Origin of the sequence: Mesorhizobium sp. M0011, assembly GCF_040324155.1 — a bacterium.
Lineage (GTDB): Bacteria > Pseudomonadota > Alphaproteobacteria > Rhizobiales > Rhizobiaceae > Mesorhizobium.
The window spans coordinates 1-112,935 of the sequence record NZ_JAMYVQ010000001.1; the positions used below are offsets into that span (position 1 = coordinate 1).

Consider the following 112,935-nt stretch of genomic DNA (forward strand, 5'->3'; position numbering starts at 1 on the left):
CGGGTCATCAGATGCTGGCCTCCACTCCAGCCAGCATCTTGAATCACAAAACAGACAAATCGGGAATCCCCTTCGATTCCATCAAGCCGTGAACCGCTCTAGGCTGGCTGTTCCAACGATCCTGCCACGCACGACCGCGACAGAAACTCTTCGCTTCCTCAAAAGCGCCAAGACAGCGGATGGGCTGAAGCTCTGTTCCACGCGAGCGATGATGTCTTGCGAATAGTCTTTCGCATTGGTCTGTCGCAAAGCTGCCAGGATCACGCGGCTCACGGCTTCCGCATCATCGTCGTTTGCTCTGCGAATCGTGAGTTCCAACGTCACTTCACCAGCCACGCAGCCGGCCCGAATTCCCTGCGGCGCAGACACTGGCGGCCTGCGGATCAGGCGGTCGACGACAAAGGCTGAGAGGCCTCGCGCCGGGATTTGATACGCCATCGATGACGCCGACAAAGCCCCACCGGACTTCGCCCTGTGGCGAAGTCCTGGGAGCTGCGAAAAGATATCCTCCGTCCGCCTCTGTTCTCGCCTTCCGACTGCCTAAACAGCGAGCGGGGCGCCTGTCAGGCACCCGCCCTTGACTGTTTCGGCACCGCCCCGGCGAGGGAAGACGCGACTACTTCTTGCCGGCCTTCGCGGGCGCTGCCTTCGGCTTGGCCGCAGGTGCCGCTTTCTTCACCGGTGCTGAAGATTTCGCTGCCGCAGCCTTCTTTGCCGGAGCAGCCTTCGCAGCCGGCTTCTTGGCAGGTGCAGCCTTGGCAGCCGGTTTTTTGGCAGGTGCTGCCTTCTTCGCTGCGGGTTTCGCAGCGGCTTTCGCTGCAGGCTTCTTGGCCGGTGCCGCCTTCGCAGCCGGCTTTGCCGCTGCCTTGGCAGGTGCTGCCTTCTTCACTGCCGGTTTCGCAGCAGCTTTCGCTGCCGGCTTCTTGGCCGGTGCTGCTTTTGCCTTGGCCGCCGCGGCCTTCGGCTTGGCAGCGGGTGCTGCTTTCTTCACTGCAGCTGCGACCTTTGCCGTCGCTGCTTTTGCGGGTGCTTTCTTTGCCGGTGCCTTGGACGCCGGCGCTTTGGATGACTGCTTAGCCATGCGATGCCCCTTCCTTTGTGCCGACGGCCGTAATGACCCGGCACGCTCATGCATATCTGACTCGCGGCTTGCTAGCCAGCGAAGCAATAGACCGATTTTCGCAGCTTAAATTTCGGTTACGATCGGCACATGGTCGTGCTGACCGTCGCAGAAATTCATTGCTGATCTTCGACCAATGGCTAGAATGTGTCGCCGACATTCTCCACACTCCGCGGGACCGCTCCTCTCGTGAAGCTCCCAAGATCAGTGAACAGCTTTGCATGTCGATCGTCGGTCGCCGATATCATGACCGCCGCCTCATCGGTGCGATCATCTCGTGCAGGCGCACGATCTATACTGCAATGCGACAGCCGGTCGATGCATCGTCTTGTCAAGCACGATCGCAGATCGGCTTGCTCGTGAATTGACAGATAACTCTACATGACAGAGTATTCTGTACAGCATGCGGGAGCACTTCAATGTCGATCGCACAGGAGCAAGCGGCGCTGCCGCCGTTCCAGATTGCCAAGACGGTCCGCCACGGCGGCAGCATGGTTGTCCGTGGCCTCCGGCTTGGCTGCGCCGGAGCCAATCGATGAGTGCCGACGAAATCATCCACCAGAGCACTCGGCTCAGGATCATGGCCGCGCTGAGCATGCTGGAAAGGCGTCAAACACTGGACTTCACCGGGCTGAAGGCCATCGTGGACGTCACCGACGGCAATCTCGGCGCGCACCTCGATACGCTGGCCAGGGCGGGTTATGTCGACATCGAAAAGCTGTTCGTCGGCCGCCGGCCGCAGACGCGCGTCAAGGCGACGACGAGTGGACGGCGCGCGTTCCGCGGCCACGCCGCATTCCTGCGCAAAATCCTCGATCAGGCCGAGGCGGCGCCGCGCAGGAAATAGCATGGTGACCGGGCAATCCTGCGCGATCCGCAGTTCCGTCACGGCTGATAACCGAGGCAGATGGCGCCGAGCGCGACGATGGCGCAGGCGCCGACCCGCCGCGGCGTCAGCACCTCGCCGAGGAACAGGCGTCCGATGAAGGCCGCGAAGACGACGCTGGTTTCGCGGATCGCGGTAATCGGCCCGGCCGGCCCGAGCGCGAAGGCCGCGACCACGACACCGTAGGCCAGAAGTGCAAACAGGCCCCCGCCCAGCGCCTTCCAGGTTTCAGACGCGCGCAGGTCGACAATGAGCCGGCCACGGCAGGCGACGAAGGCCGCCGGCAGCAACGCGCCGTAGATCAGCAGGACCCATGCGGTGTAGGCGCCGGCGTTTCCCGCCGCCCGAACGCCGAGCGCATCGACCGTCGCATAGGCGGCGATGATAGCTCCCGTTGCCAACGCATAGAATATCGATGTCGTGGCGGCCCTGCCCCTTCCGAGAGAAAGGCCCATGATGCCGCCCGCAACCAGCGCGACACCAATGGTCTGCGGCAGAGTGAGCTGCTGGTTGGCCAGGAAGAACCCGCCGAGCGTGACAAGCAGCGGCACGCTGCCGCGAACGATCGGATAGACCTGTCCCAGTTCGCCATATCTGTAGGCGGCCACCAGAAACAAACTGTAGCCAACCTGCAGGCAGGCCGAGAGCACGATGTAGGACCAGGCCGGCGCGGCCGGAAGGGCGTGGAAGAAGGCGAAGGGGATGGCGAGCGCCGTGCTTGAAAAGCTCATGACGGTGACGGTCCACAGCCTGTCGGCCCCCGTGCGCAGGAACGCGTTCCAGCTTGCGTGCAGGATCGCCGCAAACAATGCGAGCCCGATGACCAGCGGGCTCATTGCGGCCTGCGCGAAGCAGCGACGATGCCCATGGCCGCCTTGCGGGCGTCGCGAATGGCGGCGTCGGCCTGCCCCATCTGCGCCAGCAAGGTCGCACCTTCGATCAGCATAAGCAGCGTCGCCGCCACGCTCTCGGCGCGGCCGCGCGGCATCACCTCTTCGAGGATAGACCGCATGCGCCGCTTGAGGCCGTTCTTCTGCCTGACAACGGCCTTGAAAACCGGATGCCTGGGATCGCCGAACTCGGCCAGCGCATGTGCGAACAGACAGCCATGGAAATCCGGGCTGCGGAACCAGCGTGCATGCCAGTCGAAGATTCTTCCGATTTTCTGTTCCGGCGGAATGCCCTCTTGGGCGAGCCGGTCGAGCTGGCGGTCGAAACGCATAGCGCGATAGCCAAGCACCTCGACGATCAGTTCGTCCTTGCTGGGAAAGTGGCGATACATCGTCATCTTGGCCACATCGGCTTCGGCGATGATCCGGTCGATACCGGTCGCATGGAAGCCGGCGCGCTTGAACAGCACGTAGGCCGTTTCAACGACGTGCTGGCGCTTATCGGAAACGGGCGATGGTGTCATGCGTTTACCGAGTGGTGAGACAGGTCTGTCTCATAGCTATGCGACGGATCGCGTCTGCTGTCGACGCGGCACAAAAAACGCCTGCAGCCGATCAAGCCACAGGCGCGAAAGAGATTGGAAGGGGAGACCGGGTTTAGCGCAGAATGCGGCAGCGGCCGTTGTAGACCATCCAGCGGTCGAAGCCCGAGACGCAAAATTCGACATTGTCGCCGATCGAGGCAAAGCCCTGGCCTTCCTCGATCAGGTACCAGATGGTGCGATCGCGGCCGTCGGACAGACTGACGGTGGCGCCGCAATAACGGCGACCGATCGGCCAGGTATCGTTGGCCGCCAGATAGCGATGCTGGTGGATGCGCCGGAAATCGGTGATCTGCACGTCAGGCAGATGCGGCACGTGATGCACCTGATAGGAAAAGCGGCTGGTGATCTTGTTCAGTACCCAGGGCTGACCGCAGACCCCGCTGTCTTCATCGGAATAGACCGTAAGATCGGCGGCCTGCACGGTCTGGGTGATACCGAGAGGCGCGGCAAGCGGGGTGCAGAGCGAAATCAGGGCGGCAAGGGCGGATTTGGCGAAGCGAGTCATGGCAGCCTCTCAAGGTCGATTGCGCGCACTGTGCGGATTCGCTCGGCGGCGGTCAAGCGGTTGCGTTGACAATGGTTTCCCAGTTTGAAACCGCTTTTTGACCAAAGCCGAGTTTGACGCACCGGAATGGCTCTGGCACGTTCATATCCAGACCCAAGAGAGCACGGTCCCTGGGTCATCGATGAGCCCGCCTCAAGCCTGCTCGCCGGCCAGCCATTCCAACGACCAGTGCGCCGGCCGCCCCACCGCAAGCAGCCTGTGCAGGGCCGGCAGCAGCGTCCGCAGCTCGCCCTCCAGCGTGAACGGCGGGTTGACCACCAGCAGACCGCTGCCGTCGAGGCTGGGTTCCGAAGAGGCCGGCCTGATCTCGAATTCGATGTCGAGCAGCTTCGGAATGCCGGATTGCTTCAGCGCCTTGCGGAAGGCGATGATCGCCTTGCGGTCCTTGATCGGATACCAGAGCGCGTAGATGCCGCCGGGCCACCGCTTGTGCGCCCTTATGAGCCCGTCGACGAGGCGTTCGAACTCACCCGCTTCCTCGAATGGCGGATCGATGAGGACCAGGCCGCGCTTTTCCTTCGGCGGCAGATGGGCGCCGAGCGCCAGCCAGCCATCGAGTTCGATGATCCGGGCCTGGAAATCGCCGGCAAAGAACGTCCTCAGCCTCCCGGCATCCTTGGGGTGCAGCTCGATCGCCGTCAGCCGGTCCTGCTTGCGCATGAGATGGCGCGCGATCAACGGCGAGCCCGGGTATTTCTGGATGCCGCCCTCGGGGTTGAGCGACCGTATTGTCTCCAGATAGGGCGCGAGCAGCGCCGCCACCGGCGCGGCAAACGGGGCATCGATCACCCTGCCGATGCCGCCTTGCCACTCACCCGTCTTCTGCGCCTCGAGCGACGACAGGTCGTAGCGGCCAATGCCGGCATGGGTGTCGACGACCCGAAACGCCTTGTCCTTCTGCTTCAGATACTCAAGCAAGCGCGTCAGCACGACATGCTTGACGACGTCAGCGAAATTCCCGGCATGATAGGCGTGGCGGTAGTTCATGGTTTTGTGCCGTTATGCATGTCGTTGTCCCAAAACCGCTGCACATTTTTGGGCGACATGCATCAGCCCCTGCCCCAGCGCGGCGGGGGTGGCTGCGAGTTCGGATTTTCCGGCCGGCCGCCACCGCCAGAACGCAGGGTCAGCAAAAACCCGATCAAGCCGATCGCCATCAGCGCGAAGCCGACCGGCCGCGCACGGCTGTCGATCTCGCCGGCGCCGGAACGCAAGATGAGATCGACCGCCCGCATCGGTATGTCGTCGGCATCACCCGGTCCAACGGTGAAGATGTAGGGACCTGGGCTGACGGTCGCGATCACGCCGGCCTCGTCGCGAAAGATCTTGTCGGGCAGTTGCGGGCTGGCCTGGCGAGGATTGTCGGAATGGTTGAACTGCAGCGTCGAGGCGAGCACCGTGCGGCCATTGCTTGCGGCGGTCAGCGTCAGCACGGTGCGCTGCTGAGAGACTATGCGCTCGGCTCTTGCGGTCAGGTCGACCAGCACCCGCACCGGCGCGTCGCGGCCGGAGAGCGGCACCGTCAGCGGCTTGAAGCGGCCCTGCTCATAGACCCGCCAGGTGCCGATCTCATGGCCGGAGAAGTTGCTCATCGCCCAGGGATAGACGACACCGATGCCGGCGCCGGCGAGCAGGATCAGGACAAACAGAAAGCGCATTCACATCACCACATTCCATCGTGACCTTGCCAATAGCGCCCCGACGATCAAAAGGCGATGGCCAGCCGAGTCGCCACCCCAGGCGATCGAGCCAGACGTGCGCAAGCAACAACCTGGTGGCGGCGTGGCCGCGCAACAATGCGGGTTCTACCTATGCGCTTAAAATTCGTTGCCGAAATGACCGCTCCTCCACTATTGAATGAAGGCGCGCATGCGCTTTTCGGCGGAATGGGCCACCGGCGCGCCTTGGAACCAGAGGCCTTGATGCGCAAAGATCATGAACAGCGGCACCAAAAGAGGATGAAGTCAAAATTCGTCCCTGTGAATGAATTTGCTTACAAAGCTTTAGCCCTTGCCCTTCTTCCCACTATAGCCAGCTGCGGCGTGCCTCCGATAGGTCAAGCCGTATGGTATGAATATTCGCGCCCTGGAATTTATATTTGCACTCCGAGCGGTTTCGGGCAACAATCTCGTTGCTATCTGAAATTTTCCCGTCGCTTGGGTCGTTAAATCCACTTTCGGCTGGATCCATCCCGACCTCGCCCTGAATTGCGCAACCCCTCCTTCATGGCGATCTTGGCTGCCAAGCGCTGATTCGACATACCGAACAGCTTGTGGCGCCGACCGCCAGCGGCCGGACCCAATACCCTGATTCAAAATGAGGAACTGCCCTGGACATCTCCTGGTTCAGCTTCGAGGCCGATGCCGGCCCGTGATTAACCATTCGCAAACAGATATGGTTAAGAAATATCTAATTTAGTTGACTATGATTTCCACAGGTATATTTTCGATGTGTTGGGATGTGCAATTTGGGCGAGCAATCGACGATGGTGACACCGAGCGTGTGATCGCGATTTCGGGGCGCAGAGAATGCTGAGCGGCAGCACGGAGGTTGTGTAGTCGCACCAGCTTCGCGAAAGCCAAAGAACAATTGACGCACATCAGTGATGGCGGTTCCGCAGATGCGGAGGTTTGCCACGTTCTGAGGAACGTGGCCGGGCGATGCTTTGTCCCGGCCCGGCGGTAGCGTGTGCGGTGCGTATGAGGAAAGCATGAGTAAGCTTGTCAAGGTTCTGAAACTGGAATCCGGCAGCCAAAGGGGCGCCAACCAAAGCCGACCACGCGCCCTTGTCGCCGGAGGAGCGGGATTTTTAGGATCGCATCTGTGCGAACGTCTTTTGCGGGACGGATACGACGTTGTCGCGCTGGACAATTTCCACACCGGCAAAAGATACAATCTCAATACCCTTCTGCATAATCCGCGCTTCAGTTGCATCGAGCACGACATCGTCGATGCATTGCCTTCGGATCTTCAATGCGACGAGATCTACAATCTCGCCTGCCCCGCCTCTCCGCCGCACTACCAGGCAGACCCGATCCACACCTTCAAGACAAGCGTGCTTGGATCGCTGAACCTTCTGGAACTCGCGCGACAGAACAAGGCCAAGATATTCCAGGCCTCTACATCCGAAGTCTATGGCGATCCCTTCGTGCACCCACAGCCCGAGAGCTACTTCGGCAACGTCAACACGCACGGACCGCGTTCCTGCTACGATGAAGGCAAGCGCTCGGCCGAAACCCTGTTCTTCGATTATTCGAGGACCTATGGCCTCGATATCCGTGTCGCCCGCATTTTCAACACCTATGGTCGCCGCATGCAGCCCGACGATGGGCGTGTGGTTTCGAACTTCATCGTCCAGGCGCTGCGCGGCGAGGACCTGACCGTCTATGGCAGCGGCCAGCAGACGCGCTCCTTCTGCTATGCCGACGACCTGATCGAGGGCTTTATCCGGCTGATGAACGCGCCGAGCGCGCCCGCCCACCCGGTCAATCTCGGCAACCCTGCCGAATTCACCATCATGGAACTGGCGACGCTGGTCGTCGATTACACCAACGCCCGATCGAAGATCGTGCATCGGCCGCTGCCCGTCGACGATCCCAGGCAGCGCAAGCCGGACATCTCCTTTGCCAAGGCCAATCTCGGCTGGGAGCCAAAAATCGGCTTGAGCCAGGGGCTCGCGCGTACCGTCGAGTATTTTGATGCCCTGCTTTACGGAAGTCACATCGCCAGAGGAGCTGCCGCTTCATGAGCCGGCCGGCAGTCCTGGTGACGGGTGGAGCCGGTTTCATCGGCAGTCACACCTGCAAGCAGCTGGCCGCCGCCGGCTACATGCCGGTGGTTTTCGACAATCTGAGCCGCGGAAACGAGAGAGCCGTCGCCTGGGGGCCGCTTGTCGTCGGCGATATCCGGGATCAGGATGCACTGCGGCGGGCGATGGACACGTACCGGCCGGCGGCCGTGATCCATTTTGCGGCGCTGGCCTATGTCGGGGAGTCCGTTCGCGAGCCGGCCGAATATTATTCGACCAATGTAACAGGCACCATCGCGGTGCTCGATGCGGCACGCGCGAGTTCGATCGAAAACATCATCTTCTCCAGCAGTTGTGCGACCTACGGCGTGCCGGAAGCGTTGCCGGTTCGTGAGACCTCCTCGCAAAATCCGATCAGCCCCTACGGGCGCTCCAAGCTGATGGGTGAACAGATCATCGGCGATTATGCATCCGCGTATGGAATGAAATTTGCGATTCTGCGCTATTTCAACGCTTGTGGCGCCGACCCCGACGGCGAGCTCGGTGAGTGGCATTCGCCGGAAACCCATCTGGTTCCCAGAGTGCTCATGGCCGCAGCGGGCATCATCGACGCGATCGAGGTTTTCGGTACCGACTACGACACGTCGGACGGCACCTGCGTAAGGGATTATATCCACGTCACCGATCTGGCCCGCGCTCACCTGAAAGCGCTCATCTATCTCGAGGGTGGCGGGCGAAGTCTTGCGGTCAATCTCGGCACCGGGCGGGGCATCTCCATCAAGGAGATCGTCAAGGCGGTCGGCCGAATGACGTCGAGGCCGGTTCCGGCAGTGCTCAGGAGCCGACGCCCTGGGGATCCGGCGGAGCTCTACGCCGATCCGGGAAGCGCACGCGAACATCTTGGCTTTGTGCCGGAGCTTTCAGACATCGACACGATTGTCAGGACAGCCGCTCCCTTTTTCGGACTGAAGACCAAGACAATGAAACTGCCGCCAGCCAGGGTGGCAGCGTCGGTCGTCGCTCGACGAGTCAGAGATAGCGGGGGTGACAGCTCGCGCGCTGGCCAAATCCGCTAGGGCTGCAGATATAAGGCGAGCCGCCCGAGAACGTGCTGCCATCGCCCGGATTGAACGAGATTTTCACTGGCGCCGACGTGCTGGCTTTGATCCGTTGCGGCGGTGCAAAAGCGTAGGCACTTTCGGTTCCTATCGTGCTTGTCATCTGGATCGGAAGGTCGGCCCGCAGCGAGCGCACGAGAAATGTGGCCTGCACGGGCTGGACCGCGGGCTGACTGCGGACCGGGTGGACTATGGGCCTGATAAGGACCGAACCGGTTTCAGTTGCGTCCATACTTTGACAACCTGCAACCACAGAACCCAGCGCCACAGCCGCGGCAATAGATACGACATTTTTGCTTGAGCGAAATACCCTCGCGGAATTTCTCATCCTCTGTCCCTTGCTATCAAGTATAAGCCAAGGGCGCGTTGCGACATACTATACTTGGGCCGCTTTCACGCCGCATGAGTGACCACTCGCACATCACACATTATATTAGATATCACTAATTATTAAATTTCATCAAAACCGTATGGCAGGCCATCATCTTGTCGTTTGGGTGATGCAATTGAATGCGACTAGATGCGATCGGCGCGCCGACCGCGCCTGCCGAGCCGCTTAAGGCTTAACCATAGGCGATTCGCGGGTTCCGCGACAGGCGCACGGCAAGAACAGCCAGGCCACTGGCTCAGCATGGCTGGAAGCATGGCCTAGTTCTTGGCATCGACCAGCTTGCGGGTCTCTTCGAACTGCGCGCCCTTGGTGTCGCCTGCTTCGAATTTCTTGTATTCGTCGGAAGGATCCTCGGGAGATCGCTTGAAACCGTACCATTCCCCGTCCGGATCCTTGCGTTGCTCGATGTTGCGGCCCTGAATGCGATGGCTGTAGCAGGTGCGGTGCGGCTCGCCGGTGTAGCTCTTAGATCGCCAGGCGAGCTCCATGCACATCTTGCCGTCCTTGGTCACCAGCCATCTGCCCTCCGCGACGGTTGCCGTGTCCTGCCCGGACGTCCAGGCCCTGAGGTGTCGATTGTCCCGCGCGAAATAAGCTGCTCCGTCCTTCCATATCCATGTGCGGCCGGCATACAGAAGCTGTAGTTCGTAAGCAGTCGGAACAGCGGCGGTAACGGGTTCCGCGGTGCTTTTGTCGTTGGCGGCGGCCGCTTGCGCCGCTCCCGAAACAGCCACCTGACCGGAGAGAGCCAGGAGAAACAAAAACTGCATGCAACTTGCGGACCGACGTTGGCGGCGTTTGACGCCAAGCGGCAGCAATCTGGTCGGAGATGTCGGCACAATTGGCGTTCGCATGTCTGTTTGGCCCAGGGCGGCGCTATCAGCGCGACAGCCACGCGACATATTTAACTGCCGCGAGAATGGTGATGTCAACCTTTGCGAGTGGACGGACAACACACATCTAGACATGCGCGTAACCCGCTGTCATCAAAATTAAGAATTGCGTCATATACTGCGCCAACTCTTACTGCGCCAACTCTGACAATCGCGTAAAAGTAACATCCGCAGGGAGGACGCGGTTTCAAATGACGGACGACCCGGGATTGAATCAGGCCGAAGGTCAGCAATACCTGGAACAGTCGACCGATCGGGAAACGACTGCTCGCAACTACTCCAGCCCCAACACGGCGATCTTGCTGGGGATCCTGTTCATTGCAGCCCTATTTAGGTTCCACAACATCACCTTGCCGCTGGTCGATGCCTTCAGCTGGCGTGAGACAAGCACGGCAATGATGGCCGACAATTTCCAGCAACGCAGTTGGAACATCTTCTTCCCCGAGATCAGCTGGACCGGACCAGGACCGAGCTATCAGGGCCGCGAGTTCCAGATCGTCAGCTATCTGACGGCTTTGCTCTACGAGGTCTTTGGCTGGCACGACTGGTTTGGTCGCATGGTTGCCGCCCTGTTTGGGCTGGTGACGGTCTTTTCGCTGCACCGGCTGACAACTCTATGCTGGGGCGAAACACACGCGCATGCCGCAGCTTTGGCCTACGCACTGATGCCCGCAACAATCATGATCGATAGCTCGTTTCTTCCCGACCCTTCGATGCTGGCTCTGGTGACCTTGGGCGTCTGGCTTTTCACGAAATACTGGACGGGAGGCCGTGAGTGGCTGCTCCCTCTCGCCACAGCCAGCTTTTCCCTTGGCGTGCTTGCAAAACCACCGGGTTTGGCCGCCGGAGGTGTCATATTCTATCTGATGGCTTGCTGGCTTCTGCAAAATCGGCGGAAGCATGCAGCGAAAGTATTCATAAGCGGACTTGTCAGCCTTGCCATCATCGCTGCTTACTACAGCTGGGCCATTTATCTCGGGCGAACCTATCCGCCGTTTCATGTCGCGGGCAGCGGATACATCTGGGATTCCGGATTCTGGGCGTTTTTCAAGGACGATTTCTATTTCGAATCTGTTTGGAATACGTCGGTCTGGTGGTTTTACGGCTATCCGTTCATGGTTTTGATGGCGGTCGGATTCTGGATGCCGCCCCAGCCTATCGCGGAATCGAAAGAACGCGCACTTTCGGCCATACCTTTCATATGGCTTGCGGCGGCCTCTGTTGTTTATCTCGCAGCGGCACGTGAGATCACGACCAATCCATGGAACTATCATATATTCCATGTGCCATTTGCGATGTTTTGCGGCCGTGGCGCGCTCGTCCTGGCGACGCTTGGAGCCAAAACCGTTCTGTCCCCTGGGGTAATTCTGCGGTCGATTTGCATCGCGGCCGCCACGCTTGTCTGGTCGACTTTTCCTCTCGTCAGGACGATGAAGGCGCCCTTCGCCATGAATGGAAAGTTACTTGGCGACGAGCTGGCGCGCAGGGCCCAGCCTGGCGATCTTGTCGTGGCTATCGCTCCGGAGGTGGGGGATCCTGTCGCTGTCTACTACAGCAGGGCACGCGGGTGGGTATTTCCGCCCGGTGGCGGCGATGTCGAGTGGTCCAAGTTCGTCGAGGACGATGCCATCGCGATAGCACAACTTGAGGAACTTCGCACGCAAGGCGCGGATTGGTTTGGCCTGGCAAAGGATGCCGAAGACAGCCAAAGACGGCCGTTTGTCAAGCATCATGATGGGGTGATCGACTATCTCAACAAGATCGGGACCAAGCAGGTGGATTCAGACAACCTCCTGATTTATGAAATCAGCCGGCCTTGATCTAGCCAGGCCGTTGGGCTTATGGGCTGCGGATCGGATAAACGTTGGAAATTCGGCGACGGTCAGCGACCCTGCGAACCGCCCTCGCCTGCCCAACGCAGCCAGCCAAGCGAGACAAGCCGCCAGCAGGGTCTTATCTCTACGTGGCTGGCGGAATTCGACGGTTGCGACCGGAGGAATTGTTGAAACGAGCGATTTCCATCATTGTGACGCTGGCATTGCTGGCTTGGCTCGCAAGCGACTCGCGCTGGCGGATGGTCGGCGACGCCTTCGATCGCATAGCCCCCGGCACGTTCGCGGTGGCCACAATCGCGTTTTTCGTCACCTATGTCTTGCGTGCGCTGCGCGTCTGCGACGAGTTCCGCGACGAGGTGCATGGCCGTTTCGGCGCCTGCCTGCGCGTCATTCTGATCCACAATGCGATGATCAACGTCGTGCCCTTTCGCGGCGGCGAGACGGCCTTTCCCCTGCTCCTGCGCCAGGTCTTCGGCGTACCGATCCTGCGCGCCAGCGCCTCTCTGCTGTGGTTCAGGCTGCAGGACGCCTTCGTCGTCGGCGTGCTGGCCCTGGCGGTGTGGCCCGGCCTGCATCCGGCGATAAGGATCGCGGGCGTGGCCGCCCTGATCGCCGCCGCCTGGTACCTGCCGCGCTGGGCGCGCGCGCCGCATGACTGGGCAGGCCGCGGCAAGATCGTGGCGAAACTCGGCAGGCTGCGCGATGTCTTCACCGAGGCGACCGGCCGATCGCGCTATGGCTGGTGGTGGACGATCGCCAATTGGTCGCTGAAGCTCACCGTACAGGGATGGTTGCTGGCAATGCTGCTGGGGACATCCTTTTCGACCGCTTTTCCAGGCGTCGTCGGGGCCGAAGGCGCCGCCATACTGCCGGTACAAGGCGTCGCCGGCTTCGGCACCTACGAGGCGGGTGCAGCGGCGGCGCTGCTCACCTCCGGCATTGCCATGAAGAGCGGCCTTCAGGCAGCGCTGGCACTGCATCTGTTCATCTTCTGCTCGGCAATAGCCACGGGTGCGATCGCCTGGCTGTTTCCCTCGAAATCGACGCTGCCGGGGAACCCGGCCGTCGGCCCTGCAAGGAAACCATCCCTATGAGCGTATTGCCCATCCCTGCTTCGGGACTGCCTGACGGCGCGGTGATGCCGGAGCATACACTGTCCATCGTCGTGCCCATGTACAACGAGGCTGAAAACGTCGAACCCCTGCTGGCACGGATTCATCAGGCGATGGAACGCTACGGCCAGCCCTGGGAGGTCGTGCTGGTCGATGACGGCAGTACCGACGGGACGGTGAGCGAGATCAGGCGCCTGGCGGCGCATTACGGCCCGCATGTGCATGCGGTCGAGCTGGTGCGCAACTACAAGCAAACCGCCGCGATGCAGGCTGGTATCGACGCAGCGCGCGGCGACGTCATCGCCACGATCGACGGCGACCTGCAAAATGATCCCTACGACATTCCGCGTATGGTCTACCGCCTGCTAAGCGAGGATCTCGACCTAGTGGTGGGCTGGCGCAAGGATCGCCAGGAAGGGTTTTTCATGCGCAGGCTGCCCTCGCGCATTGCCAACGCGCTGATCGCGCGCGTCACCGGCGTGCGCCTCAAGGACTATGGCTGCAGCCTGAAGGTCTATCGCGGCAACGTCATCCGCAGCGTCAAGCTCTATGGCGAGATGCACCGCTTCATCCCGGCATGGCTGGCCACGGTGACGACACCCAGACGCATCGCGCAGGAGGTGGTGACGCACCATGCCCGCATCCACGGCCAGTCCAAATACGGCATTTCGCGCACCTTCAGGGTCGTGCTCGATCTGGTGTTCATGTATTTCTTCATGCGCTATCGCACACGGCCCGGGCACTTCTTCGGCGGCATCGGCATCGTGCTTGGCGCGCTGGGTTCGCTGATCCTTGCCTACCTGCTTTGCCTGAAGCTGCTTTTCGCCGAAGACATCGGAACACGCCCGATGCTGTTCACCGGCTTCTTCCTGCTCATCGCCGGGGTGCAGATGGTGACGTCGGGCGTGCTGGCTGAAATGCTGGCACGGGTCTATCACGAAGCGAATGGAGCATCGGCCTATGTCGCGCGGCCACAGCCGGCGTCCAGTGACAATGACGGCTGGCTCCGCCCGGGCCGGCCATCATGAGCTGACTGGAACGCTATGGAGGTTCTGCGCCCATAGCGGTGACCCGAGCAGCGGGCTTCATCGGTAGCCGAAGGTGCCGATCGAGGAAGGACTGGCAAGGTTCGTCGACTGATGTCGCCAGGAACGGCGTCGGAGGGCAAGAGGCAAGACGCAATGCCTGCGCCAACCTCTCGCCCTCGACTCTCGCCCCCCGGCGAAGACCTGGGCGGCGGACTCTTCAGTCAAATCGCGCCGCCACTTTGGGTCTGAGTTTTCTAGTAACGCGAACGGCAGCTGGCGCGCTGGCCGAAACCACTCGGGCCACAAATCCAGGGCGAATGACCCAGGAACGGGCCGCCATTGCCCGGGCTGTAGGAGACCTTCACCGGCGCCGGCCTGCCGAGCCGCTGCGGTCGCACGAAGGCCGCATAGGCCTCCTCCCTCGTGCGCGTCACGCTGGTCATCTGTGTGAGCGGTTTGCGGTTGATCAGATGCAGCCGCTTGTTCTTGACGTAGTGCACCTTCTTGCCGAGCGCATGAACCGCCGACTTTGTGCCGATCGAGCCGGTCTTGGTCGCGTCCATGCTCTGGCAGCTGGACACCATCGAGATCAATGCAACAGCGGCAAATGCACAGGCATATTTCTTGCCCATTCTTGCCCCTCTTTCCATAAATTTGTTCATCGCCATCCCTGCCACGAAAATAGGTCGCTGGAGCGCGGAGATATATTCTCTCTTATTTGCTTTCCGCGCCATGCGGGTAGCGTATCGCCACTCACATCATGGCCAAATATTAGAGGATACTTATTAAAATTCGTGCAAACGACATGATGAGTGCGGTCTTTCAGCGCTCGATCGGATATTATTAAAATTTTATCTGTCGAGCATGCCTGGCGTTGCCGCAGGTTGCCGGCCGGCTATCAAGGCAAATGCGGTTCAGGGGAGCTATTTTCGCACAGACGCCTCTCGGCGTCAGCGTTGCCGATCCCAGGCGGGGTCAAGATGGAATGTGCGGGTTCCGCTCCCGCCACGCCCGGCTCCGGAAACCGGGTAGGCCACGCTGACGATGCGCACACTGCCTGCGCCCTGCTGGAGCCCATATATGCCTTCCAGGCCGCGGTCATAAAACGCAGCGCCCGGGACGAAGAGCGCAACGCCAGCGAGCGAGGCCTGCAAGGCGAGTTTCGCAACATTGCGCCGCAACGAAATTCTGTTCTCCGCCAGGTGCCTGGTGATGATTACGACCACAAGCAGCCCGTAGACGAACGCATTGAAGGCAGCGAACCAGTAGAAGCCGGTGGCATCCGACGCGCGGTCCACCAGAAGGACCGGCAGCGAAGCTCCGATTGCAAGTGCCACATACGGAACGATGACGCGGGCAGGCAGCAGATTTTTCGGGCCAATGCCCTTGGGGGTAACACGAAAATCCACGAACGACTTGGTCGCATAATCACGGATCGACGACAGCGTGCCCGCCAGCACCCACGGCCAACGCGCGAAGAATGAGAACAACATTCCCTCCCAACTGATCGTCTTGGCAGTGAGCGGGCGCGACAGGTCGAATGCCTTCAGCAACATCACCAGCATAATCAGGGAAATAGAGTTCGGAGCATAGTATAAAAGGAAATCGACATACGTCACATTGGCGAAGCTCTTCCCCGTCAGAAGCGCGTACATAGGCATGACGTACATGACAAGCGAAAACACGGCGAAAAGCGGATACCAGAGCTGGCGAAACAGGAACTGGAACTTCAGCCGCGGCGATAGCTTGGAAAGGTATATGGGCGAGTATTCGAGCATGATCGTCATCAGGCTCCGCGACCACTGGAACTCCTGCGTGACAAGATCGGCAAAGGTTTGCGGGCCGTCGCCATGGGCAATGGCGTCTATGGCATGCACACCGCGCCAACCAGCCGCAATGAACAGCATGGACGTCGAGTGATCTTCGGCCAGTTCCGGGCCAAGGCCGCCGACCTGCTTGAGCGCTGCGGTTCTCACGGCATAATGCGAGCCGATGCAGAGCGGCGTTCCGTCGCCCGTATGGCCGGACTGCAAGGGTCCGTGGAACATCCCTTCCGGGAACAGCCGGCCGCGTGCCGACCAGCTTTCAGCGGCATTGTTGTCGCATATGCTCGGCGCCGATACATAGCCAACCGCCGGGTCGGCAAAGGCGACCAGGATTTCCCTGAGATAGGTCGGTGTCGGAACGTGGTCCGCATCCATCTGAGCGACGAAGTGATAGCGTTCATAACCATAGTGGTCGTAGAAGAACGCCAGATTCCCCTCTTTGCAGCGCGTCCGGCGGGGCCACACCTTGCGGTGATAATCTTCCCGCCCGCGCCGAGTCGAAATCATGACGTTATGGGCATCGCACCAGGCAATCGTTTCCTCGGACGGGTCCTCGTCGGCCAGCCAGGTATCATGCGGACAGTCCTGCGCCAGCATCGCTTCGAGCGTTCGCGCGACCACCGAAAACGGTTCGGACGGAGCCTTGGTCACCACCATCGCGACCCGCGAACGCTCCGGGATCGTGTGAAGCCTGGAGGGCTTTTTCATCGCATGCACGTTCAAGAGAAAATACATCGGCATGAACGTCAGCCATACGAGCGTCAACGTCGCCAGCATGTATGGAATGACGTGTTCGATGTGCCCGGGTTGCAGCCACCAGAACCAGAAAAATCCGAACGTTACCGACCAGCAGGCAAGTCCCAGCTTCCAGATCCACTGCTGGGTGGCCGACAGCACCGGCACCAGAAAAGGAGGCTTCTCCGCCGTCTTCCCTGGAACCGCCCCACGTCCCCGTTTCGGCATGGTCTTGCCGCTGGTGATCCCCACGTCCGCGGAAACACTCATACACGTACCGCCACCCGAGCATCAGCCGAATGACGGCTGACGAGCCTTGAAAACCCGACCTTAGAATCCACCCGGGTGTCTTAGAGTCAACTAAATTAAGTGTTGGTTAACTATACTTCTTGCGAATTGGTTAACTTAACCTCTTGAATCGGGAGGGTAATTCCGTGGACGCCTCCCCCGACCAGCACAGCAATCACAGCCGGCAAAAGTTTCAGCGTCGGAGAATCCGTCGAAGGGGCCGAGGCTATCGCAGGAAGATCCGCTCAAGGCAGCGTTAACCATGTTGCGAGGATCATGGTTAAGCAACCATTAATTGCGCTTGACTCTTTGGTCCGTCCGGCTCTTAAATTAGACAGGGATGATATATCGGAATATTGACGCGAATTTGTGAGTATCGCGGCGAAACTCTCTCGACGGCTCCTTCTGTGTTGGCGCCTTGAGAAGTATTTTTGGGTGGGCTTCGTGCGAAGGTTCGCACAACCGCCAATGATCGCTCCGAAATCCCGCAGATTCCGCCAATCGAGCCGATAGGTTTTTGGGTAGCCGTATCGATCAGGCATCGATGCGCACGGGCGAAGCCTTAACTTCCGCGAGAAGTCGAGGCCATGGGAGAATCTATGATGACACACTCCGCGGCAAAGGCACTTGCAATCGCGCTGGTATTGGGCGGAAGCGCCGCCTTCCCTACTGCAGGAGGGGCCGGCTCCGTAACCGCGACCGACCCCCTTCAGACGAGCAGCGCTGCGTCGGCGTTCGGTTCCTATGATCCCTACGGGGACTTCAGCACCGACAAGAGCGCCAGCATCGAAGAGCTGTTCCTGCCCTGGGAAGACGTCGATCTGTCGACGCTGCCGCTTGCCGACGCTTATGCGCTGCAGCGCGGCCGCTCGCTTCTGATCACGATTGAGCCGTGGACATGGTCCAAGGACTGGCGCATCACCCCGCCCGAATTGCGTGACGGCATTTTGAGCGGCAAATATGATGCCAACATGCAGGCAATCTGCGGCCTGGTGGGACAGATGAAGAGCCCGGTGACCATTCGCTGGGCTCAGGAAATGGAAGACAAGAACGGCCGCTTCACCTGGGCCAACTGGGCTCCCAAGGACTGGATCTCCGCTTACAAGCGCGAAGTCGACATCTGCCGCAAGGCTGCCCCCGCCGCCAAGTACATGTGGTCGCCCAAAGGCGAAGAGGGTTTGGAAAAATACTACCCCGGCGACGACTATGTCGACGTCATCGGCCTGTCGGTGTTCGGTCTGCAGAAAAAAGACGGTGACGAGACCGGTCGTGACCGCACCTTCGCTGAACTGCTGAAGCCCGGCTATGACCGCGTTGCGGTGTTCAACAAGCCGATCGTCGTTGCGGAACTCGGCTATGTCGGAAAGCAGGACTATGTCTCGAAATGGCAGGAAGATTCCCGCAAATCCTACGCGGAGTTTCCGGCTCTGACTTCGGTCGTCTACTTCAACCAGAAGGAAGTGTGGCCGTGGCTGGGCGGCTATGGTCTGCCCGACTGGAGGGTGACCCAGCATGTCTTGCCCTAGAGCATGATACTGAAAAAGTGAGAAAGCGGCTTTTCGGACAAACGGGGCACCATCTGTCCAGGCATCATGCTCCATCTCTTTGATTTAGTGGCGGATTCAGATTTCAGGATTCACCTGAAATCATCTCAAGCGTTCTCATAAACTGAGCGTGGCGTAACAGTAGGGGTAGGGGTTGTGAAACGAGTACTGGGCAATTGTATCGGAACGGCACTTGCCTGTTCCATTGGTCTGTTTGCTTTCCAGATTCCCGCAACAGCCAAGACGGCGACGAAAATCGCCGAACAGGCCATGCGGGCAGAGGTGGTGCCGGACAAAGGCATCTACCAGATGTACCAGAACCGCTCGTGGCTCTGGGGTCGGGAGGGTGCCGGATATTTTGCCGTCCAGCGCCGTCAGTTCAGTGCCTGGACCTCGGACAAGGCGCGCAAGCTGGGCTACGGTGACGGCATCTGGTTCATTCCCGGAGGAGGCAAGCTGTGCTTCCGCGCAAAATGGCACGGAGCCGGAGGCGACTCCAACGCTCTTTCCTGTTTCGAACATCGCCAGGCAGGCAGGATTCTCTACCAGCGCCGGGTTCCAGATGGAGAATGGTACGTATTCAGGAGTTCGCACCGCAACCTTGCGGACGCGTTCATGAAATTGAAACACGGCGACTACGTCAGCCGCAAACAGAGCCGGATCAAGGCAAAGTAGTAGAGACTTTCATCCGGGACAGGGCACTGGTCCAAAAGCGGGTCGACTGAACGGTCAGCGACCTGCCTCAGTCACGTTCAGGCGACCTGCCTTAAGCCTTGCGCTCCCAGCGGCGATCTGGCGTCTGTTGCCAATAGGTGACGGCGTGGCCAGCGCTCTTCATCACCTTCCAGTGCCCTCGCGCCGCCTCGAGCTGGGCGGCATCGTGGCCATCGAACAGGAACACGGCGCGCTCGTAGCCGCCAAGGTCAGGCGGCACCGCGCCGTCGACCAGGAACCTTATCTTGGCGTCGTTGGGATTGCCGTCGCCGGTGGTCAACAGAATCGGCTGTTCGCCGGGATGAGCCTCACGATCGGTTGCGTGCGCCAGGAACGAATCGTCGCGGAAGGTCCAAAGATGCTGGTCGAGCGCATCGCGGCGTTCCTCGGTGCCTGTCTGCACCACGGCGCGCCAGCCACGGTCGACGCTGCGCTCCAGGAGGCCTGGCAGCGCATCCTCCAGCGTCGATTCGGTCAGGTGGTAGAACAGGACGTCGGCCATCGCTTCAGCCTATAGTGATTGAACCCGTTCACTGCTCATAATTGTCGCGCACCAGCCGGTCGAGCAGCCTGACGCCGAAACCGGAACCCCAGGACTGGTTGATCTCGTTCGACGGCGCCCCCATCGCCGTGCCGGCAATGTCGAGATGGGCCCATGGCGTGTCCTTGACGAAGCGCTGCAGAAACTGCGCCGCGATGGTGGCGCCGCCAAAACGGCCGCCGATGTTCTTCATGTCGGCGTTCTTGGAATCGATCAGCTTGTCGTATTCGGCCCCCAGCGGCATGCGCCACAGCCGTTCCTGCGTCGCCTGCCCCGCCGCCGCCAACTTTTCGGCCAGTTCGTCATTGTTGGAAAAGAGGCCGGCATAATGTTGACCGAGCGCCACCATGATGGCGCCGGTCAGCGTCGCCATATTGACCATGAATTTCGGCTGGAAGCGGTCGTTGCAGTACCACAACGCATCGGCCAGCACGAGGCGGCCCTCGGCGTCGGTATTGAGCACCTCGATGGTCTGGCCCGACATCGAAGTGACGATATCACCGGGGCGCTGGGCATGACCGTCGACGGCATTTTCGACCAGTCCGATGATACCGACGACATTGGCTTTCGCCTTGCGGGCCGCCAGCGCATGCATCAGGCCGGTAACGGCGGCGGCACCGCCCATGTCGCCCTTCATATCCTCCATGCCCGAGGCCGGCTTTATGGAATTGCCGCCAGTGTCGAAAGTGACGCCCTTGCCGACGAAGGCGATCGGGCTGTCCTTCGGCTTGCCGCCGTTCCACTGCATGATCGCCATGCGGGCGCCGCGCGGCGATCCTTGCGCGACACCGAGCAGCGAGCCCATGCCGAGCTTCTTCATTTCCTTCTCAGCCAATATCTCGACCTTGACGCCTAGTGCCTCGAGGTCCTTGGCGCGGGCAGCGAACTCGACCGGCCCAAGCACGTTTGCCGGTTCGTTGACGAGGTCGCGCGCCAGTAGGACGCCGTCTATCACCGCCTCGGCATCGGCGAAGGCCTTCTTCGCAGCGGCCGGATCGGCGGTGTGGATGGTCACCTTGACCGGCTTCTTCGGCTCTGCCTTGCCGTCGTCCTTGTCCTTCCTGGTCTTGTACTTGTCGAAGGAATAGCTGCGCAGGAGAATGCCCGCGGCAAGGCTTGCCGCGTCTTTCGCGCTCGGCGAGGCGCCGACCACATCGAGGACCACCGCCACTTCGGTCGCCTTGCGCAGCGACGCGGCAACGGTGCCGCCAAGCTTCAACCACGCATATTCGTCCAGTCCCGATACCTTGCCGGCGCCTATCGCCACCAGTCTGTCGAGCGATGCTCCCTGCGGCGCCAGAACTTCCACCGTGCTCGCGAACTTGCCCGTGAACTCAGCCACGGGAAAGGCCCGCTCCAGTGTCTTGCCGGGATCACCGGCCTTGGCGACGTCGCTCAGGCCGCCCTCATCCGCCGCGAGCACGAAGACCGTGCCCTTCTTGTTCACCGCGCTCTGGGACCCGGAAAATTTGGCGAAGGCGATCGACGGTCTTTGATTCATCATGTCCTGCTTTCAGGGAATGCGCGACTTTTGGGGAAGCGGTTCGAAACGATGCGCGACATTTGGTCGTTTTCCGGCATTTGGCAAGACTTTGCCGAATTGGCATCCCATATGACCTATGGAATCGATGACGATTCGTCGCGGCACGGCCCCGCTTTTTGCCGCAACCTGTTGTTAACCATCGATGTTCGCCCTTTCTTATCCATTCCCGCCGACACTCCGCCCAGCCGGGGGGCGTGATGTGGGACAGAACCCGGATAGACCATCTGATGAGCCAGTTGTGCAGGCGCTGCCGGACAGCTACCTTGTTCGGTGGCATGATGCCGTTCGAAAAAATCGAGAAAAGCCTTCATGAAGGTCGTTGAACGCTACATCATGCGCCGCGCTTTCGTGGTCTTCATGGCCGCACTTGTGTGGACGCTGGCGATCGTATGGACGACGCAGGTGCTGGCAAAGATCGACCTGGTCACCGACAGCGGCCAGTCGGCGCTCACCTTCTTCGAAGTCGCCGCCCTCATCCTTCCGTCCATCATCCCGATCGTGGTGCCTTTCGCGCTGGTGGTAGCGGTCGCACAGACACTCAGTGTCATGAATTCGGATTCCGAACTCGCCGTCGTCAACGCCGCGGGGGCCTCGCGCTGGACGATCGTGCGGCCGATCATGTTGCTGGCGCTCGCCGCCGCCGTTTTTTCCTTTGCCGTCGACAACGGCATCGACCCTTACGCACGGCAGAAGAACCGGGCCCTGGTGGCGTCGTCGCGCGCGGATCTGTTGTCGCTGATCATCCAGGAAGGCACCTTCCGCAAGATTGACGACGGGTTGTTCCTGCAGATTGGCGAGCGCCTTCCGAACAATCGGCTGGGCGGCATTTTCGTCGCCGATTCGCGCGAAGAAGGCGTCAACCTCGTCTACTACGCCAAGACCGGAAGCATCATCGAACGCGGCGGTGAAAAGGTGCTGATGATGAATGACGGCGTCATCCATCGCAAAACGCTGACCGGCGATCTCTCCGTCATCCGCTTCACCTCCTATGCCTTCGACATGTCGGCCTTCATGGCGGCGGCTTCGGCGGTGACGCTCCTGCCCAAGGACCAGACGACGCAGTACCTGCTCAACCCGGGCGCCAACGACAAGTATTATCAGCAGAACCCCTACGAATACCGGGCCGAAGTCAACCAGCGGTTCTCGGAATGGACCTATTCCATGGTTTTCGCGCTGATCGCGCTTGCGGTCGCCGGGGATGCGCGCTCGCACCGCGAGGCGCGCGTCAATCCGCTGATCACGGCGATCACGATATCGCTGTTCGTGCGTTGGCTGGGCTTTTTTGCCGCCAGCAAGGCGGATGAGGTCCCGCAATATGCGTATATGGTCTATGGCGTGCCGATCGTGGCTTCCGCGGTGGCGATCTGGTTCATCGTCTCCAACCGGACACTGGAACTGCCCGTGACCTGGGCGGACTGGATGACAAACTTCGCCACGCGCATCGCTGACAGCTGGAATGCTTTCAAATTGCGTTTGTCCAGGCGCGGCGCATCAGGGCAAGGGGTCGGCTGATGGGCTGGACACTGGGCCGCTACTTCTTCTTCCGCTATGTGACGATCACCATCTGGTTCTTCATCGGCCTCCTGGCATTGGTGTTCCTGATCGATTTCACCGAGCTGTCCGGACGCACCACCGGCCTGCCCGGCTTCACCTACGGCACGGCGGTAGCCATTTCAGGCCTCCGTATGCCGATGATCATGCTGCAGACGGTGCCGTTCGTCGGTCTCTTCTCGGCGATGGCGACGCTGGTATCGCTGAACCGGCGTTACGAGCTGGTCATCGCGCGTTCCGCCGGTGTTTCCGCCTGGCAGTTCCTCTTGCCCTGCTGTGTCGGAGCCTTGCTGTTCGGCGTCCTGTCGGTTGGCGTCATCAATCCGCTCGCCGCGCACGCATTCTCCTGGTCCGAGCAGATCGAAACCCAGCTGCGTTCCGGCAAATCGAATACGGTCTCGGCCGATGCCGCGCCCTGGATCCGGCAGAAAACCAGTTCGGGGGACACCATCATCGGTGCGCGGGCCATCCTGAACCAGGGCCTGGAAATGGCCGACGTCGTGTTTTTCATTCTCGACCCGCAAGGCAACATCGTCGCGCGCAAGGACGCCACCCGTGCCTTCCTGCGCGACGGCTATTGGGAATTGCAGGACGTCAAGACGTTCCAGAACGGCACGATCCAGGTATTGGCAACCGATCGCGTACCGACCAATTTGAAGCCCGAATTCGTGCAAGAGCGGCTGGCGCGCCCCGAAACCATCCCCTTCTACGACCTGCCCGGAAAGATCGAAGTTGCCCGCTCCTTCGGCCTCAAGGCAAATGCCTTTGCCATGCAGTTTGATTCGCTCGTGGCGTTGCCGTTCCTGCTCGTCGCCATGACGCTGATCGCGGCAACGGTTTCAATGCGATTTGCCAGGATGGGACAGTCGGCGACGATGATTCTGGGTGGCATCATCGCTGGCTTTCTGCTTTATGTCGTTTCGGTGTTGGTAAAGGCATTCGGCGTGGCGGGATTCGTGCCGACTGTCGTAGCCGCCTGGGTACCGGTCATGGTGGCTATGTTCTTCGGGGTGACTTTCCTGCTATACAAGGAAGACGGCTAGTGAGGGAGGCGTTTTTGCCCAGCAACAGGCAGGCCGGTTTGGCGCGCCTCTATGCGGCGACCGCCTTGGCGTGCGTGCTTGCCTACGCCGTTCCGGCACCGGCGCTCGCGCAGGACGTCGGCGACATGGCGACATCGGTTCCGTCCGGCTCGCAAATGCTGCTGGCGGCAGATACGCTGGTCTATAACAACGACAACCAGACCGTGACCGCCGTTGGCGGCGTGCAGATCGACTATGGTGGCAATCGCCTTGTCGCCCAGCGGGTCGAGTACAACCGCAACACCAAGCGGATGGTGGCGAGCGGCAACGTCGAAGTCATCAACAGCGACGGCACCAAGATCAATTCGCAGCATATCGACATCACCGACGACTTCGCCGACGGCTTCGTCAACGCGTTGCGGGTCGAGACCATCGACAAGGCCTATTTCGCCGCCGAAAGCGCCGAACGCATGGGCGGCGTGCTGACCACCTTCCACAATGGCGTCTACACCGCCTGCGAGCCGTGCGAGGATAAGCCGGACAAAGCGCCGACCTGGCGCGTCAAGGCCAAGAAGATCATCTGGAACGGCGAGAAGAAGACGGTTCGCTTCGAGAATGCGAATTTCGAGTTCTTCGGTTTTCCGCTTGCCTATCTGCCTGCATTCGAAATTGCCGACCCGACGGTGAAGCGCAAGAGCGGCTTCCTGATCCCGAGCATCATCTACAAGAGCGATCTCGGCGTCGGCGTGAAAGTCCCCTATTATCTCGCATTGGCGCCGACCTACGACCTGACCGTCACCGGCACCGGCTATACCAGGCAGGGCTTCCTCGGTGAGGCCGAGTGGCGTCAGCGCTTCGACAATGGCGAGTACAGCTTGAAGATCGCCGGGATACACCAGCAGAATCCCGACGCCTTCCTCGACACCACTGCCTTCCCATCCAGCTCTGGCCACAACGTCAATTCGGGCAGCGCCGGCGATCCCAACAAATTCCGCGGCATGATGGGTACCCAGGGGCAGTTCGCCATCAACTCACGCTGGAACTTCGGCTGGGACGTGCTGCTGCAGACCGACAAGAACTTCTCGAACACCTACGGCATCGACAAGTATAATAGCAGCGTCCACCAGTCGTCGGTCTACTTGACGGGTCTCAACGGCCGCAACTATTTCGACGTGCGCGCCATGCATTTCGATGTGCAGGAAGATACGCCTGACGACAACGCCTCTGCGCGAAGCGGACAACAGCCCTGGGTGCTGCCGTCGCTCGACTACGCCTATATTCCTGATGCGTCGGTGGCCGGCGGCCAGCTGTCGCTCAATGTCAACGCGCGTGTCATCCGCCGCGACGAGCTCGATGACACGTTCTCCACCCCCACACAGCGTGTTCCCGGTATCGAAGGTGAATCGGGCCGTCTCACCGCCGAGGCCGAGTGGAAGCGGAGCTTCGTCACCGATGGCGGGCTGGTGCTGACACCATTGCTCGCGCTGCAGGGCGACGTCGACTATCTCAACGCGTCGTCGGCTTCGCTAGACGCCGTCAACCAGATGGCGGCAAATTTGGGCGAGCAGGCCGATATGCGCTCGTCATTTGCCCGTTACATGGCAACCGCGGGCCTCGAGATGCGTTGGCCGGTGCTGTTTTCCATGGCCAGCGGGTCCAGCCACGTGATCGAGCCAATGGCGCAGGTCTTCATGCGCCCGAACGAGCAATATGTCGGCGGCCTCTCAGTGCCCAACGAAGACGCCCAAAGCATGGTCTTCGATGCGACCACCTTGTTCGAACGCGACAAGTTCTCCGGTTACGACCGCGTCGAAGGCGGTTCGCGTGCCAATGTCGGCTTCCGCTATTCCGGCTCGTACAACAATGGCTGGGGCACTAATGCCATTTTCGGCCAATCCTATCAGATTGGCGGCGAGAACTCGTTCGCCGCGCCGGATCTGGTGAATGTCGGCGCCAACTCCGGCCTCGACACGACCAAGTCCGACTATGTCGGCCTCTTCGGCATCAACAGCCCCAACGGCTTCGCGGCCTCGGTCAGCGGCCGTTTCGACGAACAGAGCTTCGAGGTCCGCCGCGCCGAGGTGAAGGCCGCCTATTCCGGCCTGCCTGTGTCGCTGAGCGCCAAATACGCCTTCATCCAGGCTCAGCCACTGTACGGCTTCACCACCGACCGCCACGAGGTCACGCTTGGTGCATCGACGCATCTCGCCGAAAACTGGCGCGTCTTCGGCACAGGAACATACGACCTGCAGCAAAGCCTGCTGGTCAAGGACGGTGTCGGCTTCGCCTACAACGATTCCTGCTTCACTTATCTGATGACCTACTCGCAGTCGCGCGATCTGAACACCAGGGAGGTGTCGCAGACCATCGGCTTCAATCTGTCGTTCCGCACCCTCGGCGAATTCGGCTCGTCGACCAGTGCCATCGACACGATCCAGTAACAATCGGCGACATCGTTTCGCCGCATAGGGCTGGCACGGATTTCGCGCACCTGGAAAGATGAAATTGGGCGGGACCGGGATAGAATTGGGATACCAACGATGAGGAAATACCTCTTTTCAGCAGGTTTAGCGTTGCTCGTGGCGGCGACGTCCGTGTCGATCACCGCAATGACGCCGCCGGCTTTCGCCAGCGAGATCAAATACGTCGTCAACGACGTTCCGGTCACCAGCGGCGACATCGCCCATCGCGCCGCCTTCCTGAAGCTGCAGCGCAAGAAGGGCGATGCCGGCCAGGAAATGATCGACCAGACGCTGCGTATGGCCGAGGCCAAGCGGCTTGGCATCCGCATCAGCGACGCACAGGTCGAGGCGGCGTATCAGCGCTTTGCCTCGAGCAACAAGATGCAGCTGAGCCAGCTTGACGGCGTCATGGAGAAGTCAGGCGTCACCAAGAGCCACTTCAAGGAATTCATCCGCGCCCAGATGGCCTGGAACCAGGCTTTGAGCGCGCGCTACCGTTCCGGCGACGGCACCGGTGCCGTCAGCGAGCAGGATCTCGTGAGGAAGATGCTCGAAAAGGGCGGCGCCAAACCGAGCGCCACCGAATACATGCTGCAGCAGGTCATCTTCGTGGTGCCGGCGGCTGAACGCAGCGCGACGCTGGGCAAACGCAAGCGCGAGGCCGACGCCATGCGCGCCCGCTTCAACGGCTGTAACACGACGCGCGAATTCGCCAAGGGCTTGATCGACGTCACCGTTCGTGATCTGGGCCGGGTGCTCGCGCCGCAGCTGCCGCCGGACTGGGCCGAGCAGATCAAGGCGACCAAAGTCGGCGGCGCCACCGCCACGCGCGAAACCGAACGCGGCGTCGAATTCATCGGCATCTGCTCGTCGCGCGAAGTGTCCGACGACAAGGTCGCCCAGATGGCGTTTCAGGCCGAAGGCTCCGGCGGCGACAAGGATGCCGACGCGCTCAGCAAGAAATATGTCGACGAGCTGAAGGCAAAAGCCCGCATCGTCAAGCGCTGACGTGAGCAACGCAGTGACTGCGCTCGCGTTGAGCGCCGGCGATCCGTCCGGCATTGGGCCGGAGATCGCCATCGCCGCCTTTATGGCGCGCGAAGCTGCCGCCCTGCCCCCCTTCTACCTGCTCGCCGATCCGGCGCTGATCGCCTCCCGGGCGCGCCTGCTCGGCATTTCGCTGCCGGTCGTCGAAACGACATCAGCGCAAGCGGCGCAGGTCTTTGCCCGCGCCTTGCCGATCGTCCCGCTAGCCGCCGGCTGCATCGACAGCCCCGGCCGGCCGGATCCGGCCAATGCGGAAGCCACCATCGAGGCCATCGACCGCGCCGTCGCCGATTGCCTTGCCGGCGAAGCCTCGGCCGTGGTCACCTGCCCGATCGCCAAGAAGCCGCTCTACGATGCGGGCTTCCGCTTTCCCGGCCACACCGAATATCTGGCGCATCTGGCGGCCCGGCACAGCGGCGTCGAGGCGATGCCTGTGATGATGCTGGTAGGACCCGACCTGCGCACCGTTCCCGTCACCATCCACATCGCGCTGGCCGAGGTGCCGAAGGCACTGACCACCGAACTGATCGTCGCCACCGCGCGCATCACCGCCGCCGACCTTACCGGCCGCTTCGGCATCGCCAAGCCGAGGCTGGCGATTGCCGGGCTCAACCCACATGCCGGCGAAGGCGGCGCCATGGGCCTCGAGGACGAGCTGATCGTGCGCCCGGCGGTCGACATCCTGCGTGCCGAAGGCATCGATGCTTTCGGCCCTTTGCCGGCCGACACGTTGTTCCATGTCCGGGCGCGGGCGGGCTACGACGCGGCCCTTTGCATGTATCACGACCAGGCGCTGATCCCGGCCAAGGCGCTGGCTTTCGACGAGGCGGTCAATGTCACGCTCGGCCTGCCCTTCATCCGCACCTCGCCCGACCACGGCACGGCCTTCGACATCTCCGGCAAGGGTGTGGCGCGGCCCGACAGCTTGATAGCGGCGCTGAAGCTTGCCCGGCGGCTGGCCGACACGAACACGAAGGCAATCGCCGTATGAGACCTCGGGCATGAGCATCGACGGGCTGCCGCCGCTTCGCGAGGTGATCGAGCGTCATGGGTTGCAGGCGAAGAAGGCGCTCGGCCAGAATTTTCTGCTCGACCTCAACCTCACCGGCAAGATCGCGCGCACCGCCGGCGACTTGTCCGATGCAACAGTGATCGAGGTCGGTCCTGGCCCCGGCGGGCTGACCCGCGCCTTGCTTGCCAATGGAGCGCGCCATGTGATCGCCATAGAGCGCGACGAACGTTGCCTGGCTGCTCTTGCCGAAGTGTCCGATCATTATCCCGGCCGGCTGGAGGTTGTTTCCGGCGACGCGCTGAAGACGGATTTCGCAGGCCTTGCCCGTCGAGCGACCGGGGGCTCGGTAAAGATCGTGGCCAACCTGCCCTACAACATCGGCACGGAGCTGCTGGTGCGCTGGCTGACGGTCAGCGACTGGCCGCCTTTCTACACCTCGATGACTTTGATGTTCCAGCGCGAGGTGGCCGAGCGCATCGTCGCGCCCGCCGGCAGCGACAGCTATGGCCGGCTGGGGGTTCTTGCCGGCTGGCGGACGGAGGCGAGGATCGCCTTCGACGTACCGCCACAGGCATTCACGCCGCCGCCAAAGGTCACCTCCTCGGTGGTGCATCTGGTGCCGCGCCCGACGCCCCTGCCCGCCGAGGTGAAAAAACTCGGCCGCGTCACAGAAGCCGCCTTCGGCCAACGTCGCAAGATGCTGCGGCAAAGCGTGAAGAGCCTCGGCGGCGAAGCCCTGCTCGAACGCGCCGGCATCGATCCGACACGCCGCGCCGAGACGCTCAGCGTCGAGGAGTTCGTGCGGCTGACCAATGCGGTGTAAGAAGCTGCCGATCTCCCCCTTGAGGGGGGAGATCGGCGCTTCACCGCCTCAGCCAGTCTTCTCGTCCAACAGTCCAGAGACGAAATCGAACAGGCCTGGCCGGCGGTCGCGTCTTAGCCGCTCGGCGACGACGATACCGCGAACTTCGGCGAAGGCGCGGTCAAGGTCGTCATTGACGATGACGAAATCATATTCCTTCCAGTGCTCGATCTCGTTGCGGGCGTTTTTCAGCCGCGTCTCGATCACCGCCTCCTGGTCTTCAGCGCGACGTTTCAGCCGCGCCTTCAACTCCTTCATCGATGGCGGCAGGATAAAGATCGAGACAATGTCGGCGCGCATCTTCTCCTTGAGCTGCTGGGCACCTTGCCAGTCGATGTCGAACAGCATGTCGCGCCCCTCGGACAGCGCCAATTCGGCCGGTTCGCGCGGTGTCGCATAGCAATTGCCATGCACCTCGGCCCACTCCAGCAGTGCGTCGGAATCACGAAGCCGCTCGAATTCGCGCATCGTCCGAAAATGATAGTGGACGCCTTCGATCTCGCTTCCGCGGCGCGGCCTGGTGGTGACCGAGACCGACAGTTCGAGGCTGGAATCGCTTTCCAGAAGATTGCGCGCGATCGTCGACTTGCCGGCGCCGGATGGCGACGACAGGACGAGCATCAGGCCCCGGCGGCGAATGCGGGACCCCAAATCCTTGGCAACCATCGGCTACTCCAGATTCTGGATCTGTTCACGAAATTGGTCGACCACCGCCTTCAGGTCCAGGCCGATCGCGGTGACGGCTGCGGCATTCGATTTGGAACACAGCGTATTCGATTCGCGGTTAAATTCCTGTGCCAGAAAATCGAGCTTGCGACCGACCGCACCGCCGCCCAGCAGCAGAGCCCGGCCGGACGCGACATGCGTTTTCAGCCGGTCGATCTCTTCGCGAATATCGGCTTTGGTGGCCAGGAACGCCGCCTCCATGTGCAGTCGGGTGGCATCCAGATTGGCGGAAGCGTCCATCAGCAGCCTGACCTGCTCGGCGATGCGTTCGCGAATCACCGTCGTCTCGCGGGATGGATCCGCCTCGGCTCGCAGCGTCAGCACCTCGATCGCGTCGATATGACCCGACAACAGCAAAGCCAGCGCGGCTCCTTCGCCCTGACGTGCCTGTTCGAGCCCGTTCAAGGCCACTTCGAGCGCGACCATGATCGCGGCATCGAGCGCGGCCCTCGCCTCCTCGGTTTCGACGGTTTCAGGAATGTCGAGCACGCCGCGCAGCGAAAGCAATCCATCTGACGTCGCCGCAGCAACGCCGAATTGCTCCTGCAGCCGTTTGGCGAGCCCAGCAAGGTCCTTCAGGAAGGCTTCGTTGACGACCGGCTGCGCCTGCGCGCCAACGGCACGGCCGATGGTCAGCGTCGCCTGGAAATTGCCGCGTGCAAAACGTTTCTGAAGTATCTGCCGGACAGCAGGTTCCAACCGTTCGAAGCCTTGCGGCAGCCGCAGCCGTACCTCGACGCTCTTGCCGTTGACGGACTTGACCTCCCAGGCGATCGAAGTGCCTTCGTGCTCGGCGACGGCACGTGCAAAACCGGTCATGCTCTGCAAATTCATATCGCCCACACGTCCCTGGCACATCGCCCTGAACCGGCTTTCCGGACAGGAGCGAGTGCGGCTTGAAAAAAGACTGCGCCGCAGGCGCGTCGAAATCGGACGCGCGGCGCTCTTCCAAATGTCAGGGCGTTGCCTGTCGGGCAACGCCTTTCTTCATTTACTGGGCAGCGCCCGCGTCACCGCCGCTGGCATCGCTGTCGCCGGTGCCAGTCGTCTTGGCGGCTTTGGCGGCTTTGGCGGCATCATCGGCCTGCTTCTTCAGCAACGCGCGATAGCGGGCGACATTCTCGTTGTGCTCGTCCAGCGTCGCGGCAAAGACGTGCCCGCCGGTGCCGTCGGCAACGAAATAGAGGTCGGCGGTTTTCGACGGATTGGCCACCGCCTCCAGCGCTGCACGACCCGGATTGGCAATCGGCGTCGGCGGCAAGCCATTGATCACATAGGTGTTGTAGGGAGTCTGTTTCTGGATGTCCGACTGGTAGATCGGCCGGTCCGCCGGCTTTCCCTTGCCGCCGAACAGCCCATAGATGATGGTCGGATCGGATTGCAGGCGCATGCCCTTGGCAAGCCGGTTCAGGAAGACGGCGGCAACTCGCGAACGCTCGTCACCCTTGCCCGTCTCCTTCTCGACGATCGAGGCCAGCGTGACGAACTCCTCGACGTTGGCCAGCGGCAGGTCAGGCGCGCGCCGCTCCCAGACATCGTCAACCAGCTTCTTCTGATCCGCCAGCAGCTTGTCGACCATCTGCTGGCGTGTCGCGCCGCGCGTGAAGCGCAGCGTGTCGGTGGCGAGGCTGCCCTCCGGCGGCGTGGTTGCCGGCATGTCGCCGCTCAAGGCAGTCTCCTCGGCGATGCGCTGCAATGCCTGGTCGACCGTCAGTCCCTCAGGAATGGTCAGCGAATACATCACCGACTTGCCGCTCTTCAAAAGCTCCATGATATCGCGCATGGAAGCCCTGGGCTTGATCTCGTACTCGCCGGCTTTCAGCGCGGAATCATTGCCGAAGGCCCGCACGCCAAGACGGAATACCCGGGCGTCGCTGATCAGCCCCCGGCGTTCGAGCTGGTCGGCGATATCCTGGACGCCGGTGTTCGGCTTGACCAGGAAGGTGTCGCCATTAGCCGAAGGTCCGAGTTCGGTGAATTCCTGCTTGCCGAAATAGACCGCGACGCCGGCCGCCAGGACCACCAGCATCACCGAGGAGATGACGAAGTTCATGAACACGACGACCTGGCTGCGTGACGCACGCGAGCGCTTCGGCGGCGGCGTGCCAGCCTCCGGCCGCAACGCCTCGCTGGCCGTTTTCGGCACGATCGGGCCGGATGTCGGCGGCCGTTGCCCGAATTCTCCGTTGCCTGCCGGATTTGTGTTCATTTCGCCCTACCGTTTGATCGCCCAACGAATCCCCAGCGGCAGAGTAGGGGCGAATATGGCAAAATTGACGGCACGCCAAAGCGCCGCCCGGCAGCCGGACGATCAGCCATTGTAGCGCTGGAAGACCAGCGACGCGTTGGTCCCGCCAAAGCCGAAGGAATTGGACAGCGCCACGTCGATCTGGCGGGCACGCGGCTTGTTCGGCACCAGATCGATCGCGGTTTCGCGTTCCGGGTTATCGAGGTTGATGGTCGGCGGCGCGACATTGTCTCTGATGGCAAGGATAGAGAAGATCGCTTCGGCGGCACCCGCCGCTCCAAGCAGATGGCCGATCGACGACTTGGTTGACGACATCGAAATCTTCGATGCGGCATTGCCGACAAGCCGCTCGACGGCACCGAGCTCAATCGTGTCGGCCATGGTCGAGGTGCCGTGCGCGTTGATGTAGTCGACATCGGCCGGCGTCAACTTGGCCCGGTTCAGTGCCGCCGTCATGCAACGGAAGGCGCCATCGCCATCCTCGGCGGGCGCGGTGATGTGATGCGCATCGCCAGTGAGACCATAACCCGTCACCTCGGCATAGATCTTGGCGCCGCGCGCCCTGGCATGTTCGAGCTCCTCGAGCACGACAACGCCGGCGCCCTCGCCCATGACGAAGCCGTCGCGGTCGCGATCATAGGGTCGCGACGCCGTTTGCGGCGAATCATTGCGTTCCGTCGACAGTGCCCGGCATGCGGCAAAACCGGCGATCGACAGCCGCGTCACCGGCGCTTCGGCGCCACCGGCGACCATCACGTCGGCATCGCCCCACATGATCAACCGGGCAGCATCGCCAATGGCGTGCGCGCCGGTCGAACAGGCCGTGACGACGGCATGGTTCGGGCCTTTCAGCCCGTGCCGGATCGAAACCTGCCCGGAGACGAGATTGATGATCTGGCCCGGGATGAAGAAAGGGCTGATGCGGCGCGGGCCGCGCTCCTTGAGGATCATCGCGTTCTCGGCGATGCCCTCGATGCCGCCGATGCCGGAGCCGATCAGGACGCCGGTGGCACACCGCTCTTCATGCGTCTTGGGTTCCCAGCCGGAATCCTTCAGCGCCTCGTCGGCGGCGGCAATCCCATACAGGATGAAGTCGCCGATCTTGCGCAGTTCCTTCGGCTCGAGCACGGCCTCCGGATTGAAGGTGGCATTGCTGCCGTCACCACGCGGAATGACGTGGGCGATCTTGCAGGCAAGATCCTCCACCTCGAACTCAGTGATGCGCTTGGCAGCGCTGCGGCCGGTCAGAAGTTCCTTCCAGCTGTGCTCGAAGCCCATGCCGAACGGCGACAGCAACCCAAGGCCCGTGACGACGACACGCCTCATCGCAGGTCCTCCCCGGTGATGACTGCGGAAAGCGTCAGGCCGAAGCCTTGTCGATGTACTTCACGGCATCGCCAACGGTCAGGATGGTCTCAGCCGCGTCGTCGGGAATCTCGACGCCGAATTCTTCTTCGAACGCCATGACGAGTTCGACCGTGTCGAGGCTGTCGGCGCCCAGATCATCGATGAAGCTCGCCTGCTCCGTCACTTTGTCGGCATCGACGCCAAGGTGCTCGATGACGATCTTCTTGACGCGCTCTGCGGTGTCACTCATTTGGGCATCCTCGTCTTTTGTTTGTCTGTCTTCGTTAGCGGGCAGAATGCCGCTAATCAAGCTGAAAGATGGTCCTGCCGGAAACGCAACGACTACGAACCGGTTTTTGCCCGAACCGCCAGGTTGCGGGCCGCATTACACGAAAAATAGCTGAGGTCCAAGCCGAAATGGTCTCTTTTCACAACCCGCCGGCGTTGCTGCCGAACCTCGTCAGATCATCGCCATGCCGCCATTCACGTGGATGGTCTGGCCGGTGACGTAGGCAGCTTCGTTGGAGGCGAGATAAGCGACGGCGGACGCGACTTCAACGCTGGTGCCCATGCGCCGCGTCGGGATCGCCGCCATGATCGCCTCTTTCTGCTTGTCGTTGAGCTTGTCGGTCATCGCCGATTCGATGAAGCCCGGGGCGACGCAGTTGACGGTGATGTTGCGGGTGGCGATCTCCTGTGCCAGCGATTTGGAAAAGCCGATCATGCCGGCCTTTGAGGCGCAATAATTGGTCTGGCCGGGATTGCCGGTGACGCCGACCACCGAGGTGATGTTGATGATGCGGCCATGGCGGCGGCGCATCATCGGATGGGTGAGTTCGCGGGTCAGCCTGAACACGGCGGTCAGGTTGACTTCGAGCACGGTGTCCCAGTCGGCATCCGACATGCGCACGAACAACCCGTCCTTGGTGATGCCGGCATTGTTGACCAGGATGTCGACGCCTTCGAGATCGGCCTCGGCTTTCTGGCCGAGCGCCTTGACCTCGTCACGGTTCGACAGGTTGGCCGGGAACAGCTTGACCCGGTCGCCAAGCTCGCTGGCCAGCGCTTCCAGTTTCTCGACGCGGGTGCCATGCAGGCCGACGATCGCGCCCTGCGCATGCAGCATCCTGGCGATCGCCTCACCGATGCCTCCCGATGCGCCGGTGACGAGCGCCTTGCGGCCAGTCAATTCGAACATGTCTTTTCCTTCTCTCAAACCGGATAACGGTTATCTGTAGACATCACAGCCCCAGAAGTCGTCGCCTTTCATAATACCTTCCTCGCCGCTCCTGATCCGTGCCAGCACCTCGGCGGCAAGGTAGTAGTCTTCTACGTCCTCAAGGCCGCGCTCAATGAACTCACGCATATGATAGGCTTTGCTGCGCCCAGTCTTGGACGCGAGAACATCCAGGCGCAGCCTGATCTCAGGAGAAAGACGGATCGATGTGGACATGCCGCACCTTAGTTGCGATGCACGTATTCATGTGGCCGCGCATCAGCGAATTCAAGTCAAGCCGTTCAACCAAGCGCCGCCAACGCCGCCTCGACCTCAGCCGCGGAGCCGACCGACGCGGTGGCAATGTCGCGGTTGATGCGCCGCGCCAATCCTGAAAGCACCTTGCCGGCGCCGATTTCGTAAAGCGTGGTGATGCCGTTCGCGCCGAACCACTCCACCGTCTCGCGCCAACGCACGCGGCCGGTTATCTGTTCGACCAGGCGGCGGGCGATCTCGTCCGGATCGCTGGTCGGGCTAACCGTGACATTGGATAGGACGGGAACCACCGGCGAATTCTTTGTCACGCCGGCCAGGGCTTCCCGCATGACGTCGGCCGCGGGCGCCATCAGCGCGGAGTGGAAAGGCGCGGAAACCTGCAGCATCAGCGCTCGCTTGGCGCCCTTTTCCGTGCACAGTTTCGCCGCCAGTTCGACCGCAGCCTTGGTTCCGGAAATAACCAGCTGACCGCCGCCATTGTCGTTGGCGATCTGACAGACCGACCCTTTGGATGCCTCGGTGCAGGCTGCTTCGACATCGGCCTGTTCCAATCCGATGATCGCCGCCATGGCGCCCTCGCCGGCCGGCACCGCCGCCTGCATGGCATTGCCGCGTATGCGCAGCAACCGGGCGGCATCGGCAACCGAAACGAAGCCAGCAGCGGCCAACGCCGAATATTCGCCCAGCGAATGACCGGCGACATAGGTGACCTTGCCTTTCAGCGAGAAGCCGCGCGATTCCAGCGCCCGGACCACGGCCAGGGACACCGCCATCAGTGCCGGCTGCGCGTTTGCGGTCAGCGTCAACGCCTCTTCCGGCCCTTCCCAGATCAGCTTCGACAAGTTCTCACCAAGTGCGTCGTCGACTTCCTGGAAGACCCTGCGCGCTTCGGGGAAGGCGTCGGCGAGATCCTTGCCCATGCCGACCGCCTGGCTGCCTTGTCCGGGAAAGGTGAATGCGACGGCCATGCGAGGGCTCCCAAGGGCTGGTTTTGCTTGCCTGAAGACGGGTTTTTCTTGCCTGTGAGGCATGGCGGGGCGCCAAGTCAAGCCCGGTTCGACCCTGCCCGACGGCCGCCTCATCCGCCGAGTGCCTGTTCCGAAAGGCTTTTTGGCGATCACTCCTGATGAAAACCGCTCACGATTCGTTTGCTGGCTCTTCTTATTTTGGCCACAGGCGCTAGCTTTGCGTGACAATTCCATGACAATCGAGTGACGTGTTTGTCGCTGGGTGGGGAAGTTTAAGTGGCAAAGAGTTACAAACGCGCCGGCAAGCCCGCGCCACAGTTCCTGGAAGACGACCCCTCCACCGGCTATCTGCCGGGCAGGAGATGGCCGGTCGTGCGCTATGGGCTTGTCAGCCTGGCGATCGCGGCTGTCCTGGTGTTTGCGATCGAACTGATCGTGCGCGGCGATTTTGCTGGCACCGTCTCCTTCTTCCTGCAGCCGCTGAAACCCGGCTGGACCACCATCGTCGTCTTCGCGCTGATCCTGATCGGCCTCGATGCGGTGCTCGGCCGCAGCCATCAGAGCCTGATGATCGTCGCGCCGCTGACGCTATCCCTTGCCTTCGTCGGCCACCAGAAGTCGCATTATCTCGGCGATCCGCTCTATCCCACCGATTTCCTCTATGCCCGCCAGATCTTCGCGCTGCTGCCGCTTTTGGTGCGCGACCGGCCGATGACCGCGCTCGCCATGGTCGTCGGCATCGTCGCCGGCCTGTCACTGCTCGTCTACGGCTGGCGGCTGTGGCGCCGCAAGGTTCCCGCGCTCAGCCGCAAGGGCCGCCTTGCCCGGCTGACGCTGGCCGTGCCGCTGCTCGCCTTCTTCGTTTCGATCATGGACTACGCCACCTTCTCCTGGACCAGGGATCGGCTGCAGATCATCCCGATCATGTGGGACCAGAAGGAAAACTATGCCTCCAACGGCTTTGCGCTGGCTTTTGCGCTCAATGTGCCGATGGCGCATGTCTCGGCGCCGCCGGGCTATTCCGACAAAGCGATCGCGGCGATCGGCAGACCTGATGTAACCGCCTCGGTGCCGGCCGAGAAGCCCGATATCATCATCGTCATGAGCGAATCCTTCTGGGATCCGACCAAGCTGCCCGGCGTCACCATCACGCCCGATCCGATCCCCAACGTGCGGGCGCTGCGCTCGGGTTCGATGTTCTCGCCGGAATTCGGCGGCATGACCGCCAACATCGAGTTCGAGGCCCTGACCGGCTTTTCCAACGCCTTCCTGCCGGCTGGCAGCATCCCCTATCAGCAATATGTGCGCACGCCGACGCCTTCGCTGGCAACCTTCCTCAAGAGCCAGGGTTACCGGGCGCGCGCCATCCATCCCGGCACCAACTGGTTCTGGAACCGTGGCGCGGTCTACGCCGATTTCGGCTTCAACGACTTCAAGTCGGAAGAGACGCTGCCGCCCATGCAAAAGCGCGGGCCGCTGGCATCGGACGCGGCGATGACCGACGAGATCATCAGCGAGGCCGACGCCAGCGACGAGCCAGTGTTCTTCTTTGCCGTCAGCCTGCAAAACCACGGTCCTTACGAGCCGAACCGCTATTACAATCCGACGCATACGGTGAAGGCGCCGATCAGCCAATGGGCGCGCGAATCGCTGCTTAGCTATGCCGAGGGTTCAGCCGATGCGGATCGCGGCCTTGAACGCCTGGTCGAATGGGCGAAGAAACGCTCCCGTCCCACCGTGATCGCCTTCTTCGGCGATCATCTGCCGCCGCTGGGGCCGGTCTACGTCGAAACCGGCTTCCTCAAGGACAATGTCGCGCCGCGCAAGGAAGCGTCGCCCGAGGCCGCCCTCGAACACCACGAGACGCCGCTGGTCATCTGGTCGAACCGCACCGGACCGGCTGAGCACATGGGTGCCGTCAGCCCAGCCTTCCTGCCCTATCATATCCTGAAAACGGCCGGGATCAGCCATCCCTACTACACCGGCTTCCTGGGCGAGATGAGCGAACGCTACCGTGTCGTCGACCGCAATCTTCTGTTGACGCCGGCTGGCGAAGCCACGCCCGATTGGGCGCGACAAAAGGAGATCGATCCGGCGATCCGCGATTTCCGCCTGCTGCAGTACGATATGATGTTCGGCAAACGCCACGCGGCACCCGACTTCTTCCCCGAAACGGTCGACAAGATTGTCGCCGCCCATACGAGTTGAGACCGCCTTTAGTTCGTCAATTGCAGCTTTGAGAACTTGTTGGCAATCTGCTGGAAGACGTCCGGCAATTTGGTCGGATCGTTGACTGCATAATAGCCGCTCGGATCAGAGGCGCAGGCGCTGTAAAGCGCACGGTTGGCTGCGGTGTCGGACTGCAGCACCATGGTGTAGATCTGCACGCCCTGGTCCTTCAATTGGGTGCAGACGCTTTTGGTCCAGCCATCGACGTTTCGTGCCGCCGTCGTCTGGTTATCCGATCCGAAACGGCCGCCGGCCAGATAGCCATATGATGTGTAGTCAGACTTCGTCGGCTGTTGGCCGGCGCCATAGACGACGTTCTCACCGTCGGTGAGCAACAGCACGATCTTGCTGATGCCGGGCGTCTTCCACGGCGCTCCATCGGTGTAGGGCGCGGCGGGCGACAGCACCCGCATACCCCATGACAGGCCCTCGGAGACATTGGTGCCCGCACCGTTCCACTCGGTCATCTGACTGGCTGCCTTGCGCAGCTTGTCGAAATCGTCGGTCAGGGGGACCACCGGGGTCGGACACGCACGGTTCGGGCCGATAGTGATGGGAGAGCCGGTCTCGGTGATGAGTTCCTTGGCGGGCGCAACATATTTGGCGATCTTTTCCCTGGCAGCCCTCTCATCGGGCGACAAAAGGTCGATGAGGTTGCCGAGCAGGTTGCTGAGATCGATGCCCAGAATGTTGATGCCCGACTGGGCAAGCCTGGTTTTGTCGCTGACATCGTTGAGGTAGGAGTTGTTGTAGTATTTGTCCGAATTGCCATAGGAGCCAGACGGCTTTTGGGCGTCTTCGGGATCATCCGGCGCAAAGTACGGCACGAACAGCGTGTCGGGCTTGGCCGTGTCGGGTGGCGTGTCAGAGATATTGTAAGCGCCTGGCCGCGCCTCGACACAACCCTTCCATCCGGTGCCATTCCATCCGGCATCGGTCCATCCGGTCTTCTTGAGCTGTTTGAAAAGCGCCATGTGGTTCGGTCGCTTGCCGTCGATGACGGGAAAATTGACGCCGTTGGTCGAGGACTTGCCGTCCATGTCGATCCAGGACGGATCGAAGCCGTCGCCATTGACGTTGACAGCGGTTACGAAAGGAACCAGCGAGGCGCGGATCTTGCGCGTCGGCGATTTCGCCGCTTCGAGCGTGTCGAGCAACGATTTTGTCGCCGTCCTCAACGCCGTCATGCGCGCGCCGGCCATCGAGCCGGTGTTGTCCAGCACCAGCACGACTTCGAGCTGGTTGTTCGATTCGACCGCCGAGGCATCGACGACGATGCGCTTGCTGTCGCCGAACAGGAAGGCGAAGTTGAGATTGACGTCCGCCGAGGCAACCGCCTTTGTCTTGACGAAGTTGACGCCCTTGTCGACAGTCAACGTCGCCTGCGCATTGCCGAGCTCGCCATGACCGACGATGTTGGCCTGGAAATAGCGGTTGAAAGCGTCATTGCGGGTGATGTCGAGATCGCCAAGGTGCGAGGAAGCAAGGTTTGCCGAATCGAGAGCGTTCTGCAAATTGCTCTTGGCCCGCATAAGGGTCGAGACATCGGTTGCGAAAGCGACAGCCGTCAGGATCACCGGCAAGCCCAGTGCCAGCACAAGCGTGAAATTGCCGCTCTTCGAGCGCCAGAATTTGTCGAGAAGCATCCTTACCCCCGGAAATGCTTGCCGCTTTTGTGCGGTCGTCCGGGCTTTTGCGCCTTCCATGATGAATCGACCGTTGACGGCTGGGCTTCAACTCCACACAACCTTCTAGTGTGGTTAAGACGTGGTTCCCGGAAACCACAACTTCCGCCGTTGCTGCTCCCTGATCGTCACGTGGGACACACGGGAATGCCGCTTGCCCTTGCTTTACGGTCGGATTGCTATATAGACGCCCGCAATCTGCCGGTCCTTGCTGGGGGCTGAACGGAGGGCCGGAGGTTTTTTAGAACCTTCGTGTGAAGCCGGAAGTGCTTCCGCCTCCCGTGTCTCCGCTCTCGACCGTCTCGTTATGCTCCTTTCTTCCCCCTGCCCCTTCGAGGGTTTGCGGGTCAGAGAAGTTGCAGAGGCTTTTGCCGCCGGGAACCGGGAGAGAAACGAAGAAAGGCATAAGACATAATGGCTCTTTACGAACATGTGTTTCTTGCCCGGCAGGACCTCTCGCAGCAGCAGGTCGATGCTCTTGTCGAACAGTACAAGGGTGTCATCTCCGCGAATGGCGGGTCCGTCGGCCGGGTCGAGAATTGGGGACTGAAGTCCCTCACCTACCGGGTCAACAAGAACCGGAAGGCTTACTACACGCTGATGGACCTGAATTGCCCAGCGGCCGCGCTCAACGAGATGGAGCGCCAGATGGGCCTGTCCGAAGACGTGCTGCGCTTCCTGACCATCAAGGTCGAGGCGCATGAGGAAGGCCCGTCGGCCATGATGCAGAAGCGCGAAGAGCGCTCGGAACGCGGCGGCTTCGGCGACCGCGACCGTGGCGATCGTGGCCCGCGCTCGTTCGGCGACCGTGATCGCGGCGACCGTGGCGATCGTCCGCCGCGCTCGTTCGGCGACGCTGGTGCCGATCGTGGCCCGCGCCGTCCGCGCGAAGGCTTTGAAGGGGGTGCAGAATAATGGTCGACATCAATCAGATCCCGACCCGGCGCCCGTTCCATCGCCGCCGCAAGACCTGCCCGTTCTCCGGCGCCAACGCGCCCAAGATCGACTACAAGGACGTGCGTCTGCTGCAGCGCTACATTTCGGAGCGCGGCAAGATCGTGCCGTCGCGCATCACCGCCGTCAGCCAGAAGAAGCAGCGCGAACTCGCCAAGGCGATCAAGCGCGCCCGCTTCCTCGGCCTGCTGCCCTACGTGGTTCGTTAATAGCGCCAATGCGGGCGGCTCGCCGCCCGCTCTTCTCCCACGGCGACGGGCGCCGCAGGGTCGAACATCAAATCCCGGGTTGAGGTCAAAGACCTCTAACTGCCGCGACAGGCAGGACAGCGTCACCAGCGCCCCCGGGCGCTCAAGCTTCCTGACCTGTTCCAAGACATTCGGCGTCGATCTCATCGATCGATTGGCGCCCAACCGAAGGAACAAAACCATGGACGTCATTCTTCTCGAACGCGTTTCCCGCCTCGGCCAGATGGGCGACACCGTCAAGGTCAAGGACGGCTTTGCCCGTAACTTCCTGCTGCCGCAGGGCAAGGCGCTACGCGCCAACGAAGCCAACAAGAAGAAGTTCGAAGGCCAACGCGCCCAGCTCGAAGCCCGCAACCTCGAGCGCAAGTCGGAAGCGGCCCAGATTGCCGAAAAGCTCGACGGCAAGAGCTTCATCGCCGTTCGCTCCGCCGGCGAAACCGGGCAGCTTTACGGTTCCGTTTCGACCCGCGACATCGCCGATCTGCTGACGGCGGAAGGTTTCTCGATCAACCGCAACCAGATCCTGCTCAACCAGCCGATCAAGACCATCGGTGTCACCAATGTGGCGATCGCGCTGCATCCGGAAGTCGAGGTCACCGTCACGCTCAACATCGCCCGCACGGCCGACGAAGCCGAGCGCCAGGCCAAGGGCGAGACACTGACCACCGCCGAAGCCATCTATGGCGACGACATCAACGACAATGCCCGGCCGGAGAACTTCTTCGATCCGAACACCGAGTTCGAGGGCGGCGAAGACAACGCCTGATCACACTTCGCAAGACGATTGGAGCCATGGGCTGATCACGACTTAAAGCCAAGCTCCGATCACTTTGCCGTCATCCAGCCATGCTGGACCAATGCCCGGGTCTCTCGCCCGGGCATTTTTGTGCCAAATGGAACTTTTCGAACCCCTATATATTGTTGCAGATTACAGCGTCGCGCGTCCTTTGGCCGCGCAAAGCACGCTGTGCAACTTTGGTTCGGCGCAAGACCCCCGGCGAAATCGATACCGATTTTCGCGGTCACGCGCCAAGGCAGCCTGTCTGGCCGAGAGGGGACATTTGGTCATGAATATTCTGTTGAAGCGCGTTCTCGACCGCCTGGTGCGCACCGGCAATCTCAAGGTGACCGGCCCCAAGGGCTCGGCTGTGATTTTCGGCGACGGCAGCGGCGAACCGGTGCACATGCATATCAAGACGGCGCATGCCGAGCGCGCCATCACCTTCGATCCGATGCTGGCAGTGCCAGAGTCCTACATGGACGGCGAACTCGACATCCTCGAAGGCGGCGTGCTGGGCGTGATGCGCATCGCCTTCCAGAATATGGGCAGCGGCGGCATCGACGCCACCTGGTCGAAGGCCATCGAAGGGCTGCGCCACGCCTTCCGCCGCCTGCAGCAGATCAACACCGCCTCGCGCTCGCGCCGCAACGTGCAGCGCCACTACGATTTGTCGGGCGACCTCTACCGGCTCTTCCTTGACCAGGACATGCAGTATTCCTGCGCCTATTTCGAGCAGCCGGACATGACGCTGGACGAAGCGCAGGCCGCCAAGAAGCGCCACATCGCCGCCAAGCTCCGGCTGAAAGCCGGCCAGACGGTGCTCGACATCGGCTCCGGCTGGGGCGGGCTTGGCCTCTACCTCGCCAAAGCGTTCGACGTCGACGTGCAGGGCGTGACGCTGTCGACCGAGCAGCATGGCGTCGCCACCGACCGGGCGCACGCGCAAGGGCTGGAAAGCCGCGTGCATTTCGAGCTCAAGGACTACCGCGAACTCAACGAGCGTTTCGATCGCATCGTCTCGGTCGGCATGTTCGAGCATGTCGGCGTCAACCACTACCGTACGTTCTTCGACAAGAGCGCGACGCTGCTCAAGCCCGATGGCGTGATGCTGTTGCACACGATCGGTCGTTCCGGCGTGCCGTGGGCGACCAGCGCATTCATCCGCAAATACATCTTCCCGGGCGGCTATATCCCTTCGCTCTCGGAAGTCATGCCGGCGATCGAAAAGTCGGGCCTGGTCGTCACCGACGTCGAGATCCTGCGGCTCCACTATGCCGATACGCTGAAGCACTGGGGCGAGCGCTTCGCTGCCAACCGCGACAAGGCCAAGGCGATCTATGACGAGCGCTTCTGCCGCATGTGGGAATTCTATCTGGCGGCCTCGGAAGCCGCCTTCCGCTGGCAGGACCTGGTCATCTTCCAGATCCAGATCACCAAGAAGAACGATACGCTGCCGATGTCGCGCGACTACATGGCCAAATGCGAAAAGGCGCTCGAGATACGCGATATGGGGCATCGTGAAACGGCTCCCGTCAAAAAGAGCCCGACCGCCAAGCCGGCTCGTCGCCGCAAGGTTGCGGACCAGGAATAGCATTGCCGCTTGCCATTGCCGGCGCCTGCACTGAAAAAGGTCCCGTGACCGTCGCGGAACCTTTTTCATGACCTACGTTCTCTATGCCACCGCCGCTCTGGCCGAGATCGCCGGCTGCTTTTCGTTCTGGGCCTGGTGGCGGTTGGAAAAGTCACCGCTTTGGCTTCTTCCCGGCCTCGGCTCGCTTGCCCTGTTCGGCCTCCTGCTGGCGCTGGTCGACACGTCAGCCGCCGGCCGCGCCTACGCCGCCTATGGCGGCATCTACATTGCGGCATCGCTTGGCTGGCTGTGGCTGGTGGAGGGCGTGCGCCCCGACCGCTGGGATTTTGCCGGCGCGGCGCTCTGCATTGCCGGCGCTTCCGTGATCCTTCTCGTCCCGCGGGGCGCGTGAGATGGAGTTGCCGGCATCCCTTCGCCAAGGTGTCGAGCGCTTACTCGAAAACGTTCCGCTGGCGATACTCAAACAAGCGGCAAAAACGCTGTCCGACCGTTATCGTGCCGAATTGCGCGACGGCCGTCTGCACATGGCCGAGGATCTGGCGGTGAAAGCCTATCTGGCGACGCGGCTGCCGGCGACCTATGCCGCGATCCGCGCCAGTCTCGATGCGCTGAGCGATGCCAAGCCCGCCTTCCAACCCAAGAGCCTGCTCGATGTCGGCGCGGGTCCTGGTACTGCGCTTTGGGCCACGACTGAGCTGTGGCCCGATCTCGAACAGGCTGTGTTGTTCGAAGCCAGTGCGTCGGTACGCAAGGTCGGCGAGACACTTGCCGCCGGTGCGATTGCCGCCCAGACGAGGTGGCTGGCGGGTGATGCCACCATCGACCTTGCCGACATCGAGCCGGCCGATCTGGTCACTTGCGCCTATGTGCTCGATGAAATCGCTCCCGCATCACTGCCGAAGCTCATCGACCGGCTCTGGCAACTCACCGCCGACACGCTGCTTGTGGTCGAGCCGGGCACCCCTGCCGGCTGGCAGCGCATCCTTGCCATGCGCCGGCAGCTGATCGAGGCGGGCGCGCATGTGCTAGCGCCTTGCGCGCATCAGGCGCCCTGCCCGCTGGTCCAGCCCGACTGGTGCCATTTTTCCCGCCGCGTCGCCCGCTCGCGCCTGCATCGGCTGGCCAAGGATGCCGACGTGCCGTGGGAAGACGAGAAGTTCATCTATGTCGCGGCTTCTCGCGACGGACCCACATCACACCAAGCGCGGGTTCTTGCGCCGCCGAAGTCCGGCTCCGGCAAGGTTCTGCTTAAGCTTTGCCAGGACGACGGTACCGCCGCCGAGCGCTTGTTCACCAAGCGCGACGGCGCCGACTTCAAGCTCACCCGGCGGCTGGACTGGGGCGACAGGCTGGCTTCCGAATAGGCGGCCGTGGCGTTTCGAACCGCTCCGCAGAAAAATTTCGGAGCGATGTCGAATCCAGGCCGTGCCGTTCGACCATTGGCGTTCTCGAACCTTTCGAGACGCCAAGAGTGTCAAACGGCACCAGCCAACAGGAGAAACGCAATGAGCTATATCGCAGGATTTGTCGCCGCGGTGCCCGCCGCCAACAAGGAAGCCTATCGCAAGCATGTCGCCAAGGCGGCATCGGTGCTGAAGGAGTTCGGCACCACCCGGATGGTCGAGGGATGGGGCGACGACGTGCCCGGCGGCAAGATCACCGACTTCAAGGGAGCCGTGAAGGCAAAGCCGGATGAGGTCATCACCTTTTCGTGGCACGAATACGCGGACAAGGCGGCGGCGGACGCTGCCTATCAGACGATGATGAGCGACCCGCGCATGGCGGAGATCGGCGCGTCCATGCCCTTTGACGGCAAGCACATGATCATCGGCGGTTTCACGCCGTTCATCGACCTGAACACGACCGGCAAGACCGGCTATATCGATGGCTCGCTGGTGCCGGTGCCGGCCGCCAACAAGCAAGCCTACCTTGCCGTGGCGGCGAAGCAGGCCGCGGTGATCAAGGAACATGGCGCAACCCGCGTCGTCGAGGCGTGGGGCGACGATGTTCCCGATGGCGAGATCACCGATTACCGCAGCGCCGTGAAAGCGACGGGCGATGAGGTTGTCGTCTATGCCTGGGTCGAATGGCCGTCGAAGCAGGTGCGCGACGACGCCTGGAAGAAGGTGATTGCCGATCCGCGCATGTATGCCGACACCATGCCCTACGACAACCAGCGCCGGGTCCATGGCGGCTTCGCACCGATCCTCGACGCCTGATCCCAAGAACCCTAGTTTCGACAATCCTGGAAAAGGAAACCCACCATGCGTTATGCCTGTCTCATCTACTACCACCCCAAGACGCTGTTCGGCGGCAGCCCGCAAGCCAACGCCGTGCTGGCCGAATGCGCCGGATATGACGAGGTGCTCAGGGCCAGCGGCCACTTCGTAACCGCCGAGGCCCTGGTGTTGCCGGAAGAGGCGATGACCGTGCAGGTCCGCGACGGCAAGATGTCTTCGGTCGACGGCCCGTTCATGGAGACCAAGGAGATCCTGGGCGGCATCATCGTCATCGAAGCCCGTGATCTCAATGAAGCGGTGCGGGTGGCGAGCGGCCATCCGCTGGCAACGATCGGCTTTATCGAAGTCCGTCCGGTCGTCGACTTCAGCCAGCCGCCGCCGGTCCTGTGAGCACCGCCGGCCCGCGCGACGCCCTGGAGGCGGCCTACCGCAACGAGGCGAGGCGCGTGCTGGCGACCTTGATCCGCCTGCTCGGCGGTTTCGACGCGGCGGAGGAGGCCTTGCATGAGGCCTTCACTGCTGCCGCCGAACAATGGCCGCGCCAGGGTGTGCCGGCCAATCCCTATTCCTGGCTGGTCTCGGCCGGCCGCTTCAGGACGATCGATCGCTGGCGCCGGGAAGCGCGGCTGGCCGGGGCTCTGCCCGAGCTCACGGCTCTGGCCGAGCCGACACCGGAGCCAGCCATGCCGGAAGACATCCAGGACGATGAATTGCGGCTCATCTTCGTCTGCTGCCATCCGGCGCTGGCGCCGGATGCACGCATCGCCCTGACCCTGCGCGAAGTGGGTGGTTTGACCACCGAAGAGATCGCCCGCGCCTATCTGACGCCGGCACCGACCATTGCGCAACGCATCGTGCGGGCCAAGGCGAAGATCCGGGACGAGGCCATCCCTTACGAAGTGCCCGACCGCGACGACCTGCCGGCGCGGCTCGAGAGTGCGCTACAGGTGATCTACTTGATCTTCAATGAGGGTTACGCGGCAACCGAGGGGCCGGACCTGACGCGGGCCGATCTGTGCGCCGAGGCGATCCGGCTCGGCCGGCTGATGGTCGAACTGCTCGACCAGCCGGAGGCGCAAGGGCTGCTTGCCCTGATGCTGCTGCACGAGGCGCGGCGCGCGGCGCGGGTCAATGCCAGCGGCGACCTTGTCCTGCTGGAGGATCAGGACCGCACGCTGTGGGACCGTTCGCTGATCGCCGAGGCCGACGGCCTGATCGGTCGGGCGATCGCCTCGCGCCGCATCGGACCATATATCCTGCAGGCGGCCATTGCTTCCGTCCACGCCGAGGCGGCCGGCACGGCGGAGACCGACTGGGTACAGATCGTCGCGCTTTACGATGTACTCGGCCGCGTCGACCCCTCGCCGGTCGTGGCACTCAACCGCGCCGCGGCCATAGGCATGCGCGGCGGCCCGCAGGCCGGACTGGCGGCAATCGAGGCGGTCATGGGACAAGGCGGGCTGGACGGCTACCATCTGGCGCACGCGGCGCGAGCAGACATGCAGCGCAGGCTTGGCTTGACCGAAGCGGCAAGGACCTCCTACCGGCGGGCGATCGAGTTGACCCGGCAACCGGCGGAACGCCGGTTCATCGAGGGGCGACTCGGTCAGCTTTGAGCGGGATGGCTGCACAGGGCACCATTCTTGTTTTCCCGTTTTGTTCTCCCTGCGAATGCGCTACAATCGTTCTTTCGATTCGAGTCAATTGCGATTCTTTCCACCGAAAAAACTCGGCTGTGAATCGCGGGTATCAAAGCTGATTGGACAGGCACTGGTGCAGATAAGTCAGCATGGACTTGTCACGTTCTGATATCGAGAAGCCGGGATCGAAATCGGGGACATCATGGCAGAAGCAGCGCGAAAATTCGGCGTGGCGGAAACACCGCTTTATCGAGAAGCGCCAAACAACATCGAGGCCGAGCAGGCGCTGCTCGGCGCCATCCTCGTCAACAACGACGCCTTCTATCGCGTCTCGGACTTCCTCAAGGCCAGCCATTTTTACGAGCCGCTGCACCGCAAGATCTTCGAGGTGGCGTCCGAGTTCATCCGCATGGGTAAGGTGGCGACGCCGATCACGCTGAAAACCTTCCTGCCCGCCGACGAGAAGGTCGGCGACATGACGATGGCGCAATATGTCGTGCGGCTGGCGGTCGAGGCCGTCACCGTCGTCAACGCCACCGACTATGGCCGCGCCATCTATGACCTTGCCACACGCCGCGCGCTGATCACCGTCGGCGAGGACATGGTCAACATCGCCTATGACGCGCCGGTCGACATGGCGCCCGGCGAACAGATCGAGGACGCCGAACGCCGCCTGTTCGAGCTGGCCGAAAACGGCCGCTACGATGGCGGCTTCGAGAGTTTTTCCGATGCGTTGAAGAACGCCGTCGACATGGCCAGTGCGGCTTACATGCGCGACGGTCACCTGTCCGGCATTGCCACCGGCCTGCGCGATCTCGACCACCGCATGGGTGGCCTGCAGCCATCCGATTTGATCATCATCGCCGGCCGCCCAGGCATGGGCAAGACGTCGCTGGCCACCAACATCGCCTACAACATCGCCGCCGCCTATGAGCCCGCCCAGCAGGCCGACGGCTCGGTCAAGGCGGCCAATGGCGGCGTCGTCGGCTTTTTCTCGCTCGAAATGTCGTCGGAGCAGCTGGCCACCCGCATCATCTCCGAGCAGACCGAAATCCCGTCGTCGAAAATCCGGCGTGGCGATCTGACGGAGGCCGATTTCGGCAAGCTCGTCGCCTACACGCAGGAGAACCACAAGCGGCCGCTCTACATCGACCAGACGGGCGGCATCTCGATTGCCCAGCTCGCGGCGCGCGCCCGCCGCCTCAAGCGCCAGCGCGGGCTGGACCTGATGGTCATCGACTATATCCAGCTGATGCAGGGCTCGTCCGCCAAGGCGTCGCAGAACCGCGTCCAGGAAATCACCGAGATCACCACCGGGCTGAAGGCGCTCGGCAAGGAGCTTGGCGTGCCGATCATTGCCCTCTCACAGCTGTCGCGTCAGGTCGAAAGCCGCGACGACAAGCATCCCCAGCTGTCCGATCTGCGCGAATCGGGTTCGATCGAGCAGGACGCCGACGTCGTGCTGTTCGTGTACCGCGAGGAATATTACGTCAAGAACAAGGAGCCGGAGAAAGGCACGCCCGAGCACCTCGCCTGGGAAACGAAGATGGTCGAGGTCCAGGGCAAGGCCGAAGTGATCATTGCCAAGCAGCGCCATGGACCGACCGGCACCGTCAGCCTTGCCTTCCAGGGCGAGTTCACCCGCTTCTCCGACCTTGCCGAGGAGCATCATTTGCCGGAAAGGTTTGAGTAGCTTTTTTTGGTTTCGGAGCAGCCGGTTGGATTTCAGCGATATCTATCAGAGGATAAAATTTGAAGCGTATGAAATCTCTGAGGAAGAACGCTCTCAACTTACCGACTATTTGAAATCCGCAGGGTCGGCTTATCGCTTGGAATCCAACGCAGCGATATTGGTGTTTTGCTACTCGAGCGAACCGACGGCTGAGAATGTTACATTGGTAAGGAAATTCCTAGCAAAGGATGCTGTCGACTATTCTCGAAGCGCGGCAGTAGCTGGTCTTTATCGAGTTTGGAAATTGGGAGCGGCCGCTGACATCAACGATCTGCTGGGCTTTTTGGCTCTTTCGTTGGACGAATCTCGACACGACACCTCTCTGGCAGCGATCGGGTGCGCTTTCCTTTTGATGCATCGGCTCAATGATCGTCGCCTCTCTACTGCCCTTATGAGATTGCTAGAGACGTTGCACGATGAACTCAGGCGAGAGAACGACTTCGTGATCAGATTATTCATCCACGCGTGTTGGTCAGCATACGACAATTGGGCTCTCAACAACGGACAGCGCCGCACGCACTTCGACGCGATCGAAGAGGCTTTGCCGGTTTATTGGGATCGCCAGAAATACCTTTTGGAACCGATAAACTGATGGCCAAATCGCGCGTACAATTCATCTGCCAGAGTTGCGGATCGGTGCATCAGCGCTGGGCCGGCAAATGCGATGCCTGCGGCGAGTGGAACACGCTGGTCGAGGAAGGCACGTCCGGCGGCATCGGCTCCGGTCCGGCCAACACGCGCAATGCCCGCAAGGGCCGCGCGGTGGTGCTGACCACGCTGTCCGGCGATATCGAGGACGCGCCGCGCATCATCTCGGGCATTGGCGAACTCGACCGCGCCACCGGCGGCGGTTTCGTGCGCGGCTCGGCGCTGCTGGTCGGCGGCGACCCCGGCATCGGCAAGTCGACGCTGCTCACCCAGGCGGCCGCGGCGCTGGCATCAAAAGGCCACCGCATCGTCTATGTTTCCGGCGAAGAGGCGGTCGCGCAGATCAGGCTGCGGGCGCAGCGGCTTGGCGTCGCCTCTTCTCCGGTGGAACTTGCCGCCGAGACCAATGTCGAGGACATCCTGGCGACGATCGCCGACGGCAAACGGCCCGACCTCGTCATCCTGGATTCGATCCAGACGCTGTGGACCGACCTTGCCGATTCGGCACCGGGCACCGTCACGCAGGTGCGAGCCGCCGCCCAGGCGATGATCCGTTATGCGAAATCCACAGGGGCGGCGATCGTGCTGGTCGGCCATGTCACCAAGGAAGGCCAGATCGCCGGGCCGCGCGTCGTCGAGCACATGGTCGACGCCGTGCTCTACTTCGAAGGCGAAGGCGGCCATCACTATCGCATCCTGCGCACGGTAAAGAACCGTTTTGGACCGACCGACGAGATCGGCGTCTTCGAAATGTCGGACAAGGGCCTGCGCGAAGTTGCCAATCCGTCCGAGCTTTTCCTTGGCGAACGCCATGCCAAATCGCCGGGGGCGGCGGTTTTCGCCGGCATGGAGGGGACAAGGCCGGTGCTGGTCGAGATCCAGGCACTGGTCGCACCCTCCTCGCTCGGCACGCCGCGCCGCGCCGTCGTCGGCTGGGACGGCGCCCGGCTGTCGATGATCCTGGCGGTTCTCGAAGCCCATTGCGGCGTGCGCTTCGGCACTCACGATGTCTATCTCAATGTCGCCGGAGGCTACCGGATTTCGGAGCCCGCGGCCGATCTGGCAGTGGCGGCCGCCCTGGTTTCCTCGCTCACCGGTCTTGCCCTTCCCGCCGATTGCGTCTATTTCGGCGAAATCAGCCTTTCGGGCGCCGTGAGGCCGGTTGCGCATGCGCAACAGCGCCTCAAGGAAGCCGAAAAGCTGGGTTTTGGAAGCGCGGTTCTGCCCTCGGGCAGCGGGGAACTGGCCGGGGGGATCGGGGCCGGTTCTTTCCAGCCGACCGAGCTTGCCGACCTCGTGGCACGCATAGCCGGCTCACGCCGAAGCCGCGTGGACGAGGAAGACTAGAGCATCGGACCCGGAGCCCGATGCTCCGCGTTATAATGCGGCTCATGGAGTGGGGCGAAAGACATGCCGATTACGCTGCTTGACGGAATTCTCGTCGGCTTCACTCTGGTCTCGGCGATGCTCGCCATGGTTCGCGGCTTCTCGCGCGAAGTCCTGTCCGTCGTCTCCTGGGCAGCGGCGGCAGCGGCGGCGTTCTTCTTCTACAAGCCGGTTGTGCCTTACCTCGCGCCCTACATCGAGAATGAAAAGGTCGCCATGGCGGCGGCCGCCGGCGTGGTTTTCATCATCGCGTTGATCGTCGTCTCGGTCATCACCATGAAGCTAGCCGACTGGATCATCGATTCCAGGATCGGCGCACTCGATCGTACGCTCGGTTTCCTTTACGGCGCCGCGCGCGGCATCCTGGTCGTTGCCGTCGCCCTGCTGTTCTTCAACTGGCTGGCCGGTGCCAAGGCACCAGCCTGGGTCACGGAGGCCAAGTCGCGGCCGCTGCTCGAACAGATCGGCGCCAAGCTCGAAAGCCTGCTGCCCGAGGATCCGGAAAACGCGATCCTCAAGAAGCTCAATCCGAATCAGCCGGCCGCCGAGACGCCAGCGGCTCCGGACGCACCGGCCGCGGATGCTCCGGCGGGCGGCGACGATGCCAACACGCCGGCGCCTGACGACAATGACGCAACACCACCGGCCAACAACGCTCCGGCACCGGCGGCACCGGCAAACTGACGCCCGAAAACGGCGTCAGGATCTGACGATGGTGTGAACGACCGCACGGCCCGCGTTGCTTTCGGCGCGAACCCGCATTATATGGCGATTTTAGCGGAGCTTAAGATGGCAGACGCAGACGACGTGCTTTCCGCCGAGGCCGACGACCATTTCCACGACGAATGCGGTGTGTTCGGCATTTTCGGCCGGCAGGACGCTGCGGCCATCGTTACACTGGGCCTGCATGCGCTGCAGCATCGCGGCCAGGAAGCGGCCGGCATCGTTTCCTATGACGGCAGCCAGTTCCATGTCGAACGCCATGTCGGCCTGATTGGCGACACCTTCACCAAGCAGCGCGTCATCGACAGCCTGCAAGGCAACCGCGCCATTGGCCATACGCGCTACGCCACCACGGGCGGCGCCGGCATGCGCAACATCCAGCCCTTTTTCGCCGAATTGGCCGATGGCGGCTTCGCCGTCGCCCACAACGGCAATCTGACCAACGCCATGACCGTGCAGCGCGCGCTGCAGAAGCAAGGCGCGATCTTCTCCTCCACCTCCGATACCGAGACGCTTTTGCACCTCGTCGCCACCAGCAAGGAACGCGACTTGAACTCGCGTTTCATCGATGCGGTGCGGCAGGTCGAGGGCGCCTTCTCGCTGGTGGCGATGACGGCCAAGAAGATGATCGGCTGCCGCGATCCGCTCGGCATCCGGCCGCTGGTGCTCGGCGATCTCGACGGCGCCTGGATCCTGGCCTCCGAAACCTGCGCGCTCGACATCATCGGCGCGCGTTTCGTTCGCGACCTGAAGCCCGGCGAGATGGTTGTCGTCACGTCCAAGGGCATCGAGAGCCTGTTCCCCTTCGAACCGCAGAAGACCCGCTTCTGCATCTTCGAATATGTCTATTTCGCGCGGCCGGATTCCTCGGTCGAAGGCCGTAACGTCTATGAGGTGCGTAAGCGCATCGGCGCCGAGCTGGCGGTCGAAAGCCCGGTCGAGGCCGACATCGTCGTGCCGGTGCCGGATTCGGGCACGCCGGCGGCGATCGGCTTCAGCCAGGCCGCAGGCATTCCCTTCGAGCTCGGCATCATCCGCAATCATTATGTCGGCCGCACCTTTATCCAGCCGGGCGATTCGATCCGCCACATGGGCGTCAAGCTGAAGCACAATGCCAACCGCCGCATGATCGAGGGCAAGCGCGTGGTGCTGGTCGACGACAGTATCGTGCGCGGCACCACCAGCCAGAAGATCGTGCAGATGGTGCGCGACGCCGGCGCCAAGGAGGTGCATATGCGCATCGCTTCACCGCCGACACGCGCGTCCTGCTTCTACGGTGTCGACACGCCGGAGAAATCGAAGCTCCTGGCATCGCGCATGTCGATCGAGGAAATGGCCGAGTTCATCCGTGTCGATTCGCTTGGCTTCCTCACCATTGACGGGCTCTACCGCGCGGTCGGCGAGGCCAGCCGCGACAACGACCAGCCGCAATTCTGCGACGCCTGCTTCACCGGCCAGTATCCGACCCGCCTGCTCGACTTCGAAGGCCACGACAATGTGCGAACGCTGTCGCTGCTGGCGACGAGCGGGACGTAGGCCGGACCGTCATCAGCGTTAGTCAAATTCCCGGAATCCATCGCATGACCCTCGACCTTTCCGGCCGCGTTGCGGTCGTCACCGGCGCCTCGCGCGGTATCGGCTATTTCATTGCCAAGGAATTGGCTGCCGCCGGCGCGCATGTCATTGCGGTGGCGCGCACTGTCGGAGGACTGGAAGAGCTCGACGACCAGATCAAGGCGGCCGGCGGCCAGGCGACACTGGTGCCGCTCGACCTCGCCGACATGGCCGGTATCGACCGCCTGGGCGGCGCCATCCACGAACGCTGGGGCAAGCTCGACATTCTCGTCGCCAATGCCGGCGTGCTCGGCGTCATTTCGCCGATCGGTCATGTCGAAGCAAAAACCTTCGAGAAGGTGATGACCATCAACGTCACCTCGACCTGGCGGCTGATCCGCTCGGTCGACCCCCTGCTACGGCTCTCCGATGCTGGACGAGCGATCATCCTGTCTTCCAACGCAGCGCACTCGGCGCGTGCCTTCTGGGCGCCCTACGCGGCCTCCAAGGCCGCGGTGGAGACGATGATGCGCTCCTGGGCGCATGAGACGCAGAGCCTGCCGCTCCGGGTCAACGCCGCCGACCCCGGCGCCACCCGTACCGCCATGCGTGCCCAGGCAGTGCCGGGCGAAGATCCCGAGACGTTGCCGCACCCCGCCGAGATCGCCAAACGCATCGTACCGCTGGCCAGGCCGGAGCTGAAAGAGACCGGATTGATCTTCCAGGCCAAGCACAATCGCTTCGTCGCCTATCGCCAGCCGGAATAAAACTTGACTGCGAGATGGATTAAATAGGCCTCCGGCAACGTTTCCTCTGACGTAACCATTCGAACTGGAGGATCGACATGCGCAGACTTGTTCTCGTTGCCACCACGGCCATCGCGGCCGCCCTCGCCGCCACAGTCGGCGCAGCCCTCTCGCAAGATGCCAAGATGAGCTTCTTCGTCACCAGTGTCGGTTCCGGCAAGGGTGCCGACCTCGGCGGCCTCAAGGGCGCCGACGCGCATTGCGCATCGCTGGCGGAAGCCGCCGGCGTCACCGGCAAGAGTTGGGCCGCCTATCTGTCGACCAGCGATACTGACGCCCGCGACCGCATCGGCAAGGGGCCGTGGGTGAACGCCAAGGGCGTCAAGATCGCTGACGACGTCGCCTCGTTGCACAGCGATGCCAACGGCATCACCAAGCAGACGGCGCTCAGCGAGAAAGGCGAAGTGGTCAACGGCCGCGGTGACACGCCGAACCGCCACGACGTGCTGACCGGCTCCAAGCCCGACGGCACCAGGATCGCCGACCAGACCTGCGGCGACTGGACGATGAGCGGGGCGGAAGGCGCCGCTATGATGGGCCATCATGACCGCACGGGCCTCGACGATTCGGTAGCCGCCAAATCCTGGAATTCCTCGCACGCCTCGCGCGGCGGCTGCAGCCAGGAGGCGCTGAAGGGCACCGGGGGCGATGGCCTGTTCTATTGTTTTGCCACCAACTGAGCCGATTGGGCTTCGAAATTTGGGCTGGAACCCATCGTCACATCACGCGGCTGTGATGTGACGATGGAAGGCTGCGCCGCCGTCATGCTTTCGTCATTTCCGTGGAGTTGGTAAGGATCACAGCGACTCCCACAACAAGCGCCCACTGGCAGAATGAGGAAATCCCCATGGCTACGACCGCAGCAGCGTTGGTCTGGTATCTGGTAATCGCCGGTCCGCAAGGCGGCATGGTCGTGCTGCCCAGCACCTTCGACAAGCGCGAACAGTGCACCGCCGCCATCACCGAATATCAGAAGCAGCCGACACCAGCCGGCTGGTCGGTCCAATGCGTGCCGAGCGCCTCGCCCTTCACCGACGAGGGCGACGCCGAAGAACCGTCAGCACAGTAAGCGTCAGCGCCGTGCGCTCACCGTCAGCTCCGGCTTCTGGCTGATGGTCTGGAAGACCACGCAATAGCGCTCGGTCAGCTTCAGCAGCGAGTCTATCCGCTCCTGCGGCTCATCGGTGTCGAGCTTGAAATTGAGCCGGATGGCGCGAAAGCCGACCGGCGCATCCTTGGCGACACCGAGCGTGCCGCGAAAATCGAGATCGCCTTCGGCTTCCACCGTGGCGGCGCCGAGCTTGAACTCGAGCGCCGTCGCCACCGCCTTCAGCGTCACCCCGGCGCAAGCCACCAAGGCCTCCAGCAGCATGTCGCCCGAGCAGAGTTCAAGGCCTGAGCCGCCTGTTGCCGGATGCAAACCGGCGATGGCGAGCGCCCTGCCCGTCTCCACCTTGCAGGCAACCGACTGGTCATCGATCGAGCCCTTGGCGCGAAGCGTGATCAGAGCCTGCGAAGCATCGTCACGATAGGCCTGCTTCAGCGGCGCCTGCATGGCCTTCAGTTCGGTCGCATCCATCCGCTTTCCCCTTCGTCGACTGCTTGCGTCACCGGCATACGCCGTCCGGTCGAGATTTGCGCCGATCACCGTGGGAAGGCAATGCCGTTCCGCAACAGGAAACAGCCGCCAACACCGATATCCCAAATGGGACATTGACGGACAAGGTCACAAAAACGTCTGATCCGGGCAAGTCATCACTCCATTTCCCGGCGGTCCCCAGATGCCCCGTACCCTCTCGACAAGGCCGAAACAGGATGGGTTTCGCGCGCCCGGCGAATTCGAACCCAAATCAGGCTGCTGGATGATCTGGCCGGAGCGACCGGACACCTGGCGCCTCGGCGCCAAGCCCGCGCAAAAGCTGTTCGCGGATGTCGCCGCGGCGATCGCGCAAAGCGAGCCGGTGACGGTGGCGGCCTCTGCTCGCCAGTGGCAGAATGCCCGAGCGCGATTGCCCGGCCATGTGCGCGTCGTGGAAATGTCCACCAACGATTCCTGGCTGCGCGACAGCGGCCCCAATTTCGTCGTCAACGATCAAGGCGACGTGCGTGGCGTCGATTGGATCTTCAACGCATATGGCGGTTTTGACGGCGGCCTCTACGCGCCATGGGACCTCGATGATCTGGCCGCGCAAAAAGTGCTCGAAATCGAGAACATGGATCGCTACCGGGCGCCGTTGATCGCCGAGGGCGGCGGATTGCAGTGCGACGGCCAGGGCACCCTCATCACGACGGAGCAATGCCTCCTCAACCGAAATCGCAACGCCCATCTCGGCAAGGCCGAAGTGGAACGCCAGCTCGGCGACTATCTCGGTGTCGATACCGTCATCTGGCTGCCACGCGGCCTCGCTTTCGACGAGACCGACGGCCATGTCGACGACGTCTGCTGCTTCGTGCGCCCCGGCGTGGTCGTGCTGAGCTGGACCGACAACCGGGAGGACCCACAATACGAGATTGTGCGAGAAGCCGAAGAGGTGCTGCGTTCGGCCCGCGATGCGCGTGGCCGCGCGCTGAAAGTTCATCGGCTGCCCCACCCCTTGCCGATCGAGATGACGCCGGAAGAAAGCGACAGCGTGGACCGGCTGGATTCGACCTGGGCGCGACCGGCCGGAAACCGGATCGCGGCGAGCTACATCAACTACTATCCGGGCAACAGCGTCGTGGTGGTACCGCAGTTCGGCTGCGATCTCGATGTGAGGGCCAAGCAGACGCTGGCCGAGCTGTTTCCCGACCACAAGATAGTCGGCATCGAAAACTCACGCGAGATCCTGCTGGGTGGCGGCAATGTCGCCTGCATCACCTTGCCAGTCTATGCCCCGCAACGGCGTTGAGGGAAGGGCATGCCCAAAACAGATAGCGAAAACGGAGGACATTTATGCGCGCTCTGATCTTCTCAACCCTGCTTGCCTGCGGCATCTGCGCAAATGCGGCTTCGGCTGACGAGGAAAAGATCGTCAACGTCTACAACTGGTCCGACTACATCGCGCAGGACACGGCCGAGAAATTCGAGAAGGAGACGGGCATCAAGGTTCGCTACGATGTCTATGACGGCAACGAGGTGCTTGAAACCAAGCTGCTCACCGGCGGCTCGGGATATGACGTGGTCTACCCCTCAGCCTATCCGTTCCTGAAGAACCAGGTGAAGGCGGGGGCGTTCCTGGAACTCGACAAATCGAAGCTTGCCAACCATTCGAAGATCGATCCGCAGGCCCTGGCGCTGATCGCTGGCGCCGACCCGCGGAACCTGCATGCCGTGCCCTATATGGCGGTCACCGACGGCATTGGCTACAACGTCGCCGCGGTGAAGCAGCGGCTGCCGGACGCGCCGACGGATTCCTTCGCCATGGTCTTCGACCTCGAAATGGTCAAGAAGCTGTCCGATTGCGGCGTGGCCATGATCGATGCGCCGGCGGAAGTCATCCCGATGGCGATGAACTATCTTCACATCGACCCCAAATCGACCAGTCCCGACGACCTCGCCAGGGTCGAGGACCTGATGGGCAAGGTGCGGCCCTACATCCGCTATTTCCATTCGTCCAAATACATCAACGACCTCGCCAACGGCGACATCTGCGTGGTGTTGGGCTGGTCGGGGGACATCCTCCAGGCAAGGACTCGTGCGGCGGAATCCGTGAAGAAGCTGGAGATCGCCTATTCCATTCCCAGGGAAGGCACGCTCATCAACTTCGATACGATGGCGGTGCCGAAAGATGCGCCGCATCCCGACAACGCCCAGGCCTGGATCGACTTCAATCTGCGGCCCGATATCGCCGCGGCCAATTCCAGCTATGTCTCCTACGCCAATGCGATACCGGAGTCCCTGCCGCTGATGGACAAGGCCATAGCCAGCGATCCCGGCGTCTTTCCGGCTGATGCCGTAAAGGCCAAGCTGTTCGTGGTCGACAACAACGACCCAAAGTGGCTGCGATCGCAAAACCGCATGTGGACGCGCATCGTGACGGGGCAATAGAGCCGGCGGGAGCCGTCAGGCTCAAGCGACGTCGCGGAGGGTCGCCAGCAGCTCGACCTGGGAGTGCACGCCGAGCTTGCGGTAGATCTGCTTGATGTGGTTGCGGACGGTGCCGGGCGAGACGGCGAGACTTCGCGAGATGGTCTTGGCGTTGCCACCATCGACCAGGTGCCGCGCAATCTCGGCCTCGCGCCTGCTCAGCCGCGAGCGAGCGTCACCGATTGCGGCGCCCTTGTGCCGGAAGCGGCACAGATGAAGCAATCTTTCCAAAATGAGCCTTGTCGCGCTGCTTGCCGCGCAAGCCGTTGCCAGATCCTGCTCGCCAAACGGTTCTGCCCCGTTTCGCCTGAGAAAAGTGACATAGCCAGCGGTCAGCCCGTCGAGATTGAACACGCCGGTGATCTCGTCGAAACTGTCGGAAGGGCCGAAGAATTCGCGATAGTAGGGGGTGCGCTGGAAGTCGCCATTGCGGAGTGCCGACAGCGGCAACAGGAAATCCTGCCTTGTGCTGGCGAACCTCTGGAAGAAGGGATCCTGGCGATACAGTCGTGCATCGTAGTCGCGGTTCCAGCGATCGGGGCCGGCATCGTCGATGGTCAGGGACGTGATATCGCGACGGTAAAAGCCGACATAGGCGCGGTCGGAGCCAAGCAACTCGCTCGCCGCTGCCGTGAAGCGAGCCGACAATTCTTCGGGAGTCGCGGCAACGGCCGCAGCGGCCACACCGCCGCTCCAGCGTCCAAACTGATCGAGGGAAACGTTCGACTGCATTCCGGCTCACAGTAGCGCAAGCCGTTACAAGTTCAAAACAGCCATTTCCTTTGACTTCGAACCTCTCGGCCATACCTATGCGGGAGTCGTTGTCGCGGAGCCATCATGCCGGTCAAGCTGAAACTGATCTGCCTTATCCTGCCGATGCTTGCCGTCCTGGCGCAGCCCGTCCTGGCTGAAACAGCGGAGCGGCCGGCGCCCTCGGGCGGCGTTCTGTCCCTGCTGCCGCCGCCGCAGACAACCAACCATTCGATCACGCTGGCCGGAAGAAAGCTGGATTACCAGGCAAAAGCCGCCACCCTGTCGCTGCTTTCCGGCAAGGGCGACGTCACGGCGGAGATCTTCTATGTCGCCTACACGCTGGAGCCGCCGGCAAGCGGGGCCAAAGACCCGCAGCGGCCGATCACCTTCGTGTTCAACGGCGGCCCTGGAGCAGCGTCCGCCTATCTGCATATCGGCGCTCTCGGTCCACGGATAATCGCGACGGGAGCCGACGGCGAATTCCTGCCGTCACCGCAAAGACTGATCGACAATCCGGACAGCTGGCTCGACATGACCGATCTCGTCTTCGTCGATCCGGTCGGAACCGGCTATAGCCGCGAGGCACCGGGGCAGGACACGCGCGATTTCTGGGGTGTCAACCAGGATGCCAGCTCGATTGGCGCCTTCATCCGGCTCTATCTCTCGCAGAACGGCCGCACCGGCTCGCCGCTGTTCCTTGCCGGTGAAAGCTATGGCGGGTTCCGCGCGGCGCTGCTCGCCAGGACATTGCAGGAAGATATCGGCATCAGTCCGAACGGCATCGTGCTGATCTCCCCGGCGCTGGAGTTCACGCTGGTGCAGCCCGACGAATTCGAGCCGCTGCATTGGGCGCTCGAACTGCCTTCACTGGCGGCGGTGCGCCTGCGCGCCGAAGGCGTCAGCGGCGATGCATTGCGGGAGAAGCTGGCAGACGTCGAACATTATGCGATGGGCGATTACCTTACGGCGCTCACCAGCGGACTGGAGCAAGGCAGGCGGCTGGCCAGTCAACGCGTGGCTGACATCACCGGCCTGCCGCTCGACCTGGTGCAGCGGAACTCCGCCCGCATTCCCACCGGCCTGTTCGCAAGGGAGTTCGCCCGCGCCAGCGGCAAGGTGCTCAGCCCCTTCGACGCCACGATCGGCACGGCCGACATCGCGCCCGAGAGCGCTCGCATCGCCGGCCCGGATCCGGTGCTCGACCGCAGCGTGCCGGCGCTGACGTCGGCGTTCGTCGGCTATATCAGCGACGAACTGCATTTCCGCACCGATGTCAGCTATCGGCTGCTCAATGGCGAAATCAGCCATAATTGGGACTACGGGACCAGCGCGTCACGGCAAGGCTATGCCGGGGTAATGGACGATCTGCAACGGGCACGCTCGCTGAACCCCTCGCTCGGCGTCGTGATCGTCAACGGCTACACCGACCTGGTCACGCCTTACCTCGCCTCGCGCTACCTGGTGAACCAGATCCCGTCGCTCGCCAATGCCAAGCCTATCCGTCTCGATGTCGTCGAGGGCGGGCACATGATGTATTTCCGATCCGATGGTCGGCGCGCCCTGAAAGAGGCCGCTTCGGAGCTTTACCAGGCGACGCAATAGGCTTGGCGACAGTGCAACTCGCCATGGACCCCTGCCCCAACATAAGCACCGGGCTGGCGTAGCGCCGCAGCGGTTTTCGCCCGTATAGCTTGGTGCCAAGGGAGCTGAATTCACAGTTCCCTTGTGTCGCTCCTCACAGCATTTCTGCCGCTCCGGCAATTTTGGTCCCACGCGCCTTATGGCCGATATCGCCATTCTCGAAACACGCGAGCGGGTTCTTGCAGGCATCCTGCTGACCGGTGCGGCCTATCTGCTGTTTTCGACACAGGATGCTTCGATCAAGCTGTTGGTCGTCGGCATGAGCGTCTGGCAGATCATGTTCTTCCGCAGCATCACCATTCTGGGTGCGTGCGCGGCGATCGGCGGACGACAGTTGTTTGCTGACACGATGCGCTCGCCGATCGTGCGGCCGATGCTGGTGCGCAGTGCCTTCACGCTTGCTGCGTGGCTCTGCTACTACAACGCGGCGCGCAGCCTGCAGCTGGCCGAACTGACCACCGTCTATTACGCGGCCCCAATCATTGTCACCGTGCTTTCGGTGTTCCTGCTCGGCGAAAAGGTGCCGATGCTGCGCTGGCTGGCGGTGCTGATCGGCTTTGCCGGCGTGTTCGTCGCTTGCGATCCGACCCATCTCGGCCTGTCCGTGCCAGTGCTGCTGGTTCTGGCGGCCGCCTTTTTGTGGGGCATCGCCATCGTGCTCTTGCGCAAGACCGCGCTTGCCGAGCGCTCGATGATCCAGCTCCTGCTCAACAATTTCTATTTCCTGCTGTTTTCGGCGGTACCGGCGTTGTTGTGGTGGCGGACACCGGACGGGGCTCAGTTGCTGCTCCTTGCCAGCGTCGGCGCACTCGGCGGCCTGGCACAATACCTTCTCTTCGAAGGCATGAAGCGCACACCGGCTTCGGTCCTCGCGCCGCTGGAATACACCTCGCTTTTGTGGGCATTCGCACTCGGCTTTGCGATCTGGGGCGACGTGCCGCGTCGCGAGGTGTTCCTGGGCGCTGCGCTGATCGTCGCCGCCGGCCTGTTGATCGTCGGCACCGAGCATTTCCGCAAACGGCTATGATGTGGATCACCATCACTGCTGACACTACGATGTCAGCACGCAACGACGTAGGCTGGTGGCATGACTGAGATTGCAGCCACCATAGACACCGCCGCGGAGCGTACGCTCGGCATCATCCTGGTGTCATCCTCGGCGGCAGTGTTTGGCCTGACCGGCGTTCTGACCAAGTCGATCCATGCCGACCCGCTGACCATCATCTGCTGGCGTGGCTTTGTCGGCGCGATCCTGATCAGCCTGTATGTGCTGTGGCGGCGTCACCGATCCGGCAATCGCGAAACGCTACGCCTTGGCTGGCGCGGCTGGCTGCTTGCGGTGGAAGGCGCTCTAGCCAGCATTGCCTTCATCTCGGCGTTCAAGTTCACCTTCGTTGCCAATGTCGCTGTCATCTACGCCACCGCGCCCTTCGTCACCGCACTGCTGGCCTGGGTTCTGACACGGGAACCGTTCCGACTGCAGACGATGGTCGCCGCCGCCGTGTCGCTGTGCGGCGTGGCGATCATGGTCTGGTCCGGCTTCGGCACCGGCAATCTGTTCGGCGACGGACTGGCACTGCTGATGACCATCGGCAGCGGCCTCTACATGATCATGGTGCGCGCCTTCCGCGACACGCCCGTGGTGTGGGCCGGTGCGGTTTCGGCCTTCCTGTTGTTCGTGCTCGGCTGGTTCGTCACCGATCCGCTGGCCGTTTCGCCGAGGGATGCCGTTCTGCTCGCCACTTTCGGCGCGTCCTTCGCGCTGTCCTCGACCCTGTGGACGGAGGGCGCGCGGCTCATCCCGCCGGCCGAATCCGGGCTGCTCGGCTCGGCCGAAGTGCCGTTCGCGATCCTGTTTGCCTTCCTGTTCCTGGGCGAGATTGCCCCAGCCGCCAGCATGATCGGCGGCGTCATCGTGTTGTGTGCGGTGTTTGCCCATGCGGGGCGGGATTGGCTGATGGCCCGCTCGCAACGCTTGGCCAGCCCGCAACGCGTGGCATCAAATATTTCTTAAAAAAGTGACGCGGTCACGGAACCATCATCCGGGTCAGGCATTATTGCTGCGACGGGCCATCCCCAAGTCCCCCCAAACCCCTCGGCCCGTCCTACTCCAAGCCGACCGTAAGGTCGGCTTTTTCTTCATTCAACCGCCCGACAGGGCAAGGTTACCGCCGAGCAGGGCCGCCAGATCGCCCGCCGGACCATCGGCGCCAGCGCGCAGCCGGATGGCGAACTCAGCCATTGGAACCTGTGGCAGGCCAAGCTCGCGCGGTGCCTCGACAATGCCGGAATGGGCAAAGCGGGCCGTTCGCAGCGTCAGCGCGACACCGGCGTTCACCGCCGTGCGCAGGCCGGCCAGGCTGGCGCTGCCGGCAGCAATATGATAGCGGCGGCCGGCAGCATCGAGTGCGGCAAGTGCTGCTTCGCGAAAACCGCAATATGGGTCGAGCAGCGCCAGCGGCAGTTCCTCCTGCCGCGTGGCCAGCCCCTTTTGTGAGCATAGCCATATCATCGGCTCGCGCAGCACACCGACTTCGTCCGGCGCTGCCGCCTGGCGCATGACGATCGCCAGATCGAGGCCGCCAGACTGCAGCGCCTGCGCCAGTTCGGCGGAGCGGCCGACCCGCAGTTCGATCCTGACGCGCCGATGGCTGCCGGCGAAGGCACGCAGCAGATCCGGCAGGCCGCTGTCGGCGAAATCCTGTGTCGTGCCGATGGCGACGCGTCCGGCAGCGCGGGCGCCCTTAAGCGCCAGCCATGCCTCGCGATGGGCGGCAAGGATCCGCCTAGCATGGCCGACGAGGTCTTCGCCTGCAGGGGTCAAGCCGCGCCCTCGCCCTTGCGGCGCCAGCAGCGGCTCGCCGACGATTTCCTCCAGCCGCTGCATCTGGGCGGTCACCGCCGAGGGCGAACGTGCGACGCTTGCAGCCGCCTTGGCCAGTGAGCCGCTGTCGACGAAAGCTAGGAAGGTTCGGAGCAGATCGGGATCCAGCGTTTCCATACTTCGATCTTATCGAATCTTCAGTTAAAAACAATTCGATTTTTTTGATCGAAAGATGGTGGCATGGTTGTTTCAACGGCGATCGGACGCCGCTCAAGCCAAGGAGAAAAAAAATGCCCATCATCAACATCAGCGTCACCGGCAAACCTGACGCGGCTCTTTCCGCTCGCATCGCAAAGGAGGCCACCGAAATCACCGCGACGCAGCTGCGCAAGGACCCGACGATCACGGCAGTTGCCGTGTCCTACGTCGATCCGCAGCACTGGTTCGCCAGCGGCAAGTCGCTGGCCGAGCACGGCACCAACACGTTCTGGCTTGATATCAAGGTGGTCGACGGCACCAATACCAAGCTTGAACTGGAGGCCTATCTGAAGGCGATCTTCGCAGCCTTCGGCCGTCTGCTGGGCGGCGTGCATGAGGAGAGCTACGCCTTCGTGCATGAAGTGCCGGCAGCCGCTTATGGCTATGGCGGCAAGACGCAGGAATTTCGTTTCATTAGTGGACGGCTGCAGGCGGCGTGAGAAGCAGCTTCCCGCACCAAGGGAAGCAAAAGCTCCGCATTGACCTTGCTCCCACATCGTCTAGGTTCTGGCCGACACGGCCGCAAAGAGCCGAGATGCTAAAAAACGTTGGGAGAGACGCGGCATGATCCTGACACTGGCGCTGCTTGCGGGTCTTGTTCTGGCCTGGCTGCTGATCGGCGTGGCGGAAAAATTCCGCCTCGGCCTGCGCTTCACCCAGGCGCTGCTCTATGTGCCGTTCAAGCTCGCCTACCGGATCGGAGACAGCCGCATCCGGGTCGCCCGCAAGGCGCAGGCTCCAGTCATCTACGTCATCTCGCATCAATCGCGCTTCGAGCCGGCGCTGATGCTGTCGCTGCTGCCGGAAGACACGCTGCATATTCTCGACGAGGTCTCGGCGCGCTCGCCGTGGCTCGAACCTTGGCGCGAGCTTGGCCGTACCATCGCCTTCAACGCCGAACATGTCTTCGTCAGCCGCCGGCTGGTGCGCGTGCTCAAAGGCAAGGGCCGGCTCGCCGTCTATCTGCCGGATGCGGTCGAGCCCGACGTCAAGACGTTTCGGTTGTTTCGTGCCGTCACCCGCATCGCCATGCAGGCCGATGCCAAAATCGTGCCGATCTTCGTCGGCGGCGCGCGCGGCCTGCCGGTGTCGCTGACGCCCGCGGACAAGGCGCCACGACACTGGTTTCCGCAGCTGTCGATCAGCGTGCTGGAGCCGATGACCATCGCCGAACTGGTGGCGCGCAACCCGGAGCAGGCCTCGAACACCAACGCGCTGTTCGACCGTGTCGCCGAGGCGCGGCTCTTCGGCACCAACCTCGATCGTGGCCTGTTCCTGGCCATGCGCGATGCCGCCGCCCGCGTCGGCGCTTCGCATACCATCATCGAGGACGTGATCTCCGGTGCGCTGAGCTACCGCAAGCTGTTCATCGGCGCCCGCGTCCTGGGCAGGCGCTTCGAGGCCGTCACGGCGCCGGGCGAAGCGGTCGGCGTGATGCTGCCCAACGCCAATGGCGTCGTGCTGTCGCTCACCGGCCTTCTGTCGGCCGGCCGGGTGGCGGCGATGATCAATTACACGGCCGGGCCGGCGAGCGTCACCGCGGCCGTGCGCACGGCGGTGATAAGGACGGTGATTTCGTCCCGCGCGTTCGTCGAGAAGGCCGACCTTGCCGATATCGTCGCGGCGGTCGAAAAGGGCGGCGCCAGGCTTCTCTGGCTTGAGGATGTGCGGGAGAGCGTCACCGCGCTGGACAAGCTTGCCGCCGCCTTGCTGTGGCGCTGGCCACTGCAGCGGCAGGATGCGGCCAACCCGGCCGTGATTCTGTTTACCTCGGGCTCGGAAGGCACGCCGAAGGCGGTCGTGCTGTCGCACAAGAACCTTTACGCCAACGCCATGCAGGCCGAGGCGCGGATCACCATCTCGCCTGCCGACATCCTGCTCAACGTGCTGCCGGTGTTCCACTCCTTCGGCCTGACGGGCGGCACCATCCTGCCGCTGGTCACCGGGGTAAAGCTGTTCCTCTACCCCTCGCCGCTGCACTACAAGATCATCCCCGAGGTTGCGCGCAAGGTGAAACCGACCATCATGTTCGGCACCGACACATTCCTCGCCAACTATGCGCGCACCGCCAAGGACGGCGATTTTTCCAGCCTGCGCTTCGTCGTCGCCGGCGCCGAGGCGGTGAAGCCGGAAACCCGCCGCGTCTATCGCGAGCGCTTCCAGGCCGAGATCATCGAAGGGTTCGGGCTGACAGAGGCGGCACCGGTGGTTGCCGTCAACACGGCAATCCATGGCCGCGACGGCACGGTCGGGCGGCTGCTGCCGGCCATGCGCATGAAGCTTGAGCAGGTCGAAGGCATTTCCGACGCCGGCCAATTGTGGCTCGACGGACCGAACCTGATGATGGGCTACATGACCGCGGACCGCCCCGGTGAATTGCAGCCGCTGACCGGCTGGCACGACACCGGCGATATCGTTGCCGTCGACCGCGAAGGCTTCATCACCATTCGCGGACGCGCCAAGCGCTTCGCCAAGATCGCCGGCGAGATGGTGTCGCTGGGTGCGGTCGAGATGCTGGTGCAGTCGCTGTGGCCGGAAGAGCACCACGCGGCTGTGGCCGTGCCTGACAAGAGGCGCGGCGAGCGCATCGTGCTGGTCACCACTGCCGACGACGCCAACCCCGACGACTTGCGCAGGTTCGGCAAACAGGCCGGTGCCGCCGAACTGATGGTGCCCAACGACATCGTCAAGGTGGAGGAAATCCCGGTGCTGGGTTCCGGCAAGACTGATTATGTGTCGACGAGGAAACTGGCGATCGACAGGCTGGGGCTCGGCGTCGCGGCCTGAGTCAGATCAAGCACTTCCGCCGACCTTCTAACCTATATCCGAAGGCGGCACCTTCTCGCCCTCCAGCTTGGCGCGCTTCGAATAGGCGCGCACGCTGAACGGTAGGAAGATCAGGTAGCCGGCAACCGAAGCGGTCAGCGTGTACCAGGGGTAGGTCATCAGCAGGAGTACGTAGAGCACGACACCCAGGATGATCGGCAACACCCTGTCGCCCGGGATTTTCAGGCTCTTGCCGGAATAGACAGGCAGCCGGCTGACCAGCAGGAAAGCGACCAGGATGGTGAAGCCGGTGGCGACGAAGGCTGCTGGACGACTGGGCTCCAGACCTGTGCGCAGGAAATAGAGATAAAGCGGCAGCATCACCAGCACGGCGCCAGCCGGCGCCGGCACGCCGACGAAATATTCGGACTGCCATATGGGGCGATCCGCCTTCTCGTCATCGAGCACGTTGAAACGGGCGAGGCGTAGCCCGCAGGCGATGGCGAACAGCAGTGCCGCGATCCAGCCCGGCGAACCGGCGCGGTCGAGCAGGAAGGCATAGAGCACCAGAGCCGGCGCCACGCCGAAATTGACGATGTCGGCCAGCGAATCCATCTGCGCGCCGAATTTGGAGGTCGCCTTCAACATCCGCGCCAAGCGGCCGTCGATGCCGTCGAGGAAGGCTGCAAGCAGCACCATCACCACCGCCGGCTCGAAGCGGCCTTCGAAGCCGAAGCGGATGCCGGACAGGCCGGCGCAAATGGCGAGCACGGTGACCAGATTGGGCAGCACCATGCGCATCGGGATTTCGCGGATGCGCGGACCGCCGCTGGCATGAGCCTCGAACTTTTTGTATTGCGTGCCCACCGGTCAGGAAACCCGAACAAGAGGCGTGCCGGCAACACCGCCGAATTCGGCCAGCACGGTTTCGCCGCCAACCGCCGTCTGGCCGACGGCAACGCGCGGCGTCGCGGTCAGGGGCAGGAACACATCGACACGCGAGCCGAAGCGGATCAGGCCGAAACGCTCGCCAGTGCCGATCGAGCCGCCGGCCTGGGCCCAGCAGACGATGCGGCGCGCCACCAGGCCGGCGATCTGGACGGCCGCGACCGTGCCATTGGGGCTCTCGATGACCAGGCCGTTGCGCTCGTTCTCGGTGCTGGCCTTGTCGAGTTCGGCATTGAGGAATTTGCCCGGCCGGTGCTCGATTTTCGCAATACGGCCGCGCACCGGGGCGCGATTCACATGGCAGGAAAAGACGTTCATGAACACCGAGATGCGGGTCATCTCGGCATTGCCGAGGCCGAGTTCGCGCGGTGGCACGGCGGGTCCGACCGCCGAGATGATGCCGTCGGCCGGGCTGACCACCAGGCGGTCGTCGACCGGCGTGACGCGCTCGGGATCGCGAAAGAAATAGACGCACCAGGCCGTCAGTATCAGACCGATCCAGAACAGGATCGAGGAGAAATAACCGAGGAAAAGCGTCGCCGCGCCAAAGGCTGCGATGAAGGGATAGCCCTCGCGATGGATCGGTACGAACGCGTTCTTGACCGTATCGACAAGGCTCATCGGTAATAAACAGGCTCCGTTTCAAGTCCGGCCTCAATAGCCGAAAGCCCCCCTCGCCGCAACGCAACAATAGGGAAGGCCGTATTGGGTGCGCCGGCAGGGGTCGCGATCCGCTTGCTAGGTCGGTGTCGTTGTCGGCAGAATTCGGGACACCGACGGTTCAAGGCGCCGGAAAAGGTTGCCCGTCCATGATCCCAAATCCGAAGGCTTCTGAAGCCCGCACCGGCCAGGTGCTCAGCGTCGAAGCGCCGGCACCTGGCATCGGCTGGCGGTAGCAGCCTTGCTACAGCCCGGGAACCCTCTGATAGTTGGCGATGTCGGCGCGAACGCCGAGCCGGGCGATCGTCTCCTGCGGGTTGAAGGCGATGCGCTCGTGCGCGGCCTTAACGATCGGCACGACCTTGTCGACGGCGGCCTGGCTTTCCCATTCGACGATGGTGACGAGGTTGAATTCGCCCGGCCCGGAGAATTGTTCGAGCAGGAAGTCCTGAACGAAGCCCTGTTGCAGGCGCAGCAATTCATGCGTTGTCCTGACCTTGGCGAGTATCTCCTCGCGGGCAGCGGCCGGAACGACGAATTTGTCCACCCTGAACACGCTGCCACCGTCAACGTTCTGATTTGTCTTGCTCATTTCGATTGTTCCGTTCCTGGATCCTGGTGTTTTGGGCTCCAGGAACGGCCTACAATCTCAACTTAAGTTGAGGTCAAGCGCAAAAATCAACTCACACGCCGAGCCTTCAATTCACCTCCGACGTCCGCCGGCGGACGATGACGCCAAGCTCGTCGCCCTCGCGGGCGATGCGCAGGCGCTCCTCGGCCTCGGTCGCCTCGCGCTGGCGGTCCCACATCGAGGCGTAGAGGCCATGCTTGCGCATCAGATCGGCATGGGTGCCGCGCTCGGCGATCTGGCCGTCCTGCAGCACGATGATCTCATCAGCGGTAATCACCGTCGACAGGCGGTGGGCGATGACGATGGTGGTGCGGCCACGGCTGACCAGATCGAGCGCGGCCTGGATTTCCTGTTCGGTGTGGCTGTCGAGCGCCGAGGTCGCTTCGTCGAGCATCAGGATCGGCGGCGCCTTCAGGATGGTGCGGGCGATCGCCACGCGCTGCTTCTCGCCGCCCGAAAGTTTTAGCCCGCGTTCGCCGACCATCGACTTGTAACCGTCAGGCAATCGCTCGATGAACGGGCCGATCTGGGCGAGTTCGGCGGCCTTGCGCATATCCTCCTCGCTGGCGCCGATGCGGCCATAGCGGATGTTGTAGGCGATGGTGTCGTTGAACAGTACGGTGTCCTGCGGCACCATGCCGATCGCGCCGCGCAGGCTCTCCTGCGTCACGTCCCTGATATCCTGGCCGTCGATCAGCACTTGGCCGCCCTGCACGTCGTAGAAGCGGAACAGCAGCCGCGAGATGGTCGACTTGCCGGCGCCCGAGGGCCCGACAATGGCGATGGTCTTGCCCGCCGGCACCTCGAAGCTGACGCCCTTCAGGATCTTGCGGTTCGGGTCATAGGAGAAATGCACGTCGCGGAACTCGACCGCGCCGGCGCTGACAGTAAGTGGCTTCGCGTCCGGCTTGTCGACGATCTCCTGCGGCACATCCAAAAGGTCAAACATCTGCTCGATATCGGTCAGCCCCTGGCGGATTTCGCGATAGATGAAGCCAATGAAATTGAGCGGCACCGACAGCTGCATCAGCATGGCGTTGATGAAGACGAAGTCGCCGACCGTCTGCGTGCCGGCCTGCACTTCGAGCGCAGACATGCACATGACGATGACGGTGCCGAGGCCGAAGATGATGCCCTGGCCGAAGTTCAGCCAGCCGAGCGAAGTCCAGATCCGCGTCGCGGCGACCTCGTAGCGCGCCATCGAGCGGTCGAAGCGCTCGGCTTCCATGCCCTCATTGTTGAAATATTTCACCGTCTCATAATTAAGCAGCGAGTCGATTGCCTTGGTGTTGGCGTCGGTGTCGCTGTCGTTCATGTCGCGGCGGATCGAGATGCGCCAGTCGCTGGCGCGGACCGTGAACCAGACATAGACCCAGACGGTGACCGCGACGACGACCACATATTTCCAGCCATAGGTGTAGGCGAAGATGCCGGTTGTCAGCGCGAATTCGAGAATGGTCGGCGCCGTGTTGAGCATGATGAAGCGCACGATCGTCTCGATACCCTTGGTGCCGCGCTCGATGATGCGCGACAGGCCGCCGGTGCGGCGCTCGAGATGGAAGCGCAGCGACAGTTGGTGCATGTGGACGAAGGTGCGGAAGGCGAGCTGGCGCACCGCGTATTGGCCGACACGGGCAAACAAGGCGTCGCGCAATTGATTGAAGCCAAGTTGCACCAGGCGCACGACATTGTAGGCGACGACCAGCATGACCGGCGCCAGCAGAAAACTCGGCAGCGGCGGCACCGATTTGGCGTCGCCGGCCAGCGCGTCGGTCGCCCATTTGAAGAAATAGGGACCGGCGACCAGCGTCAGCTTGGCGACCACCAACAGAAGCGTCGCCCATGTGACCCGGGCTCTCAGATCGGCGCGATCCGCCGGCCACATATAGGGCCACAAATTGAGCAGCGTCTTGAAGGTCGAGGAGTCGGAGACGGTTTTTTCGGCCATTTCTTGGTGCCTTCTTCTTATGTCTTTTTGACCATGATCTCGTCCGAAAACCGGGCTCCACTTTTCGGGATCATGGTCTAGCGGCCGGAGCAGCAGGAATTGACGAGCGCGGCCACCGACGCGGAAACATCGGCAAGTGCGGCACGATCGACCTCGTAGCGCGAGCGCTGACGGTCAGGTTCGAACCGGACCAGCCCGGCTTCGACCAGTATCTTCAAATGTTGTGACACAGTGGACTGCGCCAGATCGAAACGGTCGACGACCTCGCGGCAGCAGCAGGAGTTGCTTGCGGACAAGTATTTTAGGATTTCGATCCGAGCCGGGTGCGAAAGTGCTGCCAGCCGGGTGGCAACGGCTCGGCTGTCCGGGGCGCAACCAGGCATACCTATTTCAGCTAGGGATTCACTCATCGTCCATCGGCGATAAACGATGGTCGACGCTGCCGCAAGCTACTCTTCTGGGCAGAGCAGATAGCGGCTAACGCTGTGAACTGGACTTCTCGATCCCCGGGATGCCGGCAATCCGCTCAGCCAGGAAGTCGACCATCAGGCGGACCCTTGCAACGCCCGCGCGCTCCGGGACGATCAGCATGTTCAAAGGGGCGGACGGCAGTGAATAATCATCCAGTATCGTCTCGAGCAGGCCCGCCGCCAAAAGATCGTCGACAAGCCATCGGTGAGCCGGTGCGACCCCTCGACCCGCGAGCAAAGCCTCGCGCGCGGCAAGCCCATGGTCGACACGCAGGCGCCCCGCGAAAGGCACCATATGGCGCTCGCCTCCGGCGCCCTGCAAGGCAAGAGTTTCACTCCCCGCCACGTTCGACATCCGGATACCCTCATGTCCAGACAGATCCGACGGGATAGCCGGTCTGCCTCGCTGCGCCAGATAATCCGGCGATGCCACGAGCAGGCGCCGTGACAGGCCGAGGGCCCGCAGCCTCAATGAGCTGTCGGTGAGCGGCCCCAACCGAAGCGCGATGTCGACACCTTCCCTGACGAGGTCGACACGCTCATCGCTGAGGCTGAGGTCAACGCCGATGTCGGGATATCGGTCCTGAAAGTCGAAGATGAGTCGGCTGGTGTGCAAGACCCCGAAAGCGGCAGTACAGGATATCCGGACGGTGCCGGCCGGCGCGCCACGTGCGCCCCGCGCTTCGTCGCCGGCCTGCTCGACAAGGCGCAGGATCTGGACGCTGTTGGCATAGTACCGGCTGCCCTCGTCGGTCAGCGTGACCCGCCGGGTGGTCCTGCTGAGCAAAGGCGCACCCACTGCCTCTTCGAGTTCCTGCAGATGCCGCGTGACCGTCGATTGTCCGATACCCAGTTCACCGGCAACCAACGACAGATTGCCCCGTTCCGCGACGCGAACGAAGGTGCGCATGCGTTCGAGGGTGATGTCCGATTTATCCACTATTCGGCACAATCTTATGCATTACGAATATATAGCGGATTGCGTCGATATTGCCTAGCTAAGGGACCAGTTTTTCAATCCCCGGAGTCCCCCGCATGAAAATCCTACTTGTCTTCGCACATCCCGAATCCCGCTCGCTCAACGGCGCGCTCCGCGACGTCGCCATCAGAGAACTCGAGGCACAAGGCCACGAAGTGCGGGTGACGGACCTCTACGCCCAGGGTTGGAAATCAGCGGTTGATCGGGCCGACTTTCCGGTTTTGGCGCCGGGCGCGCGGCTGATGCCTGCCGCAGCGTCAAAAAAGTCTTTCGAGGCCGACGCGCTGACAGAGGACGTCAAGGCCGAGATCGCAAAGCTGCTATGGGCGGATGCCCTGATTCTCCAATTTCCGCTCTGGTGGTTTGCCATGCCGGCGATCCTCAAGGGCTGGGTCGACAGGGTCTTTGCCTACGGCTTCGCTTACGGCGTGGGCGAACATAGCGACAAACGATGGGGCGACCGCTACGGCGAGGGAACCTTGATGGGCAAGCGCGCAATGTTGATCGTGACCGCCGGCGGCTGGGAGGAGCACTATGCCCCTCGCGGCGTCAACGGACCAATTGATGATCTGCTGTTCCCGATCAACCACGGGATCCTCTACTACCCGGGCTACGACGTCCTTCCGCCATTCGTCGTCTACAGCGTCGACCGCTTCGGTGAAGCCGACTTCGAACCCACCGCCGAGCGCCTGCGCGAGAGGATGAGAACGCTCGCGACCACGCAACCCATCCCCTATCGCCGGCAGAATGGCGGCGACTATTTGATTCCGAGCATGAAGCTACGCCCCGACCTGGGAGATCCGAACATAATCGGATTCAAACTGCACCTGAGCGGTTCAACAAACTAGCTGACGTCGGCCTTTGGATGGCCTGGACTAGTTGGTCTTGGCCGGCGCTGTCGTTGCCTGCTCGCCCATCGCCTTGAGGTCGGCGGCTTCGCCTTCCTTCGACTTTTCCGGGACCTTGAACACCTGACCCGGCCAGATGCGGTCGGGATCGCTGATCTGGTCCTGGTTGGCGAGGTAGATGGTCGAGAAGCGCACGCCATGGCCATAGACGCGCCGCGAGATCCGCCACAGCGTGTCGTTGCGGCGGATGATGACGGCGCCGTCGGCATGTTCGAGCTTGGGCGCCACGGTCTCGGGCACATCGCTCGGCGGCGTCGCCTCCGCCACAACGGCCGGAGCCTCGGTGGCGGGAGCAGGCGTCGTGGCCGGAGCCGTCTCGGCCGCGGCCGGCGCCTCGGCGGCGGCAGGTGCGGCCGGCTTGGGCTGAACGGGCTTCGGCGCCGAGGGTGCCACGGCGGCGACCGCTTCGCCGGGCTCGCGCTCGAACGGCACGGCTGCGCGGGCCACAACTGTCACACCGTCGGTATCGAGGCCGTCGACACGAATTGTGTAGCTGCCGACCGGAATGTCGCGCGTCGCCTCGACCAGGAAATGACCGTCCGTCGAAGTTTGCGCATCACCGAGCAGGATATCGTTGGCATAGGCGCGCACCTTGCGGCCGGCATCGGCGAGACCGGCGACAAAGATCTTGCTGCCGTCGATCTCGACCGCCTCGACGACGATCTTGGGCTCGGTCACGCCTGCAGCGGGCGGCGTCGCCGGCGCTGCAGGAGCCGGTGCTGCGTCGACCACGGCAGGTGCCGGGGCGGGTGGTGCCGGAGCAGCTGCGGGCGCTTCGGCTGCGGGAGCAGCCGGCGCGGCGGCCGGAGCAGCCGGCTTTGCCTCGGGCGCGGGAACGGTCAGCAATTCGGCCGGCTTGCCCGGCTCCTCGACCATGGCCAGCACCTGGCCGGCCGCATCCTTGGGAACCGAAACGACGGCGGTCTGCACCGAGGGCGTTACGACATCGCCCGTGGTCGCGCGCAGCGCGATGGTATAATCGCCGGGCTTCAGCGGATCATCGAGAACGATAACGAAGGCGCCATCGGGACCAGCGACCGTCGAGCCAAGCACCGTCGAGCCGTTGAGGATCTCGACCTTGGCGTTGGGCGCCGCATTGCCGGCGACGACAATCGAGCCATTGCTTTCGACGCGCACGACATCGAAGGACGGTGCGACCGGACCGGCCGCAGCCGGCGCAGCCGCGGCCGGTGCCTGGGGCACCGCGGCGGGAGCCGCAGGGACTTCCGCGGCGGGCAGCCGCGCTTCGGTGCCGGGATCGGCCGATTTTGGCGCTGCGGGCGGCGTCTGCGCCGCCACTTGCGCCGGCGGCGTGGGATTGAGATACGGGTCGAGTGCGCCCGATACATAGGCGGTTCCCGCGGCCGCAACGGTCCCACCCGCCGCGAACAGGAACGCCTTCAGTGGATTAATTGCCATATTTCCCTACCCCTTAGCCACCTAACGCCGGTCTAGCCTGTTTTGCCAATGCCGACAAGAAAAACGGGCCGACAAGAAAAAGCCCGGGCTTGTTGACCCTTGGGGCTTGACCACGCTTTCAGACCCAATCACCAATCATCGGCATGAACACGATTCGATCCGTCTGCGTCTATTGCGGCTCGTCTCCGGGCCGCGATGAAACCTATATCAAGGCCGGGCACCTGCTCGGGCGCTCGATTGCCAAAGCGGGACTGCGGCTGGTCTATGGCGGCGGCACCAAAGGCATTATGGGCGCTGTCGCCGAAGGCGCGCTCAAGGCCGGCGGCAAGGTGACGGGCATCATTCCGCGCTTCCTGATCAACAAGGAGGCGAGCGAAACAGCGCTTGACCGGCTCGATGAACTCTTGATCACCGACAACATGCACGAGCGCAAACACAAGATGTTCGAGAAATCCGACGCCTTTGTGGCACTGCCAGGTGGCATCGGCACGGTCGAGGAGATCATCGAGATCATGACCTGGGGACAACTTGGCCATCATCGCAAGCCGATCGTCTTCGGCAATGTCAAAGGATTTTGGGATCCGATGCTGGCGCTGCTCGATCACATGGCCGCCGAAGGCTTCATCCACACCGCACAGCGGGTCAAGCCGCTGGTCATTGACGACCCCGAAGCGATCGTCGCCGCCATCATGGTGGCAGGATCGTCCGTCGACGCCCCGACCGAAGGCGTGCAGTCGGTGATAGACAAGATGTAGGGAATACGGGAGTAAGGCAGTAGGGGAATATGTGAAGTGCCTGGGAACGGCGCCCCCTATTCCCCTATTCCCCTATTCCCCTATTCCCCTATTCCCCTATTCCCCTATTCCCCTATTCCCCTATTCCTCAGCTGCCTGCCGCAAATCGGCAATCACCGCCCGTCGGTCATGACGCCGCCAGGCGAGATAGATGGAGACCGTGCGGTCGAACCACGGCAGGTCGCGAAATACGATCCGCGGCGGCGCAGCGACACGCAGGCTGGCTTGCACCGTCGCAAGGCCGAGACCGGCGCTGACAAGGCCGAGCGAGGTCAGCGGGTCCGCCGTCTCATAGGCGATGTCGGGCAGAAAGCCGGCCTTGGCGCAGGCGGCAAGGAACTGGCCGCGATTGGTGTCGTCCGGCTGGCGCACGACGGTGATCCAGGTGCGACCGTCAAGGTGGTCGGGCCCAATCTCTGGCACTTCAGCAAGCGGATCATCTTCGGGGATCGCCAGCACCAGCGGCTCATGCCGCAGCGCTATCGCGGCGACATCCGGGTCATCATCGGCTGGCGGCGAGTAGACAAAGCCCAGATCCAGCGACCGCTGCCGTAGCCCTTCCAACTGCGCCGCCGAACGCAGGCTTCTCAGCTGCAGGTGGAAATCCGGCCGGTCGCGACGGAACTGGCGCAGCATCCCAGCGACAAGCCCGGCATGAACGGCGCCTTCGACATAGCCGATGGCGAGCCGGCCGACGGCGCCGCTGGCCAGGTTGCGGCCGAACTGCTCCAAACGTCGCGCATTGGACAGCAGCGCGCGGGCTTCGACGAGGAAGGCGCGGCCCTCGGCGTTGAGGTGGACCCGCTGCTTTGCCCGTTCGAACAAAGCGACGCCGAGTTGCTCCTCGAGCTGGATGATCTGCCGGCTGAGTGGCGACTGAGAAATATGCAGCATTTCGGCGGCGCGCCCGACATTGCCGGTTTCGGCGACGGTGACGAAATAGCGGAGCTGACGCAGATCGAACATTTTTCTCCGGGCTCCAGTCCCCCAGGTCTCAACTTTAGCCTAACCAGTCTTGGACAGTCTGACCAGCGGGAGCGATAATTCGGCCATTCCAACCAAAGGAGACCGCCATGCAGTTCTTTGCCCTTCTCACCCGCAACACCGAAAAATTTGCCGATGCCGATTTCGCTCCGCTTCTACCCGGCGAAGCCGAACAGCGGCGCACGCTCTATGCCAAAGGCGCGGTACGCCAGGTGTGGAACCGAGGCGACATCCCGGGCAGCGGCATGATGTTCGAGGCAGCCGATGATGCAGAGGTTCGCGCCCACCTCGCCACCTTGCCGTTGGTCAAGGCCGGCATGATGGACATTGCCGCAATCGTATCCCTAAAGCCCTACCCCGGCTTCGGCCCGAAGCACTGACAGGGACACAACCGGGGGTGGCGAAGGCCGTCACCACCGGATTGACGTAGGTGATCGACAGACCGTGATCGGCTGTCAAGAAACCGTCACACGGAACCGGGTTCGCTCGTGCTAGAAATCAAGGCCAGGCAGCCGCCGTGCGGTGCCATCTTCGGAACATGCATCTGGCACCGCCCCCATGGATATCACTCTCGCCCCGGAAGGCACCGACCTGTCGCCCTACCTGCCCGACGAGCACGGATTGTTCTTCATCTATCACTTCACCGCTGAGGGCGTGCGAACCAGGGACACCGCCGCCGCGCACTGGACATGGCGCAGCTACCAGCTTTCCGACATGCGCGCTCGCCATGAGATCGGCACCGATCAGGCTTTGCCGGCACCAGTGCGTGAAGCTTTCCTGTCCGCCAGCCATGGCTGCCACATCGACCTCGAGGATGACTGGCTCTACGGCGACCTGCCGGACCTGCGCCATGACTATTCGGCGGAAGCGGGCGGGCTTGGCCATTTCCGCTTCGCGCTCAATGACACGATGCTGGTCGGCGCCCGCAAGCAACCACTGCAGTCGGTCGACAACATCCGCAAGGCGATCGAGAATGGATCGCGCAAGTTCCGCTCGCCAGCCGAGTTGATCGAGGCTGTCGTCGGCCAGTCGTTCGACGGCATGGTGGCGGAACTTGCGGCACTCGGCGACAGTCTCGACGGCATCGAAGACCGTATCGTCTGCGACGCATGGCACAATGAACGGCAATCCCTCGTCGACGCGCGCCGGCACCTAGTGGTGATCCACCGGCAGATGGCGACGCTCACCAATCTGTTTCGCCATCTCGACCATTCGCACCGTAACGACCTGCCCGATTCGATCAATGACATGGCGGCCCGGCTTTCGCACCGTGCGCAGACGCTGCATTATGACGGCGAGCAATTGCAGGCACGCGCCCGGCTGTTGCAGGACGAGCTTATGGCCAAGCTGACGACGCAGTCGAACCGGCTGCTGTACGTACTGTCGGTGATGACGGCGGTGCTGTTGCCGATGACCATCATCTCAGGCCTGTTCGGCATGAATGTCGGCGGCCTGCCGCTGGTCGACACGCCAATGGGCTTCTGGGTGGTGACGGCGGTAGCGATGGTAATCGCGGGAGCGACCTATCTCTTTGTCAGGCGGCTCGGACAGATGTAGCACCCGCCGGCGGCTATCACGCCGTGGCGCGAAGATCCTCGATGACGGTGCCGGCGGCGGCGACTTCCGCTTCGTGATCGGACTCGCGCCAGATTTCGGCAAGGCCAGCCGCATACCATTCGCGCATCGCCGGTAGAGCAAGCAATTGCGCCGGATAAGCCGCAGCCGCTCCCTCGAAGGGGAGCCCATAGGACTGGGCGCGGAACGCCACCGGAGCAAAGAAAGCGTCGACGGCGGTGAAATGAGCGCCGGCCAGAAACGGCCCGCCGAAACGGGCAAACCCATCGTTCCAGAGATCGCCAAGGCGAAAGAGGTCCTGCTTCAGCGCGTCGGACATCGGAAACGGCTTTACGCGCAGGCCGCAACTCATCGGACAGGCGCTGCGCAATGCGGTGAAGCTCGAATGCATTTCGGCGGCGGCCGAGCGTGCCCAGGCGCGCGCCTTGGCTTCGACGGGCCACACGCCATGGTGGCGTTCGGCCAGATATTCGACGATGGCCAGCGAATCCCAGACCGCCCAGCCATCGTCGATCAGGCATGGCACGCGGCCGCTCGGCGAGAATGGCCGGTACAGATCCCAGCTCGATCCGGTCGGGAACGGGGTCAGCCGCTCCTCGAATGGGATGTCCAGTTCTCGCATCAACACCCAGGGCCGCAGCGACCATGAGGAATAATTCTTGTTGGCGATATGCAGCAGGTACATCCGAAATCCCTTACCGTGCGGGCTGCGGCGCGGCCCTACGCGCTGTCGTCAGCATCGACCAGGAATAGACCGCCAAAGCCGCCCAGATCAGCGCGAACGCAACCGCCTGGGTGGTGCCGAAAGGCTCGTCGAAGATCAAAACGGCGATCAGGAACACCATGGTCGGCGCGATATATTGCATGATGCCGATGGTTGACAGGCGCAGCAGTTTGGCGCCGAAGGCGAACAGCAACAACGGCACCGATGTGACCGGACCGCAGCCGATCAGCAATGCCGTATCGGTGCCACTGCTGGATATGATGTGGTCCTGTCCGGTCGCGATGAGATAAACGATGTAGCCGAGCGCCGGCACAGACAGCAAAAGCACTTCGAGCAAAAATCCCTGGCTCGGTCCGATCGGCAGCGTCTTGCGGAAGAAGCCGTAGGCGGCGAAGGAAAAAGCCAACGCCAGCGACACCCAGGGCAGCTTGCCGCCCTCGATGGTCAGCACCGCGACCGCCACGGCCGCCAGCACCACCGCCGCGATCTGCAGCCGGTCGAGGCGCTCGCCAAGCAGCAGCGCGCCGACAACGACGCTGACCAGTGGATTGATGTAGTAGCCGAGCGCGGTCTCGACAGTGCGGTCGACGGCAATCGCCCAGACATAGATGCCCCAGTTGACCGAAATCAGCGCAGCCGTCAGCGCGGCCATGGCGATGGTGCGCGGCGAACGCAGTGCCGCCTTGAAATCCGCCGTGCGGCCGGCCCAAATCAGGACGGCGGCGGCGATCGGAACCGACCAGACGATGCGATGGGCAATGACTTCGGCGAGCGGCAGATGAGCGACCGCCTTCATGTAGAAGGGCAGCAGCCCCCATAGCAGATAGGCGCCGAGCGCCAGCAGAAAGCCGCGCCGGGCCTTGGAATCCGCGTCCAGGGTGATTGCTTCAGTGGCCATGGGCCAACGCTATGGCCCAGCCACCTTGGCAAGACCATCGCAAAGTTCTGATGGATCAATGGACTTTCGCTGATGGTTCAACTCTATTCGGCGGCCACCAGTCCGGCCATCTCGCGGTTCTTCATCAGCTTGTAGACGATGGAATCCATCAGCGCTTGGAACGAGGCGTCGATGATGTTTTCGGAAACGCCGACCGTCCACCAGCGCGCGCCGGTGCCATCGTGCGATTCGATCAGAACGCGGGTGATCGCCTCGGTGCCGCCATTGAGGATACGCACCTTGAAGTCGGCCAGCTCCATGTCGGCGATCTCGCTTTGGAACTTGCCAAGGTCCTTGCGCAGCGCGATGTCGAGTGCGTTGACCGGCCCATGCCCCTCGGCCACCGACATCTTCTCCTCGCCGTCGACCACAACCTTGACGATCGCTTCGGAGACTGTCTTCAGCTGGCCGTTGGCGTCGAAGCGGCGCTCGACCATGCAGCGGAACGAGGTGACGTTGAAGAACTCCGGCAGGCCGTGCAGCATCTTGCGTGCCAGGAGCTCGAAGCTGGCATCGGCGCCCTCATAGGCGTAGCCCTCGGCCTCGCGCTCCTTGACCACTGATATCAGCGCGTCGAGCCGGTGATCATCTTTCGGCACGTCGATGCCGCGCCGCTTCAACTCGGCGAGGAAATTGGCCTTGCCGCCCTGGTCCGAAACCATGACGCGGCGGCGGTTGCCGACCGTTTCCGGGGGCACATGCTCATAGGTCGCCGGCTCCTTGGCCAGCGCGGAGGCATGGATGCCCGCCTTGGTGGCGAAAGCAGAGGCCCCGACATAGGGCGCTTGCGCTTCCGGGGCGCGGTTCAGGAGTTCGTCGAAGGCGCGGGACAGGCGCGAAATGCCGGTCAGCGCCTCAGCCGAAATGCCCGTCTCGAAACGATCGGCGAAGGCCGGTTTCAACGCCAGCGTTGGTACGATCGAGATCAAATTGGCGTTGCCGCAGCGCTCGCCGATGCCGTTGAGCGTGCCCTGGATCTGGCGCACGCCGGCCTCGACAGCGGCGAGGGAATTCGCCACTGCCTGGCCGGTGTCGTCATGAGCATGGATGCCGAGATGATCGCCTGAAATACCTGATGAAATAACCTTCTCGACGATGGCGCGGACTTCCGAGGGTTGCGTGCCACCATTGGTGTCGCACAGCACCACCCAGCGCGCGCCGGCATCACAGGCGGTCCTGGCGCAGGCCAGCGCATAATCGGGATTGGCCTTGAAGCCGTCGAAAAAATGCTCGCAATCGACCAACGCCTCCTTGCCGGCGGCGATCGCCGCCTCGACGGAGGCCTTGATGGCGTCGAGGTTCTCCTCATTGGTGCAGCCGAGCGCGACACGGACATGGTAGTCCCAACTCTTGGCGACGAAGCAGATGGCATCCGACTTGGATTGCACGAGTGACGCAAGGCCGGGATCGTTGGACGCCGACACCCCTGCCCGCTTGGTCATGCCGAAGGCGACAAATTTGGCATGCGCCGTGCGCTTCTCCTGGAAGAAGGCTGTGTCGGTCGGATTGGCGCCGGGATAGCCACCTTCGACATAATCGAGGCCGAAAGCGTCGAGCAGTTTCGCGATAGCGATCTTGTCTTCGATAGAGAAGTCGATGCCCGGCGTCTGCTGGCCATCGCGGAGGGTGGTGTCGAAGAGGAACAGTCTTTCCTTTTTCATGACAGCAAGGTGCTTGAGCACCCCCCTCTGGCCTGCCGGCCATCTCCCCCGCAAAGGGGGAGATCGGCAGCTTTGACGATAGCGCTGGTCCTGCAATGTCGGCGATTGGCGAAAGCGAAGGCGACATCCAATCTCCCCCCTTGCGGGGGAGATGTCCGGTAGGACAGAGGGGGGTGTGAAGGATCGCCGTGCATCGACTATATCTTCCCTGCAAACCGATCCGTCGCCCGGATCAGTTGATCCAAAATCCCCGGCTCCGAATAAGCATGACCGGCGCCCTCGATCAGATGGAAATCCGCCTTCGGCCACGCCTTGTGCAGCGACCAGGCATAGCGCGCCGGGCACGGCATGTCGTAGCGGCCGTGGACGATGGTGCCGGGAATATCGGCAAGCTTGTGCGCATCGCGCAGCAATTGTCCTTCTTCCAGCCAACCGGCATGGACGAAATAGTGGTTTTCGATGCGGGCGAAGGCGACGGCATAGTCGTCCTGCCCGAACGGTCCACTGGTTTCCGGCTCCGGCAACAGCGTGATCGTTTCGCCCTCCCACAGGCTCCAGGCGCGGGCGGCTTCGATCTGCGCCTTGCGATCCGCGCCGACCAGCCGCTTGCGGTAGGCAGCCATCATGTCGCCGCGCTCGGCCTCCGGGATCGGCGCCAGAAAGCGCTCCCATTTGTCCGGGAACATTTCCGAGACGCCGAACTGATAGTACCATTCGAGTTCCGCACGTGTCAGCGTGTAGATGCCGCGTACCACCAACTCACTGACGCGTTCGGGGTGCGTTTCGGCATAGGCGAGCGCCAGCGTCGACCCCCAGGAGCCGCCGAACACCAGCCATTTGTCGAAGCCGGCCATTTCGCGCAGGCGTTCGATGTCGGCGACCAGGTGCCAGGTCGTATTGGCTTCGAGCGAGGCGTTGGGCGTCGATTTTCCGCAGCCGCGCTGGTCGAACAGAATGACATCGTAAAGCTTCGGCTCGAACAGCCGCCGGTGTTTTGGTGAAATGGTGCCGCCCGGTCCGCCATGCAGGAACACCGCCGGCTTGGCGCCTTTGGTGCCGGAACGCTCCCAGTAGACCTGATGGCCGTCGCCGACATCGAGCATGCCGGACTCGAAGGCCTCGATCTCGGGATAAAGCGTACGCAATTGACTGCTCATAGCTGCAAACCTTTGGTCGGCCAGTCCGCTGTTTCATGGTCTGGGTGCTGGAAGGAGATGATGGATTCCTGCCTGTTGTAATAATCAGGATCCTGGTGGACGGGCTGATCGAAGATCGTCTCCACCCATGGCAGCCGCGCGGCATAGTTGACCTGGATCTGCGGTGCCAGATCCGAACGGTCGTCGAAGGCACCGATGGCGATTTCCAGTCCGCCGGGCTGCCGATATGTCAGCGGCGTGCCGCAGCGCGCGCAGAAACCACGATCGATATTGACCGACGACTGGAAATAGCTCGGCTCTTCATGGGTCCATTCGACGCCGTCCCTGGGCACCGTGACCAGTGCACCGAAGAACGAGCCGAACTGCTTCTGGCACATCCGGCAATGGCAGATCGACGGACGGCCGAGCGCTCCATGAATGCGGAAACGCACGGCGCCACACTGGCAGCCGCCGGTTCTTACTGTCTCGGTCATGATCTTTCCTTTGGCGGCCATTGTTCGGTGTCGTGGTCCGGATGCTGATAGGAGACGAGATCCGCCAGATAAGAGGCCGACGACACGTCGGCCATCGTCTCCTCGCCCGGCAATCGCGGGATCGTATCGACATAAGGCAGCTTTGCCTCGACACCCCATTGGATCAGCGGCACGATCTCCGCCGGATTGTCGAACGCGCCGATGGCGAGGCCAACACCATCCGGCGCGGTGAAGGTCAGCGGCGTGCCGCAATCAGCGCAAAAACCGCGATCGACATGGTTGGAGGAGCGGAAGTATTTCGGCTCGCCGCGCGTCCAGTCGAGCCGGGCGCCACGCACCGAAACCAGCGGCGCATAGAACGAGCCGAACGCCTTCTGGCACATGCGGCAATGGCAGACCGAAGCGTCGCCGAGCGCGCCTTCAACGCGAAAGCGCACCGCGCCGCACTGGCAGCCGCCGGTGTAGATCGGCCGGTTGTCGAGGCTCATCTCGGCTCACTCCGGCGCATGGCAGACGGCTTCGACATTGTTGCCGTCGGGATCGAAGACGAAGGCGCCATAGTAGTTCGGGTGATAATGCCGGCGCAGGCCCGGCCCGCCATTGTCCTTGCCACCGGCAGCAAGTGCCGCTGCGTGGAAGGCATCGACCTCGGCGCGGCTGCGCGCGGTGAAGGCGACGTGCTGGTGATCCCTGGGCTTGTCCTTGGCCGAACTCAGCCAGAACACCGGCCGGTCACGGCCATAGCCGCCGACCTTGGCACCCCCGGTATATTCCAGCGGCACCATGTAGAGGAGCGCTGCACCAAGCGGCGCCATCGCCTTGTCATAGAAAGCCTTCGAAGCATCGAAATCGGCAACGGTGATGCCAAGATGGTCTATCATGAAATTGCCTCCCTAGCTGGTTCGATCGCCAGCACTTCGGCAGCGGCCAGGCCGGCCTCGATGACGATGTGCTGGCAGACATTGTCGATATCGCGAATGACGTCGTCGTTCCAGAAGCGCAGGATGGTCCAGCCACTGCTCTTAAAATATGCGCTGCGTGTCTCGTCTTGTTGTAGATTTTCGCTATCCGCATGCTGGCTGCCGTCTACCTCGACGATGAGACGATAGGCCGAGCAAGCAAAGTCAACGATATAAGGTCCGATCGGCACCTGCCGTCGAAAGCTCATCCCCATAAGCCGGTGAGCACGCAACTCATTCCAAAGTTTCAACTCCGCATCGGTCATGACGCGACGCATGGATTTTGCATTCCGGCGGTGTCGTTGCGGAACGAGATCGTGTCCCATCAAACACCCCTTCGCCGGTGATTAGCGAAATCGGCGACGAGGGCTGATCTCCCCCCTTGCGGGGGAGATGCCCGGCAGGGCAGAGGGGGGTGCTGTCCCGCCCGCTTATCAATTGGAGACCGCTGCCTTCTCAGGAAACGGTCGAAACGAGGGTAGGCAAACAGAAACGATGGCGTTCCTTCACACCCCCCTCTGTCCTGCCGGACATCTCCCCCGCAAGGGGGGAGATCGGCTGTCACCAGCGCCTCCGCCAAACTTGTAAAGGTGTTTCGCGCCACCCTCACCGCTTGACCTCCCACGTCGTCACTCGCTCGCCGTTGACCGGATCCTTGCCGTCCTTCAACTGTACACCTTGCGCCAGCAGTTCGTCGCGGATGCGGTCGGCCTCGGCCCAGTTCTTGGCGGCGATGAATGCGAGACGCTTGGCGATGGCCTTGGCGACGTGGTCTTCATCAACCGTCGCCGACGCGACATCGAAGCCGAGGAACAGCAGCGACGCCTTCAGCGCAGCAGCCGCATCGTTGCCGTCCGCTGCCTCGCCAGCCAACTGCGTCAAGACCTGGAAGGCGGCATAGGTTGCGAGATCGTCCGACAAGGCATCGATGACCTGCACGGGCAGCAGTCCTGCGGCGGCCGGCGCAAGGTCGGCCGCCCGCTTCCATTTGCGCAGCGTGTTCTCGGCCTCTTCCAGCTTGCGCACGGAAAAGTCGATTGGTTCGCGATAGTGCGTCATCAGCATCGCCAGCCGCAGGACCTCGCCCGGCCATTTGCGGCCGCCAAACGTCTCGGTCTCGAGCAGTTCGTTGATCGAATAGAAATTGCCGACGCTTTTCGACATTTTCTGACCTTCGACCTGCAGGAAGCCGTTGTGCATCCAGATGTTGGCCATCACGTCCGTGCCATGGGCGCAGCGCGACTGGGCGATCTCGTTCTCATGGTGCGGGAAAATCAGGTCGAGGCCGCCGCCATGGATGTCGAACACCTCGCCAAGATAGGCGGCCGACATTGCCGAGCATTCGATGTGCCAGCCCGGCCGACCCCTGCCCCATGGCGAATTCCAGCCAGGCTCCTCCGGCGACGACAACTTCCACAGGACAAAATCGCCGGGATTTTTCTTGTGCGCGTCGACGGCGACGCGAGCACCAGCCTGCTGCTCGTCGAGATTGCGCTTCGACAGTTGGCCGTAGTCCGGCATCGACGCGGTGTCGAACAGGACTTCGCCCGCGGCAACATAGGCATGGCCGCGTTCGATCAGGCTTTGAATCAAGGTGATCATGTCGACTTTGCCGTCGGCGCGGGGCTCGACGAATTCGGTGGCGCGCGGCTCGACCGTCGGCTCCAGGCAGCCGAGAACCGCCACATCCCTGTGGAACTGGTCGGCGGTCTTTTCGGTCACCCGCCGGATCGCCTCGTTGAGCGAAAGTGTTCCGGAAGCGATCTCGCCGCCGAAGTCGCGCAGAGCGCGCGCGTTGATCTTGTCGTCGACGTCGGTGATGTTGCGCACATAGGTGACGTGCGCCTGCCCATAAACGTGACGCAGCAAGCGGAAAAGCACGTCAAAGACGATCACCGGCCTGGCATTGCCGATATGGGCAAAGTCGTAGACGGTCGGGCCGCAGACATACATGCGCACGTTCAGCGGATCGATCGGGACGAAATCCTCTTTCGTCCGCGTCAGCGTGTTGTAGAGGCGCAGGCCCTGCGATGCGTCGGACATTCGTGCCTTCCCGGTTCAGAACTCAATGTGACGAAGCCAGCCCCGCGCGAAACGCAAATCAGGCTCCAGCCTGCTGGCCGGGGCGTTTGTCCAATCTGGGGAAAGATGAGGCGTAAACGTCCGGACCAGCACGAGGCTAGCCAATAATGCAAATGCCACAGATGGCGAAAGACGTTTTCATGGGCGGCTTTATCGCCTTGGCTTGTGTTGCCGTCAAGTCGCAAGTCTCGGCAAAAACGTCGCTGGATCACAGGTAATGATGCACTGAAACATTTTATTAAACATGTCGGCACAGTCATGAAACATTCGCCGGCTAGATCAGCAGGCGTCACGATTTGGTCAGAATCAGCTATCAAACGCAGACACGAAAATGTTACCTGGGAAGAGAAACATGCCCCGAACCAAGCAGGAAGCCAACCGAGCCAAGCAGCCGGCACTGGCCAACCACTATCGCGCGATCGGCCCGGCCGCGATCGTCGCCGCCCTCCTCCACACCGCGAAGAAGAAAAAGCCGGTACAGAAGATCGTGTCGCCCCGCGCCGCCTGAAGTGGTGTGCGGCCCTGCGCCAAGGGCGCCTGGCAAATGGCGCAGACATACGCCGCTGAAGAACAGTTCAACTAGAACAACGTCATCTGATTGTCGTCCGCGCCGGGCTTCTGGCGCTTGACCTTTTCGGGCTCCGGCCCGATCTCGCCCCGCTCCTGAATCTCCGGGCCGGTGTTGGCGACCTTGTTGACCAGGTCGGAGACGGGAATGGCCTCGAAGAAATCGAGTTGAGCCGGCCGCAACAGATCGGCGACATCACGCGGTTCGAGCGTGCGGCAATCCAGCCAACGGGCGAAATCCCTGGGGTCGATCACCACAGGCATGCGGTCGTGGATATGCGCGATGTCGGCATTGGCGTTGATGGTCAGGATGGCGCCGGTGTCCATTTCCGAACCGCCCGGCTCGGCATAGGTCTCGATCAGTCCGGCGAAGGCGACCAGCCCGCCACGCCTTGGGCGTATCCAGTAAGGCTGGCCTTTCTTGCCGCCGGTTTGCCGCCATTCATAAAAGCCGGACGCCGGCACCAAGGCGCGGCGATGGCGCATGGCGGCCTTGAACGACGCCTTTTCGGCAGCCCCTTCGGAGCGCGCGTTGAACAGCAGCGGAAACTCGCGTGTGTCCTTCACCCAGGTCGGGATCAGCCCCCAGCGCACCAGCATTGGCTGCCGGTCCGGCAGATTGGAGCCCGGCGCCCGCGGGGGGCCGGCGACCGCCATCAGGATCGGCTGGGTCGGGGCGATGTTGTAGTGCGCCGGGAAATCCTCCAGTTCCGCCAAGCCTAGCAACGCGGCAGTCTGGTCCGGCGTCGCGGTCAAGGCAAAACGTCCGCACATGGTCGATTGGCGTCCTTCGAATGGTTCAGCTTGAAAGTGGCGATGCAACCGGCGTTGCGCAACCGCTAAAGCTTGCCCATGCTGGGCGATCCACAACAGACCTGCCTACACGCCTGATCGGGAACCCATGAACGAAGCGCGCAAAACACTTCCGGCAGTCTCGGTCGCCGTCGTGCGGGCAGACACCGTGCTTCTGGTCAAGCGAGCCCGGCAACCCTCGCAAGGGCTCTATGCCTTTCCGGGTGGCAAGGTCGAAGCCGGTGAGACGCTGGAACAGGCCGCGGTCCGCGAACTGTTGGAAGAGACCGGCTTGCGGGCCACCGATTACCGCCCGCTGCGGGAAATCCACATCGACGGCAGGGATGACAGCCACCCGGTCGATTATCTCCTCACGGTCTTCGGCGCCGCCTATGCCGGCGGCGAGGCCGTAGCCAGCGACGATGCAGAGACGGCGGCCTTCTATACGCTCAGTGAGATGGCGGCATTGCCGCTCGCCGGCTCGGTGTTCGCCGTGGCCGAGGACTTGTTGGACCCGGACGGAGACGACGGGCCGAAGCCCTGAAACCGCCTTGCAGGCGACAAATTGTTTCGCCACAAAGACTTATCCTGTTTGGCAGAGCCACGCCGTTGGGTAGAGAAGGCTTATGAACCGTCCGTCCATGCTCCTCGCCGTGTGTCTTGCGGTCGGTGCGACCGTTTCGATACGGCCCGCGCTCAGCGCCGAATCGCCGTTCGAGCCTGGGTTGATGCGGCTGGCGGAGGTTCTGGGCTCGCTGCATTTCCTGCGCAATCTGTGCGGCGAGAAGGGCGACCAGTGGCGTGTCGAGATGACAAAACTGCTCGATTCGGAAAATCCGGACGCCGAGCGGCGCGCCCGCTTCATTGCCAGCTTCAATCGCGGCTACCGCTCCTTCGGCGGCACCTATACGAGGTGCACGCCCTCGGCGACCGAAGCCATCAGCCGCTACATGAAGGAAGGCGAGACGCTGTCTCGCGATATCGCCTCGCGTTACGGCAACTAGGCACTCGCTCATCAACAACTATCCGGATCATTGCTGGGCACAGCCGATATATCGGCTTGTGCCAGGCGATATCTTGGTGCAATCCTCATGTTGCACTTCTGCAACAGTATTAACGAAACCTTACCGCGCGAAAGCGGAATTAACTCAAACTGAAGGTTTTCGCCCCGCAGGCCGCCCCAATCGGCTAAGTTTGACTCGAGCTGAACGCAGCTTCGCACAAGGCAATCGGGCTTTGTAAAAGACGATCAAAAAAATGTCGTATTTACAAATACTTAATTGCCCCTGCGTGTGAAATGAACAGATCAGGCCTGATCCACATCGATGGATCGCAGCTTGAAAGGGTGGACATTCGCTTATGGAACATGGTGTCAACGACATCGACGCGCTGGTCAGGGAAGAAAAACGCCTGACCGCCGTGGAAAGCCACAGCGAGGCCTGGGCGGAAGGTCTCTCCGCCGGGATAGAGCCCGAGATCATTGCCGAAGCAGCGCTCGAAACAGCCTTCGGCGAGATGTTGCGTGCCAATGGCGAGACCTCGGCCCTTGCCCTGCTCGACCGTATGCGTGAAAAGGTGATTGCTGGCGCCTTCGAACCTGAACGGCTGCGGCACTGAACCGACCTCCGGTTCTTTGACGGCAACATGCCGCTCGGGCGTCATGCCCGGAAGCAGGGAGAAACGGGCAGTGAGTTTTTCGATGTCAGGCAAGCCGTGTGGCTTGATCCTTCGCATCTCCTTCGCCGCTTGCTGTGCCGCGATTCCCCTGCTTGTGTGTCTCGCGAGCAGCCCCGTGTATGCGCTGAGCGAAATCAAGCGCGAAGAGCTCCCCCCGACAGTCACGCCGCCGGCCGACGACGACATGTCGCCCCCCGGAAGCGCCGTGCCAATGCCCAACCCGGTCGGAACACCGCCGCCGGCCGGCCAGCCGACTGCTCCTGCCGAAGCCGAGCCGGACAGTCCGGCGGATGGCGGCGTGACCAGACCGCGCGTCGATCCGGAAACGCCGGTGCCTGAGGTCGTCTACGATCTCGGCAAGCTGCCGGAACCGGTGCGGCGCATGCACGATCTGATCGTCGAAGCCTGCGAGGGCGGCGATATCGAAAAGCTGCGGCCGTTGATCGGCACGGGCGAGAGCATGACACAGATATCGCTGACCGACATAGACGGCGACGCCATCGCCTTCCTCAAGGGCCTCTCCGGAGACCCAGACGGCCAGGAGATTCTGGCCATCCTGGAGGAGGTGCTTAATGCCGGCTACGTCCACCTCGATGCCGGCACGCCACAAGAACTCTATGTGTGGCCGTATTTCTTCGCCCTGCCGCTGGACAAGCTGGACGCCAAGCAGCGGGTCGAGCTCTTCAAGATCGTCACCGCCGGCGATTTCAATGATATGAAGCAGTTCGGCGCCTATATCTTCTACCGTGTCGGCATCACGCCTGCCGGACAGTGGTCGTTCTTCGTCGCCGGGGATTGAGCTTTCTGCCTCTGCCCTTGCAGAGATCCGGGAGCCTAGACGGGCAATGCCTCGGAAAACTCCACCGCTTTGCCTTGGCCTGGCGTGACGATTTCGCCCTCCCACATGACACGTCGGCCTCGAATGACGGTGCCGACTGGCCAACCCGTCACTTCCCTGCCATCATAAGGCGTCCAGCCGGCTTTCGAGCCGGCCTGCGCATTGGTGATCATCTCGCGCCGCATCATGTCTACGATGGTGAAGTCGGCGTCATAGCCGGCGGCGATGCGGCCTTTCCTGGCCATGCCGAAGATCCGCTGCGGGCCATGACTGGACAGGTCGACAAAGCGCTGCAAGGTCAGCCGGCCGGCATTGACGTGGTCGAGCATGATCGGCACCAGCGTCTGCACGCCGGTCATTCCCGACGGTGAGGCCGGATACGGCTTGGCCTTCTCGGCCAGCGTGTGCGGCGCATGGTCGGAGCCGAGCACGTCGACGACGCCTTGGGCAATGCCGTGCCAGACGCCGTCGCGATGGCGGGCGGCGCGCACCGGCGGGTTCATCTGGATCAGCGTGCCAAGGCGTGCGTAGTCGTCGGCGCTTAGCGTCAAATGATGCGGCGTTGCCTCGCAGGTCGCGACATCCTTGTGTTGTTCGAGAAACACAATCTCCTCGGCCGTCGAGATGTGCAGGACATGAATGCGGGCGCGAACGCTGCGCGCGATGCGTACAAGCCGTTCGGTACAGCGTAAGGCGGCGATCTCGTCGCGCCAGACAGGGTGCGATGCCGGGTCGCCCTCGATGCGCTCGCCAAGACGCTCGCGCAGCCGGAATTCGTCTTCCGAATGAAAGGCTGCACGGCGGCGCGTGTTTCTCAGGATCGAGGCGACACCTTCGTCGTCCTCGACCAGCAGATCGCCGGTGGACGAGCCCATGAAAACCTTGATCCCGGCCGCGCCCGGCAATCGCTCAAGCTCGCCGACATCCCCGGCGTTTTCGCGGGTGCCGCCGACCCAGAAGGCAAAATCGCAATGCATGCGATCCGTGCCGCGCCGAACCTTGTCGGCAAGCGCTGCCTCGCTGGTGGTCAAAGGATTGGTGTTGGGCATCTCGAACACGGTGGTGACGCCGCCAAGCACGGCCGCGCGCGAACCCGTTTCCAAATCTTCCTTGTGCTCCAATCCCGGCTCACGAAAGTGCACCTGGCTGTCGATGACGCCCGGCAGGATATGCAGGCCGCGGCAATCGATCGTCTCGCCCGCCGAGGCCTGGCGGAGATCGCCGATGGCGGCGATGCGCCCGCCCTTCACGCCGATGTCGCGAGCCCCTTCGCCGTCGTGGTTGACCACGGTGCCGCCTGTCAGGATGAGGTCGTAGATCATGGCCATGCTCTCTTGCGGGGGGAGTGCCAGCGGCTTACGTAAAGGCCGACCGTTTTGCAAGATCAGGTTGCTTTTCCGCCCATGCCCTTTGCCCAGCTCAAAGACCGCGCCCTCATTTCCGTATCAGGTCCGGATGCCGAGCATTTTTTGCAAAACATCGTGACCACCGATCTCGACATCCTGGCTCCCGGCGAAGCCAAGCCCGGTGCGCTGCTGACGCCGCAAGGCAAGATCCTGTTCGATTTCCTGATCTCGCGCACCGGCGAGAATGCATTCCGGCTCGAATGCCGTGCCGACATAGCGGACGATTTCATACGCCGGCTGACGCTCTACAAACTGCGCGCCAAGGTCGAGATTGCCAAATCCGATCAGGCATTTGTCACCGTCGCATGGGGACATGAATCAACACCCTCACAATCTGATTCAACGGCAGCCGCCGACACACGCTTTCCGAAGGGTGCCGTCACGCGTTCCTATGGCGAAACAGATGAGCGCAGCGATCTTGCCGCGTGGCAAGCCTTCCGCATTGCCGGCGGCATTGCCGAAAGCGGCAGCGACTACCAACTCGGAGACGCCTTCCCCCACGACGTGCTGCTGGACGAAACCGGTGGCGTCGGCTTCAAGAAGGGCTGCTATGTCGGCCAGGAGGTCGTCTCGCGCATGCAGCATCGCGGCACCGCCAGGCGGCGCGTGCTGATTGTGTCAGCCGACCGGCCCCTGCCCGCGCCCGGCTCTGAGCTGACCGTCGAAGGCAGGCCGGTTGGCACGCTTGGCTCGACTGCCGGCACGGCTGGTCTGGCGATTGTCCGTATCGACCGGATCAAGGCGGCGCTCGAGGCCGATCTGCCGATCATGGCGGCGGACGTTCCAGTTACGCTGGCCATTCCCGGTTGGGCAAAATTCACCTTCCCGCAGGAAGCCGCCAGCGCGGAGGGGGTCTGATGGCGGCCGACCGCGTCGGCGCACCGGCACGCGCCTGGCAGCGCATGCTGTCGGGCCGCCGGCTCGACCTGCTCGACCCCTCGCCGCTCGACATCGAGATTTCAGACATTGCGCATGGGCTCGCCCGCGTTGCCCGCTGGAACGGCCAGACCAGCGGCGAGCATGCTTTTTCGGTTGCCCAGCACTCGCTGCTGGTCGAAGCGCTGTTCCGCGACCTGGTACCCGAGGCTTCGGCCGACGCCCGGCTGGCGGCTCTTCTGCACGACGCCCCCGAATATGTCATCGGCGACATGATCTCACCGTTCAAATCGGTAATGGGCGGCAGCTACAAGGATTGTGAGTTGCGGCTGCAGCGCGCCATCCATCTGCGCTTCTCGCTGCCGGAACCGGGTGCTGCGCTGCGCAAGGAGATCAAGCGCGCCGACCAGATCGCCGCCTATTTCGAGGCAACGCTGCTCGCCGGCTTTTCGACCGCCGAGGCGACCGAGTTCTTCGGCCGGCCGCGCGGCTTCAATGCCGACCGCTTCGATTTCACGCCACGCTCGGTGAGCTGGGCGCAAAATGCGTTCCTGAAGCGGTTTTCCGCGATCGAGACGTCGCGGCACCAGGTTTCGGCGACCGCAATCGGCTAAAAACGCTAAATTAACCGGCGGCGGCCACAATAGCGCGTTCGATCACGGTCCGCAGGCGCGCTCATGCCCGTCGCTGATGCCAAGGATGGTCCGACCATCCCGAAACGGGAGGCCGAAGGCATGGACCACTCCCGCCACATGGAAGACGAACTGCGCGAGCAGAACCAACGCTTTTCGGCTGCGGTCGAGAACATGTCGCACGGCCTGTGCATGTTCGACGCCGACGAGCGGATGATCATCTGCAACGGCAACTACCTGAACATCTTTTGCCTCGAAGCCAGCGTGATAAGGCCCGGCATCCGGTTCCTCGACATTCTGCGCCACAGCGTCGATATCGGCATCGCCTCGCAAACCGCCGACGAACTCTACGCCATCCGCAAACCCTATATCGATCAGGCAAAGCCCTCGACCTACGAAGAAACACTGTCGGACGGCCGCATCGTCAGCATCTCGCACCGCCCTCTGGCTCTGGGCGGCTGGGTCTCGATCTATGAGGACATCACTGAGCAGCGCCGCGCGCAAGAGGATCTCAAAGAGCAGCACCGCCGCTTCGACGCAGCGCTCGCCAATATGTCGCAGGGCCTGCTGATGTATGACGCCGACGGCAAGATGATCGTGCGCAACGGGCGTTTCCTAGAACTCTACAACGTCACCGCGGCGGACTTCCCGCTTGGAACGACGCACCGCGACGCGCTCGAACGATTGCTGGAACTCGGCATCTATACGAAGATCGATGTCGACAGCGAAGTCGCCAAGACCGAGGCCTGCCTGGTGGCGAGAAAAATGCACACGGCCTATCGGCATCTTACCGACGGCAGGACGGTTCTGGTCACCCGCCAGCCGATGAGCGGCGGCGGTTGGGTGGCGACCTTCGACGATGTTACGGAGCGCCGCCGTACCGAAGAGCGCATGACCCATCTTGCGCATCACGATATGCTGACCGGCCTGCCCAACCGCTCGATGTTCCGCGAACGGCTCGACCTTGCGCTGGAGGACACGGCGGCCACGCCGCTGGCGATCTTCTCGCTCGATCTCGATCGCTTCAAGGCGGTCAACGACACCTGGGGACATCCGGCCGGCGACTGGCTTCTGAAGAGCGTGGCCGAGCGACTACAGCGCTGCCTGCATAATGAAAACGACGTCGTCGCCCGCTTCGGCGGCGATGAATTCGTCATCATCCAGTTCAATTTCAAGGGCATTGCCAGTGCTGAAAAACTCGCGAAGCGCATCGTCGAGACAATCGGAAAACCGTTCCGCGACAAGCGCCGCGAGATGCATATCGGAATCAGCCTGGGTATCGCGGTTTTCCCCGACGACGGCCGAGATGCCGACACGCTGCTGAGGAACGCCGATACAGCGCTTTACCGGGCGAAGAGCGAAGGGCGCAATCTGTATCGGTTCTTCGAACCCGGAATGGACGCAATGGTACAGGCACGGCGTGCGCTGGAGGTCGACCTTGAGACCGCGCTGCCGCGCCAGGAGTTCGACCTCGATTTCCAGCCCATCATGAACATCGCATCCGGGGAGATCGTCGGCGCGGAAGCCTTGATGCGCTGGCATTCGCCGACACGCGGCACGGTGGCGCCGGACAGCTTCATTCCGGTCGCCGAAGACACCGGATTGATCGTGCCGCTTGGCGAATGGGCGCTGAGGAAAGCCTGCACGGCGGCGGCCGACTGGCCCGCCGGCCTGCGCGTCGCGGTCAATGTCTCGGCCGTGCAACTTAAAAGCGGCAGCTTCGCCCGCAGCGTCATCTCGGCGCTGGCTTTCTCCGGCGTGCCAGCCGGTCGGTTGGAGCTTGAAATCACCGAAACCGTGCTGATGGACGAAAGCGAGGCGGTGCTAAGGACGCTGCGGCAGTTGCGCGAACTCGGCATCCGTATCGCGCTGGACGATTTCGGCATCGGCTATTCTTCGCTCGGCTATCTCAGGCGTTTTCCCGTCGACAAGATCAAGATCGATCGTTCGTTCATCCACGACCTGGGCAATCGTGACGCCGCGGCGATCGTTCGCACCGTCATCGGGCTGGGCGCCGAGCTTGGCATCACTGTCACCGCCGAGGGGGTCGAGACCGAGGCGCAACTCGACATCCTGCGCGGCAATGGCTGTACAGAGGCGCAGGGCTATCTGATCGGCGTGCCGTCAACGGCCGCCGAGATCCAGCGTCTGTTGAAATCCCGAGCGCTCCACAGCCAGACCGGCTGAGGCCGGCCATCGTCAACGCAGCGTGTCGATGTATTTGCCGTGGAAGCTGACATAGCCGGGCTCGACCACCTTGAGATGCCGCTCGATCAGCGCATGAAACCGCGGCAGTTGATGAAACGGCACGCCTGGATAGGCATGATGCTCGGCATGGAACGGCATGTTCCACGCCAGCCTGCGGACCAGCCAGTTGGTCAGCGTGGTCCTGGTGTTCTCCAGCATGTTGGCGACGAACGGACAACGGCCGTGCTCGGCTAAGAGATAGAGGCGCAGAAACGGCTGCCCCAACAGAGCGGGCAAGATCCAGACATAGAGAAGCACCGAGAGCCGGAAATAGACGGCCAGCAGAAGGACCACGGCGTAAAAGGCAATCATGGCGCGTGCCTCGATGCGCACCTTGTCATAGCCCTTTGGCGGAACGTAGCTTTCCCGGCCGCGGTCCATCGCATTGGCATAAAGCGTCTTGAGGTGGCCCCACCACAAAGGGATGCCGGATATGTGGACGAGATATTGCCGCCATGTCTCCGGTTTGGGGAAGGCCAGTTCCGGGTCGTTCTGCGGGTCCTGCGTGTATCGATGGTGGGCGAAATGGAAATAGCGAAACCAGTCCGCCGGCAGCGCGATCGCCAGGCTGCACACCCGCGCCACGGCATCGTTCAGCCATTGCGACTCAAAGGCCGTGCGATGGACCGTTTCGTGCAGCAGCGTGAACAGGAAGACGATGAGGATACCTTGCGGCAGCATCAGCAGTGGCCAGAACGGCACCTTGACGGCGATCAGCGATCCGACGACCACGATCGCGCCCCAATGAGCAGCAAGCTGAACGAGGCCCGCAACATCAGACTTGGCGGTCAGCCGATTGCGCTCCTCCTGCGTCAGCGATGAAATTACGTCACGATGATCCACGTGCTTCGATCCAGACTGGAGTTTGATGAACCCACTGTAGCCAATGAACAACCTTTCCAAAAACGACGATTTCTGCAATCTAGATAAGCTGAACTTATCTATTCGGTGATTATGGCCGTACCTCCCTCTCTCAAAGGGCTTCAAGCTTTCGAGGCTGCGGCCCGTATAGGCAGCTTTGCCGCGGCGGCGGAAGAGCTTTCGGTGTCGGCCGCTGCCGTCAGTCAGCTCATCCGCACGGTCGAGGAGCAGATGGGCCGCAAGCTGTTCCACCGCGTCAACCGGCGCGTCGTCCTCACCGAGGCCGGCGTCGAGATGCTGCCCAGGCTGACCATGGCCTTCCAGGAGATCGGCAGCGTCGCGCGCCAGCTGGGCGGCGATACGTTCCGCCCACGCCTTGTGGTGTCGGTGTCGCCATCCATGGCCATGGGTTGGCTTTCGCAGCGTCTCGCTGGTTTTGCCTCAAGCCATGGCGTCGTCGACATATCGCTCAGAGGCGACGACGACCCGGTGCCGTTCGACCGTGAACTGATCGACATCAGGCTCTCCTATGGGCCGCATTATCGCGAGCACCCGACCGAGGACATCGTCCAGGACGCAGTCTATCCCGTGTGTGCCCCCGGGCTGGCGGACACAATCAAACCCGAGGGCCTGGCCAGCCTGCCGCTTATCCACACGGGCTGGGGACCGACTGGTGCGTCCTTTCCGTCCTGGCACAACTGGTTCGAGGCGGCCGGCATCGAGCCCGGCCGGGCAGCGCAGCGCGGCCTCTCGGCCAACTCATCGCGCGCGGCACTCGACCTTGCCATTTCGGGATTGGGCGTGGCGCTGGCAGACGGCCGACTTGTCAGGCCCCTCGCCCAGGCACTGGAGCTGCGCCAGCCCTATTGCCTGACGATCCCGGAGCGCAGCGCCAGGCGCGATGTCGTGGCGGCGTTTCGCCTGTGGCTGATCGACGAGTGTCGGCGCGCAGTCGGCTCGCCGGCACTGCGTTGACGTAGTGTGCGGCGATGATCAGAGGTGCCCGCTCAATGCCTCAGCCATGTCCTTGTTTGTCGCCACGGGGATGATCTCGAACTCCACCAGATCCGCCCATTCGATGACCCAACGCTGCAGCAGTGTGACGTCATCGGTCTCCACCAGCAGGAAGCAGCGGCTCATGTCCGCCGCGATCCAACTGTGGTGCACGAGAAGCTCGTCAGGTTTCAGGCGGCCGCGGTCGCGAAAGCGGCGGTAGATCTCCTTGCGATCGCAGCCGGTGAAATCCTCGATGACGATGAACTGCATGTTCTACCCCCGATCAAATTACCGCCCCGGCCGGTCCAGCCGCTCCAGGAACCACTGCGTCAGCCGCACCCAGACCTCGTCCTTCTCGCCGGAATCCTCCCAGCCATGGTCGAGGTTGGGATTGTCGTTGACCTCTATGACGAAGACGCCGTCCTTGGTCTCCTTGAGGTCGACGCCATAGAGCCCGTCACCGATGCAGCGCGCCGCCTTCACTGCCGTCTCGACGACATGCGCCGGCGTTTCCTTCAGCGTGAAGGTTTTGATGCCGCCCTGGTCGGGCTTGCCGTTGGCCTTGTGGTTGACGATCTGCCAGTGCTTCTTTGCCATCAGATAGTGCACGGCAAACAATGGCTGGCCACCAAGCACGCCGACGCGCCAGTCATACTCGGTCGGAATGAATTTCTGCGCGATCAGAAGGTCGGAATCCTCCAGCCATTCGGTAGCCAACGTCTTCAGTTCCTCGAAATTGGCGCATTTCTTGACGCCGCGCGAGAACGACGAATCCGGGATCTTCAGCACCAGCGGAAAGCCCAGTGTCTGCGCCGCCAGTTCGAGATCCGAGGTGCCGGCGATCATCACCGTCGGCGGCACCGGGACCTTGTTGTAGGCCATCAACTCGTTGAGATAGACCTTGTTGGTGCAGCGGATCATCGACAGCGGATCGTCGATGACCGGCATGCCTTCCTGCTGGGCGCGGCGGGCGAAACGATAGGTGTGGTTGGAGATCGAGGTCGTCTCGCGGATGAACAGCGCGTCGTAATTGGCGAGCTTGGCGAGGTCGCGCTTGGTGATCGGCTCGATTTCGACGCCCATCTTCTCGGCGATCTTGGCCCAATAGCGCAGCGACGAGATCTCCGAGGGCGGCAATTCCTCATGCGGGTCGACCAGCGTGGCAAAGGTGTAGCGCGCCGGCGTGCGGCCCTTGGTGTCGCGCCACTCGCGGTTGGTGTAAGTCTCCAGGCACTGGATGAAGCTTTTTTCCTCGTCCTCGGTCATGCGCGCCAGCGGATGGAAGCCGATCTTGCGGATCGAGGCCCATTCGGCGCTGTCCTTGATGTGGACTTCGAGCGCCGGTGCGCGGAACCAGTCGAACAACAGCTTGGCGAAACGGTCCCAGATTTTCGACGGCCCGATGCCGAAGAAGATGCAGACCTTTTGCGGAAAGGCGCCGCCAAGATCCTTACGGCATTTGTTGAGCGCCAGCTCCAGTTCCGGCAGCGCGTGCTCATAGAGCTTGCGCTCCGACAGGTCGATCATCGTCTCGACGGTCGGGATCACCTTGTGGCCGCGCGAGCTTGCCAGCAGCGAGGCATAGTAGCCGCGGCTCTGGTAGGCGTAATTGTTCGACAAGTTGATGACCTTCGGCCGCTGGCCGCGAAACAGCGACGGATGCGCGAGATAATCGCGATTGGTGATGATCTTGTGTGGTGTCGCCACCTGGTCGAGATCGCTCTGCCTGCCTGTAAGAATAACCCAGGTCATTGTTATCAGCGCTTTCCCAGAGTGATGGCGGCACGCAGTCCGTCTCGGCCGAACTGCGCCATGTTCATGAAGATGCCGTAAGGCACGGGAATGTTGGCGGCATCAAGGATGGTCTCCTGCCTTTCGTCCTCGACCCAAGGGTCGTGGATGAGGATATGGTCGCCATCATCGCCGATCGCCAGCACCCAATGCGGCACCTTCTTGCCGAACATCAGGAAGCCGCTGATCAGCACCAGCACCAGTTTACCCTCCGCGATCGAAGCCCTGATATCATCGATGGTGAACGGACGGTAATTCACCGGGATGCCGTAAAGTTCCGCGCGCCGGCGAAAGTCGACCTGGGCGAGTTCCATCACCCGGCGCTTGTCCTCGCTGCGCACCGATTGCAGGAACAACGCACCGTAAAAGGAAACGTAGATCTCCGCTGCCAGCCCACTTTCGTACCCCGAGACAGCGAGGCCGAACGGTTCGCAACCACCGGGACCCGACATCATGAAGACGGTCGTCGCTTCGCGCCACAGGCGGATTTCCATGACCGGATCCGGCACGAAGCCGCGGTCGAAATTGGCCATGGCCATCATCAGGCAGCACGGGCCGCAGGTGAATTCGCAGGTCTGTTGGTAGAACGGCACCTTGGTGGCAATCGGAATGTCGCCGCGCAAGGTCTTTTCGTAGCGAAGTGCTGCCTCGCCATCCTCATAGTAGCCGGGTTCACGGCCGATCTTGCGATACCCGGCCTGTTCATAGATGCGGATCGCGCGGTTGTTGTCCTCGCGCACCTCGAGACGCAGCATCATGCGGTCATGCTCGAAGGCGGCGTCTTCGGCCGATCCAAGCAGCATGCGGCCAACACCCAACCCACCGAAGAAGGGACCGGTCGCAATCGAGTAGAGGCGCGCCACGCCGCTGCCCTTGCGAAACAGCACGATCGCGTAGCCGGCCACGCGGCCATCGACTTCGGCGACCAGCGTCTCGGCGGTTTCACGCTCGATGAACAGGCGGAAAGAGCGGCGGGAAATACGGTCGCTCGAGAAAACAGCTTTCTCGATGGCGGCGAGATCATCGACGTCAGACGCGCGGGCCGTGCGGATCTCGGCAGGCATGCGGCTTGAGAAAACCTCGATTGGTGGTGGGAAATGCCCTACTGAAAACGTTCAGGACATCAGCCGAAAATACTGATGGCCACAAAGCGCTATCGCACCTCGAATAGGGCCGAATTGTGACAGATTCGGCAGCAGATCGGCCATGGAAAGTGCTTTGAAGAGCGTCGCTATTCGTGGATTGGCGTCGCCATCAAAAGCCGCGCCTTTCAACTGGCCAGGCCGGCCAGAAGCTGGCCATAGGCGCTCTTTGCCACGACGGCCAATTGCTCGCGCGGCAGCGAGCCGACGACGGCGCAGCCATAGCCCTTGTCCAGCCAGTAGACGGCCTGTGGACCGTCTTGCGCCGATGCATAGGTGCCCTTGGCGTTCTCCGCCGATTCCGCGGTGACGAAGAGAGATATGCGCTCGCCCTTATCGTCCTCGTAGAGCAGCATCGCTGCCTTGCTTTCGCCTGCGGGCAGCAACCGTCCGCCGACCAGTTGGAAACCGTTCGCGGTCAGGTCGGGCGCCACCAGCTTCAACCCTACCCGATTGGACAGCCAGGTCTGCAGATGATCCTTGTCGCTGGCCGGCACTTCGACCGCATGCCGCTTTTCGGCGGCATAGATGACATGGGCCGCGATTGCCTGCTCGGCCAGTCGATCTTCCGCCGGGTCCTCCTGCCCGATGCCGTCGACGCCGGCAAGGTAGCCGCCAAGCCCGCCGGCGGCGACCAGAAACACGGCAGCGGCAGCGGCAAGCCACCAGCGTGAGCGTGGCGCGGCAGCCCTCACCGGTGCCTCGCCGAGCACGACCTTGCGCAGGCGCGCGGGCACGGCTTCGTCCAGCACCCCGGCGAAGGCGGCCTGCAGCGCCGTCCGGTCGGCGGTGAAGCGGGCGCTCCTTGCCTTCATCTCGGGATTGGCGTCGAGCCAGGCATCGTAAGCGGCGCGCTCGTCTGCAGGCAGCTCGCCATCAAGCGCCATGTGGATGTCACGTTCGGAAAAGTCGCGGCGGATCATTTCTCGACGATCCTTATCGCGCGGCGACGCGCCGTATCGTCCAGCAACCCACGCAATTCCTCACGCCCACGCGCGATGCGCGACATCAGCGTGCCAGCGGGGACGCCCAGAATATTGGCGGCTTCAGCATAGGAAAAACCTTCGATGGCAACCATGACAAGGGCTGCGCGTCGATCGGGGCTGATCGCCTGCAACGCGTCGATGATCTCGCGCGAGGCGATGCTCTCCACCTGTTCGGCCGGCTGGGCAACGGCCTCGCCCGCCTCCAGCGGCAACATTGCCGCCTCGCCGCGGCGGTTCACCTTGCGCATCTGGTCGATGAACAAATGATGCATGATCGTAAACAGCCACCTCCGGGGGCTTTCTCCTGTCTGCCAGTTATCGAGCCGGACAAGCGCCCGCTCGAGGCAATCCTGGACGAGATAGTCGGCAGCGTCGCGGTCGCGCAAAAGCGAGCGTGCGTAGCGGCGCAGGCGCGGTATTTCGCCAAGGATTGCTGCCTTCTTTTCGTCCATGACCGCTGGTTCTGAGGTCGCCCTTGTTGATCCCCGATTGAACGCGCTTTCCGGGCGCGGCGCAAGCGGCCAGCGCGAAGCGGTCCGCCGCCCCGGTCACCCAAGCAATGAGATAACGCTGGCTGGTGCCGATTTATTCCCGACCGGAACGGGCGACAAATCGATTGCTTAGATACTATGCATTATACGTGAAATACGTATAAGGATCCTTCGATGAAGCAGTTCACCTTTTCAGACATGAACCGGGCGTCCGGCGAAATTCTCGAAACGGCAATGATCGAGCCTGTCGCTCTCACGAAACGCGGCAAGGAGAAGCTGATCATCCTTTCAGCCACCCAATACCGGCAGCTCGTCAGTTCGCCTCATGCCGTAGCCTACACGCTTGAGGACGCGCCGAACGAGATTCATGATGAACTCATGTCCGGATTGGAGGCCATCACAACCTGCGACAAGCCGGATGCTTAAGCCCGGTGATTTGCTTCGATACTACTATCTATGGGCGCGGCAGGCTGATGCCGGCGAGGAATCCGGCCGCAAGGCGCGGGCCGTCTGCATTGTGGTTAGAACGCCGGCAACGCCTGCCGCACTCTTCTTGTTCCCGCTCACTTCGAAAAGCCCGACCAGTCCCGCACGCATGTTGCTGTGAGCGAAAATCGAGTGCCGCAGAGGTGGGCTTAATTTTCCGTCGTGGCTAATTCTAGACGAGTACAACCGCGTACGAGTCGACGAAGCTTATGATCTCGTCACGACGAAGCCAATAGGCTCCTTCAGCCCGGCGTTTGTCCGCAAGATCGCGGGCCTCATCAAAGAGGCAGTCGCACAACGCCGCGTGCGTGGCACCATCCGAAAATAGCGAATAGCGGTCCATGAACCACCGGTAAGAACTGTTCACGGAAGCAAGCGTGTCATCCCTCCTTCGCCGCCCGCGTCAGCAGCCGCTGATAGAACAGTCCGATGCCGATCAGCACCGCGCCGAGGCCGATGAAGGACAGCGCCCGCAGCACGCCTTCAAGCTCCGACATGTCGAAGATGAAGACCTTCAGCACGGCGATCGCGATCAGCGCTGCAGAGGCGATGCGCAGCACCTGCGACTTCAGCCAGACGCCCACGGTGAGCAGGACCACACCGATGACCAGCCAGAGCGCCGAATAGGTGTAGGTTTCCAACTGGCCGAGACCGCTCCACAGACCGATGAACTCGCCCTTGAACAGGCGCCTTACCGACAGCGTGGCATAGGCGAAGGCAAGCACCGCAGCCACCACGGCCAGCATCTGCGCATACCATTTCGGCCGCTTGTCCCTGGCATAGAGCGCCAGCCCGCCGGCGGCGACCGCCGGCAGGAGATAGGCTAGGAACAACAGGTTGAAGACCGGGATCTGGCCAGTCGATTCGTCCGTGAACAGAGGATTCAGCACCACGAAATGCCTGACAACGATGAAGGCGACCGAGGCCACGCCGGCGGCCATCGAACCATAGCGCAGCACCGAGCTTGGTGAGCGCATGTCGATGGCGACCAGGATGGCGCCGGCGCCGATGGCGATCAGCGTGTAGATCGCCTGTTCAGCGAGCGTCATGGCACCCGTGTCGATGACGCCGCCATGCATGGCATGGCGCACCAGCATGGCGACGGTCAGCAGCGCAAACAGCGCCGCCGCTGCTTCCATGGCGAGGCGTGGCCGGCCATTGCCAGCTCTTGGTAGTGTGGGGGTGGTGCGGGCGAGCTGCCAGGCGGCAAAGCCGAAGGCGAGCGCCGGCACGCCATAGCCCGGCAGCAGCCAGTTGAACACCGGTGTCGTCGACAGGAACTCCGCACCGACGATGGTCGGGTCGAAGGCGACGCGGCCAAGCACCGCGATCACCGCGCCAACCGAAATCCAGCCGAGCACCGGATAGGAGCGCCAGCGCGTGACCAGCGCCGGCACGATGGCCGCCGCACCGAGCAGGATGGTGGTCCAGCCGGAATCGAAAGCCATATGCATCAGCAGCAGGCCGGCGATCGCCGCGCCGCCCAGGGCAAACGACACCGCTATACCGCCCTTGAGCGGCGGCTCTTCGGCCCGCGCGATCCACTCGCCGCCGGCGGCGAAAACGACGACCAGCAGTGCCGCGACGGCGGCGTAGACAAGGTCACGGTCGAGATTGCCGAAGGTGAACCAGAGCGCCAGCAGGATGACCAGCGGGACGATGACGCCCCACGCTGCCCATGAGGCCGCGCGGATTTGCGTTCCGGCGGCGAACCTGCGCGCGGCCCAGAAGCCGGCACCAATGAAGACCAGGCCAAGGCCAATTCCGATGCGCAGCGTCAAGGCATTGCCGGCTGCCACCGGCATACCGTCAAAGCCCAAATTGCCTTGGGAAAGATCGGAGCCGATGGTGGTGGGCGGAATGATGCCGAGATGGATCATCACGGTTACCAGTCCAGCGGCATGCAGCAGCGGCACCGCGCGCGGCCGATAGAGTGCGGTTGCAACAAGGGCGACGATGACCAAGGCGCCCGGTAAGGCATCGCCGGCGGCGACAAGCGTCGAGTCGACGGACAGGCCCAGCGCCGAAAACGCGACGAAAGCCCCCGGGATGATCGACGGCCAGTCGAACCCGTTTTTTGCAGCGTCCGCTTCGCTGCCACGACTGCTCAGCCAGACAAAAGCAAGTACGGCCAGCGTCACCGTATCGATAAACAGGACGACAGGCAGTTGCATGCCGGCTGCGTCGCTCATGTAGAGAATGGTCCAGAGGCCGGTGCCGGCAAAAGCCGCCGCCATCAGGAAGGTCCAGTCGCGCATGCGGGCGATGACGCCGGTGGCGGCGAGCACGATCGCGAGATAGCCGAACAGCGCCCAGGGATTGGGCGCCTGCGAGGCGACCAGCACCGGCGTCACCATGGCGCCGACAAGGCCGATACCGGCCAGTGCCTGGCCATGGACCAGGGCTGCCGCGATCGTCGCCACGCCGATGGCGCCGAGCAGCGTGAAGGCGAGCGCCGGACCTATGAAGCCGTAAATGCCGTGCGCGGCATAGACGGTGCCGAACAAGATGAAGGCACCAGCCGCCGTCAGGATCGCTGGAATATAAGCACCGGCGGCGCCTTGCACCGGCACTTTGAAGCCGGTGCGGCGGATGAACTCGCCGCTGGCGACCAGCACCAGGCCTAGAACCGCAGCCATGGTGAGCCGCACGCCGGGGCCGAAAATGCCGGCTTCGATGGTGTAGCGGATCAGGAACAGGCCGCCCAGCGCGAGCGCGATGCCGCCGACCCAGACCGCCCAGCGGGTGCCGAGCGCGGTTTCGACATCGGACTGGCGAGCGGCTTTCGCCGCGGCAGTCGGCGCTGCAGGCTCCGCTGCCGTCGATGCCGGCTCGCTTGGCGCCCATGGCCCGGACACGACCTCGCCGATGGGGGTTTCCGCTTCCATAGCTGGCGCCGGTGCGGCGACCGGCTCGCTTATCGCTGGCGAGGGAATGTCGGCCCCTGCCGCAACGGCCGGCGCCATATCGGCGGGCGCGGCGTCTGGCGTGGCCTGTTCGAACGGCTTGGCCGCAGGCGTCACGGCGCCGGAAAGGACCAGGCTGCGCAGCGCGCCAAGCTCGCGCTCGACAAGGCCGATGCGGCTCTGCTGGCGCGAAATGATGACGAACAAGGCTATGATGGCGACTAGGCCGATCAGGCTTTCAAACATGGCGGTTCCCCCAAACCAGGCCGGTTTTCACTGACGTTCAGTCTCACTGACATTCAAATGCGGCGGCCAAACGGCCAGAAAACTTACGGTCAGAAAACTCAACGCGCCGCCAGGTTGGCGGCCGGGAAGATCGAGCATGTTTCGGTGCCGAAAGCCAGCAGCTTGCCGCCGGCATCCTTCAGCGTCGCTTCCGACACCGCCAGCGTGCGGCCCTTGTGAACAACCCTGCCCTCGCAGACCACTTCGCCGGTCTTCGGCGTGATGGGCCGCGTCAAATTCACCTTGAACTCCGCCGTCGTATAGGCCTCGCCCTTTTCGAGCAGCGTCTGCACGGCACAGGCCAGTGCCGAATCGAGCAGCGTCGCCGCCCAGCCGCCATGCACGCTGCCCAGCGGGTTGAGATGGCGCTCGCTCGGCATGCCACAAAAGACAGCACGCCCTTCCGAGACTTCGGTGAGAGTGAAATTCAGCTGAAAGGAAATCGGCGGCGCCGGATACTGCCGTCGACGATGCGCTGCAGCAATTCCAAACCGGTGTATTTCAGGATGTCGGCGTGCGGAATGGTGCCGAGGCCGAGCGGTGAGACCCGGCCAGGATAAAGTTCGACCTCGCTCATGTGATGATTTCTCTGGCTGCGTCCTGGCCAGCCATGGCCTTGCCGCGCGCGTGATGTTTGCGCAAGGCGGCGAGGAAGCCGGTCCGAGCGTCCGGCGGCTCGATGCCGCGCGGCTCATAGACATGGCGGTTGAAGAAGAAGCCGGTGAGCCGGAAGGCGTCCTCGACATCAGCCGCATCGGCGCGCAGGCCGGAGCCGCGCTGCAGGAAAGCCGGCAGAGCCAGCATCTTGTCGCGCCATGGCAAACCGGCTTCGCGCGATACCGCGCGTCCCGACTTCGGCGAGACATAGGCCAGGTCCTGTCGCGTGCCGGTGGCGGCGCATTGGCTGAGATCGAGGCCGAAGCCGAGTTCGTCCAGCACCAGAAGCTCGAAGCGCGCCACCAGTTCACCGGCAACATCGGCATCGTCGAGATGGACGATCATTACGGCAAGCGTTTCGTAGAGACCTTCATGCGCGTCGCGCTCGGGCAGCAGGCGCAGATGCGCGGCCATGGTCTGCAAGCCGTAGACGGCGACGGCGCTGTCCATCAACCGGGCCGCGTTCATCTCGATCGCCTCGGCCTGGAACGTGCCGAGATGTTCATCAAGGCGCGCACGCCACAACAGGTCGACGCGATTGCCGGGCTGGAGCACGGGCTGCTGCTTGCGCGAACGGCCGCCGCGAACAAGGCCGAGATGACGGCCATGCGCTCGCGTCAACACCTCGAGAATGGCGCTGGTTTCGCCATGCTTGCGGGTGCCGAGAATGATTCCCTCGTCGCGCCATTCCATTTCAGGAGCTTTTCACCGATCGGGTGGCGAAATCAAGGTATCGGCTTGCGCCGGGACCGACTCTTGCAACAGCACATAAAAAACCGCCCGCAGCAAATGCTGCGGGCGGGCTGGTGAGGTCAGTCGATCCGTTAGAAATTGCGCTGGAAGCGAACGATGCCGCCGACGCTGCTCTTCTTGTCGGCCTTGGTCCAGTTGTTGAAGTCGAAGTCGTCGAATTTTCCTGCATTGAGGTAATCGACTTCGGCCGTGATCGTGTAGCCGGGGACGATGGTGTAGGCAACGTTGGCCGCGACGGCGAGGTTCTTCCAGTCGTCATAGGAGACCTGGGCGTTGAACGAGGTCTTGTCGTTGAACTTGTAGGTGCCGCCGCCCCAGATCGCCCAGTTTCCGCCCCATGGCTTGTACTGGGTACGGCCTGTGCCGAAGTCGTTGATGTTGTCGTTGGTGCCGTAGCCGCCCATGACGAACAGCGTCAGTTCCTTGCTGACGTTGACGTCCAGTCGGACCTTGCCGGCCACTTCCTCATAGTTGCTGTCATAGGCCACGACGCCGGTGATCGCACCCCAGTCGCCCTTGTACTTCAAACCGCCGACGACATGCGGAACATAGCTGTCGATGGTGTTGACGCCGGTGCCTTCTTCGAGCGAGACCACGCCCGTGACGCCGTTCCCCGCGTCGAAATTGTACTGGAGGACGTTGGTGTCCTTGATGCCATACGGGATGATCGTGTCCTGGATGACGTTGCCGGCGTAACCGACGAACTGGTCGTATGCCGTTTCATCCTTACCGACGCGCAGGCCACCGAGCTGGATCCAGGCGAAGTTCAGGGTGGTGGTCTTGTTGCCGGCCTGCCAGCCGGCGCCGCCACCTGTATAGTCGCCGGAAGAGTTGCCGAACTGGAAGCGGGTCTCGGTAAAGGTCTTCAACGTGCCGAGTTCGGTTTCCTGGCCGGTATAAGTCCTCAGCGTGAAGCGCATGTTCTTGTAGTAGGTGTCGTTCCTATCGCCGTCCATGTGATCGGAAACGTTGTTGGCGCCATCCAGCGCGCCGGAATCGCCGACGCCCATGTCGTAGCGGAGATAGCCGCCGATGCGCAGGCAGGTCTCGGTGCCCGGAATATAGAAGTAGCCGGCGCCGTAGACGTCGCAGATCTTGACGTATTCGGCTGGTTCCGGTTCGGCGACGACGACAGCGTCGGCGGCGCGTGCGCCGCTGACCGCGATCAGGGCCGCGGCTGAGCCGAGAAGGAGGCTCTTGATGTTCATTTTCTGACCTCTCCAGTCATAGTTATAAATGGCTTCGGATTTGTGGCTGGCGGCAATGTTTTCCCGCCTCACCCCCACAACGAAAAAGGCTCGCATCGCTCGCCCTTTTCAGCGGCGAACATACCCATCGATCATCTGCCCTCAATGACCATTTCCGAAATAATTCTAGTTCTATGAACAGATTAGTGCTGTGTTGCACAAATAACACTTATTACCAACACGAATGGCACAATCGGCACAACGTCATATTTTGAATATATATGCGGATACTTACGTGGCTAAATACATTTCTAACGTTCTATATTTCTAAAATTACCGCACAGTGCGGAATATCTACCTGATTTACGCCGAAATCGACCTGGCTCTTGCCGCCACCCCTCTATCAGCGGATGACGCTCATCCGCCAAATCTACTCTGATACCGAGGCGAAAGCGGGATGACGCTTCCAAGCCTGTCTGCTCTTCCAAGACGATCGAAACTCCCTGGAGCGCTGTCGCGTCGCCGATTGTGACAGCAGCCAGCCGTTGAAGACGATTCCTCCATGACGCCTCTCAATCGACCTTGGCGACGCCGGCGATGTAGTCCCCCGCCTTGATCAGGCGGGTGGGCACGCATAGGTCCGGAAAAGCATCGCCTCGGCCAGAATGTCCCTGGTCGCGCCATACGAGGCGGATGGTTCGGCGACAGGATTAGGATCTGGTGGGCGAGAGCGGCTTGAACGTTTGGCGCCTCACGCGCCGTGCGCGTGATCGGCAAGCACTTCATCGATCACGTGACGGGATCTTTCAACCTCGACAGGGTTGACGTCGATCTGTCCGGCAACCGTGATCAGCGCCTTCCAGAGCGTCCAGCCACGACCGCGCGCCCACATCGCCTCGTCGGCCGGAAGGCCGGCACGAAACGCCTCCCGGCTTTTGCCTTCCAACAGCGTCCACGCGATCGCCAGATCGCAGGCGGGATCGCCGACGCCGGAGGTTCCGAAGTCGATCACCGCGCTCAATCGGCCTTGCCTGACCAGCAGGTTTCCCCAACTGACGTCACCGTGGAACCAGACCGGCGCACCGTGCCATTGTGCGGCAAGTGCTGCCTCCCACACCGCACTGGCGGCGTCCGTATCTATCTTGCCGTCGAGAGCAGCAATCGCTTGCCACGTTTCGCCATCGTAGACGCTGAGTGGTCCGCCGCGAAAGAAATTGTGCTGTCCCGGCGCCGGTCCACCGGTCGCATCGATCCGCTGCAGGGCGACCAGGAACATGGCCAGGTCGGTCGCGAATCGCGGCAGGCTGGCGATACGCTCGCGCTTTGCTGTCTCGCCTTCGATCCAGCGGTAGACGGACCAATGCCAGGGATAGTTTTCGGCCGGAACCCCCATCGCCAGCGGCACGGGAATCGGCAGCGGCAACAGAGGCGCCAGCCTCTCCAGCCAGCGATGTTCCTTTTCCACCTGCAGGGAATAGGCCGCGGCACTCGGCAGCCGCACGGTCATCTCGTCGCCGAGATGGAAGGTCCTGTTGTCCCAGCCGCCAAACTCGACGGGCCTGACCGCAAGGTCCTTCCAACGGGGAAACTGCGTGGCGATCAATCGGCTGACAAGCGCTATGTCGATGTTCGGCTTGCTGTCCATCGATCCTAGCGCGGAAACTCGAGCCCCATCTCGCGATAGCGCTCGGGATCATCGCCCCAGTTCTCGCGCACCTTGACGAACAGGAACAGGTGCACCTTCTGTTCGAGGATGCCTGCTATCTCCATGCGCGCCGCCTGGCCGATGGCGCGGATGGTCTCGCCCTTGTGGCCGAGCACGATCTTCTTCTGGCTGTCGCGTTCGACATAGATGGTCTGGTCGATGCGCACCGAACCATCCGGCTTCTCTTCCCATTTCTCGGTCTCGATATGCGAGGAATAGGGCAATTCCTGATGCAGCCTGAGATAAAGCTTCTCGCGCGTGATCTCGGCCGCGAGCTGGCGCATCGGCAGGTCCGAGATCTGGTCTTCCGGATAATACCACGGGCCAACCGGCAGAGCCTCGGCCAGATAATCGAGAACGTCCTTGCAGCCGGAACCGGTCAGCGCCGAAACCATGAAGGTGCGTTTGAACGGCACCCTTTCGTTCGCTGCCGCCGACAGAGCCAGCAGCGCTTCGTGCTTGACGCGGTCGACCTTGTTGAGGATCAGCACCATCGGCTGGCGCACATCCTTCAGCCGTTCGAGGATGGCGTCGGCGTCGCCCCTGATGCCGCGTTCGGCGTCGATCAAAAGCAGCACGATATCGGCGTCCTTGGCCCCGCCCCAGGCGGTGGTCACCATCGCCGTGTCGAGCCTCCGCTTCGGCTTGAAGATGCCGGGCGTGTCGACAAAAACGATCTGCGCATTGTCATGCGTGGCGATGCCGCGCACGATGGCGCGGGTCGTCTGCACCTTGTGGGTGACGATCGACACCTTGGCGCCGACCAATTGGTTGACCAGCGTCGACTTGCCGGCGTTGGGCGCGCCGATCAGCGCGACAAAACCGGAATGCGTGGCGGCTGCGGTCGCCGGCTCTTCGGTGGCGGTCATGCCGCACTCCCTTCACTTGAGCGCGCGCGCTCCGATTTTTGGGCCGACGTGGTGGCCCAGACGCCTTCGCGCAAAAGAAATGCCGAAGCCGCCGCTTCTTCGGCAACCCTGCGGGAGCCGCCAGTACCGCTTATCGGCGCAAAGCCGCGGACCTGCAAGGACACGGTGAAGACGGGCTGGTGGTCCGGGCCTTCGCGTTTCTCGATCACATATTCGGGACGCGCATCGCTGGCCTTGGCAATCCATTCCTGCAGATCGGATTTCGGATTGAGCGGTTTTGCGATCACCGTATGCGAGCGCGGTTCCCAGTAGCGCAGGACGAACCGCCGCGCGGCCTCGATGCCACCGTCGACGTAAACCGCCGCGATCAGGGCTTCTACCGCATCCGCCAGATAGTTTCCGCCCGAGCCACGCGACCGCATCTTCAAGGCAGAATCGGCGCGGACCAGATCTTCGAGCTGCATTTCGATGCCGATTTCCGAGCATGTCCGCGCATCGACCAGCGCATTGAAGCGCGGCGCGATTTCACCTTCCGGCGCATCGGGAAATTTCTCGAAAAGCATATCGGCGACGACAAGCCCGAGCACGCGGTCGCCAAGAAATTCAAGACGTTGGTTGTTGGTGGCCGCCTTGACCGCGCTGGAATGCGTCAGGGCGGTCTCGAGCAAACGGACATCCTTGAAGACGTGGCCGGTCTTGGCCTTCACCAAACCGGCCAGAGTTTCGCCTGTCGGACGCTTCAAAGCCATCAATTGACGAAGTGGAACAGGCGCGAAGCGCGCATCAGCGACGGCCATTTCCAGATTTCGAGAGGGCTCGCCTTGCCGGCGATCGAGAAGAAAACAAGATTGGCGCGGCCAACCAGATTTTCCGCGGGAACGTAGCCGACGGTGAAACGGCTGTCGGCGGAATTGTCCCGGTTGTCGCCCATCATGAAATAGTGGCCGGGCGGCACGTCGAATTCGCGGGTGTTGTCGCCGATCGAGTTCGAATTCAGGTCGAGCGTGTCGTAGCTGACGCCGTTGGGCAAGGTCTCACGATACACATCGATCGGTCGCGATTCTTCGGTGATGTCGGGATTGTCGATCTGGCCTGTTTTCACGCGGGGCACGCCGACGCCGTTGATGAACAGCTGGCCGTCCTTGACCTGGATCTTGTCACCCGGCAGGCCGACAACGCGCTTGATGTAGTCGACGGACGGATCAGGCGGGAACTTGAAAACCGCTACGTCGCCGCGCTTCGGCTCGGAGCCCCAGATGCGGCCTGAAAAAATATCGGGTCCGAAAGGCAGCGAGTAGCGCGAATAGCCATAGGACCATTTGGTGACGAACAGATAGTCGCCTTCCAAAAGCGTCGGCCGCATCGATCCCGACGGGATCGAAAAAGGCTGGAACAGCAGCGTGCGGATGACCAGGGCGAGCAAAAGCGCCTGGACTATGACGCTGACGGTCTCGCCAAGCCCGCCGGATTTCTTCTCGGATTTTTCAGCCACGCTCATGTCGTCCTCGATTGTGCGTTGGATGGTATAGAGTCTCGGCGCGCGCTGGGCAACGTCAATGCCGGTCGTCAGAGGCAATCAATGTGGCGCTTCTTCGACGGGCAGCGCCTCGATGATCACAAAGGCTTGAGCGAGCGGGAAATCATCCGTGATGGTGAGGTGGATTGCCGCGCGATGGTCTTTTGGCAGGATTTTGTCCAGCCTGGCCTGCGCTCCTCCGGTCAGCGCCATGGTCGGCGCGCCACTGGGCAGGTTGACGACACCCATGTCGCGCCAGAACACGCCCTGCGCCAGACCGGTGCCCAGCGCCTTGGCGCAGGCCTCCTTGGCAGCGAAACGCTTGGCATAGGAGGCAGCACGCGCCTGCCGGTTTTCGGAGCGGGCCTGTTCGATCTCGGTGTAGATTCTCTGGATGAAGCGCTGGCCGTGACGCTCCAGCGACTTTTCGATGCGTCTGATGTCGATCAGGTCGCTGCCGATGCCGATGATCATCGCGCAGTGGAACCGATGCTTGCGCCTGGATGGGACGATTGCGCATGCCGGCTTGCACGCTCGGCCAGACGCTTGCGCCGCTGTTCGCGGAAAGCGTTCATCCCCCAGCGCGTGATGGCGTAGAACAGTAGCCCGAAGGCGAGCCCGAGCGGAACCGCGCCGATCAGCATCGGTTCAAGGACCGGTTTCCACAATTGCGCGAAGGAGAGGTTATGCAGCATCTCGCCCAGATGTGCCGGCGGCCCATGCGTCGGCAAGCGGTCATGCAGGATGAGCTTGCCCGTTTCCCACGACGCGCCCCATAGCAACGGGAAGGTTAGCGGGTTGCCGAAAAAGACCGCGCCAAGCGCCGCCGCCACCAGATTGCCGGCGATCACCCAGCACAGGATGGCAGCGATGATGAAATGGAAACCGACGGGAAAGAATGAAGCGAAGACACCGGCCGCAACACCGGCCGCAACCGCATGCGGTGTGGCCTTCAGCCGCAGGATGCGCTTGGAAAAATACTGAAGCGAGCGCGAAAACGAGCGGCGCGGCCAAAGGTAGGTACGCACCCGCTCATAAAGGCCATCAGGCTTGCGGCGTCGAAAAAGCACTCTGTTCCCGTTCCACAGCGCCCGCAACGGCATCTTCAGCCGGGCGTGGCAGCCACATCTTGCGCTTGACTATCACCCTATGGCAATCGCCACCTTATATAACGACGCGCTGGCGCAAGAACAACCAAACACCTTCTATGCGCCGCGCTTGTCGCCGCCCTTCGGGGCGGCAGGTCTTGCTTCGAACATTGGATAATCGCGGCGAATTTAGGGAACCGGCAGTCGCATCGCCGAAAGGCGCATCGC

Annotated in this window: 113 protein-coding genes and 1 pseudogene; 55 read left to right on the plus strand and 59 right to left on the minus strand. The window is 62.4% G+C overall.

Annotated elements, in window-relative coordinates:
* Positions 1-81: 81 nt before the first annotated feature.
* Complete coding sequence (locus NKK51_RS00005; RefSeq protein WP_352550505.1) at positions 82-438, minus strand: GNAT family N-acetyltransferase; 357 nt, start codon at positions 436-438, stop codon at positions 82-84.
* Between the two features lie 178 nt (positions 439-616).
* Entirely contained in the window at positions 617-1,081 is a 465-nt protein-coding gene (locus NKK51_RS00010; protein ID WP_024504297.1) for a hypothetical protein, read from the minus strand.
* A gap of 574 nt (positions 1,082-1,655) precedes the next feature.
* On the opposite strand from NKK51_RS00010, the gene NKK51_RS00015 reads away from it, so the two are divergent.
* Entirely contained in the window at positions 1,656-1,967 is a 312-nt protein-coding gene (locus tag NKK51_RS00015; RefSeq protein ID WP_352550507.1) for a transcriptional regulator, read from the plus strand.
* 38 nt (positions 1,968-2,005) lie between these two features.
* Here NKK51_RS00015 and NKK51_RS00020 read toward each other — a convergent pair whose 3' ends face one another.
* The 5 genes from NKK51_RS00020 to NKK51_RS00040 form a co-directional block, all read right to left on the minus strand.
* A complete protein-coding gene (locus tag NKK51_RS00020) occupies positions 2,006-2,842 on the minus strand; it encodes an EamA family transporter (RefSeq protein WP_352550509.1) in 837 nt (278 codons plus the stop codon).
* Positions 2,839-3,420 carry a TetR/AcrR family transcriptional regulator gene (locus tag NKK51_RS00025; RefSeq protein WP_352550511.1) on the minus strand — a complete coding sequence of 194 codons (582 nt, stop codon included), beginning with the start codon at positions 3,418-3,420 and terminating at the stop codon, positions 2,839-2,841. Before NKK51_RS00025 ends, NKK51_RS00020 begins: the two co-directional genes overlap by 4 nt.
* A gap of 133 nt (positions 3,421-3,553) precedes the next feature.
* A complete protein-coding gene (locus NKK51_RS00030; protein ID WP_023813788.1) occupies positions 3,554-4,006 on the minus strand; it encodes a hypothetical protein in 453 nt (150 codons plus the stop codon).
* A 192-nt stretch (positions 4,007-4,198) separates the two neighbouring features.
* Entirely contained in the window at positions 4,199-5,053 is an 855-nt protein-coding gene (locus NKK51_RS00035) for a 23S rRNA (adenine(2030)-N(6))-methyltransferase RlmJ (RefSeq protein ID WP_352550513.1), read from the minus strand.
* Between the two features lie 62 nt (positions 5,054-5,115).
* Positions 5,116-5,724 carry a hypothetical protein gene (locus NKK51_RS00040; protein ID WP_352550515.1) on the minus strand — a complete coding sequence of 203 codons (609 nt, stop codon included), beginning with the start codon at positions 5,722-5,724 and terminating at the stop codon, positions 5,116-5,118.
* 1,052 nt (positions 5,725-6,776) lie between these two features.
* On the opposite strand from NKK51_RS00040, the gene NKK51_RS00045 reads away from it, so the two are divergent.
* Together NKK51_RS00045 and galE are read left to right on the plus strand one after the other, a co-directional pair.
* A complete protein-coding gene (locus tag NKK51_RS00045) occupies positions 6,777-7,814 on the plus strand; it encodes a UDP-glucuronic acid decarboxylase family protein (protein ID WP_352550517.1) in 1,038 nt (345 codons plus the stop codon).
* On the plus strand, positions 7,811-8,890 hold the full coding sequence (galE, locus tag NKK51_RS00050) for a UDP-glucose 4-epimerase GalE (RefSeq protein WP_352550519.1): 1,080 nt from the start codon (positions 7,811-7,813) through the stop codon (positions 8,888-8,890). Before NKK51_RS00045 ends, galE begins: the two co-directional genes overlap by 4 nt.
* Before the next feature lie 690 nt (positions 8,891-9,580).
* Here the strand turns inward: galE and NKK51_RS00055 are convergent.
* Complete coding sequence (locus tag NKK51_RS00055) at positions 9,581-10,093, minus strand: DUF995 domain-containing protein (RefSeq protein ID WP_352550521.1); 513 nt, start codon at positions 10,091-10,093, stop codon at positions 9,581-9,583.
* A gap of 314 nt (positions 10,094-10,407) precedes the next feature.
* Between NKK51_RS00055 and NKK51_RS00060 the strand changes: the two genes are divergently transcribed.
* The 3 genes from NKK51_RS00060 to NKK51_RS00070 all read left to right on the plus strand — a co-directional run bounded on the left by NKK51_RS00060 (position 10,408) and on the right by NKK51_RS00070 (position 14,191).
* Entirely contained in the window at positions 10,408-12,036 is a 1,629-nt protein-coding gene (locus tag NKK51_RS00060; RefSeq protein WP_352550523.1) for an ArnT family glycosyltransferase, read from the plus strand.
* A gap of 182 nt (positions 12,037-12,218) precedes the next feature.
* Positions 12,219-13,145 carry a lysylphosphatidylglycerol synthase domain-containing protein gene (locus NKK51_RS00065; RefSeq protein ID WP_352550524.1) on the plus strand — a complete coding sequence of 309 codons (927 nt, stop codon included), beginning with the start codon at positions 12,219-12,221 and terminating at the stop codon, positions 13,143-13,145.
* A gap of 44 nt (positions 13,146-13,189) precedes the next feature.
* Complete coding sequence (locus NKK51_RS00070; protein ID WP_352550962.1) at positions 13,190-14,191, plus strand: glycosyltransferase family 2 protein; 1,002 nt, start codon at positions 13,190-13,192, stop codon at positions 14,189-14,191.
* A gap of 254 nt (positions 14,192-14,445) precedes the next feature.
* Here NKK51_RS00070 and NKK51_RS00075 read toward each other — a convergent pair whose 3' ends face one another.
* Positions 14,446-14,853 (minus strand): hypothetical protein, encoded by a 408-nt coding sequence (locus NKK51_RS00075; RefSeq protein WP_352550526.1) that lies wholly within the window; start codon positions 14,851-14,853, stop codon positions 14,446-14,448.
* Between the two features lie 288 nt (positions 14,854-15,141).
* Positions 15,142-17,022 (minus strand): glycosyltransferase family 2 protein, encoded by a 1,881-nt coding sequence (locus tag NKK51_RS00080; RefSeq protein ID WP_352550528.1) that lies wholly within the window; start codon positions 17,020-17,022, stop codon positions 15,142-15,144.
* 620 nt (positions 17,023-17,642) lie between these two features.
* Here NKK51_RS00080 and NKK51_RS00085 point away from each other — a divergent pair.
* Together NKK51_RS00085 and NKK51_RS00090 are read left to right on the plus strand one after the other, a co-directional pair.
* Positions 17,643-18,566 carry a glycoside hydrolase family 26 protein gene (locus tag NKK51_RS00085; RefSeq protein ID WP_031213745.1) on the plus strand — a complete coding sequence of 308 codons (924 nt, stop codon included), beginning with the start codon at positions 17,643-17,645 and terminating at the stop codon, positions 18,564-18,566.
* Between the two features lie 174 nt (positions 18,567-18,740).
* Complete coding sequence (locus tag NKK51_RS00090) at positions 18,741-19,259, plus strand: DUF995 domain-containing protein (protein WP_031213743.1); 519 nt, start codon at positions 18,741-18,743, stop codon at positions 19,257-19,259.
* Positions 19,260-19,350: 91 nt separating this feature from the next.
* Here the strand turns inward: NKK51_RS00090 and NKK51_RS00095 are convergent, their stop codons facing one another.
* A complete protein-coding gene (locus NKK51_RS00095) occupies positions 19,351-19,800 on the minus strand; it encodes a DNA polymerase III subunit chi (RefSeq protein ID WP_023813773.1) in 450 nt (149 codons plus the stop codon).
* Between the two features lie 28 nt (positions 19,801-19,828).
* Positions 19,829-21,340, minus strand: coding sequence for a leucyl aminopeptidase (locus NKK51_RS00100; RefSeq protein ID WP_352550964.1), 1,512 nt, complete (start codon positions 21,338-21,340; stop codon positions 19,829-19,831).
* Positions 21,341-21,391: 51 nt separating this feature from the next.
* Between NKK51_RS00100 and NKK51_RS00105 the strand changes: the two genes are divergently transcribed.
* The 7 genes from NKK51_RS00105 (at position 21,392) to rsmA (ending at position 29,299) form a co-directional block, all read left to right on the plus strand.
* The gene (locus NKK51_RS00105) at positions 21,392-21,580 is read left to right on the plus strand and encodes a hypothetical protein (protein ID WP_127289235.1); all 189 of its coding nucleotides are present in this window, start codon (positions 21,392-21,394) and stop codon (positions 21,578-21,580) included.
* 111 nt (positions 21,581-21,691) lie between these two features.
* Entirely contained in the window at positions 21,692-22,894 is a 1,203-nt protein-coding gene (lptF, locus tag NKK51_RS00110) for an LPS export ABC transporter permease LptF (RefSeq protein ID WP_128305684.1), read from the plus strand.
* On the plus strand, positions 22,891-23,976 hold the full coding sequence (gene lptG / locus NKK51_RS00115; RefSeq protein ID WP_352550966.1) for an LPS export ABC transporter permease LptG: 1,086 nt from the start codon (positions 22,891-22,893) through the stop codon (positions 23,974-23,976). The genes lptF and lptG overlap by 4 nt, the downstream gene beginning before the upstream one ends.
* Complete coding sequence (locus NKK51_RS00120) at positions 23,976-26,396, plus strand: LPS-assembly protein LptD (protein ID WP_352550531.1); 2,421 nt, start codon at positions 23,976-23,978, stop codon at positions 26,394-26,396. The genes lptG and NKK51_RS00120 overlap by 1 nt, the downstream gene beginning before the upstream one ends.
* Positions 26,397-26,495: 99 nt before the next feature.
* Complete coding sequence (locus tag NKK51_RS00125) at positions 26,496-27,425, plus strand: peptidylprolyl isomerase (protein WP_352550533.1); 930 nt, start codon at positions 26,496-26,498, stop codon at positions 27,423-27,425.
* A gap of 1 nt (position 27,426) precedes the next feature.
* A complete protein-coding gene (gene pdxA, locus NKK51_RS00130; protein WP_352550534.1) occupies positions 27,427-28,455 on the plus strand; it encodes a 4-hydroxythreonine-4-phosphate dehydrogenase PdxA in 1,029 nt (342 codons plus the stop codon).
* Between the two features lie 10 nt (positions 28,456-28,465).
* Entirely contained in the window at positions 28,466-29,299 is an 834-nt protein-coding gene (gene rsmA, locus NKK51_RS00135; RefSeq protein ID WP_352550536.1) for a 16S rRNA (adenine(1518)-N(6)/adenine(1519)-N(6))-dimethyltransferase RsmA, read from the plus strand.
* Positions 29,300-29,347: 48 nt separating this feature from the next.
* Here the strand turns inward: rsmA and gmk are convergent, their stop codons facing one another.
* The 3 genes from gmk to mltG all read right to left on the minus strand — a co-directional run bounded on the left by gmk (position 29,348) and on the right by mltG (position 32,117).
* Positions 29,348-30,004 (minus strand): guanylate kinase, encoded by a 657-nt coding sequence (gene gmk, locus NKK51_RS00140; protein ID WP_013532512.1) that lies wholly within the window; start codon positions 30,002-30,004, stop codon positions 29,348-29,350.
* A 3-nt stretch (positions 30,005-30,007) separates the two neighbouring features.
* On the minus strand, positions 30,008-30,898 hold the full coding sequence (locus tag NKK51_RS00145) for a YicC/YloC family endoribonuclease (protein ID WP_352550538.1): 891 nt from the start codon (positions 30,896-30,898) through the stop codon (positions 30,008-30,010).
* A 157-nt stretch (positions 30,899-31,055) separates the two neighbouring features.
* On the minus strand, positions 31,056-32,117 hold the full coding sequence (gene mltG, locus NKK51_RS00150; protein ID WP_352550539.1) for an endolytic transglycosylase MltG: 1,062 nt from the start codon (positions 32,115-32,117) through the stop codon (positions 31,056-31,058).
* Between mltG and NKK51_RS00155 the strand changes: the two genes are divergently transcribed.
* Entirely contained in the window at positions 32,116-32,388 is a 273-nt protein-coding gene (locus NKK51_RS00155) for a hypothetical protein (RefSeq protein ID WP_352442176.1), read from the plus strand. The two genes, mltG and NKK51_RS00155, sit on opposite strands and share 2 nt — an antisense overlap.
* On the opposite strand, the gene fabF is transcribed toward NKK51_RS00155, so the two are convergent.
* The 5 genes from fabF to fabD form a co-directional block, all read right to left on the minus strand.
* Positions 32,376-33,638 carry a beta-ketoacyl-ACP synthase II gene (gene fabF, locus NKK51_RS00160; RefSeq protein WP_127273339.1) on the minus strand — a complete coding sequence of 421 codons (1,263 nt, stop codon included), beginning with the start codon at positions 33,636-33,638 and terminating at the stop codon, positions 32,376-32,378. The two genes, NKK51_RS00155 and fabF, sit on opposite strands and share 13 nt — an antisense overlap.
* A 34-nt stretch (positions 33,639-33,672) precedes the next feature.
* Positions 33,673-33,909: an acyl carrier protein gene (locus tag NKK51_RS00165; RefSeq protein ID WP_006203723.1), complete on the minus strand. Its 237-nt coding sequence runs from the start codon at positions 33,907-33,909 to the stop codon at positions 33,673-33,675.
* A 210-nt stretch (positions 33,910-34,119) separates the two neighbouring features.
* Entirely contained in the window at positions 34,120-34,857 is a 738-nt protein-coding gene (fabG, locus tag NKK51_RS00170; RefSeq protein WP_023813762.1) for a 3-oxoacyl-[acyl-carrier-protein] reductase, read from the minus strand.
* A 30-nt stretch (positions 34,858-34,887) separates the two neighbouring features.
* On the minus strand, positions 34,888-35,112 hold the full coding sequence (gene relB / locus NKK51_RS00175) for a type II toxin-antitoxin system RelB family antitoxin (RefSeq protein ID WP_023813761.1): 225 nt from the start codon (positions 35,110-35,112) through the stop codon (positions 34,888-34,890).
* Between the two features lie 65 nt (positions 35,113-35,177).
* Positions 35,178-36,119: an ACP S-malonyltransferase gene (fabD, locus tag NKK51_RS00180; protein WP_352442175.1), complete on the minus strand. Its 942-nt coding sequence runs from the start codon at positions 36,117-36,119 to the stop codon at positions 35,178-35,180.
* Positions 36,120-36,395: 276 nt separating this feature from the next.
* Between fabD and NKK51_RS00185 the strand changes: the two genes are divergently transcribed.
* Positions 36,396-38,327: an LTA synthase family protein gene (locus NKK51_RS00185; RefSeq protein ID WP_352550541.1), complete on the plus strand. Its 1,932-nt coding sequence runs from the start codon at positions 36,396-36,398 to the stop codon at positions 38,325-38,327.
* Between the two features lie 8 nt (positions 38,328-38,335).
* Here NKK51_RS00185 and NKK51_RS00190 read toward each other — a convergent pair whose 3' ends face one another.
* Positions 38,336-39,994, minus strand: coding sequence for a pilus assembly protein TadG-related protein (locus tag NKK51_RS00190; RefSeq protein ID WP_352550543.1), 1,659 nt, complete (start codon positions 39,992-39,994; stop codon positions 38,336-38,338).
* A 453-nt stretch (positions 39,995-40,447) separates the two neighbouring features.
* On the opposite strand from NKK51_RS00190, the gene rpsF reads away from it, so the two are divergent.
* From rpsF to NKK51_RS00275, 17 genes are all read left to right on the plus strand, one after another.
* A complete protein-coding gene (rpsF, locus tag NKK51_RS00195; RefSeq protein ID WP_013532520.1) occupies positions 40,448-40,948 on the plus strand; it encodes a 30S ribosomal protein S6 in 501 nt (166 codons plus the stop codon).
* The gene (gene rpsR, locus NKK51_RS00200) at positions 40,948-41,196 is read left to right on the plus strand and encodes a 30S ribosomal protein S18 (RefSeq protein WP_006203718.1); all 249 of its coding nucleotides are present in this window, start codon (positions 40,948-40,950) and stop codon (positions 41,194-41,196) included. The genes rpsF and rpsR overlap by 1 nt, the downstream gene beginning before the upstream one ends.
* 220 nt (positions 41,197-41,416) lie before the next feature.
* Positions 41,417-42,001, plus strand: a complete 585-nt coding sequence (gene rplI, locus NKK51_RS00205) for a 50S ribosomal protein L9 (RefSeq protein WP_127289263.1) — start codon at positions 41,417-41,419, stop codon at positions 41,999-42,001.
* A 301-nt stretch (positions 42,002-42,302) separates the two neighbouring features.
* Positions 42,303-43,607 carry a cyclopropane fatty acid synthase gene (locus NKK51_RS00210; protein ID WP_352550545.1) on the plus strand — a complete coding sequence of 435 codons (1,305 nt, stop codon included), beginning with the start codon at positions 42,303-42,305 and terminating at the stop codon, positions 43,605-43,607.
* Between the two features lie 67 nt (positions 43,608-43,674).
* Positions 43,675-43,998, plus strand: a complete 324-nt coding sequence (locus NKK51_RS00215; protein WP_352442171.1) for a YnfA family protein — start codon at positions 43,675-43,677, stop codon at positions 43,996-43,998.
* 1 nt (position 43,999) lies between these two features.
* Entirely contained in the window at positions 44,000-44,971 is a 972-nt protein-coding gene (locus NKK51_RS00220; protein ID WP_352550547.1) for a small ribosomal subunit Rsm22 family protein, read from the plus strand.
* A 141-nt stretch (positions 44,972-45,112) separates the two neighbouring features.
* Complete coding sequence (locus NKK51_RS00225; protein WP_352550549.1) at positions 45,113-45,826, plus strand: DUF1428 domain-containing protein; 714 nt, start codon at positions 45,113-45,115, stop codon at positions 45,824-45,826.
* A gap of 45 nt (positions 45,827-45,871) precedes the next feature.
* Positions 45,872-46,237, plus strand: coding sequence for a YciI family protein (locus NKK51_RS00230; RefSeq protein WP_128303068.1), 366 nt, complete (start codon positions 45,872-45,874; stop codon positions 46,235-46,237).
* The gene (locus tag NKK51_RS00235) at positions 46,234-47,463 is read left to right on the plus strand and encodes an RNA polymerase sigma factor (RefSeq protein WP_352550550.1); all 1,230 of its coding nucleotides are present in this window, start codon (positions 46,234-46,236) and stop codon (positions 47,461-47,463) included. Before NKK51_RS00230 ends, NKK51_RS00235 begins: the two co-directional genes overlap by 4 nt.
* Positions 47,464-47,689: 226 nt before the next feature.
* Positions 47,690-49,180 carry a replicative DNA helicase gene (locus NKK51_RS00240; RefSeq protein ID WP_352550552.1) on the plus strand — a complete coding sequence of 497 codons (1,491 nt, stop codon included), beginning with the start codon at positions 47,690-47,692 and terminating at the stop codon, positions 49,178-49,180.
* A gap of 25 nt (positions 49,181-49,205) precedes the next feature.
* A complete protein-coding gene (locus NKK51_RS00245) occupies positions 49,206-49,811 on the plus strand; it encodes a hypothetical protein (RefSeq protein WP_352550554.1) in 606 nt (201 codons plus the stop codon).
* Positions 49,811-51,214 (plus strand): DNA repair protein RadA, encoded by a 1,404-nt coding sequence (gene radA, locus NKK51_RS00250; RefSeq protein WP_023813748.1) that lies wholly within the window; start codon positions 49,811-49,813, stop codon positions 51,212-51,214. The genes NKK51_RS00245 and radA overlap by 1 nt, the downstream gene beginning before the upstream one ends.
* Positions 51,215-51,277: 63 nt before the next feature.
* Complete coding sequence (locus tag NKK51_RS00255; RefSeq protein WP_127289277.1) at positions 51,278-51,937, plus strand: CvpA family protein; 660 nt, start codon at positions 51,278-51,280, stop codon at positions 51,935-51,937.
* Positions 51,938-52,042: 105 nt separating this feature from the next.
* Complete coding sequence (gene purF, locus NKK51_RS00260) at positions 52,043-53,512, plus strand: amidophosphoribosyltransferase (protein ID WP_013532528.1); 1,470 nt, start codon at positions 52,043-52,045, stop codon at positions 53,510-53,512.
* A gap of 44 nt (positions 53,513-53,556) precedes the next feature.
* Entirely contained in the window at positions 53,557-54,297 is a 741-nt protein-coding gene (locus NKK51_RS00265) for an SDR family NAD(P)-dependent oxidoreductase (RefSeq protein ID WP_352550555.1), read from the plus strand.
* Positions 54,298-54,374: 77 nt separating this feature from the next.
* Entirely contained in the window at positions 54,375-55,016 is a 642-nt protein-coding gene (locus tag NKK51_RS00270; protein ID WP_352550556.1) for a hypothetical protein, read from the plus strand.
* A 167-nt stretch (positions 55,017-55,183) separates the two neighbouring features.
* Positions 55,184-55,405, plus strand: a complete 222-nt coding sequence (locus tag NKK51_RS00275; protein ID WP_013532531.1) for a hypothetical protein — start codon at positions 55,184-55,186, stop codon at positions 55,403-55,405.
* A gap of 3 nt (positions 55,406-55,408) precedes the next feature.
* Here NKK51_RS00275 and NKK51_RS00280 read toward each other — a convergent pair whose 3' ends face one another.
* Positions 55,409-55,915: an OsmC family protein gene (locus tag NKK51_RS00280; RefSeq protein ID WP_183453887.1), complete on the minus strand. Its 507-nt coding sequence runs from the start codon at positions 55,913-55,915 to the stop codon at positions 55,409-55,411.
* Between the two features lie 202 nt (positions 55,916-56,117).
* Here NKK51_RS00280 and aguA point away from each other — a divergent pair, with 202 nt between their 5' ends.
* Positions 56,118-57,224 (plus strand): agmatine deiminase, encoded by a 1,107-nt coding sequence (gene aguA, locus NKK51_RS00285; protein WP_352550558.1) that lies wholly within the window; start codon positions 56,118-56,120, stop codon positions 57,222-57,224.
* 44 nt (positions 57,225-57,268) lie between these two features.
* Positions 57,269-58,363, plus strand: coding sequence for a polyamine ABC transporter substrate-binding protein (locus NKK51_RS00290; RefSeq protein ID WP_352550560.1), 1,095 nt, complete (start codon positions 57,269-57,271; stop codon positions 58,361-58,363).
* A gap of 21 nt (positions 58,364-58,384) precedes the next feature.
* On the opposite strand, the gene NKK51_RS00295 is transcribed toward NKK51_RS00290, so the two are convergent.
* Positions 58,385-59,086 carry a helix-turn-helix transcriptional regulator gene (locus tag NKK51_RS00295; RefSeq protein WP_352550562.1) on the minus strand — a complete coding sequence of 234 codons (702 nt, stop codon included), beginning with the start codon at positions 59,084-59,086 and terminating at the stop codon, positions 58,385-58,387.
* 153 nt (positions 59,087-59,239) lie between these two features.
* On the opposite strand from NKK51_RS00295, the gene NKK51_RS00300 reads away from it, so the two are divergent.
* From NKK51_RS00300 to NKK51_RS00310, 3 genes are all read left to right on the plus strand, one after another.
* Positions 59,240-60,757 (plus strand): S10 family peptidase, encoded by a 1,518-nt coding sequence (locus NKK51_RS00300; RefSeq protein ID WP_352550563.1) that lies wholly within the window; start codon positions 59,240-59,242, stop codon positions 60,755-60,757.
* Positions 60,758-60,935: 178 nt separating this feature from the next.
* Positions 60,936-61,823 (plus strand): DMT family transporter, encoded by an 888-nt coding sequence (locus NKK51_RS00305; RefSeq protein ID WP_352550564.1) that lies wholly within the window; start codon positions 60,936-60,938, stop codon positions 61,821-61,823.
* A gap of 60 nt (positions 61,824-61,883) precedes the next feature.
* Positions 61,884-62,810, plus strand: a complete 927-nt coding sequence (locus NKK51_RS00310; RefSeq protein ID WP_352550565.1) for a DMT family transporter — start codon at positions 61,884-61,886, stop codon at positions 62,808-62,810.
* A gap of 129 nt (positions 62,811-62,939) precedes the next feature.
* Here NKK51_RS00310 and NKK51_RS00315 read toward each other — a convergent pair whose 3' ends face one another.
* Positions 62,940-63,797 (minus strand): LysR substrate-binding domain-containing protein, encoded by an 858-nt coding sequence (locus NKK51_RS00315; protein ID WP_352442160.1) that lies wholly within the window; start codon positions 63,795-63,797, stop codon positions 62,940-62,942.
* Positions 63,798-63,910: 113 nt separating this feature from the next.
* Between NKK51_RS00315 and NKK51_RS00320 the strand changes: the two genes are divergently transcribed.
* Together NKK51_RS00320 and NKK51_RS00325 are read left to right on the plus strand one after the other, a co-directional pair.
* Positions 63,911-64,318, plus strand: coding sequence for a tautomerase family protein (locus NKK51_RS00320; protein WP_352550567.1), 408 nt, complete (start codon positions 63,911-63,913; stop codon positions 64,316-64,318).
* 124 nt (positions 64,319-64,442) lie between these two features.
* Positions 64,443-66,665, plus strand: coding sequence for an AMP-binding protein (locus tag NKK51_RS00325; protein ID WP_352550569.1), 2,223 nt, complete (start codon positions 64,443-64,445; stop codon positions 66,663-66,665).
* Positions 66,666-66,692: 27 nt separating this feature from the next.
* Here the strand turns inward: NKK51_RS00325 and NKK51_RS00330 are convergent, their stop codons facing one another.
* The 6 genes from NKK51_RS00330 to NKK51_RS00355 all read right to left on the minus strand — a co-directional run bounded on the left by NKK51_RS00330 (position 66,693) and on the right by NKK51_RS00355 (position 72,241).
* Entirely contained in the window at positions 66,693-67,511 is an 819-nt protein-coding gene (locus NKK51_RS00330; RefSeq protein WP_013532542.1) for a CDP-alcohol phosphatidyltransferase family protein, read from the minus strand.
* A 3-nt stretch (positions 67,512-67,514) separates the two neighbouring features.
* Positions 67,515-68,213 carry a phosphatidylserine decarboxylase gene (locus NKK51_RS00335; protein ID WP_023813734.1) on the minus strand — a complete coding sequence of 233 codons (699 nt, stop codon included), beginning with the start codon at positions 68,211-68,213 and terminating at the stop codon, positions 67,515-67,517.
* 283 nt (positions 68,214-68,496) lie between these two features.
* Positions 68,497-68,844, minus strand: a complete 348-nt coding sequence (locus tag NKK51_RS00340; RefSeq protein ID WP_352550571.1) for an antibiotic biosynthesis monooxygenase family protein — start codon at positions 68,842-68,844, stop codon at positions 68,497-68,499.
* 106 nt (positions 68,845-68,950) lie between these two features.
* The gene (locus NKK51_RS00345) at positions 68,951-70,831 is read right to left on the minus strand and encodes an ABCB family ABC transporter ATP-binding protein/permease (protein WP_352550572.1); all 1,881 of its coding nucleotides are present in this window, start codon (positions 70,829-70,831) and stop codon (positions 68,951-68,953) included.
* 77 nt (positions 70,832-70,908) lie between these two features.
* Complete coding sequence (locus tag NKK51_RS00350; RefSeq protein WP_031213736.1) at positions 70,909-71,241, minus strand: ArsR/SmtB family transcription factor; 333 nt, start codon at positions 71,239-71,241, stop codon at positions 70,909-70,911.
* Positions 71,242-71,308: 67 nt separating this feature from the next.
* Entirely contained in the window at positions 71,309-72,241 is a 933-nt protein-coding gene (locus tag NKK51_RS00355; protein ID WP_352550574.1) for a LysR family transcriptional regulator, read from the minus strand.
* Between the two features lie 95 nt (positions 72,242-72,336).
* On the opposite strand from NKK51_RS00355, the gene NKK51_RS00360 reads away from it, so the two are divergent.
* Entirely contained in the window at positions 72,337-73,128 is a 792-nt protein-coding gene (locus tag NKK51_RS00360; RefSeq protein WP_352550575.1) for an NAD(P)H-dependent oxidoreductase, read from the plus strand.
* A 27-nt stretch (positions 73,129-73,155) separates the two neighbouring features.
* Here NKK51_RS00360 and NKK51_RS00365 read toward each other — a convergent pair whose 3' ends face one another.
* Positions 73,156-74,607, minus strand: a complete 1,452-nt coding sequence (locus NKK51_RS00365) for a LysM peptidoglycan-binding domain-containing protein (RefSeq protein WP_352550577.1) — start codon at positions 74,605-74,607, stop codon at positions 73,156-73,158.
* Between the two features lie 143 nt (positions 74,608-74,750).
* On the opposite strand from NKK51_RS00365, the gene NKK51_RS00370 reads away from it, so the two are divergent.
* The gene (locus NKK51_RS00370) at positions 74,751-75,362 is read left to right on the plus strand and encodes an LOG family protein (protein WP_127289311.1); all 612 of its coding nucleotides are present in this window, start codon (positions 74,751-74,753) and stop codon (positions 75,360-75,362) included.
* A 120-nt stretch (positions 75,363-75,482) separates the two neighbouring features.
* Here NKK51_RS00370 and NKK51_RS00375 read toward each other — a convergent pair whose 3' ends face one another.
* On the minus strand, positions 75,483-76,367 hold the full coding sequence (locus NKK51_RS00375; protein ID WP_023812906.1) for a LysR substrate-binding domain-containing protein: 885 nt from the start codon (positions 76,365-76,367) through the stop codon (positions 75,483-75,485).
* 107 nt (positions 76,368-76,474) lie between these two features.
* On the opposite strand from NKK51_RS00375, the gene NKK51_RS00380 reads away from it, so the two are divergent.
* Positions 76,475-76,765, plus strand: coding sequence for a muconolactone Delta-isomerase family protein (locus NKK51_RS00380; RefSeq protein WP_352550579.1), 291 nt, complete (start codon positions 76,475-76,477; stop codon positions 76,763-76,765).
* A gap of 178 nt (positions 76,766-76,943) precedes the next feature.
* Positions 76,944-77,942: a transporter gene (locus NKK51_RS00385; protein WP_352550580.1), complete on the plus strand. Its 999-nt coding sequence runs from the start codon at positions 76,944-76,946 to the stop codon at positions 77,940-77,942.
* A 16-nt stretch (positions 77,943-77,958) separates the two neighbouring features.
* On the opposite strand, the gene NKK51_RS00390 is transcribed toward NKK51_RS00385, so the two are convergent.
* From NKK51_RS00390 to cysS, 9 genes are all read right to left on the minus strand, one after another.
* A complete protein-coding gene (locus NKK51_RS00390) occupies positions 77,959-78,645 on the minus strand; it encodes a glutathione S-transferase family protein (RefSeq protein ID WP_352550582.1) in 687 nt (228 codons plus the stop codon).
* Positions 78,646-78,655: 10 nt separating this feature from the next.
* Positions 78,656-79,582 (minus strand): EamA family transporter RarD, encoded by a 927-nt coding sequence (gene rarD / locus NKK51_RS00395; protein WP_352550583.1) that lies wholly within the window; start codon positions 79,580-79,582, stop codon positions 78,656-78,658.
* Positions 79,583-79,665: 83 nt separating this feature from the next.
* Positions 79,666-81,282 (minus strand): citramalate synthase, encoded by a 1,617-nt coding sequence (gene cimA / locus NKK51_RS00400; RefSeq protein ID WP_352550585.1) that lies wholly within the window; start codon positions 81,280-81,282, stop codon positions 79,666-79,668.
* Between the two features lie 197 nt (positions 81,283-81,479).
* Positions 81,480-82,439 carry a prolyl aminopeptidase gene (gene pip / locus NKK51_RS00405; RefSeq protein WP_352550587.1) on the minus strand — a complete coding sequence of 320 codons (960 nt, stop codon included), beginning with the start codon at positions 82,437-82,439 and terminating at the stop codon, positions 81,480-81,482.
* Positions 82,436-82,912, minus strand: a complete 477-nt coding sequence (locus NKK51_RS00410; RefSeq protein ID WP_109662751.1) for a GFA family protein — start codon at positions 82,910-82,912, stop codon at positions 82,436-82,438. The genes pip and NKK51_RS00410 overlap by 4 nt, the downstream gene beginning before the upstream one ends.
* A complete protein-coding gene (locus NKK51_RS00415) occupies positions 82,909-83,400 on the minus strand; it encodes a GFA family protein (RefSeq protein ID WP_127289329.1) in 492 nt (163 codons plus the stop codon). The genes NKK51_RS00410 and NKK51_RS00415 overlap by 4 nt, the downstream gene beginning before the upstream one ends.
* A gap of 6 nt (positions 83,401-83,406) precedes the next feature.
* Complete coding sequence (locus tag NKK51_RS00420; protein ID WP_023812897.1) at positions 83,407-83,793, minus strand: VOC family protein; 387 nt, start codon at positions 83,791-83,793, stop codon at positions 83,407-83,409.
* Positions 83,790-84,197, minus strand: coding sequence for an endonuclease domain-containing protein (locus NKK51_RS00425; RefSeq protein WP_352550589.1), 408 nt, complete (start codon positions 84,195-84,197; stop codon positions 83,790-83,792). Before NKK51_RS00425 ends, NKK51_RS00420 begins: the two co-directional genes overlap by 4 nt.
* A gap of 280 nt (positions 84,198-84,477) precedes the next feature.
* The gene (gene cysS, locus NKK51_RS00430) at positions 84,478-85,914 is read right to left on the minus strand and encodes a cysteine--tRNA ligase (RefSeq protein WP_352550591.1); all 1,437 of its coding nucleotides are present in this window, start codon (positions 85,912-85,914) and stop codon (positions 84,478-84,480) included.
* A 391-nt stretch (positions 85,915-86,305) separates the two neighbouring features.
* Here cysS and NKK51_RS00435 point away from each other — a divergent pair, with 391 nt between their 5' ends.
* The gene (locus NKK51_RS00435) at positions 86,306-86,461 is read left to right on the plus strand and encodes a hypothetical protein (protein ID WP_081738801.1); all 156 of its coding nucleotides are present in this window, start codon (positions 86,306-86,308) and stop codon (positions 86,459-86,461) included.
* A gap of 71 nt (positions 86,462-86,532) precedes the next feature.
* Here the strand turns inward: NKK51_RS00435 and NKK51_RS00440 are convergent, their stop codons facing one another.
* Positions 86,533-87,294, minus strand: a complete 762-nt coding sequence (locus tag NKK51_RS00440; RefSeq protein ID WP_352550594.1) for an SOS response-associated peptidase — start codon at positions 87,292-87,294, stop codon at positions 86,533-86,535.
* 127 nt (positions 87,295-87,421) lie between these two features.
* Between NKK51_RS00440 and NKK51_RS00445 the strand changes: the two genes are divergently transcribed.
* The 4 genes from NKK51_RS00445 to NKK51_RS00460 all read left to right on the plus strand — a co-directional run bounded on the left by NKK51_RS00445 (position 87,422) and on the right by NKK51_RS00460 (position 89,788).
* Positions 87,422-87,856, plus strand: coding sequence for an NUDIX hydrolase (locus tag NKK51_RS00445; protein ID WP_127289337.1), 435 nt, complete (start codon positions 87,422-87,424; stop codon positions 87,854-87,856).
* An 82-nt stretch (positions 87,857-87,938) separates the two neighbouring features.
* Positions 87,939-88,316, plus strand: coding sequence for a TIGR02301 family protein (locus NKK51_RS00450; RefSeq protein WP_013532565.1), 378 nt, complete (start codon positions 87,939-87,941; stop codon positions 88,314-88,316).
* A 355-nt stretch (positions 88,317-88,671) separates the two neighbouring features.
* The gene (locus NKK51_RS00455; protein ID WP_008874920.1) at positions 88,672-88,929 is read left to right on the plus strand and encodes a hypothetical protein; all 258 of its coding nucleotides are present in this window, start codon (positions 88,672-88,674) and stop codon (positions 88,927-88,929) included.
* Positions 88,930-88,999: 70 nt separating this feature from the next.
* Positions 89,000-89,788, plus strand: a complete 789-nt coding sequence (locus NKK51_RS00460; RefSeq protein ID WP_164779946.1) for a hypothetical protein — start codon at positions 89,000-89,002, stop codon at positions 89,786-89,788.
* A gap of 35 nt (positions 89,789-89,823) precedes the next feature.
* Here NKK51_RS00460 and NKK51_RS00465 read toward each other — a convergent pair whose 3' ends face one another.
* The gene (locus NKK51_RS00465) at positions 89,824-91,155 is read right to left on the minus strand and encodes a dihydroorotase (protein WP_352550596.1); all 1,332 of its coding nucleotides are present in this window, start codon (positions 91,153-91,155) and stop codon (positions 89,824-89,826) included.
* 75 nt (positions 91,156-91,230) lie between these two features.
* Here NKK51_RS00465 and ygfZ point away from each other — a divergent pair, with 75 nt between their 5' ends.
* The 3 genes from ygfZ (at position 91,231) to NKK51_RS00480 (ending at position 94,928) form a co-directional block, all read left to right on the plus strand.
* Positions 91,231-92,091 (plus strand): CAF17-like 4Fe-4S cluster assembly/insertion protein YgfZ, encoded by an 861-nt coding sequence (gene ygfZ, locus NKK51_RS00470; RefSeq protein ID WP_352550598.1) that lies wholly within the window; start codon positions 91,231-91,233, stop codon positions 92,089-92,091.
* Positions 92,091-92,723: an HD domain-containing protein gene (locus tag NKK51_RS00475; RefSeq protein ID WP_352550600.1), complete on the plus strand. Its 633-nt coding sequence runs from the start codon at positions 92,091-92,093 to the stop codon at positions 92,721-92,723. Before ygfZ ends, NKK51_RS00475 begins: the two co-directional genes overlap by 1 nt.
* A gap of 63 nt (positions 92,724-92,786) precedes the next feature.
* The gene (locus NKK51_RS00480) at positions 92,787-94,928 is read left to right on the plus strand and encodes a putative bifunctional diguanylate cyclase/phosphodiesterase (protein WP_352550602.1); all 2,142 of its coding nucleotides are present in this window, start codon (positions 92,787-92,789) and stop codon (positions 94,926-94,928) included.
* 12 nt (positions 94,929-94,940) lie between these two features.
* Here NKK51_RS00480 and NKK51_RS00485 read toward each other — a convergent pair whose 3' ends face one another.
* Positions 94,941-95,831 carry a fatty acid desaturase family protein gene (locus NKK51_RS00485; protein WP_352443175.1) on the minus strand — a complete coding sequence of 297 codons (891 nt, stop codon included), beginning with the start codon at positions 95,829-95,831 and terminating at the stop codon, positions 94,941-94,943.
* Between the two features lie 111 nt (positions 95,832-95,942).
* Here NKK51_RS00485 and NKK51_RS00490 point away from each other — a divergent pair, with 111 nt between their 5' ends.
* The gene (locus tag NKK51_RS00490) at positions 95,943-96,824 is read left to right on the plus strand and encodes a LysR substrate-binding domain-containing protein (RefSeq protein WP_352550604.1); all 882 of its coding nucleotides are present in this window, start codon (positions 95,943-95,945) and stop codon (positions 96,822-96,824) included.
* 18 nt (positions 96,825-96,842) lie between these two features.
* Here the strand turns inward: NKK51_RS00490 and NKK51_RS00495 are convergent, their stop codons facing one another.
* The 5 genes from NKK51_RS00495 to NKK51_RS00515 all read right to left on the minus strand — a co-directional run bounded on the left by NKK51_RS00495 (position 96,843) and on the right by NKK51_RS00515 (position 101,216).
* Positions 96,843-97,115 carry a DUF3303 domain-containing protein gene (locus NKK51_RS00495; RefSeq protein WP_127268533.1) on the minus strand — a complete coding sequence of 91 codons (273 nt, stop codon included), beginning with the start codon at positions 97,113-97,115 and terminating at the stop codon, positions 96,843-96,845.
* 18 nt (positions 97,116-97,133) lie between these two features.
* A complete protein-coding gene (locus NKK51_RS00500) occupies positions 97,134-98,597 on the minus strand; it encodes a RimK family alpha-L-glutamate ligase (protein ID WP_013532574.1) in 1,464 nt (487 codons plus the stop codon).
* A 5-nt stretch (positions 98,598-98,602) separates the two neighbouring features.
* The gene (locus NKK51_RS00505) at positions 98,603-99,700 is read right to left on the minus strand and encodes a peptidase C39 family protein (protein WP_352550606.1); all 1,098 of its coding nucleotides are present in this window, start codon (positions 99,698-99,700) and stop codon (positions 98,603-98,605) included.
* Positions 99,701-99,906: 206 nt separating this feature from the next.
* Complete coding sequence (locus NKK51_RS00510; RefSeq protein WP_352550607.1) at positions 99,907-100,701, minus strand: anti-sigma factor family protein; 795 nt, start codon at positions 100,699-100,701, stop codon at positions 99,907-99,909.
* Positions 100,698-101,216: a sigma-70 family RNA polymerase sigma factor gene (locus NKK51_RS00515; protein ID WP_352550609.1), complete on the minus strand. Its 519-nt coding sequence runs from the start codon at positions 101,214-101,216 to the stop codon at positions 100,698-100,700. The genes NKK51_RS00510 and NKK51_RS00515 overlap by 4 nt, the downstream gene beginning before the upstream one ends.
* Positions 101,217-101,429: 213 nt before the next feature.
* Here NKK51_RS00515 and NKK51_RS00520 point away from each other — a divergent pair, with 213 nt between their 5' ends.
* Complete coding sequence (locus NKK51_RS00520) at positions 101,430-101,681, plus strand: type II toxin-antitoxin system Phd/YefM family antitoxin (protein WP_352550610.1); 252 nt, start codon at positions 101,430-101,432, stop codon at positions 101,679-101,681.
* Positions 101,682-102,121: 440 nt separating this feature from the next.
* Here the strand turns inward: NKK51_RS00520 and NKK51_RS00525 are convergent, their stop codons facing one another.
* The 10 genes and pseudogenes from NKK51_RS00525 to NKK51_RS00570 form a co-directional block, all read right to left on the minus strand.
* The gene (locus tag NKK51_RS00525; protein WP_352550612.1) at positions 102,122-104,893 is read right to left on the minus strand and encodes a DUF2339 domain-containing protein; all 2,772 of its coding nucleotides are present in this window, start codon (positions 104,891-104,893) and stop codon (positions 102,122-102,124) included.
* Between the two features lie 98 nt (positions 104,894-104,991).
* A pseudogene (locus NKK51_RS00530) lies at positions 104,992-105,509 on the minus strand (PaaI family thioesterase).
* Entirely contained in the window at positions 105,506-106,282 is a 777-nt protein-coding gene (gene recO / locus NKK51_RS00535) for a DNA repair protein RecO (RefSeq protein ID WP_352550613.1), read from the minus strand. The pseudogene NKK51_RS00530 and the gene recO overlap by 4 nt, the downstream one beginning before the upstream one ends.
* Before the next feature lie 131 nt (positions 106,283-106,413).
* Positions 106,414-107,550, minus strand: coding sequence for a porin (locus tag NKK51_RS00540; protein WP_352550615.1), 1,137 nt, complete (start codon positions 107,548-107,550; stop codon positions 106,414-106,416).
* 730 nt (positions 107,551-108,280) lie between these two features.
* On the minus strand, positions 108,281-109,174 hold the full coding sequence (locus NKK51_RS00545; protein WP_352550616.1) for an aminoglycoside phosphotransferase family protein: 894 nt from the start codon (positions 109,172-109,174) through the stop codon (positions 108,281-108,283).
* 5 nt (positions 109,175-109,179) lie between these two features.
* The gene (gene era, locus NKK51_RS00550) at positions 109,180-110,103 is read right to left on the minus strand and encodes a GTPase Era (RefSeq protein WP_023812871.1); all 924 of its coding nucleotides are present in this window, start codon (positions 110,101-110,103) and stop codon (positions 109,180-109,182) included.
* Complete coding sequence (gene rnc / locus NKK51_RS00555) at positions 110,100-110,852, minus strand: ribonuclease III (protein WP_128303083.1); 753 nt, start codon at positions 110,850-110,852, stop codon at positions 110,100-110,102. The genes era and rnc overlap by 4 nt, the downstream gene beginning before the upstream one ends.
* Positions 110,852-111,601: a signal peptidase I gene (lepB, locus tag NKK51_RS00560; RefSeq protein ID WP_013532585.1), complete on the minus strand. Its 750-nt coding sequence runs from the start codon at positions 111,599-111,601 to the stop codon at positions 110,852-110,854. The genes rnc and lepB overlap by 1 nt, the downstream gene beginning before the upstream one ends.
* A gap of 78 nt (positions 111,602-111,679) precedes the next feature.
* Positions 111,680-112,093: a holo-ACP synthase gene (gene acpS, locus NKK51_RS00565; RefSeq protein WP_128303037.1), complete on the minus strand. Its 414-nt coding sequence runs from the start codon at positions 112,091-112,093 to the stop codon at positions 111,680-111,682.
* Positions 112,090-112,689, minus strand: a complete 600-nt coding sequence (locus NKK51_RS00570) for a DUF2062 domain-containing protein (RefSeq protein WP_027038036.1) — start codon at positions 112,687-112,689, stop codon at positions 112,090-112,092. Before NKK51_RS00570 ends, acpS begins: the two co-directional genes overlap by 4 nt.
* Between the last annotated feature and the right edge of the window lie 246 nt (positions 112,690-112,935).

Coding starts and splice junctions, on each gene's coding strand:
- NKK51_RS00005 (WP_352550505.1), bottom strand. CDS start 438: ATGGCGTATCAAATCCCGGCGCGAGGCCTCTCAGCCTTTGTCGTCGAC.
- NKK51_RS00010 (WP_024504297.1), bottom strand. CDS start 1,081: ATGGCTAAGCAGTCATCCAAAGCGCCGGCGTCCAAGGCACCGGCAAAG.
- NKK51_RS00015 (WP_352550507.1), top strand. CDS start 1,656: ATGAGTGCCGACGAAATCATCCACCAGAGCACTCGGCTCAGGATCATG.
- NKK51_RS00020 (WP_352550509.1), bottom strand. CDS start 2,842: ATGAGCCCGCTGGTCATCGGGCTCGCATTGTTTGCGGCGATCCTGCAC.
- NKK51_RS00025 (WP_352550511.1), bottom strand. CDS start 3,420: ATGACACCATCGCCCGTTTCCGATAAGCGCCAGCACGTCGTTGAAACG.
- NKK51_RS00030 (WP_023813788.1), bottom strand. CDS start 4,006: ATGACTCGCTTCGCCAAATCCGCCCTTGCCGCCCTGATTTCGCTCTGC.
- NKK51_RS00035 (WP_352550513.1), bottom strand. CDS start 5,053: ATGAACTACCGCCACGCCTATCATGCCGGGAATTTCGCTGACGTCGTC.
- NKK51_RS00040 (WP_352550515.1), bottom strand. CDS start 5,724: ATGCGCTTTCTGTTTGTCCTGATCCTGCTCGCCGGCGCCGGCATCGGT.
- NKK51_RS00045 (WP_352550517.1), top strand. CDS start 6,777: ATGAGTAAGCTTGTCAAGGTTCTGAAACTGGAATCCGGCAGCCAAAGG.
- galE (WP_352550519.1), top strand. CDS start 7,811: ATGAGCCGGCCGGCAGTCCTGGTGACGGGTGGAGCCGGTTTCATCGGC.
- NKK51_RS00055 (WP_352550521.1), bottom strand. CDS start 10,093: ATGCAGTTTTTGTTTCTCCTGGCTCTCTCCGGTCAGGTGGCTGTTTCG.
- NKK51_RS00060 (WP_352550523.1), top strand. CDS start 10,408: ATGACGGACGACCCGGGATTGAATCAGGCCGAAGGTCAGCAATACCTG.
- NKK51_RS00070 (WP_352550962.1), top strand. CDS start 13,190: ATGCCGGAGCATACACTGTCCATCGTCGTGCCCATGTACAACGAGGCT.
- NKK51_RS00075 (WP_352550526.1), bottom strand. CDS start 14,853: ATGAACAAATTTATGGAAAGAGGGGCAAGAATGGGCAAGAAATATGCC.
- NKK51_RS00080 (WP_352550528.1), bottom strand. CDS start 17,022: ATGAGTGTTTCCGCGGACGTGGGGATCACCAGCGGCAAGACCATGCCG.
- NKK51_RS00085 (WP_031213745.1), top strand. CDS start 17,643: ATGACACACTCCGCGGCAAAGGCACTTGCAATCGCGCTGGTATTGGGC.
- NKK51_RS00095 (WP_023813773.1), bottom strand. CDS start 19,800: ATGGCCGACGTCCTGTTCTACCACCTGACCGAATCGACGCTGGAGGAT.
- NKK51_RS00100 (WP_352550964.1), bottom strand. CDS start 21,340: ATGAATCAAAGACCGTCGATCGCCTTCGCCAAATTTTCCGGGTCCCAG.
- NKK51_RS00105 (WP_127289235.1), top strand. CDS start 21,392: ATGCGCGACATTTGGTCGTTTTCCGGCATTTGGCAAGACTTTGCCGAA.
- lptF (WP_128305684.1), top strand. CDS start 21,692: ATGAAGGTCGTTGAACGCTACATCATGCGCCGCGCTTTCGTGGTCTTC.
- NKK51_RS00125 (WP_352550533.1), top strand. CDS start 26,496: ATGAGGAAATACCTCTTTTCAGCAGGTTTAGCGTTGCTCGTGGCGGCG.
- rsmA (WP_352550536.1), top strand. CDS start 28,466: ATGAGCATCGACGGGCTGCCGCCGCTTCGCGAGGTGATCGAGCGTCAT.
- gmk (WP_013532512.1), bottom strand. CDS start 30,004: ATGGTTGCCAAGGATTTGGGGTCCCGCATTCGCCGCCGGGGCCTGATG.
- NKK51_RS00145 (WP_352550538.1), bottom strand. CDS start 30,898: ATGAATTTGCAGAGCATGACCGGTTTTGCACGTGCCGTCGCCGAGCAC.
- NKK51_RS00155 (WP_352442176.1), top strand. CDS start 32,116: ATGAACACGACGACCTGGCTGCGTGACGCACGCGAGCGCTTCGGCGGC.
- mltG (WP_352550539.1), bottom strand. CDS start 32,117: ATGAACTTCGTCATCTCCTCGGTGATGCTGGTGGTCCTGGCGGCCGGC.
- fabF (WP_127273339.1), bottom strand. CDS start 33,638: ATGAGGCGTGTCGTCGTCACGGGCCTTGGGTTGCTGTCGCCGTTCGGC.
- NKK51_RS00165 (WP_006203723.1), bottom strand. CDS start 33,909: ATGAGTGACACCGCAGAGCGCGTCAAGAAGATCGTCATCGAGCACCTT.
- fabG (WP_023813762.1), bottom strand. CDS start 34,857: ATGTTCGAATTGACTGGCCGCAAGGCGCTCGTCACCGGCGCATCGGGA.
- relB (WP_023813761.1), bottom strand. CDS start 35,112: ATGTCCACATCGATCCGTCTTTCTCCTGAGATCAGGCTGCGCCTGGAT.
- fabD (WP_352442175.1), bottom strand. CDS start 36,119: ATGGCCGTCGCATTCACCTTTCCCGGACAAGGCAGCCAGGCGGTCGGC.
- NKK51_RS00190 (WP_352550543.1), bottom strand. CDS start 39,994: ATGCTTCTCGACAAATTCTGGCGCTCGAAGAGCGGCAATTTCACGCTT.
- rpsF (WP_013532520.1), top strand. CDS start 40,448: ATGGCTCTTTACGAACATGTGTTTCTTGCCCGGCAGGACCTCTCGCAG.
- rpsR (WP_006203718.1), top strand. CDS start 40,948: ATGGTCGACATCAATCAGATCCCGACCCGGCGCCCGTTCCATCGCCGC.
- rplI (WP_127289263.1), top strand. CDS start 41,417: ATGGACGTCATTCTTCTCGAACGCGTTTCCCGCCTCGGCCAGATGGGC.
- NKK51_RS00210 (WP_352550545.1), top strand. CDS start 42,303: ATGAATATTCTGTTGAAGCGCGTTCTCGACCGCCTGGTGCGCACCGGC.
- NKK51_RS00215 (WP_352442171.1), top strand. CDS start 43,675: ATGACCTACGTTCTCTATGCCACCGCCGCTCTGGCCGAGATCGCCGGC.
- NKK51_RS00220 (WP_352550547.1), top strand. CDS start 44,000: ATGGAGTTGCCGGCATCCCTTCGCCAAGGTGTCGAGCGCTTACTCGAA.
- NKK51_RS00225 (WP_352550549.1), top strand. CDS start 45,113: ATGAGCTATATCGCAGGATTTGTCGCCGCGGTGCCCGCCGCCAACAAG.
- NKK51_RS00230 (WP_128303068.1), top strand. CDS start 45,872: ATGCGTTATGCCTGTCTCATCTACTACCACCCCAAGACGCTGTTCGGC.
- NKK51_RS00240 (WP_352550552.1), top strand. CDS start 47,690: ATGGCAGAAGCAGCGCGAAAATTCGGCGTGGCGGAAACACCGCTTTAT.
- radA (WP_023813748.1), top strand. CDS start 49,811: ATGGCCAAATCGCGCGTACAATTCATCTGCCAGAGTTGCGGATCGGTG.
- NKK51_RS00255 (WP_127289277.1), top strand. CDS start 51,278: ATGCCGATTACGCTGCTTGACGGAATTCTCGTCGGCTTCACTCTGGTC.
- purF (WP_013532528.1), top strand. CDS start 52,043: ATGGCAGACGCAGACGACGTGCTTTCCGCCGAGGCCGACGACCATTTC.
- NKK51_RS00265 (WP_352550555.1), top strand. CDS start 53,557: ATGACCCTCGACCTTTCCGGCCGCGTTGCGGTCGTCACCGGCGCCTCG.
- NKK51_RS00270 (WP_352550556.1), top strand. CDS start 54,375: ATGCGCAGACTTGTTCTCGTTGCCACCACGGCCATCGCGGCCGCCCTC.
- NKK51_RS00275 (WP_013532531.1), top strand. CDS start 55,184: ATGGCTACGACCGCAGCAGCGTTGGTCTGGTATCTGGTAATCGCCGGT.
- NKK51_RS00280 (WP_183453887.1), bottom strand. CDS start 55,915: ATGGATGCGACCGAACTGAAGGCCATGCAGGCGCCGCTGAAGCAGGCC.
- aguA (WP_352550558.1), top strand. CDS start 56,118: ATGCCCCGTACCCTCTCGACAAGGCCGAAACAGGATGGGTTTCGCGCG.
- NKK51_RS00290 (WP_352550560.1), top strand. CDS start 57,269: ATGCGCGCTCTGATCTTCTCAACCCTGCTTGCCTGCGGCATCTGCGCA.
- NKK51_RS00300 (WP_352550563.1), top strand. CDS start 59,240: ATGCCGGTCAAGCTGAAACTGATCTGCCTTATCCTGCCGATGCTTGCC.
- NKK51_RS00305 (WP_352550564.1), top strand. CDS start 60,936: ATGGCCGATATCGCCATTCTCGAAACACGCGAGCGGGTTCTTGCAGGC.
- NKK51_RS00310 (WP_352550565.1), top strand. CDS start 61,884: ATGACTGAGATTGCAGCCACCATAGACACCGCCGCGGAGCGTACGCTC.
- NKK51_RS00315 (WP_352442160.1), bottom strand. CDS start 63,797: ATGGAAACGCTGGATCCCGATCTGCTCCGAACCTTCCTAGCTTTCGTC.
- NKK51_RS00320 (WP_352550567.1), top strand. CDS start 63,911: ATGCCCATCATCAACATCAGCGTCACCGGCAAACCTGACGCGGCTCTT.
- NKK51_RS00325 (WP_352550569.1), top strand. CDS start 64,443: ATGATCCTGACACTGGCGCTGCTTGCGGGTCTTGTTCTGGCCTGGCTG.
- NKK51_RS00335 (WP_023813734.1), bottom strand. CDS start 68,213: ATGAGCCTTGTCGATACGGTCAAGAACGCGTTCGTACCGATCCATCGC.
- NKK51_RS00340 (WP_352550571.1), bottom strand. CDS start 68,844: ATGAGCAAGACAAATCAGAACGTTGACGGTGGCAGCGTGTTCAGGGTG.
- NKK51_RS00345 (WP_352550572.1), bottom strand. CDS start 70,831: ATGGCCGAAAAAACCGTCTCCGACTCCTCGACCTTCAAGACGCTGCTC.
- NKK51_RS00350 (WP_031213736.1), bottom strand. CDS start 71,241: ATGAGTGAATCCCTAGCTGAAATAGGTATGCCTGGTTGCGCCCCGGAC.
- NKK51_RS00360 (WP_352550575.1), top strand. CDS start 72,337: ATGAAAATCCTACTTGTCTTCGCACATCCCGAATCCCGCTCGCTCAAC.
- NKK51_RS00365 (WP_352550577.1), bottom strand. CDS start 74,607: ATGGCAATTAATCCACTGAAGGCGTTCCTGTTCGCGGCGGGTGGGACC.
- NKK51_RS00370 (WP_127289311.1), top strand. CDS start 74,751: ATGAACACGATTCGATCCGTCTGCGTCTATTGCGGCTCGTCTCCGGGC.
- NKK51_RS00375 (WP_023812906.1), bottom strand. CDS start 76,367: ATGTTCGATCTGCGTCAGCTCCGCTATTTCGTCACCGTCGCCGAAACC.
- NKK51_RS00380 (WP_352550579.1), top strand. CDS start 76,475: ATGCAGTTCTTTGCCCTTCTCACCCGCAACACCGAAAAATTTGCCGAT.
- NKK51_RS00385 (WP_352550580.1), top strand. CDS start 76,944: ATGGATATCACTCTCGCCCCGGAAGGCACCGACCTGTCGCCCTACCTG.
- NKK51_RS00390 (WP_352550582.1), bottom strand. CDS start 78,645: ATGTACCTGCTGCATATCGCCAACAAGAATTATTCCTCATGGTCGCTG.
- rarD (WP_352550583.1), bottom strand. CDS start 79,582: ATGGCCACTGAAGCAATCACCCTGGACGCGGATTCCAAGGCCCGGCGC.
- cimA (WP_352550585.1), bottom strand. CDS start 81,282: ATGAAAAAGGAAAGACTGTTCCTCTTCGACACCACCCTCCGCGATGGC.
- pip (WP_352550587.1), bottom strand. CDS start 82,439: ATGAGCAGTCAATTGCGTACGCTTTATCCCGAGATCGAGGCCTTCGAG.
- NKK51_RS00410 (WP_109662751.1), bottom strand. CDS start 82,912: ATGACCGAGACAGTAAGAACCGGCGGCTGCCAGTGTGGCGCCGTGCGT.
- NKK51_RS00415 (WP_127289329.1), bottom strand. CDS start 83,400: ATGAGCCTCGACAACCGGCCGATCTACACCGGCGGCTGCCAGTGCGGC.
- NKK51_RS00420 (WP_023812897.1), bottom strand. CDS start 83,793: ATGATAGACCATCTTGGCATCACCGTTGCCGATTTCGATGCTTCGAAG.
- NKK51_RS00425 (WP_352550589.1), bottom strand. CDS start 84,197: ATGGGACACGATCTCGTTCCGCAACGACACCGCCGGAATGCAAAATCC.
- cysS (WP_352550591.1), bottom strand. CDS start 85,914: ATGTCCGACGCATCGCAGGGCCTGCGCCTCTACAACACGCTGACGCGG.
- NKK51_RS00435 (WP_081738801.1), top strand. CDS start 86,306: ATGCCCCGAACCAAGCAGGAAGCCAACCGAGCCAAGCAGCCGGCACTG.
- NKK51_RS00440 (WP_352550594.1), bottom strand. CDS start 87,294: ATGTGCGGACGTTTTGCCTTGACCGCGACGCCGGACCAGACTGCCGCG.
- NKK51_RS00445 (WP_127289337.1), top strand. CDS start 87,422: ATGAACGAAGCGCGCAAAACACTTCCGGCAGTCTCGGTCGCCGTCGTG.
- NKK51_RS00450 (WP_013532565.1), top strand. CDS start 87,939: ATGAACCGTCCGTCCATGCTCCTCGCCGTGTGTCTTGCGGTCGGTGCG.
- NKK51_RS00455 (WP_008874920.1), top strand. CDS start 88,672: ATGGAACATGGTGTCAACGACATCGACGCGCTGGTCAGGGAAGAAAAA.
- NKK51_RS00465 (WP_352550596.1), bottom strand. CDS start 91,155: ATGGCCATGATCTACGACCTCATCCTGACAGGCGGCACCGTGGTCAAC.
- ygfZ (WP_352550598.1), top strand. CDS start 91,231: ATGCCCTTTGCCCAGCTCAAAGACCGCGCCCTCATTTCCGTATCAGGT.
- NKK51_RS00475 (WP_352550600.1), top strand. CDS start 92,091: ATGGCGGCCGACCGCGTCGGCGCACCGGCACGCGCCTGGCAGCGCATG.
- NKK51_RS00480 (WP_352550602.1), top strand. CDS start 92,787: ATGCCCGTCGCTGATGCCAAGGATGGTCCGACCATCCCGAAACGGGAG.
- NKK51_RS00490 (WP_352550604.1), top strand. CDS start 95,943: ATGGCCGTACCTCCCTCTCTCAAAGGGCTTCAAGCTTTCGAGGCTGCG.
- NKK51_RS00495 (WP_127268533.1), bottom strand. CDS start 97,115: ATGCAGTTCATCGTCATCGAGGATTTCACCGGCTGCGATCGCAAGGAG.
- NKK51_RS00500 (WP_013532574.1), bottom strand. CDS start 98,597: ATGACCTGGGTTATTCTTACAGGCAGGCAGAGCGATCTCGACCAGGTG.
- NKK51_RS00505 (WP_352550606.1), bottom strand. CDS start 99,700: ATGCCTGCCGAGATCCGCACGGCCCGCGCGTCTGACGTCGATGATCTC.
- NKK51_RS00510 (WP_352550607.1), bottom strand. CDS start 100,701: ATGATCCGCCGCGACTTTTCCGAACGTGACATCCACATGGCGCTTGAT.
- NKK51_RS00515 (WP_352550609.1), bottom strand. CDS start 101,216: ATGGACGAAAAGAAGGCAGCAATCCTTGGCGAAATACCGCGCCTGCGC.
- NKK51_RS00520 (WP_352550610.1), top strand. CDS start 101,430: ATGAAGCAGTTCACCTTTTCAGACATGAACCGGGCGTCCGGCGAAATT.
- NKK51_RS00525 (WP_352550612.1), bottom strand. CDS start 104,893: ATGTTTGAAAGCCTGATCGGCCTAGTCGCCATCATAGCCTTGTTCGTC.
- recO (WP_352550613.1), bottom strand. CDS start 106,282: ATGGAATGGCGCGACGAGGGAATCATTCTCGGCACCCGCAAGCATGGC.
- NKK51_RS00540 (WP_352550615.1), bottom strand. CDS start 107,550: ATGAACATCAAGAGCCTCCTTCTCGGCTCAGCCGCGGCCCTGATCGCG.
- NKK51_RS00545 (WP_352550616.1), bottom strand. CDS start 109,174: ATGGACAGCAAGCCGAACATCGACATAGCGCTTGTCAGCCGATTGATC.
- era (WP_023812871.1), bottom strand. CDS start 110,103: ATGACCGCCACCGAAGAGCCGGCGACCGCAGCCGCCACGCATTCCGGT.
- rnc (WP_128303083.1), bottom strand. CDS start 110,852: ATGGCTTTGAAGCGTCCGACAGGCGAAACTCTGGCCGGTTTGGTGAAG.
- lepB (WP_013532585.1), bottom strand. CDS start 111,601: ATGAGCGTGGCTGAAAAATCCGAGAAGAAATCCGGCGGGCTTGGCGAG.
- acpS (WP_128303037.1), bottom strand. CDS start 112,093: ATGATCATCGGCATCGGCAGCGACCTGATCGACATCAGACGCATCGAA.